At 38.3% G+C, this 115,343-nt stretch carries 84 protein-coding genes (1 of these 84 running past the window's edge); 30 read left to right on the forward strand and 54 right to left on the reverse strand.

The window, feature by feature from the left end:
* Positions 1-2,552, reverse strand: a 2,552-nt coding sequence (locus BM141_RS08960) for a Kelch repeat-containing protein (protein ID WP_177217315.1), incomplete at its 3' end; no start/stop codon positions are given.
* 442 nt (positions 2,553-2,994) lie between these two features.
* Here BM141_RS08960 and BM141_RS08965 point away from each other — a divergent pair.
* The 7 genes from BM141_RS08965 (at position 2,995) to BM141_RS08995 (ending at position 9,976) form a co-directional block, all read left to right on the forward strand.
* Positions 2,995-3,801: an SUMF1/EgtB/PvdO family nonheme iron enzyme gene (locus BM141_RS08965; protein ID WP_091544192.1), complete on the forward strand. Its 807-nt coding sequence runs from the start codon at positions 2,995-2,997 to the stop codon at positions 3,799-3,801.
* A gap of 143 nt (positions 3,802-3,944) precedes the next feature.
* Positions 3,945-4,481, forward strand: coding sequence for a dCTP deaminase (gene dcd, locus BM141_RS08970; protein WP_091544195.1), 537 nt, complete (start codon positions 3,945-3,947; stop codon positions 4,479-4,481).
* A 74-nt stretch (positions 4,482-4,555) separates the two neighbouring features.
* Positions 4,556-5,611 (forward strand): Fe(3+) ABC transporter substrate-binding protein, encoded by a 1,056-nt coding sequence (locus BM141_RS08975; protein ID WP_091544198.1) that lies wholly within the window; start codon positions 4,556-4,558, stop codon positions 5,609-5,611.
* Between the two features lie 129 nt (positions 5,612-5,740).
* Positions 5,741-7,033: a sensor histidine kinase gene (locus tag BM141_RS08980; protein ID WP_143090861.1), complete on the forward strand. Its 1,293-nt coding sequence runs from the start codon at positions 5,741-5,743 to the stop codon at positions 7,031-7,033.
* Complete coding sequence (locus tag BM141_RS08985) at positions 7,030-7,455, forward strand: response regulator (RefSeq protein ID WP_091544204.1); 426 nt, start codon at positions 7,030-7,032, stop codon at positions 7,453-7,455. Before BM141_RS08980 ends, BM141_RS08985 begins: the two co-directional genes overlap by 4 nt.
* Before the next feature lie 49 nt (positions 7,456-7,504).
* Entirely contained in the window at positions 7,505-8,860 is a 1,356-nt protein-coding gene (locus BM141_RS08990; RefSeq protein WP_091544207.1) for a leucine-rich repeat domain-containing protein, read from the forward strand.
* A gap of 30 nt (positions 8,861-8,890) precedes the next feature.
* The gene (locus BM141_RS08995) at positions 8,891-9,976 is read left to right on the forward strand and encodes a phosphotransferase enzyme family protein (protein WP_091544211.1); all 1,086 of its coding nucleotides are present in this window, start codon (positions 8,891-8,893) and stop codon (positions 9,974-9,976) included.
* A gap of 57 nt (positions 9,977-10,033) precedes the next feature.
* Here the strand turns inward: BM141_RS08995 and odhB are convergent, their stop codons facing one another.
* The 16 genes from odhB to BM141_RS09075 form a co-directional block, all read right to left on the reverse strand.
* Positions 10,034-11,596 carry a 2-oxoglutarate dehydrogenase complex dihydrolipoyllysine-residue succinyltransferase gene (gene odhB / locus BM141_RS09000; protein ID WP_091544215.1) on the reverse strand — a complete coding sequence of 521 codons (1,563 nt, stop codon included), beginning with the start codon at positions 11,594-11,596 and terminating at the stop codon, positions 10,034-10,036.
* Positions 11,597-11,802: 206 nt separating this feature from the next.
* Positions 11,803-12,420 (reverse strand): hypothetical protein, encoded by a 618-nt coding sequence (locus BM141_RS09005; protein ID WP_091544218.1) that lies wholly within the window; start codon positions 12,418-12,420, stop codon positions 11,803-11,805.
* A 283-nt stretch (positions 12,421-12,703) separates the two neighbouring features.
* Positions 12,704-12,991: a HepT-like ribonuclease domain-containing protein gene (locus BM141_RS09010; protein WP_091544220.1), complete on the reverse strand. Its 288-nt coding sequence runs from the start codon at positions 12,989-12,991 to the stop codon at positions 12,704-12,706.
* Positions 12,981-13,301 carry a nucleotidyltransferase family protein gene (locus BM141_RS09015; protein ID WP_091544223.1) on the reverse strand — a complete coding sequence of 107 codons (321 nt, stop codon included), beginning with the start codon at positions 13,299-13,301 and terminating at the stop codon, positions 12,981-12,983. Before BM141_RS09015 ends, BM141_RS09010 begins: the two co-directional genes overlap by 11 nt.
* Before the next feature lie 230 nt (positions 13,302-13,531).
* Positions 13,532-14,185 (reverse strand): Uma2 family endonuclease, encoded by a 654-nt coding sequence (locus BM141_RS09020; RefSeq protein ID WP_143090862.1) that lies wholly within the window; start codon positions 14,183-14,185, stop codon positions 13,532-13,534.
* A gap of 27 nt (positions 14,186-14,212) precedes the next feature.
* Positions 14,213-14,578, reverse strand: coding sequence for a hypothetical protein (locus BM141_RS09025; RefSeq protein ID WP_091544229.1), 366 nt, complete (start codon positions 14,576-14,578; stop codon positions 14,213-14,215).
* Positions 14,579-14,657: 79 nt separating this feature from the next.
* Positions 14,658-17,417, reverse strand: coding sequence for a 2-oxoglutarate dehydrogenase E1 component (locus BM141_RS09030; RefSeq protein WP_091544231.1), 2,760 nt, complete (start codon positions 17,415-17,417; stop codon positions 14,658-14,660).
* Positions 17,418-17,870: 453 nt separating this feature from the next.
* Positions 17,871-18,479: a glutathione peroxidase gene (locus tag BM141_RS09035; RefSeq protein ID WP_091544233.1), complete on the reverse strand. Its 609-nt coding sequence runs from the start codon at positions 18,477-18,479 to the stop codon at positions 17,871-17,873.
* 108 nt (positions 18,480-18,587) lie between these two features.
* The gene (locus BM141_RS09040; protein ID WP_091544236.1) at positions 18,588-19,040 is read right to left on the reverse strand and encodes a MarR family winged helix-turn-helix transcriptional regulator; all 453 of its coding nucleotides are present in this window, start codon (positions 19,038-19,040) and stop codon (positions 18,588-18,590) included.
* A gap of 168 nt (positions 19,041-19,208) precedes the next feature.
* Positions 19,209-19,796 carry a YceI family protein gene (locus tag BM141_RS09045; RefSeq protein WP_091544240.1) on the reverse strand — a complete coding sequence of 196 codons (588 nt, stop codon included), beginning with the start codon at positions 19,794-19,796 and terminating at the stop codon, positions 19,209-19,211.
* A gap of 212 nt (positions 19,797-20,008) precedes the next feature.
* Complete coding sequence (locus BM141_RS09050) at positions 20,009-20,527, reverse strand: shikimate kinase (RefSeq protein WP_091544243.1); 519 nt, start codon at positions 20,525-20,527, stop codon at positions 20,009-20,011.
* 14 nt (positions 20,528-20,541) lie between these two features.
* Positions 20,542-21,654, reverse strand: a complete 1,113-nt coding sequence (locus BM141_RS09055; RefSeq protein ID WP_143090863.1) for an SPOR domain-containing protein — start codon at positions 21,652-21,654, stop codon at positions 20,542-20,544.
* 126 nt (positions 21,655-21,780) lie between these two features.
* Entirely contained in the window at positions 21,781-22,455 is a 675-nt protein-coding gene (locus BM141_RS09060; RefSeq protein ID WP_221407655.1) for an FKBP-type peptidyl-prolyl cis-trans isomerase, read from the reverse strand.
* 40 nt (positions 22,456-22,495) lie between these two features.
* The gene (locus BM141_RS09065) at positions 22,496-23,083 is read right to left on the reverse strand and encodes a Uma2 family endonuclease (RefSeq protein ID WP_091544249.1); all 588 of its coding nucleotides are present in this window, start codon (positions 23,081-23,083) and stop codon (positions 22,496-22,498) included.
* 53 nt (positions 23,084-23,136) lie between these two features.
* On the reverse strand, positions 23,137-24,546 hold the full coding sequence (locus BM141_RS09070) for an efflux RND transporter periplasmic adaptor subunit (protein ID WP_245764029.1): 1,410 nt from the start codon (positions 24,544-24,546) through the stop codon (positions 23,137-23,139).
* Positions 24,547-24,628: 82 nt separating this feature from the next.
* On the reverse strand, positions 24,629-26,065 hold the full coding sequence (locus BM141_RS09075; RefSeq protein ID WP_221407656.1) for a TolC family protein: 1,437 nt from the start codon (positions 26,063-26,065) through the stop codon (positions 24,629-24,631).
* Positions 26,066-26,997: 932 nt separating this feature from the next.
* Here BM141_RS09075 and porN point away from each other — a divergent pair.
* Complete coding sequence (porN, locus tag BM141_RS09080) at positions 26,998-27,882, forward strand: type IX secretion system ring subunit PorN/GldN (protein ID WP_091544254.1); 885 nt, start codon at positions 26,998-27,000, stop codon at positions 27,880-27,882.
* 60 nt (positions 27,883-27,942) lie between these two features.
* Here porN and BM141_RS09085 read toward each other — a convergent pair whose 3' ends face one another.
* The 5 genes from BM141_RS09085 to BM141_RS09105 form a co-directional block, all read right to left on the reverse strand.
* Positions 27,943-29,289: an MATE family efflux transporter gene (locus tag BM141_RS09085; RefSeq protein ID WP_091544257.1), complete on the reverse strand. Its 1,347-nt coding sequence runs from the start codon at positions 29,287-29,289 to the stop codon at positions 27,943-27,945.
* A 26-nt stretch (positions 29,290-29,315) separates the two neighbouring features.
* Complete coding sequence (locus tag BM141_RS09090) at positions 29,316-30,644, reverse strand: tetratricopeptide repeat protein (protein WP_143090864.1); 1,329 nt, start codon at positions 30,642-30,644, stop codon at positions 29,316-29,318.
* A 201-nt stretch (positions 30,645-30,845) separates the two neighbouring features.
* Complete coding sequence (gene gap / locus BM141_RS09095) at positions 30,846-31,847, reverse strand: type I glyceraldehyde-3-phosphate dehydrogenase (protein ID WP_091544262.1); 1,002 nt, start codon at positions 31,845-31,847, stop codon at positions 30,846-30,848.
* A gap of 232 nt (positions 31,848-32,079) precedes the next feature.
* Positions 32,080-32,412, reverse strand: a complete 333-nt coding sequence (locus BM141_RS09100; protein WP_091544264.1) for a YtxH domain-containing protein — start codon at positions 32,410-32,412, stop codon at positions 32,080-32,082.
* 102 nt (positions 32,413-32,514) lie between these two features.
* Positions 32,515-34,188, reverse strand: coding sequence for a glycoside hydrolase (locus BM141_RS09105; protein ID WP_091544266.1), 1,674 nt, complete (start codon positions 34,186-34,188; stop codon positions 32,515-32,517).
* Positions 34,189-34,344: 156 nt separating this feature from the next.
* Here BM141_RS09105 and BM141_RS09110 point away from each other — a divergent pair, with 156 nt between their 5' ends.
* Complete coding sequence (locus BM141_RS09110) at positions 34,345-35,298, forward strand: L-threonylcarbamoyladenylate synthase (RefSeq protein ID WP_091544269.1); 954 nt, start codon at positions 34,345-34,347, stop codon at positions 35,296-35,298.
* Between the two features lie 126 nt (positions 35,299-35,424).
* Positions 35,425-35,961 (forward strand): hypothetical protein, encoded by a 537-nt coding sequence (locus BM141_RS09115; protein ID WP_091544270.1) that lies wholly within the window; start codon positions 35,425-35,427, stop codon positions 35,959-35,961.
* A gap of 2 nt (positions 35,962-35,963) precedes the next feature.
* Here the strand turns inward: BM141_RS09115 and BM141_RS09120 are convergent, their stop codons facing one another.
* The 3 genes from BM141_RS09120 to BM141_RS09130 all read right to left on the reverse strand — a co-directional run bounded on the left by BM141_RS09120 (position 35,964) and on the right by BM141_RS09130 (position 40,213).
* The gene (locus tag BM141_RS09120; protein WP_091544273.1) at positions 35,964-37,610 is read right to left on the reverse strand and encodes a M1 family metallopeptidase; all 1,647 of its coding nucleotides are present in this window, start codon (positions 37,608-37,610) and stop codon (positions 35,964-35,966) included.
* Positions 37,611-37,682: 72 nt separating this feature from the next.
* On the reverse strand, positions 37,683-39,059 hold the full coding sequence (locus BM141_RS09125; protein ID WP_245764030.1) for a sulfatase: 1,377 nt from the start codon (positions 39,057-39,059) through the stop codon (positions 37,683-37,685).
* A 23-nt stretch (positions 39,060-39,082) separates the two neighbouring features.
* A complete protein-coding gene (locus BM141_RS09130; RefSeq protein WP_091544280.1) occupies positions 39,083-40,213 on the reverse strand; it encodes an XdhC family protein in 1,131 nt (376 codons plus the stop codon).
* Positions 40,214-40,494: 281 nt separating this feature from the next.
* Here BM141_RS09130 and BM141_RS09135 point away from each other — a divergent pair, with 281 nt between their 5' ends.
* Complete coding sequence (locus tag BM141_RS09135; protein WP_245764031.1) at positions 40,495-41,964, forward strand: alpha-L-fucosidase; 1,470 nt, start codon at positions 40,495-40,497, stop codon at positions 41,962-41,964.
* Positions 41,965-42,044: 80 nt separating this feature from the next.
* Here the strand turns inward: BM141_RS09135 and pckA are convergent, their stop codons facing one another.
* From pckA to cysS, 10 genes are all read right to left on the reverse strand, one after another.
* Entirely contained in the window at positions 42,045-43,661 is a 1,617-nt protein-coding gene (gene pckA / locus BM141_RS09140; RefSeq protein WP_091544287.1) for a phosphoenolpyruvate carboxykinase (ATP), read from the reverse strand.
* A 157-nt stretch (positions 43,662-43,818) separates the two neighbouring features.
* A complete protein-coding gene (locus tag BM141_RS09145; RefSeq protein WP_091544290.1) occupies positions 43,819-45,093 on the reverse strand; it encodes an FGGY-family carbohydrate kinase in 1,275 nt (424 codons plus the stop codon).
* Entirely contained in the window at positions 45,093-45,506 is a 414-nt protein-coding gene (locus BM141_RS09150; protein WP_091544294.1) for an OsmC family protein, read from the reverse strand. The genes BM141_RS09145 and BM141_RS09150 overlap by 1 nt, the downstream gene beginning before the upstream one ends.
* Positions 45,503-45,841, reverse strand: coding sequence for a gliding motility protein GldC (gene gldC, locus BM141_RS09155; RefSeq protein WP_091544298.1), 339 nt, complete (start codon positions 45,839-45,841; stop codon positions 45,503-45,505). Before gldC ends, BM141_RS09150 begins: the two co-directional genes overlap by 4 nt.
* 195 nt (positions 45,842-46,036) lie before the next feature.
* Entirely contained in the window at positions 46,037-47,164 is a 1,128-nt protein-coding gene (locus tag BM141_RS09160) for an MFS transporter (protein WP_091544299.1), read from the reverse strand.
* A gap of 21 nt (positions 47,165-47,185) precedes the next feature.
* Positions 47,186-48,100, reverse strand: a complete 915-nt coding sequence (locus tag BM141_RS09165; RefSeq protein WP_091544302.1) for a dihydrodipicolinate synthase family protein — start codon at positions 48,098-48,100, stop codon at positions 47,186-47,188.
* A gap of 140 nt (positions 48,101-48,240) precedes the next feature.
* On the reverse strand, positions 48,241-49,440 hold the full coding sequence (locus BM141_RS09170) for an aldose epimerase family protein (RefSeq protein ID WP_091544304.1): 1,200 nt from the start codon (positions 49,438-49,440) through the stop codon (positions 48,241-48,243).
* A 66-nt stretch (positions 49,441-49,506) separates the two neighbouring features.
* A complete protein-coding gene (locus BM141_RS09175; protein WP_091544307.1) occupies positions 49,507-50,172 on the reverse strand; it encodes a DUF2461 domain-containing protein in 666 nt (221 codons plus the stop codon).
* 55 nt (positions 50,173-50,227) lie between these two features.
* Complete coding sequence (gene recJ, locus BM141_RS09180) at positions 50,228-51,919, reverse strand: single-stranded-DNA-specific exonuclease RecJ (RefSeq protein ID WP_177217317.1); 1,692 nt, start codon at positions 51,917-51,919, stop codon at positions 50,228-50,230.
* A 112-nt stretch (positions 51,920-52,031) separates the two neighbouring features.
* Positions 52,032-53,525 (reverse strand): cysteine--tRNA ligase, encoded by a 1,494-nt coding sequence (gene cysS / locus BM141_RS09185; RefSeq protein ID WP_091544310.1) that lies wholly within the window; start codon positions 53,523-53,525, stop codon positions 52,032-52,034.
* A gap of 293 nt (positions 53,526-53,818) precedes the next feature.
* Here cysS and BM141_RS09190 point away from each other — a divergent pair, with 293 nt between their 5' ends.
* From BM141_RS09190 to BM141_RS09200, 3 genes are all read left to right on the forward strand, one after another.
* Entirely contained in the window at positions 53,819-54,277 is a 459-nt protein-coding gene (locus BM141_RS09190) for a DUF2141 domain-containing protein (RefSeq protein ID WP_091544313.1), read from the forward strand.
* Between the two features lie 90 nt (positions 54,278-54,367).
* Positions 54,368-55,921, forward strand: a complete 1,554-nt coding sequence (locus BM141_RS09195; RefSeq protein WP_091544316.1) for an ATP-binding protein — start codon at positions 54,368-54,370, stop codon at positions 55,919-55,921.
* A gap of 79 nt (positions 55,922-56,000) precedes the next feature.
* Positions 56,001-58,835, forward strand: a complete 2,835-nt coding sequence (locus BM141_RS09200; protein ID WP_091544319.1) for a CHAT domain-containing protein — start codon at positions 56,001-56,003, stop codon at positions 58,833-58,835.
* Here BM141_RS09200 and BM141_RS22885 read toward each other — a convergent pair.
* The 3 genes from BM141_RS22885 to BM141_RS09210 form a co-directional block, all read right to left on the reverse strand.
* Positions 58,819-58,992 (reverse strand): hypothetical protein, encoded by a 174-nt coding sequence (locus BM141_RS22885; protein WP_177217318.1) that lies wholly within the window; start codon positions 58,990-58,992, stop codon positions 58,819-58,821. The two genes, BM141_RS09200 and BM141_RS22885, sit on opposite strands and share 17 nt — an antisense overlap.
* Positions 58,993-59,150: 158 nt before the next feature.
* Positions 59,151-61,931: an alpha-L-rhamnosidase gene (locus BM141_RS09205; protein WP_245764032.1), complete on the reverse strand. Its 2,781-nt coding sequence runs from the start codon at positions 61,929-61,931 to the stop codon at positions 59,151-59,153.
* A gap of 207 nt (positions 61,932-62,138) precedes the next feature.
* Entirely contained in the window at positions 62,139-65,333 is a 3,195-nt protein-coding gene (locus BM141_RS09210; protein WP_091544321.1) for an Eco57I restriction-modification methylase domain-containing protein, read from the reverse strand.
* 119 nt (positions 65,334-65,452) lie between these two features.
* On the opposite strand from BM141_RS09210, the gene BM141_RS09215 reads away from it, so the two are divergent.
* Complete coding sequence (locus BM141_RS09215; protein WP_091544323.1) at positions 65,453-65,839, forward strand: PDDEXK family nuclease; 387 nt, start codon at positions 65,453-65,455, stop codon at positions 65,837-65,839.
* Entirely contained in the window at positions 65,840-66,100 is a 261-nt protein-coding gene (locus tag BM141_RS09220) for a Uma2 family endonuclease (RefSeq protein WP_091544325.1), read from the forward strand.
* Between the two features lie 41 nt (positions 66,101-66,141).
* On the opposite strand, the gene BM141_RS09225 is transcribed toward BM141_RS09220, so the two are convergent.
* Positions 66,142-67,608 (reverse strand): nicotinate phosphoribosyltransferase, encoded by a 1,467-nt coding sequence (locus BM141_RS09225; protein ID WP_091544328.1) that lies wholly within the window; start codon positions 67,606-67,608, stop codon positions 66,142-66,144.
* A 102-nt stretch (positions 67,609-67,710) separates the two neighbouring features.
* Complete coding sequence (locus BM141_RS09230) at positions 67,711-68,691, reverse strand: 2-hydroxyacid dehydrogenase (RefSeq protein WP_091544331.1); 981 nt, start codon at positions 68,689-68,691, stop codon at positions 67,711-67,713.
* Positions 68,692-69,278: 587 nt separating this feature from the next.
* On the opposite strand from BM141_RS09230, the gene BM141_RS09235 reads away from it, so the two are divergent.
* The 3 genes from BM141_RS09235 to BM141_RS09245 all read left to right on the forward strand — a co-directional run bounded on the left by BM141_RS09235 (position 69,279) and on the right by BM141_RS09245 (position 76,144).
* Positions 69,279-72,098 (forward strand): TonB-dependent receptor, encoded by a 2,820-nt coding sequence (locus BM141_RS09235; RefSeq protein ID WP_091544334.1) that lies wholly within the window; start codon positions 69,279-69,281, stop codon positions 72,096-72,098.
* Between the two features lie 103 nt (positions 72,099-72,201).
* Entirely contained in the window at positions 72,202-73,560 is a 1,359-nt protein-coding gene (locus tag BM141_RS09240) for a hypothetical protein (protein WP_091544337.1), read from the forward strand.
* A gap of 151 nt (positions 73,561-73,711) precedes the next feature.
* On the forward strand, positions 73,712-76,144 hold the full coding sequence (locus tag BM141_RS09245; protein WP_091544340.1) for an alpha-ketoacid dehydrogenase subunit alpha/beta: 2,433 nt from the start codon (positions 73,712-73,714) through the stop codon (positions 76,142-76,144).
* 169 nt (positions 76,145-76,313) lie between these two features.
* Here BM141_RS09245 and BM141_RS09250 read toward each other — a convergent pair whose 3' ends face one another.
* The 4 genes from BM141_RS09250 to BM141_RS09260 form a co-directional block, all read right to left on the reverse strand.
* Positions 76,314-76,727 (reverse strand): hypothetical protein, encoded by a 414-nt coding sequence (locus BM141_RS09250; protein WP_091544343.1) that lies wholly within the window; start codon positions 76,725-76,727, stop codon positions 76,314-76,316.
* A gap of 96 nt (positions 76,728-76,823) precedes the next feature.
* Entirely contained in the window at positions 76,824-78,209 is a 1,386-nt protein-coding gene (locus tag BM141_RS09255; protein ID WP_091544347.1) for a sensor histidine kinase, read from the reverse strand.
* Between the two features lie 14 nt (positions 78,210-78,223).
* On the reverse strand, positions 78,224-78,364 hold the full coding sequence (locus BM141_RS22890; protein WP_177217319.1) for a hypothetical protein: 141 nt from the start codon (positions 78,362-78,364) through the stop codon (positions 78,224-78,226).
* Positions 78,365-78,592: 228 nt separating this feature from the next.
* Positions 78,593-79,648, reverse strand: coding sequence for an agmatine deiminase family protein (locus BM141_RS09260; protein ID WP_091544351.1), 1,056 nt, complete (start codon positions 79,646-79,648; stop codon positions 78,593-78,595).
* A 626-nt stretch (positions 79,649-80,274) separates the two neighbouring features.
* Here BM141_RS09260 and BM141_RS09265 point away from each other — a divergent pair.
* From BM141_RS09265 to pyrF, 6 genes are all read left to right on the forward strand, one after another.
* Positions 80,275-83,247: a SusC/RagA family TonB-linked outer membrane protein gene (locus BM141_RS09265; RefSeq protein WP_091544355.1), complete on the forward strand. Its 2,973-nt coding sequence runs from the start codon at positions 80,275-80,277 to the stop codon at positions 83,245-83,247.
* A 22-nt stretch (positions 83,248-83,269) separates the two neighbouring features.
* A complete protein-coding gene (locus BM141_RS09270) occupies positions 83,270-84,718 on the forward strand; it encodes a RagB/SusD family nutrient uptake outer membrane protein (protein ID WP_091544358.1) in 1,449 nt (482 codons plus the stop codon).
* A 144-nt stretch (positions 84,719-84,862) separates the two neighbouring features.
* The gene (locus tag BM141_RS09275) at positions 84,863-87,919 is read left to right on the forward strand and encodes a SusC/RagA family TonB-linked outer membrane protein (protein ID WP_091544361.1); all 3,057 of its coding nucleotides are present in this window, start codon (positions 84,863-84,865) and stop codon (positions 87,917-87,919) included.
* Positions 87,920-87,962: 43 nt separating this feature from the next.
* Positions 87,963-89,312, forward strand: coding sequence for a RagB/SusD family nutrient uptake outer membrane protein (locus BM141_RS09280; RefSeq protein WP_091544364.1), 1,350 nt, complete (start codon positions 87,963-87,965; stop codon positions 89,310-89,312).
* 113 nt (positions 89,313-89,425) lie between these two features.
* Positions 89,426-89,881, forward strand: a complete 456-nt coding sequence (locus tag BM141_RS09285) for a RidA family protein (protein ID WP_091544368.1) — start codon at positions 89,426-89,428, stop codon at positions 89,879-89,881.
* Positions 89,882-89,930: 49 nt separating this feature from the next.
* On the forward strand, positions 89,931-90,755 hold the full coding sequence (gene pyrF / locus BM141_RS09290; RefSeq protein ID WP_091544371.1) for an orotidine-5'-phosphate decarboxylase: 825 nt from the start codon (positions 89,931-89,933) through the stop codon (positions 90,753-90,755).
* Positions 90,756-90,763: 8 nt separating this feature from the next.
* Here pyrF and BM141_RS09295 read toward each other — a convergent pair whose 3' ends face one another.
* Together BM141_RS09295 and BM141_RS09300 are read right to left on the reverse strand one after the other, a co-directional pair.
* Positions 90,764-92,152, reverse strand: coding sequence for a choice-of-anchor Q domain-containing protein (locus BM141_RS09295; protein WP_091544374.1), 1,389 nt, complete (start codon positions 92,150-92,152; stop codon positions 90,764-90,766).
* Positions 92,153-92,235: 83 nt separating this feature from the next.
* Complete coding sequence (locus tag BM141_RS09300; protein WP_091544379.1) at positions 92,236-101,367, reverse strand: leucine-rich repeat domain-containing protein; 9,132 nt, start codon at positions 101,365-101,367, stop codon at positions 92,236-92,238.
* A gap of 367 nt (positions 101,368-101,734) precedes the next feature.
* On the opposite strand from BM141_RS09300, the gene BM141_RS09305 reads away from it, so the two are divergent.
* Positions 101,735-103,525 carry an ABC transporter ATP-binding protein gene (locus BM141_RS09305; RefSeq protein WP_091544383.1) on the forward strand — a complete coding sequence of 597 codons (1,791 nt, stop codon included), beginning with the start codon at positions 101,735-101,737 and terminating at the stop codon, positions 103,523-103,525.
* Positions 103,526-103,540: 15 nt separating this feature from the next.
* On the opposite strand, the gene BM141_RS09310 is transcribed toward BM141_RS09305, so the two are convergent.
* Together BM141_RS09310 and BM141_RS09315 are read right to left on the reverse strand one after the other, a co-directional pair.
* Positions 103,541-104,071, reverse strand: coding sequence for a 5' nucleotidase, NT5C type (locus BM141_RS09310; RefSeq protein WP_091544387.1), 531 nt, complete (start codon positions 104,069-104,071; stop codon positions 103,541-103,543).
* A 6-nt stretch (positions 104,072-104,077) separates the two neighbouring features.
* Positions 104,078-104,326 (reverse strand): SemiSWEET family sugar transporter, encoded by a 249-nt coding sequence (locus BM141_RS09315; RefSeq protein ID WP_091544390.1) that lies wholly within the window; start codon positions 104,324-104,326, stop codon positions 104,078-104,080.
* A gap of 117 nt (positions 104,327-104,443) precedes the next feature.
* Here BM141_RS09315 and BM141_RS09320 point away from each other — a divergent pair, with 117 nt between their 5' ends.
* Positions 104,444-105,211, forward strand: a complete 768-nt coding sequence (locus tag BM141_RS09320) for a DeoR/GlpR family DNA-binding transcription regulator (RefSeq protein ID WP_091544394.1) — start codon at positions 104,444-104,446, stop codon at positions 105,209-105,211.
* 1 nt (position 105,212) lies between these two features.
* Here BM141_RS09320 and BM141_RS09325 read toward each other — a convergent pair whose 3' ends face one another.
* Positions 105,213-106,205 (reverse strand): GNAT family N-acetyltransferase, encoded by a 993-nt coding sequence (locus BM141_RS09325; RefSeq protein WP_143090866.1) that lies wholly within the window; start codon positions 106,203-106,205, stop codon positions 105,213-105,215.
* Between the two features lie 79 nt (positions 106,206-106,284).
* On the opposite strand from BM141_RS09325, the gene folK reads away from it, so the two are divergent.
* Together folK and BM141_RS09335 are read left to right on the forward strand one after the other, a co-directional pair.
* Complete coding sequence (gene folK / locus BM141_RS09330; protein ID WP_245764033.1) at positions 106,285-106,809, forward strand: 2-amino-4-hydroxy-6-hydroxymethyldihydropteridine diphosphokinase; 525 nt, start codon at positions 106,285-106,287, stop codon at positions 106,807-106,809.
* Between the two features lie 279 nt (positions 106,810-107,088).
* Positions 107,089-107,901, forward strand: coding sequence for a 2,3,4,5-tetrahydropyridine-2,6-dicarboxylate N-succinyltransferase (locus tag BM141_RS09335; RefSeq protein WP_091544400.1), 813 nt, complete (start codon positions 107,089-107,091; stop codon positions 107,899-107,901).
* Positions 107,902-108,455: 554 nt separating this feature from the next.
* On the opposite strand, the gene BM141_RS09340 is transcribed toward BM141_RS09335, so the two are convergent.
* The 5 genes from BM141_RS09340 to BM141_RS09365 all read right to left on the reverse strand — a co-directional run bounded on the left by BM141_RS09340 (position 108,456) and on the right by BM141_RS09365 (position 114,748).
* Positions 108,456-110,084 (reverse strand): amidohydrolase, encoded by a 1,629-nt coding sequence (locus tag BM141_RS09340; RefSeq protein WP_091544404.1) that lies wholly within the window; start codon positions 110,082-110,084, stop codon positions 108,456-108,458.
* Between the two features lie 20 nt (positions 110,085-110,104).
* A complete protein-coding gene (locus tag BM141_RS09345; RefSeq protein ID WP_091544407.1) occupies positions 110,105-111,466 on the reverse strand; it encodes a M24 family metallopeptidase in 1,362 nt (453 codons plus the stop codon).
* A 57-nt stretch (positions 111,467-111,523) separates the two neighbouring features.
* Positions 111,524-112,522, reverse strand: a complete 999-nt coding sequence (locus tag BM141_RS09350; RefSeq protein ID WP_091544411.1) for a PorP/SprF family type IX secretion system membrane protein — start codon at positions 112,520-112,522, stop codon at positions 111,524-111,526.
* A 326-nt stretch (positions 112,523-112,848) separates the two neighbouring features.
* Entirely contained in the window at positions 112,849-113,607 is a 759-nt protein-coding gene (locus BM141_RS09360; protein ID WP_143090867.1) for a hypothetical protein, read from the reverse strand.
* 106 nt (positions 113,608-113,713) lie between these two features.
* Positions 113,714-114,748 (reverse strand): PorP/SprF family type IX secretion system membrane protein, encoded by a 1,035-nt coding sequence (locus BM141_RS09365; protein ID WP_091544422.1) that lies wholly within the window; start codon positions 114,746-114,748, stop codon positions 113,714-113,716.
* Between the two features lie 235 nt (positions 114,749-114,983).
* On the opposite strand from BM141_RS09365, the gene porU2 reads away from it, so the two are divergent.
* Positions 114,984-115,343, forward strand: the start of a protein-coding gene (porU2, locus tag BM141_RS09370; RefSeq protein WP_091544425.1) for a putative type IX secretion system sortase PorU2. 4,776 nt of this gene lie beyond the right edge of the window; 360 of the gene's 5,136 nt are visible here — the first part of the coding sequence; it begins with the start codon at positions 114,984-114,986; its stop codon lies off the right edge, out of view.

Genomic DNA, 115,343 nt, shown 5'->3' on the forward strand with positions numbered 1-115,343 from the left:
AAGATAGCATCAGGAGTTCCGCTGATATTGCTGGTAGTATTTCTATTGAGGAAGTTAGCAAATCCTTGACTTGCAGCCCAAGTTTGCCCAGAGGTGGTAACTTGGTTGCCACCTGCATTGATTCGGACATGGAGATTGTTAGGAGAAGGATTTTGTATGAATACGGCTCTGAGGGTAGTATTGGCATTGAGGGTAAAGGTATAGGGGTTGGTGGTGCTGACGGTTTGTCCACTTCCATTGACCCACTTGTCAAAAGTAAAGCCTTGATTAGGCGTAGCTTGTGCGGTGAGGCTTGAGCCTGCGGGGTAGTTGCCGCCGATGTTATTGACTGTACCTCCTTTTTCTGCACTGATTTGCAGGGTATATTGGATTGGAGGCGGATTCACTACAAACTGCGAGGGCAAATTGGCTACATAAGTAGTTTTTGAGTTATTCCCTCCTGAAACATATATTTTGCCATCAATAACTCCTGCAACGGGGGACATTCTTCCTGCGGGAATATCTGTAAAGCGAATCCAAGTATTAGTAGGTGGGTGATAAGCATACACATCTCTGTAAGTACCCGCATTGTGGTTAATCTGTCCACCCACAGTGAAAATATATTCTCCATAGGTAAATATAGATGCGTGAATATGATTAAAAGCACGTGGCATATCCGTTACATGTGTCCATGTATCAGTCGCTGGGTCGTACATGTGAACATCGTCTTGTGGAACAAGTTTGCCATCGTGTTCTTTTTGCCCGCCAAAGACATAAATTTTTCCATGATAGACTACACTTCCTAAATGATTTCTCGGATTAGGCATCATGGCAAGTTGCGTCCAACTGATTGCATTGGTAGCCAAGTTGAGCATATACAAATTCCCTTGGTCAATGGTTCTTGCGGTATTAGTGCCTCCAAAATAATAGAGTTTGCCGTCTATGTACTCCAATTCTCCTGCGGCTCTATTAGTAGGAAGTTGAGGGAGTTCTTGGTAGGTATTAGTAGCAACTGTGTATTTATATACCCTTGTAGAACCAAATACTTGTCCAGCACCTGAAGCATTTGCCGCATAGCCTGCAGCAATATAAAAATCTGTACCATCGCTGGCAAAGCCCATGTGCGTTGCGCCTCCATGCGTAGTACTTACGCTCAGCGGGGGCATATCGGCAAGTTTTGTCCAAGCATTTGTACTTGGATTATACACATGCACTACTTTTTTAGGTGCAAAAGTAGAGGTAAAACCTCCCAAGACATATAATTTATCGCTTGTTACACCTCCAGTTGCTTCGTTGTGTCCGTCAGGGTGTGCAGCAACGGTAGTCCAAGAAAGTGAATAGTTCTGGGCAATGCTTACACTCATATCCAATACATTGACCGTAACATTGGCTGTAGCTGTCAGCCCATCATTATCTCTCACTCTTACAGTAAGTTGGATAGGACCTAAGACATTGAGCAAATATTTGGGATTATTTACCCTTAACTGTCCGTTAGTAGTGTTAATGGAAAAAACATTCATTGGATTGTACTGAGTATCCGAACTGGAGTTGCTGGCAGGCATAGGAGGGGTGATGAGGAACTGTGCAGCTGTAATTTCATAATTGACAATAGAACCGTCGCTATCTGTAGCCACCACTGTACCCACCAAAGTATTGGTAGGACTTCCTTCCACTATACTGAACGTTTGAGAATTGATAATGGGGGCAGAAGTAGAAAGTACGTTCAAGTCATACTTTGCCTCTGTCATTCCACCTTGGGCATCTATGGCTTTGATATGTAATAAATAATTATCTCCTAATTTGATTTGAGAAGCATCTTTGAGTTTTAGCTTTCCGTCTTTGGTCAATTCAAAAATGGATTGCTCATCTCCAAGTATTTTTTGCTTATTTTTATTTATTTCAATATGGTGGAGCAAGTAGCTGACGGATTCATCATTACTTTGAGCGTCAGGGTCTTCCGCTTCAATCTGGGCGATAAGGCGTTGAGAAGTAAATTTTGGGGTAATATTAAATGTTTGACCTATCAGGATAGGGACTTGATTAGTAGTCGTACTTTTAATCTCTACTTTAATGGTAGCTTTGCCTTGCCACCCCTTCTCGTCAGTCGCTTGAATCAGCAAAGGGTAAGAACCTATCTGAGCATGATGGTCTGCAATGCTCAATGTCCCTGCATTATCTATGGTAAAATACCCATACTCATCACCATCTATGATAGAAAAACTTTTGATTTTTTTACTTTTATCTGCAAGCTCAATACTGCCTATGATAGTATTTTCATCTATTTCTAATACATCTATCTCAAAACTTTTAGGGTTGGATTCATCTAAAATAGTAGTGTGAAAGTCCAACACTGCTCTACTCCTTTTTTTCAGACTCTCGCTTCCCTTAAAGTCTTCTACTGTGCAGTCAAGCCGCTCATTGACAGGGATTGCCTCTTGCTCAAACTTGGCAAAAGAGCGAATTTGGTCATTATCAAACCAAATCAATGCTAAGATAAGCCACTTTAACGCTAAACTTTTAGCTAAAGAAAAAGGCTGTTTCCAATTTTTCGCTTTTAGTTGGGGTACAATCATGGCTACAACAGATTTAAGTGTTTCTTATATTTATTTCAATATGTTTGATGCAAGGCAGTGCTACGCCTATTGGTAATACACTAAAATTAATGAATGAGATTTTCTAAAGAAATAAGTTGTTAGTCAAGAAAGTAAGGAAAAATACTCTATTATTTATATGATAAATTTGACCTACATAAGAATAGAGTAAGGCTATATGCTACATCAATGTGCTAAAAACTTATGTAGGTTTTAAATAAAAAATACCATAATTAGTGCAATTATGATATTTTGCCAAATAAAGTTAAAAATAATTTTCAAATATATTGGCTTTAAAAGCACTTTTTTAAATTCTAAGCATAAAAATCTTACTTCGGTAATATTCATTCTTTGTTTGATACAAAAAATTTACAGATGATTAAAGGAATCTTGCTAATTTTACAAATTAAAATAGACTGTAACGATGACGAAGTATATTTTTATTTTGCTGGTATTCTTTGGCTGGGCTTGTACGCAAAGCAGTCAGCAATCGTATCCTACGCCTCCAAAAGGTATGGTATATGTACCTGCTGGGAACAGTACAAAAGCCTTTTTTATGGATATTTCCCCTGTAACGGTGGCAGAGTTTGACGAGTTTGTCAAACAGACAGGGTATCAAACAGAAGCTCATCGCTTTGGGAACGCAGGAGTTTTTAATATAGAAAAAGGCATTTGGGAGATGGTAGAAGGAGCAAACTACCTGTATCCACTGGGTAAAACCTATCCTAAGGCAGAGCCTAATCATCCCGCTACACAGGTATCTTGGAATGATGCTGTGGCTTATGCTCAATGGGCAAAAAAACGCCTGCCGACTTACCAAGAGTGGAAGTGGGCGGCAATGAATGCCGATGAAAAGTGGAATAAAATTTATGCTTGGGGGGACGAACTGATAGAAAATGGCAAGGTCTATAAAGCTAACGTATGGCAAGGCAATTTTCCGTATTATTCTCAGGCAGAGGACGGTTTCCAATATACTTCTCCCGTAGGATATTACGGCAAAACTCCACTTGGACTGACTGATGTAGGGGGGAATGTTTGGCAGTGGTGTCAAGATTGGGCAAATCCGCAAGACGACACGCTATCACCAGAGGCAGAAAAATTGCAATATGGAGGCTCTTTTTTATGCGATGAAAATGTTTGTCATGGGTATAAAATTGGTAATACTGCACACTCTACCCCAGAAACAAGTCTTTGCCATGTAGGTTTTCGCTGTGTAAAAGACATAGAATAGTATTTTGCATGGTGCTTATGCGAATATTTTTTAGTCTATTGTTTTTTCAAGGCAAAAACTTATAAGTTTGCAACTGTTTTATTGAGCCTTGTAAAATAAATTTTGGCAACATAACATCGATACTATTCAGACCTTCCAACACCATGATTTTAGCAGACACAGAAATTTTAAAAGCTATAAAAGAACAACTAATTGTTATTGAACCATTTAGAGAAGAATGTTTAGGAACAAACTCCTATGATGTCCATTTAGGAAAGTACTTAGCTACTTATAAGAATGAGATTTTAGATGCTCGTCAGCACAATGAAATTCTTACCTTCGAAATCCCAGAAGAAGGTTATGTACTCCAACCGAATACTTTGTATCTTGGTGTTACTCAAGAATATACAGAAACTCATGCCCATGTTCCTTTCTTAGAAGGCAAGTCAAGCGTAGGGAGATTGGGTATTGATATTCATGCTACAGCAGGAAAGGGAGATGTAGGATTCTGTAATCATTGGACTTTGGAAATTTCTGTTTCCCAAAAAGTTAGAGTTTATGCGGGAATGCCTATTGGTCAGTTAATTTTTTTCAAGGTCGAGGGAGAAATCAGAAACTATTACAATAAAAAGAATAACGCCAAGTACGTAGAAAGAAGCGACAAACCTGTAGAATCTATGATGTGGAAAAACAAATTTTAGTAGAAATGATAGTTTTATTTTTACTAAACATTTAACTTTGCGGCTATTTATATTTAATCTAAATAAATTTAGTCATGAAAATAAAACACATTTCTTTCCTTGCCTGCTGGATAACTGCTTTTCTATTCACGGCTTGCGGCAGCCAAACTACTAACGAAAGTCAATCTACAACTACCCTTTCACAAGAGGTAAATGTCTATACGCATAGGCACTATGATTCTGATGTACTGCTATTCGAGGAATTTACTAAGCAGACAGGCATCAAAGTCAATGTAATCAAAGCCAATGCAGACGAACTCATGCAAAGAATGGAAATGGAAGGAGAAAATTCTCCCGCTGATGTACTCCTTACAGTAGATGCAGGCAGACTGTACCGTGCCAAAGAAAAAGGACTTTTGCAACCTATTAGTTCTGAGGTGATTAAACAAAATGTACCTGCTTATTTGATAGACAAAGATGACTACTGGGTAGCTTTGACTCAAAGAGGGCGAGTCATCGTCTATGCTAAAGACAAAGTAAACCCACAAGAACTATCTACTTATCAGGCACTTACAGATAATAAGTGGAAAAAGAAAATCCTTGTACGTTCCTCTGATAATATTTACAATCAGTCTTTACTTGCCTCGATTATTGCTCATGAAGGAGAACAAGCAGCTAAAAAGTGGGCAGAAGGCATAGTAAAAAATATGGCAAGAGACCCCAAAGGTAATGATAATGACCAAGTTACTGCATTAGTAGCAGGGGAGGGAGATTTGGCTATTGTCAATACGTATTATGTGGCTAAAATGCTTGCTGAAGCCCCTAATGCCAAAGAAATAGCTGGAAAAATTGGCGTATTTTTTCCAAATCAAAATACTTATGGAGCGCATTTCAACGTAAGCGGAGGAGGAGTTGCCAAGTACGCTCCTCATAAAGAAAATGCAATCAAATTATTGGAATTTCTGACGAGTGAAAAAGCACAACAAATTTTTGCAGAAGCCAATCAAGAATATCCTATTAAGAGTGGTATCAATATTTCGCCTACACTACAATCTTTTGGCACTTTCAAAGCAGATACAATCGATTTGGATTTATTGGGCAAATACAACAGTACTGCTGTGAAAATCTTTGACCAAGTGGGGTGGAAATAAAATTTTTAAGTATATTTGTGAGGTTTATTTTGTAACTATTCAAAGATTTTTTTGTATTTTTAAGAGGTTTAATTCTTTTAATATACTAAATTTATCACTTTGAAACTTTTGGCTCTAAAAAACCTCCAAATGAATCTTGACTACCCAGCAGTAGATGCACAAACTAAGGCAGAGGAAAGACTGAAAAAGTATGCTAAACAACAAGAAATCTTGTTACAAGTTTCTATTTTGTTTACTTCAGTACAGGACTTTGATAGGCAGATAGCTAAGGCTTTGGCTATTGCAGGGGAATATACAGGAGTAAGTCGAGTATATATTTTCAAAGATGAAGAAGCTACTATGAGTAGTCATCTTATTTTTGAATGGCGTAATGCCCATATCCCTGAAGATATTGACTACCTACAAGCAATTTCTTATTATGCCGTTCCTTCTTGGAAAACAGCCTTAGACCAAAAAGGCTGTTTGATGACAGCAGATATTCATTCTTTGCCTTATGACCTTGCAGAATTACTTTTTGCTCAAAAAATAAAGTCTATTCTCGTAGTTCCTTTATTTTTAAAAGGTAAAATCATTGGCTTCATAGGCTTTGATGATTGTGTGCAGCATAAATCGTGGGAAAGTAATGATTTGGAATTTATTTCTACGATGTCCAACATTATTTCTCATGCTTTTGAAAGGCACTATGCAGAAGAAGAACTGAAAAGCATGCTGGAGCATCAACATAGAATAAACCAAGAATTAGTAAGACAGAATCTTGATTTACAGCAGTTTACTCATATTGTTTCTCATAACTTGCGCGCACCCATAGCCAATCTCTTGGGCTTAGTTTCTTTGTATCGTACTGATGACCCTATGCACGAAGTAAATAAAGTAGCGATAGAGAATCTCAAAATAGTCAGCCAGCAGTTAGATGGAATCGTGAGGGATTTAAACGAAATTGTGGAAATAAAGCAACACCTTATTGCAGAAACCAAAGAGAATGTATCTTTGGAAGAGGAGTTAGCAGAAATAATCAACGGCTTGCAACGACAAATTTATTTAGCACGAGCAGAAATCAATGTAGATTTTTCAAAAGTTTCTCATATTTTTACAATTAGAAAATATTTGAATAGTATTTTGCTACATTTGCTTTCAAATGCACTCAAATATAAGCACCCTGAGCGTTCCCCCTTGATAGAAATTAGTTCAGATATAGTAGATAATTTTATACTTTTGCAAGTCAAAGATAACGGCTTGGGGATAGATTTGAAAAAAAATGGGCGCAAGCTATTTGGGTTTCATAAACGTTTTCATACTCACGTAGAAGGGAAAGGAATTGGATTGTATTTGGTTAAGCAACAAACAGAGGTCGTGGGAGGGAAAGTGGAAGTAGAAAGCCAACCCGAGCAAGGTAGCATTTTTAAAATATATTTGCCAAGATGAAGAAAATTCGTACCGTTTTGGTCATTGATGATGACCCTATTAATAACGTAATCTGTAAAACACTTATTCATACTCTTCATTTTTCTGAGGTAGTACACTCTTTTGTTCGAGCAAAAGAAGCCTTAGAATATCTCAAAGATGCTATTGAAAACCAGCCTGATAAGATACCTCAAGTCATTTTTCTTGATGTCAATATGCCTGAAATGGACGGTTGGGAATTTTTGGAAGAGTATGATAAATTACCTACAGACTTCAAAGAAAGTTGCCAACTTTACATGCTCTCCTCCTCTGTCAATCGCGAAGATATGAGGAAGTCAGAGCATTACAAATACATACGTGATTTTATCCAAAAACCTCTCAGCCCTGTAAGCCTCGAGGACGTTCAGAATTCCTTTAACCTCGAGCAGAAAGCACAAGGCTAACCATGCACTTTGCACCAATATTAAAATAATTTAGCTTGATATTAAGCAAATGAAAACCAAGTATTTATACATTTTTTTTGCTATTATTCCTTTTTTCCTTCTTGCTTGTGAAAATGAAGGCTCACGGACGCTGAGTAAAGAAGATGCACAACTTATTCTGCCTTGGATTGATGACCAAATCAATTATTTGTCTATAGAAGAAAAAAAGAAATTAGCCTCCTCTTTAGCTAATTATTACCAGCAGACAAGGAATCAAGTCAAAGTAATTTTGCTTTCAGATTTCGCTCCTTTACCTACTATGGGACGGTACTTGAGAAAATATGCCCAAGATAATCATTTTTCTTCTGATAGCTCTTTTATGCTTATTGGCTTGGCTATTCATAGAGGTATTCCTGATGTTTTTCCTAATTGGCGAATGAAACAAATCATTTCCCAAAAAGAAATAGATGAAATCATGCAAATCATAGTCAATGCGTGGGCAGACCAAGTACCTTATCAGGGTTTGGAGAAAACAGTTGCTTATTTGCAAGAGCATGGTACAGTATTGGGAGAAACTTTTTTGCAAATGTCTATGCCTGCTTTTTCTCTTGAGCAAGCCTTGCAAAAGCCCGACAGTATTTTTCGCTTAGATTTACGTGAACAAAAATTGACTGCTTTCCCCAAAGAAATCTTACAGCTGAAAAACTTAAATGAGCTTTGGCTGAGCAAAAATCAGATTAAAGAAATTCCTGAGGAAATAGGACAACTTACTCACTTACAAAACTTAGATTTGTCTAATAATCAAATACATAGCCTGCCAGAAAGCCTTAAAAAACTAACTTATTTAAAAAAGCTAAACCTAACCAAAAATCCCTTAGAGAACCCCAATCAAGTATTTACATTGATTACTTCCTTGCCCAAGCTGACTTCTTTGGAAATGAATTTTTGTAATCTTACCCAACTTCCTCCTGAAATCAGTAAGTTAGATAAACTCACAGATTTACAACTTGTAGGCAATCAAATCCAATCCCTTCCTACAGAAGTGGGCTTTCTAAGCAACCTACAAGTTTTATTAATCAATCGCAATGATTTGACTACTTTACCTAATGAAATAGGGAAACTTGCTCGTTTGCAACTACTCTACGCCGATAGCAATCGCATAGAGCAAATACCTTCACAAATAGGAGAACTGCAAAAACTAACTGTGCTGCGATTACAGCATAATCAGCTCAGGTCGCTTCCTCAAGAGTTGGGAAAGCTAACTACCTTAGAAAGACTATATATTGCAGATAATCAAGTAGATTCTATAAGTAATATAATTAAAAACCTTACTCAACTCAAAGAAATCTCTATCGGTAAGAACCCAGTCAGCGAAGAGGAGAAAAAGAAGATAAGCAGACAGTTCCCTCAACTCAAAATATGGTAATAACTCATATAAAGAAAAAATATCTATCTTATGCTGGATAAATTGACGGCAATCGCACAAAATTTTGCCTTACAGGGAAAAATTGTTTCTATATCGCCTTTGGGGGCTGGACACATTAACGATACTTTTTTAGTAAAAACTGACCTGCAAGCGTATGTAATTCAACGTATCAACCACCAAGTTTTTAAGAATCCTGTGAAGGTCATGGAAAATATCCAACTCATTTGCCAGCATCAAATGAATAAACTCAAAAAAGAAAATCAAGCGATTGATAGAAAAGTACTTCAAGTTATTCTAACCAATCAAAGTAAACTTTGCTTGGTAGATATAAACGGTAACTTTTGGCGTACTTATTTATATGTCCCTGATACAGTTACTTTTAATATAGTAGAGAACAAACTCCAAGCCTTTCAAGCAGGAAAAGGATTTGGCAGATTTCAACGTTATTTGTCAGACTTGAACCCTCAGTTGTTACACGAAACTATCCCTCGCTTTCACTCTCTTGCTTGGCGTTACGAACAGTTAGAAGAAGCAATCCACCAAGATACTTGCCAAAGAGTAAGCAAAGTAAGCACAGAGGTAAATTTTGCTTTGTCAAGAAAAAATTTGGCTACCCAGCTCACTACCTATTTAAGTGATGGCACGCTGCCTGTGAGGGTTACGCATAACGATACAAAGATTAACAATATACTTATGGATAGCAAAACTCAAGAAGCTGTTTGTATTGTTGATTTGGATACTGTCATGGCTGGCTCTGTGATTTATGATTTTGGAGATTTGATGCGTACTTCTTTGAGTTTATCTTCTGAAGAAGAGAAAGACCTTAGCAAAGTACAGCTAAGGATTCCTATTTTTAAGGCTTTAGCAGGGGGCTATTTGAGTGAGGCAAAATCTTTTCTTACAGAAAAGGAAAAAGCACTTTTGGTATTTGGCGGAAAGATAATTACGCTTATCATGGGTATTCGCTTTTTGACAGACTATCTTTGTGGGGATATTTATTACAAAACCAAATACGAAGCACATAACTTAGACCGTTGCAGAACTCAATTTCAATTAGTTACACTCATAGAGCATCATCAGAAAGAGTTAGAGGAGATAGTATTAAAAAGTCACTGAATCAATGAATAAAACCTGTCAGGTTTCTAAAACCTGACAGGTTGGGGTTAAGCTATTTTACATTCCCAACAGCATCCTCGCCGGGTCTTCGAGCAGTTGCTTTACTCTTACCAAGAAACTTACTGATTCTCTCCCATCTATGATACGGTGGTCATACGAAAGAGCTACGTACATCATAGGTTTTATCACCACTTGTCCGTTCAAGGCTATTGGTCTTTCCACGATATTGTGCATGCCGAGAATTGCTGACTGAGGGGCATTGATGATAGGGGTGGACATGAGCGAGCCAAATACGCCTCCATTGGTAATAGTGAACGTGCCGCCTGTCATCTCTGGGATACTCAACTTGTTATCTCTTGCCTTGCCTGCCAAACGCAATACTTCTTTTTCAATTTCTGCTAAACTCATAGACTCAGCATTGCGAATCACAGGAACTACCAAACCTTTGGGAGCAGAAACCGCAATAGAAATGTCCACAAAGTCATTGTAAACTATCTCATCGCCTTCTATGCTGGCATTTACCGCAGGAAACTCTTGCAAAGCAATGCACACCGCTTTGGCAAAGAAGGACATAAAGCCCAATCCAACGCCGTGTTTTTCCTTGAAGGCATCTTTGTACTTTGCTCTTAGGTTCATGATTGCTTCCATATTTACCTCATTGAAGGTCGTAAGCATAGCGGTTTCGTTTTTCACTGCAACCAGGCGGCGAGCCACTGTTTTTCGCAAAGGGGTCATTTTTTCCCTTCTCGAGTTTCTGCTTCCTCCAAAAGGTGCAACCGCAGGGATTTCTGTCTTGGCTTCCTCCTTTTTTGCAGGGGGAACAGATTTTTCTGCGTTTATGGCATCTTCTTTGGTAATTCTGCCGTCCTTGCCTGAGCCTTTGATTTCCTGTGGGTTGATTCCTTTTTCTGCCAAAATCTTTGAGGCAGCGGGAGAAGGCGTACCCGTAGCATAGCTTTCCTTGCTTTCCACCGTTTTTACTTCCTCTTTTTTAGGTTCTTCCTTTGCCGGAGGCGTTGTAGTGGTCGTATTGTTGCTTGTGCTTGCACCTACTTCTATTTTGCAAATAGGGCTGTTGATAGCCAAGACATCACCTGCTTTGGCTATATGCCGCAAAATGCCTTCTGCCTTCGCAGGGAGTTCGAAAGTTGCCTTATCTGACTCCAATTCGCACAATACTTCGTCCAACTTGACGAAATCTCCGTCTTTTTTAATCCAATTGGAAAGGGTAACTTCCGTAATGGACTCGCCCACAGGCGGAACGGTCATGGTCATCACTTCATTTGATTTGGTTTCCACTTTGTTTTCTGTTTTTACTTCTGTTTTGCTTTCATTTCTGACCTCTGCGGTGGGCGGAGGCGTAATATTTGTCGTTTTTGTTTGATTTTCTGCACCTTCTATTTTGCAGATAATCGCCCCGATAGGCAAGGTATCTCCCGCTTTGGCGTTGTGGCGCAAAATGCCCGAAGCCTCCGCAGGCAACTCAAAAGTCGCCTTATCAGACTCCAATTCGCAAATAATTTCTTCTGCGTTCACAAATTCGCCGTCTTTCTTGAACCAATTAGCAATGGTTACTTCGGTTACTGACTCGCCTACGGCTGGCACTTTCATTTCTATCATTGTGTTTTATGTGAAATGTTTATGGTTTATTGTTTGATTACTTTAAGCGTAAACCTGTTAGGTTTTCAAAACCTAACAGGTTTTTGGACTTTTATATATCTGTTCTGTTCCGCCCCTAAGGGGGTTTTAGAAATTTTGGTCATGCTGGTTTCTACAAAGCTGTCGTTCATAACAGGACTGCAATACATTTTATTTCACTCTTAAACTTAATAGTGATATAGCCCCAATAAATCTATAAAATAGATTTTTAAATCATCACTGTACTCTTGCCATGTTTTTTGAGATTTGGGTTTTGAATAAAAAAGTTCAAGAAATCTTACTCCTTCATGCGTTCTAATTTCTAAATCAAACTCTTTTTGATATGACTTATACATAACATTTACATCAAGAACAAAATCATATTTGCTCTTTTGAACAGATAATATATCTACATCAAATTTTTTCAATTTTCTTTTAATCGCATTAAAATCAATTTTTAAACTATCAAACTGCCTTTTCCGATTATCTATTAACTTCCCATCTTCGAAATCATCATTATTCCATAAAGTATCAATCTCAATGAACATTCCCTTAGCTTGAATAATTTTTTCATCTCCAAAAAACTGATAGTACATACTTATCCCATCTCCAAAATCTTTTGTAATATTGACATAGCCACACTCTATTATATCTTCTATACAACCTTCTTTTACTAACCTTTCTCTTGAAACATTAAAGACATCATCAAAGGGATTGTAAGTAGGTGCAGGATAGCTAAAAAATAGTTCTCCTATACCTGCAAATAAAAATAAACTTGTAAAAAATATGATGTTTTTTGTTTTCACTATTTTTAATGTTCCGTCGTCCCTCTGGGACTTTTATATTTTGGGTTTTTATTTTTTCCTACAAAGCTGTCGTTCCCACAATGGAATTGCTAACTAAACTTTCCATTTTTCATATGTTATCACGTGAAAAACAACTCCTATTTTACACAAGTGGGGACTAAATAGCAGCTACCCTTTTTTTGTGTTTTCTCTCATTACAAACTACACGAAAGACTGATACCCTAAATTTATAACTTTGCAATAATTGCCAATATTTGTACTTCTAATTCAGGTAAGTTATTTTCTATGATGCCAAAACTACATTTTCATCTACCCCAAAATATTCATGTATTAAAAGATTTCTCAAGCCAATAATTTGTCGCCATGCCACTTCTATATACTCATTTTTTAATTCATCAGAAATCCTACTACTTGCTTCGCCAATTACTTCTAATTGCCTAATGCAAGCATTTTTCATCATAGAATTAGATACAAAATCTTTAGAACTTACTCCTTGTGTGTAGTTCCGAATCTCTATAATTGCGTCTGCAATATGTTGCAACCTTACTTTATCTCCAAGTCTATCGGACATAAATCAACTTTTTTTCGTTATCGACTATGGGCTTTATATATTTGGAAAACCCTTTCTCAGAAACCAAATCAACTTTTTTATGGAGTAAATCTTCCAACTCCAATTTCATTTTTACAAACAATAATCCTATTTTCACTTGATAATCCAACTCCACCAATATATCAATATCGCTATCTTCAAGTGCTTCCCCCCGCACATAAGAGCCAAAGAGGTATGCCTTTTTCACAGGCTTATCTTTAAAATATGCCTTTATAATCTCTACTTCACTTTTAAAATTTTCTGCTATCTCTATGGTTTCTTGGTGTATCATTGATTAATTATGCTCAGTTCCGTCCCTCTGGGACTTTTATATTTGGGGTTTTCATTTTTTCCCTATAAAGCTGTCGTTCCCACAATGGAATTGCTAACGAAACTTTCCATTTTTCATGTGTTATCACGTGAAAAAATTTCCTCACTTCTGCATAGGAAAAACCTCAAAAGTTATCACTACTTCTCTGTTAGAAACGTGGTTCTTGATAGCATCGACTAATCTTTTATCATTTATTTCCCTTGTAAAATAGATTTTTCATAAATATCTGCAAGTAAAATTTTTATATCTCCTATGCTAATTTCCTGGGCAAAGTCCTCAAAATCTGTATTGAGCCACTGCTTGCTATTTTCTATGCGTTCGTACAGCGAAGCCCAAGTGCGACTTTGCGATACAAAAAGTACGTATTTCAAACTCTCCATTTTTTTATAACAAGGCAATTTTTCTAATAAATCGTAGTCTTGGGTAGATTTAGATTGTACTTCTACTATCAAATATGGATTAGTCGTTGCTTGCAACTTTTGGTAAGTATAAAACTCAGGTTGCCCACCTACTACCAATACATCAGGATTAAAACTTGCCTGACAGTCTGCTATATACACCAATCTATTGCTCCCATATACACGATGAGCTGTTTTTAAATAAGCGTTGCCTAATAGTCTAATGATATTAGCAACAATCAATTCATGCGTATCACTTGCAAAACCCATAGAGATAATTTCGTTTTGATAATATTCTACCGTGTATTCACAATCCATCACCAACTCGTAAAACTCCTCCCAAGAAGCAGGAGTTCTTACGATTTCTTCCATTTCCAACCTTTCTTTGAGGGTCAAAGGTAATTTTTCAATGACTTCCATAAGCGATTCATTTGTTTTATTTCTCACACAACCAATCTATGGCTTGCTTTTCTTCTATAAAAAACGTCTTAAAAAGTTTAAATCAGGGATTTCATCTCCCAACTGTTCTATGGACAACTGTGCATAAAAATCCTTTGGGATAATATAAGCTAATCTTCTCAAACCTAACTGAATCATCGAGGCAATGATATTTTTAGCTGTCCATTCTTGCATCTCTGGCGGAATGGTATAAAGCAAATTCTGTACATTGGTAAGTACACGACTTGGCTGGTATTTTCGTGTCATTTCCAAAATCTTCGACTGTGCTTCTTGGAAACTCTCATCACCAATATATTCGGTATCAGAAGATACAATAATCCGCATAAGACTTTTATCGGCGTGATAATGAATTACTTGCAGATTGCTTCTATGTATTTCCATTCTTAAAGTCCGAGTTTCTAACTCGGACGGTTATATTTATGATTATTGTTTTTTGTCCGAGTTGGAAACTCGCACTCCTCTATTCAAAAACCTTATTAATAATTGCCGCTTGCTCTATTGCGTGAACCTTACTGAAGCCTGTGGCTGGTGAAGCACTGACTTTTCTGGAAATCAACTCAAAAGGTACATGACGTACAGTCCTGAGCAAGTAAGCCCAATAGCCCATGTTTTCAGGTTCTTCCTGTACCCAATAGACTTTGGCTTTTTTGTACTTTTCCATTTCTGCATCGAACTGCGTCATTGGGAATGGGTGAATTTGCTCTATACGAACTATGGCTACATCTTTTCGCTTGTCAGCTTGCTGTCTTTCAAGTAGTTCATAGTAGATTTTACCTGTGCAGAAAATCAACTTGCTTACTTTATTAGTAGGTTTAGCATACTCATCAGGTATCAACTCTTTGAAACTCCCTTGAGTAAGGTCAGAGATAGGAGAAACGCATTTTGGGTGTCTGAGCAAAGACTTGGGCGACATCACTACGCAAGGCTTGCGGAAATCCCAAGCTAACTGCCTCCTTAGCAAATGGAAATAATTGGCAGGGGTAGTAATATTAGCAACTATCATATTATACTCAGCACAAAGTTGTAGGAAACGTTCAGGTCTGGCGCTGGAGTGTTCGGGACCTTGTCCTTCGTGTCCATGAGGTAGGAGCATCACCAAGCTATTCATTTTGCCCCACTTCGTTTCGGCAGAGGCGATGAATTGGTCTATCATAATTTGCGCTCCATTGGCAAAATCCCCAAACTGTGCTTCCCAAAGTACCAAAGCATTCGGATTGGAGAAAGCATAGCCGTATTCAAAACCCAACACACCATATTCAGAAAGCAAGGAGTTGTAAATCCAAAACTTTTCTTGTCCTTCCTCTATATGATTGAGTTGGCAGTAATCTTCATTGGTTTCTGCATCTTTCATAATAGCATGGCGATGCGAGAACGTTCCTCTTTCTACGTCCTGCCCTGTTAGGCGTACCATTTTATCCTCTAAGAGCAAAGTACCATAAGCTAATAGTTCTCCACTTGCCCAGTTGATTTCTTTATCTTCGTAAAAAGACTTTTGACGGTCTTTAATGAGCTTATCTATCTGTTTGATAGCTTTAAAACCTTGGGGGAGCGTAACAAGGGCTTTCATTACTTTTTCTAAAGCAGTTACCGAAACGGCAGTAGTAGGCGAATGTTCAAAATCTTCTGGAGTGCTATGTCTTAACTTTGCCCACTGTTCGTCAAATTTTTTATCTATATAAGGAATAGATTGCTGCTTGACCAAGTTCAAGCGGTCTTGCAAGAGCTGTTTGAACTCCTTGTCCATTTCGTCTGCTAAGTTTGCATCTACATCTCCTCTTTCAAGCAGACGTTTGTTATATAAATCTCGTGGATTGGGGTGCTTAGCGATGATATTGTAAAGTAATGGTTGTGTGAACCTTGGTTCGTCAGTTTCGTTATGCCCATGTCTGCGGTAGCAAACCATGTCTATAAAAATATCTTTTTGAAATTTTTGGCGAAACTCTGTAGCTAATTCTACAGCAAAAATTACTGCCTCTGGGTCATCTCCGTTTACGTGCAATACAGGCGAGTCTAATATAGTAGCAATATCCGTACAGTAATTGCTGGAGCGGGCATCCTCAAAGTCAGTGGTAAAACCTACTTGATTGTTGATAACAAAGTGGATAGTCCCCCCAACATTGTAACCTTTCAATTCTGACATCTGAACTACCTCATATACAATCCCTTGTCCTGCTACTGCTGCATCTCCGTGTATCAAGATAGGCACCATTTTCGTATTGTCGCCTTCGTAATATTTATCTATCTGCGCTCTTGTGGCTCCTAAGATAACAGGATTAATTGCTTCTAAGTGCGAAGGGTTCGGCAACAAATGAATATCAATAACTTTACCTACTGTAGTAACATAGTTGTTTGAGTAGCCCATGTGATATTTTACATCTCCCTCGCCTACTGCGTACTCTGCATTTTTTCCTTCAAACTCACTAAACACCTCCTCGTAAGTTTTACCAATAATGTTGGTCAAAACATTTAAGCGACCCCTATGAGCCATGCCTATGATTACTTCTTCTGCTCCTAATTCAGCAGACTTATTGATGATAGCATCAAGGGCAGGAATAGTAGATTCGCCCCCTTCTAAGGAAAATCTTTTTTGCCCTAAAAATTTGGTTTGTAAGAAGTTTTCAAAAACTACGGCTTCATTCAATTTTTTCAGAATACGCTTTTTTTGCTCAGCACTTGGCGAAAAATTTAAGTATTCTTTCTCTATTTTGTTTTTAAGCCAATCGTAGATTTCAGGCTCTCTTATGTATGTAAACTCAAAACCAATACTTCCCAAATAAATTTTCTCCAATGCCGCTACAATATTTCTTAGCTTAGTCGTGCCAAGCCCTAATGCTTTTCCTGCTACAAATTCTTGGTCTAAATCGGCTTCTGAGAGTTTAAAATCTTTCAAGTCGAGCATCGCCTTGCGGTCTTTGCGAGGGCGAATAGGATTAGTTTTGGATTTCAAATGCCCGCGAGAGCGGTAGGCTTGAATCAGGTTGCGTACCCACAATTCTTTTTGGGCAATGGCATAAGCATCTGTTGTAGGTACTGCCGTAGTGCTATGTCCATTTCCATTCGTTTCTTCTTTGCCATAAGTCAGTGAAAAATCAAAGCCTGCAAAAAACTGCTGCCAAGTTTCATCTACCGAAGTAGGCTCATTCTTATATGCCTGATACAACTCATCTACATAAGCTACATCTGCATTGGAGAGGTTAGAAATATATGTAAATTTGTCCATTTTATGATATTTATTATTTTATCGCCTATAGTTTATGGTTTTGTGTTTATAGCTTTTCGCCAGAAATTTATGGCTTTCCTTATTCCACACAGAAAAATATTTGTGTTTCAATAACACAAAAAGAGAAGTGGTTGAGTACAAGGAAAAAAGTTATAAAATGTATATTTGAATGTAAAAATACAAACTTATACAAATATATATAATTTCGTTAATAAAAAAAATTGCATAATCGTTTATGCAAATATTTTGATTATTGACTATTACTTGCGAAACCTTAGTAATCACAAAGTAATACTCATGTAATATTTACTATAAGAAACACTCATTTCTTGCAAATTTTTACTGTTACATAAGTAAATTCATAAAAAAACCAATAGGATAATTACCTCTATTGGTTTTCTTTCTTATTGGGAGTATTTAACTTTCAAAACTATAAAAAATTAGCTCCTTTTACTATTGGATAGCCGCTAAAATCTCATCGCTCATGGGTTTTACTTTAGAAGGATAGAATTTTAATAATTCCCCTTTTTCGCTGATGAGGTATTTGGAAAAATTCCAGCTTGGGGCATCTTCATTCCACCCGTTAAGCTCTTTAGAAGAAAGCCATTTGTATAATGGGTGCTGCCCTTCTCCCTTCTTTACTGAGATTTTTTCAAATAGTTGGAAAGTAACCCCATAATTTAGTTTGCAGAAAGAAGCGATTTCTTCACTTTCGCCTGGTTCCTGACCGCCAAAGTCATTACATGGGAAACCTAAAACCACTACTTTATCTCCATACTGTTCGTGCAGTTTTTGCAGCTCAGCATACTGAGGAGTGTAGCCGCACTTAGAAGCTACATTCACCAAAAGCATCTTTTTCCCTTTGTATTGAGCAAGAGAAATTTCCTTTTTACCATCTAAGGTCTTGATTTTGAAATCATAGATTCCTTGTTTTTCTGTATTTTGCATAGCGTTTTCTACATTTGCTAAAGCTACAGGACGTGATTTAATCTCTCCACCGCCCGTGCAAGCACATACTAAAAAAGTAATTCCAATAAATAGATACGTAACCAGATTTTTCATAGAGTAATGCTAATTAAAAAGTTCAACAATATTTGATTTAAAATAAAACACACATACCAAATTAAATGTTTTGCAGGTTGTCTTTTTTACAAAATTTGCTTAAATTAATTAATGGCTACTTCTCAGTTTATCAAGTAGTTCATTGAACATCGTGATTTCTAAGGGAGAAAATATATCGAAAATGGATTCTAAAGGTTCTATCAAGCTATCTATTTTTTTTAACTCTGCTAATCCTTTTTCTGTAATGGTAATATCCACATTGCGTCTATCATTAGGACATTCCTGTCTGCACAGATAGCCTTTTTCCCTTAACTTCTCCACAATCCGAGAAACATCAGACATTTTGTCCAACATTCTTTCTCTAATATATTTGATAGTTACGGGCTTTGGATAGGCACCTCTCAAAATTCTAAGAATATTAAACTGCTGATGAGTAATTTCCTCAGACTTGAAAATACTATCCAACTTGTCCATATACCAGTTGGCCGTGTAAATCAAATTTACTCCAAGTTTGTGTTTATCATTGCGAAATCTCCCTTGAATCGCCTCTTCTATTTTCATAAAATCGATATTTTAATGAACGATGAGTCTTAGTAATAATACTAATTTTCTTAGCAATATAGTAAATTTTCATTTAAAGTTATAACAATTAATGAAAAAAGAGATTTGCCAAATCTTTTAGATTCAGAAAATCTCTTTTTCTTACTCTCAAGTATGTTGGACGGAGTACTATTTCTTAGCTAATTCAAGTTTTACACTAAGTTCTACTTCATCACTTACCACTGCTCCACCTGCTTCTGTGACGGCGTTCCATTTCAAGCCATAATCCTTGCGATTGATAGTACCTGTGATTTTAAAACCTGCTTTGGTGTTTTTCCATGGGTCGACCACTGTACCGCCATAATTTACATTTAGAGTAACCGTCTTTGTTACATCTCTGATAGTAAGGTCGCCTACAAGTTCGTATTTTTTGTCAGTAATCTTTTTAAAAGATTTTCCTACGAATTTGATTTGAGGAAATTTCTCAGCATTGAAAAAATCATCGCCTTTCAAATGTTTATCTCTGTTCTCATTATCCGTGTCTATGCTATTTACATCAGCTGTAAAAGAAATCTTGGCATCAGTAAAATCAGCTTTGTCCGCTTGGACAGAAACATCAAATTTTTTGAACTTTCCTGTAACCTCAGAGATAACTAAGTGAGTTACAGTAAACTCTACAGAAGAGTGCGAAGCGTCTAAGCTCCAATTGGTAGTCTGTGCCAAAGCACTCCAGTTTAATCCAATTACTACTGCTAAAAATAAAATTGCTTTTTTCATTGTTTTTAATTATTTAAAATTACTTGCATTAAAAGTTTAAACAAAATATGTTATAACAGTTATTTAAGTTTAAATAAAACCTTCGTGAAATATTTTGCTCTCACAAAGGTTCATTTATCTTATACTGTGAATTCAGCTACAAAGGTATGTGAAAACATTTAAAGTTTCAACATTTATCAGAAAAAAAATTTCAAATTTTATTGTCCGCATATTTATATTTTGTCCATGTAAGTAAGCCACTGTAAAATATCCTGAACAGATAGATTGGCACCAGTAATCGTCAGTTCTGCTTGTCTGTAAAATGGAAGGCGATGGTTATATTTTTCTGTAAGTTGGTCTATCACCTCTTTATTCTCTGTATTTAATAGAGGTCTTGTATTGACTTCTTTGCTTACACGTTGGGCGAGGACTTCGAGAGGAACGTCTAAAAATATAGAAAAACCATTATTCTTAATGATTTGCATATTATCAAAAAAGCATGGCGTTCCTCCACCTGTTGCAATAACTATTTTTTGCAAGGTCAAAGAATGAAGCAGTGCCTTTCTCTCTATTTCTCTGAAATACTCTTCCCCTTTGATGGCAAAAATCTCACTAATGGAATTTCTTTCATGTTGAACTATCCATTCGTCTAAGTCAAGAAAATGATAATTAATTTCCTTTGCTAATTGTTTGGAAAGGGTGCTTTTGCCACTTCCGGGCATTCCAAGTAAGTAAATTCGTTCAGGAAACATTACTCTCTGTTGCCTTAGTCAGAGGTTGAATAACGCGCTTTAAAATCTCTAAATGAACTGTTTAAACCTATTTTTTTCAAACGTGTTTGGTCGTTTGTTCCCTCGGCTTTGTCATAGTAGTTACCTACATAGACGTAATAATAAATTCTTTTGTTATATTGGTCGGGCATGAGATATACTTCCTCAAATTTGCGAGAGCGTAATTCTTCGCAAAACTTTAATGCCCCCTCTAAGTCAGCAAATTTGAAAATTTCTAAGCCCCAATTACTTTTATCTACTTTTTCTCCTTTCATGTTATAAAGTACAGACTCTTTTGGGTCAAAAGGGATAATAGGTTCTTTGGATTCTACCTTTTCTACTTCTTCGCCTACTTTATTTTTTAGAGGGATAAGCCAGTCTTGTTGAATGACCTCAAATTCATTGGCTTCTTTGTCGCCTTGGGCAAAAATATAATGTGCTTGTCCTTTTCTATTTTTAAGCTGGACGCAACTACCTAAACCTACTGTGTATGCGGTAACTGTGAAGGTATTTCCCTCGACTTTGACTGCTCCTTTGGTACGATTATCAGGGTCTTGGGGAACAGCCCTAACAAAATCCATGATGCCATCAAAGTTGAAATCGCCGAAGGTATCTACGCCGTTGTGTACACTTGAGAATGCCACTTGCTCGATACGCTTAGGATTACTGATGTCAAAAAGATTGTAACACTTGAAATCGCAACTTTTGTCTATGCAGTCATCTCTCAAACTTACCAAGCATAAGTACTTTCTACCTAAGTAAGAAAACTCGTATATATCGAGAAAGTTACTTGTACTTTGCCTAAAAGCTTTCTCTACATCGCAGTAAAAAGAAAAGCGTTGATTGTTGAGGTAGATTCCCGTAGTGCTGCTTGCATCTTTGCTTTTAGCATTGACAAAAAACAGACGCATAGGTACGCTACCGTTATTATAGTTAGTAAATGTAGTATCTTTGGACTCTTTTACGCCAGCTGCGGTAAGTTGCTTGCTTTTGCTTACTCTCTCTTGAGTAAGTTTGCCAAAAGAATACTTGTTAGGGTCTTTACCAAACTGGGCATGAAGCGCATTGGCAAATATGATAGACAAAAATAGGGTATATAGGATTTTCATACAGCGTATTTTTTTACCTTCCAATAGTGCATACTTTGAAATATACAAATCTAATAAAAATTTTTTAATGCTTACAAAACTTACAAAAATCGGGCAGAAAAATTAAAAATAATAGCTTTTTAAAATTTACTGCACCCCAAGCAGTTCTACTTCAAAATATAAAGTGGCATCAGGAGGTATTAGACCGTTGCCAGCTCCTCTGCTTCCATAGCCCAAAGACGCAGGAATCTTTAATATTGCTTTAGTTCCAATTTTTATTTTGGCTATTCCCTCGTCCCAGCCTTTGATAACCTGTTGCTGTCCAAGCAAGAAGGAGAAGGGCTGTCCTCTATCTACGGAGCTGTCAAACTTTTGCCCATTTTCTAAAAAGCCTGTATAATGTACCAGCACTCTTTTGCCTATCTCGGGTAAGTTGCCTGTGCCTTCTTTTAAAATCTTGATGCCTAAACCTGTTTCTGTAAATGTAAAACCTAATTTACGCTCTGCGTCTGCCCAACCTTTGAGTGCTTCTTGAATAAAAAGTATTTCTACGGCAGTGGGTTTGAGTACTTTGTCTATGGCTAAACTTGCTAAGTACTTTAAATCTTTTTCGCTTGCAAGATTGACTTTTATTGTTTTGCCAGCACGTTGGATGTAAAAAAATGTAGCTTTGTCGATGAACTGGGCGCATTGGTTGGGGAACATAGGGTTAGTGTAGCAGTAATCTATTTTTGCATTGGCTACTTTGGCACAGTTATCACATTGCCCAACTGCGATATAGCTAAGAATCATTCCTAAAAACAAAGTAAAAATATATTTCATAATGTAATTTTTTATAGTTTAAAAATCAGATACTTCTTATTTACTCAAAAATTTCATTTACACGAATACCAAAATCTTCAATGACATTAGGAGCAGTACATAGGTCATCGTCGGTACAAATCTGCACGTTTTTAGGAGAAGTATAGACATAGACTTTTTTCACCTCTGGGGAAATAAACCATACTACCTTGATGCCGCCATGGAAGTATTCTTCTAATTTCCTATCCATTTCCAAAGAGGAATTGCTCTCAGAGAGCAGTTCTATAACAAAAGCAGGTGCTTCACTAAATGCTTTCCTTTCGCGAATTTGTGCCTTTGTAAGGTAAACCGCATCAGGACGGCGATAGGTGCTTACCGAAGCTAATAGAATATCAGCCTCGGGCATGATTCTGTTCCCCTGAGCATAGCTTGAGGTAAGGTTAAACTTAGTCAATATGTTATCTATGATAAATCTTTCTTCTGCTTTCATTTTTTTTCTCTTTTCTATTTTGCCATTATTCCACTCGTACTTAAAGCCATTGGGTTTAAATTCCATTTGAAGGAATTTTTCCAAACTTACTTTTCGTACTTTTTGGATTTTAGGCTGGAAAAAAGCAAACATCTTCGATTTTTCTTGTACTTCTGCCATAGATAAAACTTTGTTTTGCTATGTAAATTTAATAAAAATTTACGAGTTTATCTTTATTTTTTTACCTCTTCGCTCTTTTTATCCTTCATTTTTACCACTTTATCCCCATCTTTGAGCAACTTAGAAATGGCAAGGAAAGGACCCGACACTACCTCATCGCCTTCTTTAAGACCTGATAAAATCTCTATATTATCAAAATCGCTAATGCCTGTTTTTACCTCTACAAGTTTTACTGTGCCGTTATTATGCACAAATACGACTTCTTTGGGCTGCTCTTTAGATTTAGGTTTGTCTGATTCAACATTATTTGTATTTGTAGTTTGGCTTTCATTTTCCGCCTTGCCTAAATCCATGCCTGTGCGTGTAGTAACTGCGGCAAGAGGCACGGTAATAATACCACTTTTGCGTTCTGTAATAATTTCTACGTTAGCAGTCATTCCGGGACGGAAAGGGTATCTTCTTGCAGGCGTAATTAATTCTTTGTAGGACTCGCTAAGCATAAGAATCCTTACTTCAAACTCTGTAATAGCATCAGTCGATGCACCTACTTCTTGCTTAGCACTGTTGCCTATTAGGGTAACGATGCCTTTAAATTTTTTATCAGGGTAAGCATCTACTTCTACAATAGCAGTATCGCCTGTGCTTACTCTCACTATGTCGTTTTCATTGACATCTACTCTTACTTCCATACGGCTAAGGTCGGCAATTCTCATCATTTCTGTTCCTGCCATTTGTGCTGTTCCTACTACTCTTTCGCCTTTTTCTATGTTTAGCTTAGAGATAGTACCTCCCATAGGGGCGTAGATGCTGGTAAAACTTAGATTTTCACTTGCTTCTTTTACAGAGGCTTCTGCACCTTGTACGCCAAAACGTGCCGCTTCTATATTTTTAGTAGCCGCATCTAAGTCTGCTTTTGCGGCGTTCAGGTTGGCAGTGGCTAAGTCCATTTCTGCTTTGGAAATGGCTTTTTGCTCAAAAAGTTTTTCTTGTCGGTCATAGTCTGCTTTGGCTCGCACGTATTGGGCTTTGGACTGCTCAAAGCGTGCTTTTACCTGCTCCAATTGGGCGCGCTGGCTATTGAGGTTGGCACTGCTTCGGTCTAAGGCAGATTTCAAAAAGTCTGGCTTAATTTTAGCCAATAATTCTCCTATTCTTACCGAATCCCCTTCTCCTATCAGAAGTTCTATGACCTCACCTGATACTTGGGGAGAGATTTTTATCTCTGTAACAGGTTGTATTTTTCCAGACGCACTTACTTTTTCTACAATTTCTGCTTTTTGTACCTTGCTCAAAAGTACTTCTGTAGGTTTTTCGCCTCCTACCCAACCTGCCTTTCTTGCAATAACTGCAAAAACAATTAAGGCTAATAATACACCGCCTACGATGTAAAGCGTTTTATTACTTTTCTTTTTTTTCACTATTTTACGAGTTTCTAAACCAATGGTTTGTTGATTCTCAGCCATGATTTTTGGTATTTGGTGTTAAAATGCAAAAGTATAAAACTTCTTGAAAAGTTTTATACTTTTATGTAATTCAATTATTAGGTTAGAATTTTAGTTCTCTGCCTGCATAGAAGTCCAAAATTTTCATTCTAAAAACAAATTCGTACTTAGACCTGATTAAGTCCGACTGAGCAATGTTTAAGTTATTTCTTGCTATGGCAAAGTCAAAAGAGTTTCCTGCCCCTACTAAAAATCTTTGCTCTTGGACTTTGAAAGTTTCTGTTAGTGCATTTACTCTTACTTTATTAGAGGCATAAGTCCTACTTGCCGCTTTGGCATCGTTATAGGCTTGTTCTATGGTTTGACGTACTTGATTTCGGATATTTAAAGCCTGTAACTTATTGCGTTCTAACTGAATTTTGGCGTTGGCAATGCCATTTCTTACTTGCCAACGGTTAAAAATGGGAATATTTAGATTGATACCAATAGTTTGGCGTAAATTTTCATCTACTTGGCTTCCCCAAGGATTGCGCTCTATATTGACAGTCCTATCTTGGACAAAAGTAGAAACCGTTTTTGTAAAGTCATCTGTCAGAAAACCAATGACTTGGGTAGTAGTGCCTCTATCAATAACACTTCTTATCACCCCTTGGCTGGAGTAACCAGAAAGTACTTGGGCGTTGGCAGTAATAGAAGGATAGGCGTTCCCTTTGGCAAGGTCCACCCCGAGTTCAGCAACCTTGATATTTAGGTCTGCACTTTTGATATTGGGCTGACTTGTTTCCGCAACTTCCCAGATGCTTTGTACGGTTTGTACTAATCCTGACTCGTCAGGCTCGGGAATCTCAGGTATGACTACTTCAAAAGGCTGTTCTAAAGGAATTTGGAGTAGTTGCTTTAAGCGCAAATAGGCAAAAGCCAAGTTATTCTCGGCAGTGGTAATTTGCAGTTCGTTATTAGCTCTTTGAGAAAGCAAGTCGTATTTGGCGACTTCTGCGGCTGCGCCTGCTTCTATTTGCTTGAGGGTTCTATCTAACTGTTCTTGTGTGTTTTGTAACTGTAAACGTGCAACTTGGAGTAGTTCCTGATTAAATATAATTTGTATGTACGCATTGACTACATTTAGAAATATATCGTTTCGAGTCTGCTCGTAATCATACCGACTTGCCTCTAAAATAGACCTGTTTTGCTTAATAGCATTCATTTGGCGAAAGCCGTTGAATATAGTAACATTGGTACTCAAAAAGAAGTTGTTAGTACGCACAGGGTCATTGGTAAATAGGTTGGTAAAAGGGTCGATGTTACGACCAAATTGCCAGCCTTGTCCACCACCTAAGTTTAAGTTAGGGAGTAGTTGCATTTGTGATTGGAGCAGATTGGCTTGATTAGCTTCTTGCGGTAATCCTGCTATTTTCAATTGAACGTTATTCCCTGAGGCATAATCCAAGCACTTTTGCAAGTCCCATTTTTGCTGAGCCAATAGTGGAGAAATTCCCCAAATGAAAATAAAAAAAGTGGCAAGAAAAGTAGTTTTTCTCATGCCTAATGTTTTGAAAGACAAATTATTATACATAGTAGATAAAGTTATTCTTTGTTTCTCTATAAAAAAATTTAATTTATACATTTTTAAGTTAAACTGTTGATTTATGACATTTTTGCTGTTCCTGCCAATATAGATGCAATTAAAGACAAAAAGTTGTTTAGAATAGTAAATAAGTTTTGAAAATGCTAAAAACTTAGCTATACAGGCTTTGAATTTTGAAAATAGCCAAAGCTAATCCCCCAATCTGATACCTTACGCATAGCTTTGGCAGAATTATTAAACATTATATATATCTATAATAGCATCAAAAAAAGACCTATAAATTTAAAAAAAATATATATTTGAGGTTTTTAAGTTAAAAAAATAACAAAAAAATTGAAAAATATTTGAATTTTTAAAAATCAAGGTTTAAATTTGTTCTATCATTAGCGAGATACAAAATAGTTATAAATAGTTAAGCTAAATTGATTTGGTTTGCAATAGATGAGTTAAAGCCGCCTGACTTTGCTGGGCGGTTTTCTTTTTCTATCTCTCTACCCTATACAACTTACTTAAATTCTGCCTGTACCTACGTTTTTTATTTATTAACTTATTTTAATGTTTTCAACTTTTATACCATTTGTGTAAGTAATTGTTTGTCAGTATTTTATTTTTTATAGCTAAGATAAGTTGTCCGAAAATGTACACGGATTTATCACTTTCGTACATATAGAAATGATAAGATTTAATCTTAATAAGGGTAAAAATTTGCTTGTACGGTACAGAAATTGCTTTTTATGTTTTAAAAAGTTACTTTTTAAAAATAATTTTTTTAATTTGCATTTACTTTTTAATAAATTAGTTATAAAATCAAAAACATACACTGTTTCAGTAAATTAAAGACCAACAAATTTTGTTTTGTATCAAATAAATTAAAATTATACGCTTCTATGAAAAATATGCAGAAAATATGCTTGCTCTTCGCAGTTTTTTTAGGCTCTCTTGGCTTAGCGGTTGCTCAGGAAAGAGATGAGTTTGGCTACAATATTAATTCCTTACGTCCTATTCACGAGCATGACCAACTCTGGAAAAGAACTGTATGGGTGCGCATGGATTGCAGAGAAAAGCAAAATAAGCCTTTCTTTGCAAGAAATAATGAGATTACTAAAGTAATTATCGAAGCCGTGGATGCTGGTATCCTTAGACCCTTCGAGAACGATTCTTTGATTAATCGTATGAGTTATGAGAACTTTGTAGAGAACTTAACTATTCCCGGATCTGATGAGGGGCTTACCGAAGAAGAAAAAGCTATGGGTTTTGGAGCAGATGATACGGGCTGGGGGGATTCAGGTTGGGGAGATGATACTGGCGGTGCTGAAAGTGAAAGTACTGAATCTACTGTAGCAGCAAGCAATAGATATTTCCCGCATCAACTCAATATTTTAGAAATTAGAATAGATTTGATTTTTGATAAAAAGCGTTCAAGGTGGTACAGAGATATTCAAGCGATTACTTTGATTCTTCCTGCGGAAGCAAATACAGCGAAAGGCATAGACCAATCTATTGCTTCTTTTTCTTATAAAGAATTAGTAGAAAATGTGTTCAAAGACAATGATAGTGCTATTTGGTACAATGACGCTAACAACCCGCGTGAGCATCGTAACTTATCAGAAGCCTTTGATTTGACCTTGTATGCCGCACACATGATTAAGTACTCTAACCCTGATGATGCAATGATTCAAGATATTTATGGAGCGGACAAATCAGCGATTGTGGCTTCTATGCAGTTAGAGCATCAATTAGTAGATTTCGAAACAGAATTTTGGGAATATTAAAATATAATTAAAAGAAAAGACCAAACTCACGAGTTTGGTCTTTTCTTTTGGTAAATGATTTTACGCTACTTGAATTATTCTCTTACTTTTGTCTAAAAACCTGAGAGTTAGTAAAATCGCCGCAACAGTTAGAGCAATAAACAAGCTAATCCAGATACCTACCGCTCCTATATCTAACACAAATCCAAGTACATAACCTAAGGGAATTCCTATACCCCAATAGGCAAAAAGAGTAATAAAAGTAGGAATTTTTACATCTGTAATTCCTCTTAATGCGCCCATACAAGCTACTTGTAAGCCATCAGAAAGTTGGAACAGTGCCGCTACGATTAGCAAAATGCTTGCAATCTTTTGTACTTCTACTTCTTTGACATAGAGCATAGGAATAACGTTGTGAAAAATAGAAATAATAAGTACACAACTCGCCATAAAAACAAGATTGATGAGCATACCTGCTTTGCCCGCCATGCGGAGTTCTCCTACATTTTTTAGTCCTAATTGATTAGCAGTACGCACCGCAGTAGCTGAACTGATGCCCATAGCTACTAAGAAAGTGGTAGAAGCTACGTTAAGAGCAATCTGATGGGCTGCTAATTCATCTGCTCCTATCCAACCCATCATTACATTGGACATAGCAAAGGCACTTGTTTCAAAAAGCATAGAAAGTCCAATAGGTACACCTAACTTAATGAGGTATTTAAAATCTTTGAAAGCAAAAACTTTCCACTCAAAACCTTCTCTGTACTTGGCAAAATGCGAGGAGCTTACAAATAAAATGACTAAGGCAATACAGCCCAGCATACGAGCGAGGATAGTGGCTATACCTGCTCCAAGCAACCCTAAGGCAGGAAAACCAAAATTACCAAAAATAAAAGTGTAGTTCAGCAAAATGTTAAGTCCTGCTTCTCCAAATTCTATGTACATGGGTTCTTTGGTATGAGAGATGCCGTGCATAAATTGTTTGATTGACTGAAAGATAAGCACAAAAAACGCAGAACCTCCCAATATTTGGAGGTAAGGACGCGCCAAAGTAGCTACTTCGAGTTGTTGTCCTAAACTATCTAAGAAAAAGGAAATGGCAACAATGAATAAAAAGATAAAAAAGCCTATGCTACTATACAAAACTATGCCATGTTTAAAATATCGCTGACAAGTCTTGATGTCGCCTGTGGCAGAAGATGCCGCTACAGGCGGAGTAAGCCCTAAGGTAATGCCTATGCCTACAATAAAAATACTCCAGAAAATAGCATTTGCTAAAGCAGATGCTGCCAGAGATTGGCTATCAAAGTTGCCAACCATGGTATTGTCAGCTAAGCTAATCAAAATTTGAGAAAGCTGTCCTGCAATGATAGGAAGTGCTAAATGAATAGTTTGTCTGTAATGCGAAAAATACGCTTGGGTAAACATTTTGAGTAATTAAAGGTGTATAAATACTACGGCTTTGCAAAGGCTTTCGGATATTGGAGTATCAGATAATTCAATGTAGCTTTGATATTGGACCTCAATAGCTCGTTTGCAGGAGTAATCAGTTGGGCATACTGCTCTTGACTCAAGCCGTGATTGCTGTCCTCAAAACTACTCATATTTCCTACTGCATTGAAAATCATTTGATTACTTACTAAATCTACTTTTGCTTCTAAAAAATTAGAAGACGAGGTAGCCCACATGTACCCCTTATTCTGAGCATGAGGAACGATGATAGTGCGTTGTAGGCTGTCCTCCTTGATTTTTACTTCCCCACTCATTACCAAGTTGGATTCGTTATTGACTACAGCAAAAACTTGTAGGCGATATTTTTCACTGTTCTTATAACGCATTGCCTTGTAAAAATAATAGATATTTTTGCGTTGTATGCCGTTAGAAAACCAGTATTTGCTATCACTTGTCAAGTCAAAATAGTACTTTTTGCCCTCTGCCCCTAACCAAGTTTCTGTATCGATGTAGTACTTCATGTTTTCTATCTCTTCGGCAAAAGGGTTTTCTCCAAAGACATCTTGCAAAACTTTTACCCTTAGCAGACCTAAAAGCATATTTTTCTTACCTGCGGCAAAACCTTGTTTGATTCTTAGCGAGTTGTAGTAGGCTTTTCCTTCTTCTATGCTTTTAAATTTGCGTTCTGTGATATTTTTACGCTCTGCAATAGTATTATTGTCGTCGGGAATGTTGCTTGCTGTTGGTTTATCCCCAATACCTGAGGCAGAAAGTCCTGCTACCTGAGCCAATTCCTCTCTCTCTTCCGAAGATGCTTGATTAAAGGCAAGTTTAAACTTACTTGCTAATTCTGCATCTTCGGGCTTGAGCATTTTGGCACGAGCAAAATCTAAGGAAGCCTCGCCGTACTGCTCTAAACTCAAGTAAAGCTCGGCACGTTCTAAAAAGTAGTCTGCTTGCTTGTCGTCTAAGATGATAGCACTACTCAAGTCGCTGATAGCTTGCTCTTTGTTATTCTTTGCTTTGTGGATTAAGGCTCTTTGGTAGTAGAAATCAGCATTTCTTGTCATTATTTTAAGGGCTTCGTCTAAGTCAGCCAAGGCTTCGCTGTGCAGGCTCATAGCAGCGTAAGAAAGGCTGCGATAGTAGCGAGCCATGATGTGAGAAGGATTTTTTGATAGCACTTTACCCATTTGTGTAATGGCTTCTTTGTAGTTTTGGGATAGGTATGCTTTTCTCCCTGCTTCGTATTCTTTGGTTTGGGCTTGTGCAAAAAAAGAAAATAATAACAATGAGAAAAATAGAGCGATGATGTTCTTTGTGAGCTTCATAGAGTTATACTGTTTAGGTTTTCAGGGTAAATAAAATTGGAAAAGAGTAATTCATCTATCAAATTTGATAAAAATAATGCCAATTTCTCTAAAAGAAAAGCCTATAAATTTTTTAAAAATAAAAACTTACGAAAGTTAGCCAAGAATAGCACGCTCTCGTAAGCTATGAAAAATTTATTGATTTATAATACCTAATCAAAACTACATGGCACCTACTTTGGCAATGAGTTCGGCAGTACGAGTAGAATATCCCATTTCATTGTCGTACCAGCCTACTACTTTTGCCATAGTCCCGTTGGCAGTAGTCAATTTAGCGTCAAAAATACAAGAATGTGGATTGCCTACAATGTCGATAGAAACGATTTCATCCTCTGTATATTCCAAAATCCCTTTCAGAGAAGTTTCTGCTGCCTTTTTTACTGCTTCATTAATCTGTGCAGGTGTAGCCTCTGTTTTCAAAATTACAGTCAAGTCGGTCAAAGAACCGTCAGGAATAGGTACGCGCATAGCAGAACCGTCCAATTTACCTTTTAAGTGAGGTAGTACCAAACCTACTGCTTTTGCTGCACCAGTAGAAGTAGGTACGATAGAGTAAGCCGCCGCTCTGGCTCTGCGAAGGTCTTTGTGAGGACCGTCTTGTAGGTTTTGGTCTTGGGTGTAGGCGTGAATAGTTGTAATATATCCTTTTTCTATGCCAAAAGCATCGTCCAAAGCCTTTGCCATAGGAGCAAGGCAGTTGGTAGTACAAGAGGCATTGGAAATAATAGTATCGTTGGCTGTAATGGCATTGTCATTTACACCTAATACTACAGTTTTGATATTGTCGCCTTTGGCAGGAGCGGAGATAATTACTTTTCTTGCCCCAGCAGTCAAGTGCTTTCCTGCTCCCTCGCTATCTACAAATCTACCAGTGGACTCTAATACTACGTCAATCTTATGATCTGCCCAAGGCAATTTGGCGGGGTCTTTTTCTGCTAACACTTTGATTTTTTGACCATTCACTACCAAGTTATCTCCTTCTACGCTTACTGTACCATTAAATTTTTTATGAACAGAATCATACTTCAGTAAGTGTGCCAGAGTAGGAGCATCAGTCAAGTCGTTCACTGCGACTACCTCAATATTAGGATTGTTGATTAATGCTCTGAATGTCAAGCGACCTATGCGACCAAAACCATTAATCGCTACTTTAATTTTTGCCATCTTTTTGAGAGTTATAAGTTATAAGTTCACGAACTATGTATGTAATTAATAACTTTTGAATTAGTAATTAAACAACATTTTTCATTCACAAAATTAAAAATCATAGCTGATTTGCAAAGCAAATGGTGTTTTCTTTTTGCTATTTTTTTGTAATTATCTCCATTCATCAGTTTGTAAGAATAAAAAAAGACTGCCCTAATTTCAGACAGTCTTTTTTCTATGTTACTTTTTCTTATGCCTCCTTAGCTTCTGTATTGGCATTTTTATCTTTCAATTTTTCTTTGATAGGCGCAGTTACTGATTCAGTAAATTTCTGAATTTTACTTTTGCTGAGTTCTATTTGTTCTTCTAAATCCTTTTTCAACTCGGCTTTTAGCTCAGAAGTTCTCTTCGCCAACTCTTTTCTTAGCTCGGCGGATTTCTCCTCAAACTCATGCTTCAAATCTCCTGCTTTTTTACTTATTCTTTCTCTGGTAACTTCTCCTTTGTCTGGGGCAAATAAAATCCCTGCTAAAGCACCGAGAGATAAACCTGCTAATAAAAACAACAATTCTGACCTTTTCATAATAAATATATTTTAAGGGTTAAAAAATTCAACTAACTCTCTGCACAAAGCTAATAAATAATCTTATCTTATGAAAAGATACCCTATAATAATTTAAACTTTTTAACTTCCTGAATACAAAGTGGTAACACTATTAGCAGGCAAGATAAAGGCTTCATTGTTTCTAATTGTGCTTATTTCTTTACAATTATCGCTTTCAGAAGTCCTGAATTGCTTGAACTGAGCAGGTAAATTGTTGCCTTTTATTCTCATCGTTTTGTCGGTAGTTCCTTTATTAACCAAAACAACAGTTGTTACACCATTATTTTCAAAGGCTAAAGGAAGTATATCATTATCAGGGCTTTCTGCTTCTACTCTTACTGCATTAGGTCTAATGTAGCGATAAAAGTTTTTAGAAGCGTAATAGGTTTTGCCCTTTTCTCCACTTGCAGTCATCAGACAATACTCGTCCAGTTTTCCTGAACTTAATGTCCAAAACACCCATGCTTCTATATTGCCAAAGCGAAGTGCAGTGTACATGCCTACAGCCAACTTCATTGCTCCACTTATGTTGGGCTGGAAACCAGAAGTTTCTGTCATCCAAAGAGGGATTTTATAAGGCGCACCCCAGTTATACATTCTTTGCCAAGTTTGGGCATCTAAAGAGGCAGCCGTAATACCGTCAAAAGCATAGCCGTGTACTGCTATTATGTCCACGTATTGGCGTGCTTCTGGGTCGTTGATAATCGGTAGAACCAAACTTTGAATACCATCAAACCAGCCTACATCTTCGGGAACAAATAGCTTGACATCGAGTTTTTCTTCTCTAAAACGCTTCCCTACTACTTTGAGCAAATCGCGAAGTGCCGCTCCATTGTAAACGCAAGAACCATAGAACTGGGAAAAACGAGGTTCATTTTGGATACTGAATGCGTACACATCTAAGTCTGCGTGCATCTTGAGCAATCTAATATAAGCTACACAGGCTTCTGCAAACTCCTCATAGTTTTCTACTTTGAGCTGATTGGTTTGGCTGTTAGGGTTGGTGGTGTAGGGTGGAGCGGAGGTTTGGTCTCTGGTGCCGTTGCCAAAGTGGTTATTCCACTTCATCCATGAAGGAGGTGTCCATACAGAAACTATCAACTTATTGATGCCTGCCGCTTTCATAGCCTTATAATGAGGTAGCCTTTCATTGAAAGTGGCATGACCTTCATTGACTTTTTTGTCTAAATTGAGTTTAGAAAAATCAATGACTTTAGGGTTGTTATTGTCATTTTCTATCTCAATGTCTGGGACGAAATTTTCTCGCAAGATAGTGATACCTAAGTCATTCATAACATCATTTACAAATCGTGGACTTGTATAAGGTCCGCCTGACCAATAGACATCTTGCGCTCCAAAACCTCCAAAACCTTCTATCTTTTGAAATTTTTTAGTGTAGTCAAGGGCTACTTCTCCTATTTTTGTACTGATACCAATACGAGCCTCTACAGGTTGGGCTTTATTATCACTGACGAATACTTTGATTACTAAATCTTGATTATCCGCAAAGGAAAAAACCTCTCTATCATTGCCTTTTCTTTTTGTTCCTTCGCCAAAATCCCACTCGTAAGTCAATACATCTAAGTCCGCATCTAAGGCAGTTACTGAGAACTCATAAGTAAAAGGGTTAATTTTCAGTAATTTAGCTTGTAGCTTTACGCCTTCAGGTGGACGGTTGGGCGTAGTTTTCTTTTGACAAGCCACTAATTGGGCAAGCAAAGCCAACAAAAATAAAATAATGCTGTTTCTTTTCATAAATTTACTACATAGTTTTATATGTCAAGAAAGAGAAAATACCTTTTTTTAATCAAAAATTAACCAAAATTTTCAAAGTACCTTTTCTTAGATACTTAGGAGGCAGTTTTACATTTACAAGATGAAACTGTATTTTTGCATCTTAATTTTTGAAAAATGATAGGCAAGGACATAGATTTGGCTATTAAACTATTGAAAGAGGGGCAGTTAGTAGGTATCCCCACCGAAACTGTATATGGTCTGGCAGGAAATGCGCTTGACGAAAACGCAGTTACTCAAATTTTTAAAGTAAAAAATCGCCCTACTTTTGACCCATTGATTGTACATACCAATACTATTGAGAAAGTACATGATTTTGTGTTGGGCATGCCAGAGAAAGCCCATATTTTGGCAAAACATTTTTGGGCAGGCGCATTGACCTTACTTTTACCCAAAAAAAATATCATTCCCGATTTAGTAACCAGTGGCTCACCTTTGGTAGCTATCCGAATCCCTAACCATGCTTTGACCTTAGAAGTATTAAGTAGGTTAGATTTCCCACTCGCCGCTCCAAGTGCTAATCCCTTTGGATACATCAGCCCAACTACTGCACAGCACGTAGAAGCACAGTTAGGCGGTAAAATTTCCTATATTTTGGACGGAGGTAGCTGTCAGTTAGGGTTAGAATCTACTATCGTAGGCTTTGAGCAGGAGCAGGCAATCGTATATAGAAAAGGAGGCATCAGTATAGAAGCCATAGAGAAAGTCATAGGGAAAGTAGAAGTCAAAGCCCATTCTTCTTCTAATCCGCAAGCACCTGGAATGCTTAAAAGCCACTATGCGCCTCGTATTCCTCTGATTTTGGGAGAAATAGGTAAACTTATTCCAGAGTATGCAGAGGAAAAAATAGGCATTTTATCTTTTAAAAAATATTTTGACGGAATACCTACCAATCAACAGTTTATTCTTTCAGAAAAGGGAGATTTTGGAGAAGCAGCAAAAAATCTATTTGCAGCGATGCGTACCCTTGACCAGATGGACATTGAGGTTATTTTGGCAGACCTGCTACCTGAACAGGACTTGGGCAGAGCCATTAACGACAGGCTCAGGAGAGCGGCGGCTAAAAGTTAGATGAGGCTATGAGGATTATTTAAGAATTGGGAACTACTCATAAAAATTGGGAACTAATTAGGAGATTTATCAGCGTTCTAAATATTTTCATTAATTTTGGGCTTTCATTTTTGAATACATACTAACATGGAAATTCCAGATTTTACTATTCGCACAGGAAAACAGCAAAGTTTTGTCCAAGAATTAGCCCATCTTTGTCAGCAATATGCTTCAGAAGAGGACTTTGATTTTGAGGCTTATACAGACGAGCAGGACGAGGCTTCGCTTGTTATCAGTAATTTTTATATCCATACTGACAGGGAGAGTGCGTTCAACAAAGACTTAAAAAACCTCATCAATCAATTTGCCGTACCCTCTGACCAGCCTGTAGAGTTTGAGGAAATAGAAGCAAAAGACTTTTTTGAAATTTACGAGTTTTACATTCGTACCGATAAACAGCAGGCGTTTATAGAAAAGTTAGAGCAACTTTGTGATAACTTTGCATATGAATATGATTTTGAGGAATATATAGATGAGGAAGACGAGCTAATTTTGTACCTTGAGGATTTCTTCATTGCTACTGAAAAGCCACTTGAATTTGTTAATTCATTAGAAAACTTGTGCAAGGAATTTGCCCTTGACGATGAGTTTGGCTTCGGCTTTGATGCAGAAGAGGAGAAGTAAAACTACGTACTTGTATCCTCTATCAAGAAATAGTACAAATCTTGCTCGAAGTCCACACTTTGATTTTTATTCAACTTTAACTTGATTTTTTGCCAGTCTTTTTGGGGCTTGAGAGAGGGTAGTTTCTCTTTACTATCACTGATTTTTAGTCTAATAGGTAACTCAAAATTAGGCTCTTGGGCTTCTAACTTATAGTGCAGCTCAAGTCTTTTACCCTTTTGCCTTTTGTAAATTTTCAAAATAGGTGGCTTGGCATATTTCAAATATTGGTTGAGAATAGGTCTGTACTGCTTACCTAATTTGGCACAGAAAAAGTCAATTACCTGTTCTGAGTTTACAATAGACAGTTTGAACGTTTGGTGAAAATCGTACAAGGTCTTGAACCAAAGGGCATCATTGGCAAGTAAACTCCTGAGAGTGTGCAACATCCATGCCCCTTTGTAGTACATATCCGAACCTCTCCAATACCTATAATTAACACCTAAAGGAGCAAGTACAGGGTCTAAGTTTTGGATTTTGTCTTTGAATTTTTTTAAGTAGGCTACGTATTGGTCGTAACTTCCTGTCAGGCATTCTACAAAAAGAGCATCGGAGTAGGTGGTAAATCCTTCGTGAATCCACATTTCTGCATGGTCGCCTACGCTGATGCTGTTGCCGAAGTATTCATGTCCACTTTCATGAACTATGATAAAATCAAAGCCTAACTCATTGTTGATGTAGTTGTTGCCATAGGCGATTGCCCCTTGGTGTTCCATGCCCCAAAAAGGAGTTTCTACTAAGGCATAGCCGTCTTTCCAGAAAGGATACTTGCCAAATTTTTCCTCATAGCAAGCCAACATTTTCTTTACCTGCTGAAAATGTGTTTTTGCTTTTTCTAAGTTATATGCCAAAACATAGTAGTCCAAGGCTAATTTTTCTTTGTCTTTGCTTTCGTAAGTATCTTGAAAATGAGCCAATTTGCCTACAACAAAAGTGATATTATAATTGTTGATTGGGTAGCTGACCTTCCACTCGTAGCTATCATAAAGATTATTGACTGCTTTTTGACTGATTAGATTGCCATTAGCTACACACATCAGCCCTTTGGGAACTTCAAAGTAAAGTCTTATGCTATCAGGCTCATCAGAGAGATGGTCTTTGTTAGGAAACCAAACGCTTGCACCTAAACCCTCACAACTCACTGCTATCCAGTCATTTCCTTCTTTGTCTTTTGTCCAAGTAAGTCCACCTTCCCAAGGCGGTCTTCGGGCTATTTGTGGCTTGCCTTGATAGTAAACTTTGATGCTATTAGTAGAGCCTTGCTTTTGTTTTTCAGGAAAATAAACAAAAGTGGCATTTCCTTCTCTTTTGAATTTCAATAGATTAGAGCCTTGTAAGATGCGGTCAATCTGCAAGTTTTCAAACAAGTCTATCTGCAATACTTGAAAGTCTTGTGATGCTTTGTAGTGAATTTCATTATAACCCTTGATAGTTTGACTTTCAGGGTGAATTTTTAGGTTCAAGTCATAAAAAGTTACATCGTAGCAGGCTCTCTCAGGAAATAGCGTACCTCGCAAGGAATCCTGATGAGTAAAGGATAAAGGGTTTTCTTGGGCAAATAAGGATTGACTAAGAAAAGAAAATACTGCAAAAAGTAGATAGTAACGCATGTGTATTGAGATTATTAATCTATAAATGCTAATAGAGAACTCAATTTATTTGATTTGGAAAATAGAGCTACCTCATTTTTTTATAGGCATATTGGCATGGACTTCTTTTCTCCAATTTATCAATATTTGATGTAGCTCTTTGGTTTTCTTTGGATTGTCTAATGACAAATCTCTTGCTTCTTGTATGTCCTCTGCTAAGTTAAAAAGTTCTAAGCGATTATTTTCATAGTTTTCTACCAATTTCCAATCTCCCATACGTACTGCCCCTGCTGGTCTTCCCATTTGATTGCTAAAATGAGGATAATGCCAAAAAATAGCTTCTCTTTGTATGTCTAAGTTAGGATTTTTTAATACAGGCGCAAAACTTTTGGCATCAGGGCTGACTTGGTGTTTTTCTCCTAATAATTCTAAAAAAGTAGGTAGGTAGTCTGTATTGGTAAAATACTGATTACAAATTTGTTGCGGGGCGATTTGTCCTTGCCAAAAAAAGATAGTAGGTACTCTAATCCCTCCTTCGTACAGATGTCCTTTCCATTTCCTAAATGGGTGCGAATCCGTAGGGATAGGCCCCAGTTCAGGAAGTCCTACGCCTCCGTTATCCGAAGTGAAAACGATAAGCGTATTTTCCAAGAGGTTTTGTTTTTTCAGCTGTGCTATTATTTTCCCCACGCCATCGTCCATGCTTTCTATCATAGCGGCATAATTGGGATTGTATTTGCCGCTGTATTTTTCATATTTGAAAAAGTATTTTCTTAGTTTGTCGCCTCTTGGAACGAGCAGTACGTGGGGAGCAGAGTAAGACAAAAACAGGAAAAAAGGCTTATTTTTCTCTTGTTTTTGGATAAAATCTATGCTATAATCAGTGAGTTTATCAGTGAGGTATGTTGAGCCATCGTCTTTAAACTCATTTTTATAGCTATCTTCGTAAATTGAGTAATTGTAATAGTCCAATCCATTTCTGCCTATCATGCGGGTATAGTCAAAACCCTGCCCCCAAGGGGCAAGAGAATCTCCACCGCCCAAATGCCACTTACCTATCATAGCTGTCTGATAGCCTAAGTTTTTCAATCTCTCTGCTAAAGTAATTTCTGAAGAAGGGAGAAACTTTTGCCATTGGGCAGGCAAAATAGGCGAAAGTGAATCGGTACGCTCACCCACCAGAAAGTTGGTGAGTTGCAAGCGAGCAGGGTGCTTGCCTGTGAGGATGGCGGCGCGTGAAGGCGAGCAGACAGGGCTTGAGGCATAGGCTTGCGTAAACCTCATGCCTCCTTTGGCGAGGGAATCAATGTGAGGAGTTTCGTTATAAGGATTGCCGTAACAGCCCAAATCCATGTAGCCCAAATCGTCTGCCATAATGAAAACGATATTGGGTTTGGACTTTTGATTTTGGCTTTGGGCTTGCAAATGAATGGTAAAGCATAGCAGAAGGAAACAGTATAAGTTTTTCATTGCCATAGATTTAGTTATGTCTTTCAGTTTCTTTCATGGATTGTGCCTATTCTTTTTTTCAAAAAGCCTCCCTCGCGCTTAGCAAAATGGGCTTGGATTTCTGCTAAAATTGCTAAGGCTATCTCTTCTGGGGTTTCTGCCCCAATATCCAGACCAATAGGATTGTGAACTTTGCTTATCTGTTCCTCAGTCATGTTCCCTATCTCCGCCAACATTTTGTCAAATCGCTTGCGAGGTCCTAACATTCCGATATAAGATATAGGTTGGTGGATAAGTTGTTTTAAGATAGCTAAGTCAAATTTATAGCTATGAGAAATGAGTATAGCCGCCGTTAATTCTCCAAAACTAAGCTTTTGTCCAACTTCTTCTCTTGGAATCTCAAGCATTTGGTTGGCATTGGGGAAGCGTTCGGGCTGTAAATTGGCAGTTCGGTCATCTACTAAAGTTACGTACCAGCCTACTTCGTGGGCTAATTTGACCAAAGGAATAGAATCGTAACCAGGTCCGAATATTATCAAATGGATAGCAGGTTTTAGTACTTCTAAGAATACTTCCACACTTTTCTTGTCAGAGAGGGAAAAACTCATGCTTTGAGATTTGCCTTCTGACATAACTTGTGGAGCGACTCGCAAAATTTTATCTGCAAGTTCTTTATTGCGAATAAAATTAAGGGTTTGCTTATCTGCTCGTTGGAATAGCCTTTCGCCGATTTCTACCTCAGCAGTTTCCGAAGCATATACGGTAGCGATGAGTTCGGTTTCCTGCTCTGTGCGAGGTTTTCCCAAAAAAGATTTTAAGATATGAATGTGGTGCAAGTTATCTTCTTGATTGACAGGTTCTATAAGTACATCTATGATGCCATTACACCCCAAACCTACCCCTAAACTGGTGGCGGATTGGTCGTCTGTGGTATCATAACGCACCAGCTTGGGTTTTCCCTCAGCAATAATTTTCCTTGCTTGCCTCAGCGCATCGCCTTCTAAGCACCCTCCACTAATTGCCCCTGTCCACTGTCCGTCATCTGTCATTATCATACGCGCTCCTGCTCGCCTATAAGAAGAACCTTGTACACTAACTACTGTTGCTAATGCTGCTTTTCGTTCGCTAAAATTAATTTGGTCGTAAGTTGCTACTATTTTTTCTAACTCTTTCATAAGTAAGGGTTAAGGTATTGTAATGATAAATAATCAGGTGTATAATATAACTTTTCAAATGCAAATGTAGGTAGGTTGCTTAATCCCTAAGTAGATATGCTTGTAGGCAAAAATAGAGAAATTTCATCACATAAACATATTACATCATTTTTAAATTCCAAATTATATGATTAAAAAAAGGAAATTTTTACTTCTTTTAAAGTAAAATTAAGGAGATTTAGAGGAAAAAGAAAGCCAAACAATTATTCATCTTATCTTTAGACAACATTAAATTTATGAAAATGAGAAACTTATTATTAAAAAATTTAACTTTAGCGATTTACGCTATCGTTTTCACAACTTTATTCTCTGCTTGTAGTGGCTCATCTACTCAGCAAGCAGAACAGAAGCAAGATAGCCTAAGTACTACACAAACGAGTATGAAAGATTACATCAAAGAGGAAACTAAGGAGGAGAGAGAAGCCCGCATGCAGTGGTGGAAAGATGCCCGTTTTGGAATGTTTATCCACTGGGGCTTGTATGCCATTCCCGCAGGCGAGCATAAAGGCAAGGTATTAGAAAAAGGGAAAATCGGGGAGTGGATTATGAACTCCTTGCAAATTCCTGTGGCAGAGTACGAAGAATACGCCAAACAGTTTAACCCTACAAAATACGATGCTAAGGAGTGGGTACGCATCGCCAAAGAAGCAGGCATGAAGTACATTGTCATTACTTCTAAGCACCATGACGGATTTTCGCTGTGGGATTCTCAAGTGAGCAATTATGACGTTATGGACGCTTCGCCTTATAAGAAAGATATTTTGCAAGCCTTAGCTGACGAGTGCAAAGCACAAGGAGTTACTCTGTGTTTTTATCACTCTATCATGGACTGGCACCACCCTGACGCACAAGCCCCTCACTATCCAGAGTATAACACAGATAAAAAGCAAAATCCTAATTTTAACAGGTATGTAGAACAGTACATGAAACCTCAGTTGAAAGAGTTAGTAGAAAAATACGACCCCGCAGTGCTTTGGTTTGATGGGGAATGGATACCAGAGTGGACTGAGCCACAAGGCAAGGAGTTATACAATTTTGTAAGGAACTTAAAGCCTACTATCATCATCAACAACAGAGTAGGCAAGGGCAGAAAAGGTATGCAAGGAATGAATGAATACGAAGATGCCGCAGGAGATTTTGGTACTCCTGAGCAGGAAATCCTTTCTGGGAAATCCAATGGATTGCCTTGGGAATCTTGTATGACAATGAACGATACTTGGGGATACAGAAAAGATGATAATAACTGGAAATCTGCTGAGATGTTGGTGCATAACTTGGCTGATATTGCTGCCAAAGGAGGAAATTACTTGCTCAATGTGGGTCCAACAGCAGAAGGAGAGATTCCAAAGCCAAGTGTAGAACGCCTTGCTGAGATGGGTAAGTGGTTGCAAGTCAATGGAGAAGCGATTTATGCTACGAAAAGTTTGAATAATTTTAAAGAAGGAGAAACTATCCGATATACCCAAAGTGCAGACGGGCAGTATGTTTATGCTATTTCTTTGAAATGGGTAGGCAACCAACTCAACCTTAAAAATATCACGCCCAAAGAAGGCTCAGAAATAAAGATGTTAGGAGTGGACACACCTTTGAAATGGACGTATGATGCTACAAAAGGCTTGACCATAGAAATTCCTAAAGATTTGCAAGCCGAAGCCAAAAGACCTTGCAAGTATGCCTATACTTTTAAAATAGAAGGAACTGAAAAGCAGTAGAGCTAACTTGAAAATACTCAGCCTTCATCAAAGTGATAACATGACGAAGGCTGAGTAATAATCAATTAGCACTTGTATTTTTACTCATACCTTTTCAGTTTTTTCTCTTTTCCCTCTCCTACGCCTTCCATGACCATAGGTGCACCACTCATGATTTCCTCATTGGCATACTCTCTAAATTCCTCAAAATTATGCAAGAACAAATCTGCCAAATGATTTGCCTGCTCGTCATACTCGTCTTTGTTTGCCCATGTATCTCTGGGGTTCAAGATTTCGTTGGGAACATGAGGACAGGACTGAGGGACAAGCACGCCAAAGAAAGGATGAGGCTCGTAGGGTACATTTTCCAATTCTCCATTCAAAGCAGCAGTAATCATGGCTCTAGTAAAAGATAACTTCATACGCTTACCTGTACCATACTTTCCGCCAGTCCACCCCGTATTAATGAGCCAAACATTAGTCTGATGCTCTTTTATCTTTTTACCTAACATCTCTGCGTATGTTGTAGGGTGCAAGGGCATAAAGGGGGCACCAAAACACGCAGAAAAAGTAGGTACAGGCTCTTTAATGCCTACTTCCGTGCCTCCTACTTTGGCAGTATAGCCCGAGATAAAATGAAACATCGCTTGCCCTACGGTGAGTTTAGAAATGGGTGGTAAAATCCCAAAGGAGTCGCAAGTCAAAAAGAAAATATTTTTAGGAATCCCCCCTACCGAAGGCTGAGCAATTTTTTGAATATGGTAAAGCGGATATGAAACACGCGTATTGTCTGTTACTGAATTGTCAGCATAATTGACGGTGCGCGTGCCAGCAAAATACCTTGTATTTTCTACGATAGCCCCAAAGCGAATCGCATGATAAATGTCAGGCTCGTTTTCCTTGCTTAGATTGATAGCTTTGGCATAGCAACCTCCTTCAAAGTTGAAAACACTGTGGTCTGTCCAACCATGTTCATCATCACCAATGAGATAGCGATTGGGGTCTGCCGAAAGTGTAGTCTTTCCTGTGCCAGACAAGCCAAAAAACACCGCAGTATCTCCTTTTTCTCCAATATTGGCACTACAGTGCATAGTGAATACGTTGCGTTCTGTCGGCAATAAAAAGTTTAAGATGCTAAAAATACTTTTCTTAGTTTCGCCTGTGTAGCTTGTGCCACCAATGATGACTAATTTTTTAGTAAAATTGATGATGACGAAATTAGGGTTTTTGGTTCCATCTTGTTGAGGATTAGCTTGAAATTCTGGTAAAGAAAAAACTGTGAAATCTATTGACATATTTCCTGTTTCCTCTTTGGTAGGTCTAAGGAACATATTGTAAGCAAAAAGGTTGTGAAAAGCCTGCGTGCCTATTACTCTGATATTCATTCTATAAGCATCATCAGCCCCTACATAAGCCTCTCTAACGTAAAGATTTTTTCCTTGGGCAAAGGCAATCATTTTATCTAATAATCGGTCAAACTTTTCACTGGAGAAAGATTGGTTGATATTTCCCCACCAGACCTTATTTTTGGAGATTTCGTCCTCGACGATGTATCGGTCTTTGGGAGCGCGCCCCGTAAACTTGCCTGTATCACAAGCCAATGCCCCTGTATCTGTCAGCGTACCCTCTCCATTTTTAAGGGCATGCTCAACTAACTCAGCAGGGGACAGGTTGTAAAAGATTTGTCCTGCTTTGATTGAATCAAGAATATTATTCATTTCAGTTGTTATTGGTTAAGGTTAAAAAAGTCAAACATTTGACAATCAAGTGTTTTGGCATCAAACATTTGTGATTTTTTCTAAGTGCAAAATTAGGTAAATTTGAGAAAACAATCTTTATTTTACATTTGATTTAATTTGAGAGCAAAGTTTTGTTCTAATCAAACAAAGCCTGCGCCGCTCCTAAAGATGTGCCTTGTGCAAAAGAAACAGTTTGAATGTTTAATGCCGGGAAAAAATAAGCTAAGAATGTAAGGAAGATAGGATTTTTTGCAAAGCCACCATCTATGAATAGGTTTTTGTATGTTATACTACTATCCATGATTAGTTTGATTTTTTGTACTTGTTTTTGTACTAAGTCGAGCATAAAAGTAGCATAAGCCTGTTCATAATCAGCATAAGCACTTAGGCTATCTTCGTGAAAAATACGAGTTTGCCTTAACTTTTCATCAATATTAAAATTAGGAATGGCAGATATATTTTTGAAATAATCATTGGACTTATGGAAAAACTCAGCTAATTTTTCTGTAACCTGCTCATGTAAATTCCCAATAAAAAGGCGAGAGGCTTTGACGGACTGTCCCTCAAAAGTAAGGTATTTCAGGCAGTCTTGTAAAAGTTCACTTTCTGAAAGCGGCTCAGTAGAAAAAGGATTTAGTGCAATACCCCAGGTCCCTGTAGAAAGCAAAATAAAAGGCTCAGAAGTAAGTTTTTTGTAAGGAATCAATGCGGCAGAGCTATCATGCAGACCTACCCCACAAGGAATTTGGTGTTCACGAAACAAGGTTGTACCATTGACGTAAGAGGTAGCAATTGGGGGGAAAAGTTGGTGTAATTCTTCTTGATAGACCCAAGCATGATAGTCTTTTTTTACAAAATCCCACAACATAGTATGGCAGCCAATAGAAGTAAACTCTGTACTTAGCCTTCCTGAAAACAGATAGGAGCAGTACTGTGGAAAATGCAGAGAAGTACGTACTTGTTTGAATAGGTCAGGTTTATGATATTTTAGCCAGTACAGTTGCAAGCCAGAGTTTAACATTGCCAAAGGAGGCGAAGCAGTTTGTACAGCTAAGGTAATTTTATCTCCATATTTTTGATAAAAGCTGTCAAGCAACTCCTCAGGAAAGGGTTTTAAATAGTTATACAAAGGAGTAAGAGCTTTCCCATTTTTATCTAAGTGGACAAAGCTCGCTCCATAGGTAGTAAAGTTGATTTGTTTAACAAAAAACTGCTTGTCGGCTACGACTTTTGCCCAAGTAGCATATATCCATTGAGTAAGCAAAGATAAGTCATCACAAGGGAAGCCGTCCTCATCTGTCATTTCAGGGATTTTACCCTGCTCCTCTCTTACTATTTGCAAGTTTTCATCATAGAGCAAAAACTTTTTATTGGTTTTCCCTATGTCAAAAATAGCAGTAACCGTTTGCATTATTCTAATGAAAAACTATAAGTGATGTGAGCTGTTTTTTCCAAAGTTTTGGCTACCGAGCAGTATTTTTCCAAAGAAAGTTCTATGGCTTTTTGCACTTTTTCCTTGTCCAAACTTCCTTTTAGGTCAAAATGAATATGAATATCAGTAAAAAGTGAAGGCTCTTTCCCTTTTTCTCTTTCTCCTTCCACTGTCACCCGATAGTCTTTAATTTCCTGTCTTTGTTTTTTTAGAATATTAATAACATCTATACTACTACAGCCCGCCAAGGCCGCCAAAAGCATTTGCATAGGGCGGAAAGCTAAATTACTACCTCCGATTTCTGTAGAACCGTCCATGTAGAGTTTGTTTCCTTGCTCATTAGTAGCTTCTAAGTGGTAGGCATCATTGATGCGACTTACTTCTATTTTCATGCTCCTCCGTGTTGTTTTCTGATGTATAAAAATAGTTTTTCACAAAGTTGGTGAATTTCATTTGCCATGTGCTCGTCGCCCGTGGCGGTATGTATGGTATCAGCCATGCCTGCCATAGTATCCACTACAAAATATTTCATTTCATCAGCCAGCATATCTTTTGCCCAGAGGTCTATGCGCATGGTTTCTCTCTGCTCGCCATCCCAGAGGCTCAGGTTGATGGCTTTTGCCTCTTTGGCTCCACTTGTAGGGGCATCGCTTGCTTCCCAAAATATTTTATCAGGTAGGTTCTCCTCGTCAAGTTCTATGTGCAATCTTATTTGTGCTTGTTTCATGTCTTACAACTCAGTGAGTATCAAAAGGTATTTTTATTTTGCCGCTAAATTAGTGTAAATTAGTTCAAAATAAAAAACTTTGTCAGGGGAATGTATGTATCTTTGGGAGGAAAGTTTTAGGAAAGTATCACAATGTCATGCTATTGAGAGATGTAAGTATAATTTGATTCATCAAGATTTTTTGCAGTCCATCTGCTAAGACCTTGCCCAACCAGCCAAAACTACAATCGTTAGGCTCAGCATAGCTATCAAACCTAAGGCAACTCGCAAGGTGATTAGCTCAGCTAAAAAACCAATGATAGGAGGTCCCACCAAAAAACCTGTCGCTCCTACGGTAGTAACTGCCGCTAAGGCAACTCCCGCAGGCATAGTTTTAGACCTTCCTGCCAGACTATATACCAAAGGAACGCCTGTAGAAAGTCCCAGACCTACCAAAGTAAAACCCACAATAATAAAAAAAGGGTAGGGGAGGAGCAGGGCAATCATCATTCCTACAAAGGCTAAAATACCATTGATTTTCAATAGTTTGATAGTACCAAAGCGAGCTGTGAGCCAATCCCCACCAAATCTTCCTGTCGCCATAGCTAAGGAAAAAGCAGTATAGCCTGCTGTACTTAGCCCAGAGGGATTAGTTAAAAATTCTTTCAAATATACTGCACTCCAATCTGCCATTGCTCCTTCGCCTATCATTACACAAAAAGCTATGATACCCAAACCCAGCAGGGTAGCATCAGGCTTCACAAAAAGCGGATGCCCCTCTTGGGTAGCTATGTCTTTCTTGAGTAAGTTTTTATCAAAATATATTGCTAAGACAGCAAAAAAAACACTCACTCCTGCGAAGTGATGCAGTAAACTTACCTGAAACTGCTCCATGATACCTCCAATACCTGCCCCAAACATTCCTCCTAAGCTAAATAAGGCATGGAAAGAGGACATAATAGGTTTACGATATGCCAACTCCAAAGCAACTGCTTGGGTATTCATGCTGATATTGAGCAAATCAGAAGCAAAACCAAAAAAGAATAAAATTATCCCTAAAATCAAAGGCGTAGGAGCAAGGGGAATAAGGGAGAGAATAAAGCAAAGTAGCAAGACCGAAAAAATCACTAAGAAGCGGCTTTTAAAACGAGTAGTGAGCCAACCTGCTATGGGCAAAGTTACCAAAGAACCCAAAGGAAGAGCCAGTAATACACCACCTAATTCGGCATGGTTAATCTGCAAAGTAGCCTGAATCAAGGGAATACGCGAAGCCCAGCTTGCAAAGATGATTCCATTGATAAAAAACATTGCCGATACAGCAATACGGTTGGCTTGGTAAGTCATGTTTTAGTTTTATGTATTGATTTAGAGGTTTTTATACTCTGGCAATATGGGGCGTTTGCTTACTCCCTCGCGGATAATCTGCAATACTCTTTCTCTCTCTGCTCCCTCTAAGGTCAATCTTGGACTTCTTACGTACTCCGTACCTAAACCTGTAACTGACTCTGCTAACTTGATGTATTGGACTAACTTAGGGTGAATATCCAACTCTAATAGAGGCAAAAACCAACGATAAATGTGCAAAGCTTCTTGGATTCTGCCTGCTTTTGCCAATTTGTAAATTGCTACGGTTTCTTTGGGGAAGGCACACACCAGACCTGCTACCCAGCCGTCAGCTCCCATCAGCAAACTTTCCAATGCCAAAGTATCCACTCCACATAAAATTTGAAAGCGATTTCCAAAGCGATTAATCATGCGTGTAACATTAGAAACATCTCTGGTGGATTCCTTTACTGCTTGGATATTTTGGCAGTCCGCCAACTCCTCAAACATATCTAAGGTTACTTCGATTTTATAATCTACCGGGTTGTTGTAAATCATCATAGGTAAGTCGGTTTGTTGGGCTACTGCCTTAAAGTAAGCGACAGTTTCCCTATGGTCTGATTTGTAACGCATAGGTGGTAAAATCATCAAACCATCTGCACCTAATTTTTGTGCGTTTTGTGCTACCTCGATGGCTACTTTCGTAGAACCCTCAGCAATGTTGAGAATGACAGGGACTCTACCATTAATTTTTTCTATGGCAAACTGTACTAAGGTTTGTTTTTCCTCAGCAGAGAGCGTACTTGCCTCGCCCAAAGTGCCTCCAAGGATAATCCCATCTACACCAGCCTCTAATTGGGCTTGTAGGTTTTTCTCAAAAGCAGGCAAGTCCAACTGCTCGCCTGCGGTAAACTTAGTGGTTAGTGCGGGAAATACCCCTTTCCATTCAAATTTCATATCTTTTTTGGTTTTTGTGGTTTGTTTTTTTATTACGGTTTTTTGTGAGTTAATTCATAGAATACACATTTAATTTGCAAAAAACTTAATCTATAAAATCCATGTTCCAAATTAGCTAAACAGAAATAACTATTATTTTTCTAATTTACAGAAAAGCGATGCAAAGTACTTGTTTGGTACGTTTCATTAGGTTTTAATACTGTACTTGGAAAGTTTTTTTTGTTTGGAGAGTCAGGATAGTGCTGTGTTTCCAAGCAGAACCCATAACGCTGTTTATATACTACTCCTCTTTTTCCTGTGATGCTACCATTCAAAAAATTTCCTGTGTAAAACTGTACAGCAGGTTCGGTAGTAAAAATTTCTAATATTCTCCCCGAATTAGGTTCTACTACTTTCCCTACCAAGTTCAATCCGTCTTTTTCGGTGGGAGGATTGAGTACCCAAGAGTGGTCATACCCTATCCCAAACTTAATCTGCTCGTCTTTAGTATCATTAATTCTTGCCCCTATGGGAGTACTTTGCGTAAAGTCAAAGACTGTTCCTTTGACGGGTCTTATCTCTCCAGTGGGAATCATAGTTTTGTCCACTGGCAGAAAAGCAGAAGCATTAAGCATCAATTCATGTCCTAAAATATCTCCTTCGGTATGCCCAAGAAGATTAAAATAAGTATGATTGGTCAAATTGACAACAGTGGTTTTATCAGTAGTGGCTTGGTAGTCTATCCTCAACGCATTGTCTTTTTGCAAGCGATAGGTTACTTCTACTTGTAAGTTTCCGGGGTAACCCTCTTCGCCGTCTTTGCTCAAGTAAGTAAGTTTGAGCGCAGGCTCCTCGCCATCTATGGGAGTTGCTTCCCAAAGTACTTTATCAAAACCTTGTAGCCCGCCGTGTAAATGATTTTCACCATTATTGACCGCTAAGGTATAGGTCTGCCCTTCTAAGGTAAACTTCCCTTTGGCAATGCGGTTGCCATAACGACCTATGATACAACCAAAATATGGAGAAGCCGTCAAATAACCACTTAGAGAATCATGCCCTAAAACTACGTCCTCATATTTTCCATTTTTGTCAGGAGCAGTCCAGTGAGTAATCGTGCCTCCATAGTTAGTAATTTTTACTTCCATGCCTTCTGCATTGCGAAGGGTGTAAAGCATAGCCATTCTGCCGTCGGGCATTTTGCCGAATTCTTGTTGGGTGATGTTTGTTTGTTCTGTTAGTTTCACTGTATTGTCTGAGTTTTCTGTTTGAGTTTGTTCTTGGTTTTGACATGCGCTTGTTACTGTGCTAAAAATCAAAGCATAACAAGCCAAATTCAAGTACTTTTTGATGAAGTTTGCCATAGGAGTTTAATAAAAATTTTAAAGTTAAGAGAAAAAAATATAGGCGTAAAAATGTTCTTAAAAACTTTACCCTTCCATCGCTTGATTAAGAAAGTCTATCAATGGTTTCATTGCGTTAAACCGCTCTATGACCAACTTACTAAAATTGTCTGACAGTACTTCCTGCTCGGTGAAGGAGCTACTTGCGATAAAGCTTTTCAACTGAATCAAAGAAAGATACGGGTGGTCTTTAGCATATCCTTTAGGAACAGTTTTAAGTCTATCCCCTTCTAACTCACCAAAGTATTTTTTAAAATCTGTATTTTCTATGATATGCAAAAATTCATCTATGTTGTAGTCTATTTCTTGGCGAATTTTCTTCAGCAAATCTCCTTGTGGCATCCACTTTCCCCCACCCACAAAATAGTTTGCATCTGGCTCTATATGAATATAATAGCCAGCTAATTCAGAATTTTTCCCTCCTTTGCAAAAGTAAGCACTCCAATGGGTTTTATAGGGAGATTTGTCTTTGGAAAAGCGAACATCCCTATGAATACGAAACATGGTTTCCTCGGCTCTCATTGTTCCAAACTGTTCCTCCAAAGGAGTAAGCTGTTTCAAAAGTTCATGAACGAAGGATTTAAAGTTGTCTTTAGCATTTTCATACGCTATCTTATGCTCCATGAACCATTCTCGAGAGTTATTTTCTTTGAGATTTTTTAAAAAGTCTAATGTTGAGGAGAGTATTTTCATTAAATCATGGTATTTGATTAGATTCAAGGCAAATTTAGCCCAATTTTTAATTATTTTAGTGAATATCTTTGATAACTAACTGAAAATTTTTTCTTCCTCTGTACTCATTTTCTCCAATAGAATAACATATATCAAAAGTCTTATCGGCAGAGAGGTGTGCTTGGAAGTGAGCCAAGCCAAAACCAATAGCTTCCATAGGGGAAGAGTCATTTTGCTTGATAAAGAATTTGATATGGCTATCTTTCATAATACTGATGCTGCCGTGTAGTTTGACATTTTTAGACACAAAAACAGGTTGCATATTTTGAGGACCGAAGGGCGCCATTTGTTTAAGAACACTGACAAAATTAGCATTAATTTGATTTAGTTCCAATACACAATCTATTTCTTGGCTGGGCGTAAGATGTTCTTCTCCAATACTTTGTGCGACTACATACTCAAATTTTGTTTTAAAAGCAGTAAGATTTTCCAACTCTATAGATAAACCTGCGGCATGAGCATGTCCCCCGTATTGGTAGAGCAGGTCAGCACATTCTTCTAAGGCATGATGTATGTCAAAGCCATTGACAGAACGCGCCGAGCCTGTGGCTTTTCCGTCGGATTCAGTAAGAATAATTGTAGGTCGGTAAAATTTTTCTATACAACGCGCCGCTACTATGCCCACTACTCCTTTGTGCCAGTCAGGTTTGAAAAGTACCGTAGTGCGGCTATTGGGGTTAAATTCTTGCTCAATAAGTTGGATAGCCTCTTGGGTAATAGAAGCGTCGAAGTTTCGTCTTGTTTCATTTGAGCTATTGGCAGTTTGAGCTAATTTTTGTGCTTCCTGTTCGTTATCAGCCAATAAAAGTCGTATGGATTCGCCTGCGTGGGTAATACGTCCTCCTGCGTTCAGGCGAGGGGCAATGCCAAATACAATCGCAGAAACATCTATGGGCTTTCGCAAACCTGCTATGTCTATCAGGGCTTTTAGACCAAAGCGAGGCTGATAGTTAAGCAACTGCAAGCCAAAGTGGGTAAAAATCCTATTTTCATCTATGATAGGAACGATGTCTGCCGCAATGCTTACAGCTAACAAATCTAAAAAAGGATACAGCCTATCAAAAGAGATATTGTTATTCTGACAGAAGGCTTGTAAAAGTTTGAAACCTACTCCGCACCCTGATAATTCTTTGAATGGATAAGCACAATCTGACCTTTTGGGGTCTAATACTGCAAAGGCGGGAGGTAATTGAGGAGCAGGGAGGTGGTGGTCGCATACGATAAAGTCTATCCCTACGCTTTGAGCATACGCAATGGCTTCGTGGGATTTGATTCCGCAGTCCAAAGAGATAACCAAAGAAATCCCCTGTTTTTTTGCCCAGTCCATGCTTTTGATAGAGATGCCGTAGCCTTCGGTATAGCGGTCTGGGGTATAATAAAGCAATTGAGTGTGAAATTGACGCAGAAAACCATAAACTAAGGCTACAGCTGTAGTTCCGTCCACATCATAATCTCCATAAATCAGTATTTTCTCACGATTGCGCATAGCCTCTTCCAATCTCCAAACGGCTTTGTCCATGTCTTGCATGAGAAATGGATAGTGGAGGTCTGCAAGTGAAGGACGGAAAAATTTTTTAGCACTATCAAAGTCATATACTCCTCTCTGTTTGAGTATTATTGCTACAGGGAGGCTTACATTGATTGCGTTTGCTAATTGGTTTATTTGCTCTTGGTCTGGAACTTGCTTATATACCCATTTCTTTGCCATAATGTACAAATCTAATAAATAATTTGTTATTGTATGGCAAAAGTTTGATGAAAGTTGGTAAGTATATTTATTTTGGGCAATAGGTGAAAATAAGTACAAAAGTAGCCATTATTTACTCCTCGTAAGACCAATCCACCTTAGTTTTCATGTCTTTGACCACTACCCCCAAAGATTTAAAATGAGAACGTAGTTTATCTACTTGCTCAAAATTTTTATTGTGCTTTGCTTCTTTATAGATTTCTAAAAAGACATTCATAACATCAGCTAAGTTGGTTTCGTTTTCCTCTCTCAGCCCAAAAATCTCCTCTACAAAGGAAATGTAAGTCTTTCTCATCAAGTCAAAAGTAGCTTGGTCAATGCTTTGTATAGGTGTAACTCCATTATGAATGGCATTAATTTTCTTCAGTAATTTGAGCAAAGCCGCTAAGGATACTGCTGTATTAAAGTCATCGTTCATTCCATCGTACATTTCTTGAACAATTTTTTCTATTTCTTCTTTCTGCTTTGTCTCTTTGGGAATATCTACGTGCTCAGAATAAGTCAATTCTTTGATGGTTCTTAGCCCGTTCATTACCCTTTTGTAGCTTTTCTGTGCGGCTTTCAAAGCATCATTAGAAATATCCATAGTACTCCTGTAATGCGTTTGCAACATAGCAAAACGCAGAGTCATAGGACTATAAGCCTGCTCAAGCAAATCATGCTTGCCTGTAAACAGTTCTTGTGGCAAGATAGAGTTGCCCAAAGATTTACTCATTTTTGTTCCATTCACCGTTAGCATATTAGCGTGTAGCCAATATTTGACAGGCTCTACGCCGTAAGTGCCTTTGGATTGGGCAATCTCACATTCATGGTGAGGGAATTTCAAGTCCATGCCGCCTCCATGAATATCAAACTGTGAGCCTAAATATTTGTTACTCATCACAGAACATTCCAAATGCCAACCGGGAAAACCCTCGCCCCAAGGCGAATCCCAACGCATGATATGCTCTTTGGAGGCTTTTTTCCATAGTGCAAAATCTTCTGGACTGTGTTTTTCCCCTTGTCCGTCCAAATCTCTCGAGCCTGAAATCAATTCTTCTATTACTCTGCCCGAAAGTTTGCCGTACTCAGCCGCATAAGTTTCATTATACTTGCTTACATCAAAATAGATAGACCCTCCTGCCTCATAAGCGAAACCTTTTTCTAACAGTTTCTTTGTCATAGCGATTTGCTCTACGATGTGTCCTGTTGCTGAGGGTTCTATGCTGGGGGGCAGATTATTCATCACTTGCATTACATAGCGAAAGTCGAGCGTATATTTTTGCACTATTTCCATTGGCTCGAGGTTCTCCAACTTTGCTTTTTTGGCTATCTTATCTTCTCCCTCATCGGCATCATTTTCCAAATGTCCCACATCGGTAATATTGCGTACATAGCGAACTTGATAGCCTAAATGCTTCAAATACCTAAAAATAATATCAAAAGAAGTAAAAGTACGGCAATTCCCCAGATGCACATAGTTATAAACTGTAGGTCCGCAGACATACATACCCACATAAGGAGGGTGCAGAGGAGTGAAAATTTCTTTTTGTCGGGATAAAGTGTTAAAGACTTTGAGCTGTTGCATAGTGATTCTATGATTTGGATTTTAAATTTTACTTTTGAAAAACGTTGGACAATGTAAATAGTTTTAAAGATTAGTAACAACAGCAAGTTTTAGCATACTTATTCATGACTAATTTGTTGGGTTAAGGTGAAAAAGAATACAAATATATTAAATTCTTAGAAAGGGAAAGCCCAAACACAATAAAAGGCAAATTTTTTTAAAAATTCAAATACCCTTTTGCACTCTTTGATTTTTTGTTTTAATTTTACTCATCTCGATTCATCTAATATTTTTAACCTAATCAAAACATCGCCATGAGAAACATTATCAGCATTTTATTTATCGCTTTTTGTTTTATGAGCTTTTCTTTTCCAGTAGAACAGGAACTTGCCAAAACTAAGCCTTTAAAACTGGTTTTCAAAAATATACCTAATACCTCAGCAAATATTCGCATAGGGGTATTCCGTCGCCAAGACAACTTCCCTGACATTGGCTCTGTATTTCGCTTTTATGATTTGAACCCTAATGGGCAAAGCGAAGCTACTCTGGAAATCAAAGACTTAGAGTACGGCGAATATGTCTTTGGTTGCTTTTTAGATGTAAACGGGAACGGCACTTTGGACATGAGTCCCGAGGGTTTTCCTTCCGAGCCTGTTACACTTTCCAATAATTTTGTCATTACAAGCTACGCTCCAAGTTTTGAGGATTGCAAAGTAACTTACTCTAAAAAATCCTTAGAGGTAGTTTTTGAGAAATACAGTACAGCAATGTAAAGGTGCGTAAAAAGAAGGTTAGTTTGTAAAACTTTGGGAAAGTTTGTCTTAAAGTTTTGCTAACTTTACCTACTAATCTGTTTTTTTGATATGAAAAAACTACCATTAGGAGTTCAAGATTTTAAAAAAATCATAGAGGGTAATTATTTGTATGTAGATAAGACTGCTTTTATCTACCAATTAATAAACTCAGCCAGCTACCTATTTATGTCGCGTCCTCGTAGATTTGGCAAGTCCTTGCTAATAAGTATTTTGCAAGAGTTATTTAGAGGACATAAGGCTCTGTTTGCTGGTTTGTGGATAGAAGACAAGTTGGCTTGGGAGGCGTATCCTACCATTGTCATTGACTTTAATACGATGAGTTATAAGGAAAAACCTTTGATAGATGAACTTAGTAAACAGCTATTACTGCAAGCCAAAGAATATGAAATAACTTTAAAGGAAGATAATTACAAGCACCAGTTTACTGAACTGATAAGGAGTTTGTCTAAGAAGTATAAGAAAAGAGTAGTGGTTTTAGTAGATGAGTACGACAAAGCCTTAACGGATATGTTGGAACTTCCAGACAGATTAGACGAAAATCGCCGCACTTTGAAAAATTTTTACAGCACCATCAAGTCAGAAGATCCTTATTTGCATTTTGTTTTACTAACAGGAGTTTCTAAGTTTGGAAAAATCTCTATTTTTTCAGATTTGAATAACTTGCTTGATTTGACCTTAGACCAATCTTTGACTTGTTTGTTTGGCTATACTCAGCAAGAATTAGAGCATTACTTCATGCCTCATCTGGAACAGGCAAGCAAAAGATTAGCAACTCCTTTACCTGACCTATTGGAAACCATCAAATACTGGTACAATGGCTACTCTTGGGACGGAAAAAATACGCTTTATAACCCCTTTTCTATCCTGAGTTTTTTTTATCATGCTCGCTTCAGCAACTATTGGTTTGACACAGGAACGCCTACTTTTTTGACCAAATTGTTGAAAGAAAGAAAAACACCCTCTTACCAATTGGACAACCTGTTGAGTGATGAAATGGGGGTGAGTTATGCAGACCCAGAACGCATAGATGCGATTTCTTTGCTCTTTCAAACAGGGTATTTGACTATCAAAGAAGCCGATTGGAGAGCCGCCCCTCCCGCTTTGACCCTTTCCTATCCAAACTTTGAAGTCAAAGAGTCTTTTTTGAAATACTTGTTGGCAGAATACACCAACTTCCGTCCCAATGAAATCAGTACGGATATTTTGGCAAGAATCAAAAAAGCAATTTTAGGGCAAGATTGGGAGGATTTTTTTGATGTTTTGCACGCTGTTTTTGCCTCAGTCCCTTACCAAATTTTCAAAACTGAGGAGGCTTATTTTCACTCTTTGACCCATGTAGTGTTGAAATTGACTGACATGGTGGTTTTTTCAGAAGTGGTTACGAATAGAGGGCGAATGGATATGGTGCTTTCTACCCCTACTCATATCTATATTTTTGAGTTTAAAACCAAAGGGACAGCAGGAGAGGCTTTGGCACAGATAATACAACAAGGGTATGCAGAAAGGTTTGCTACAGAAGGCAAAGAGATTGCTTTGGTAGGAGTGGTATTTGATAGTGAAAATAAGGGAGTGAAGGAGTGGGAGATAAAAATGGGTAAATAAATGTAGTTTTTGCCCAAATCAAAATGAGCATTAGATACGTTTAATGAGAAGTAAGATTTGATTTTAAGAAAATATCAATATGAATCATTATACCCAAACTTATATTAGTTCCTTGCTTGCACTCTTGATTTGTTTTTTCTGTACCCAAAGTGCTTTCTCTCAAGAAGATAGCCGCTTGCTTTCTGCTAAAACTTACTTTCAGCAAGGAAACTATGCCAACTGCCAAAAAGTACTTTTTCCTACTTTTTTAGACTTGCGTAAAACTAAGGGAGAAAATAGCCCGATTTTTCAGGAATCTTTAAGTTTATTGGCAGATTTGATAACTAAAATAGGTTATTACAGCTTGGCAGAACGTATTGCTTTCAAGGATTTATCCCTTTGTATGCGTTTGTATGGGAAAAAAGATGTGCGTACAGCAAAGGCAATCCTACGATTAGGTGATATTTCTCGCTTCAAGACTGATTATGAAAATGCAAAACTGCACTATGATGATGCCAATGAGATTTATGCAGAAATTCCTAATAATGAATTGCTTGTAGCAGAAATTCAAGTCCATGAAGGGCAACTTTTGAGAGAAAAAGGAGAATATACTGCCGCTGAGGCTCTTTTTCGCAAGGCAAATATAAGCTATCAAAAATCGGGACTGCTTCCCTCTGATTTTAGACAAATAGAGTTAAATGAAGGCTATGCCTCTTTGTATGTGGCACTTAGAAACTATGCCAAAGCTGTTCAACTCTTAGAAAGTAATATTTTTTTATTACAAAAATTTTATCACCCTTCCCACCCTAAAATTGTAGAAAGTCATCACCAGTTAGCTGAAATTTACCTGAAAGTAGGCTTAAAAGACAAGGGGCAGCTGCACTTGGACTCGGCTAAAAAACAGGCTTATCTTACCCCTGAACTCTACTTACTTAATCAAAAACAGAAAGCTGACTTGCTTAAACAGCAAAATAATTTTGCCCAAGCCGATACGATTTACCGCCAATTATTAGAAAATACTTCCGAATTGGTAGGTGAACATAGTCGTTTGAAAATGGACTTCATGGTAGAGGAGGCAAAAATGTATTACCAAATGGGAAACTATGAAGAAGCTATTGCCTTATTGGAAAGAATAGAAGACTTGCAAAAAGATTATCTCAACATTGCCCATCCTGACTATTTGCAAACTTTACAAGACCTGAGTTTAGTGCATTGGGCATCAGGGAACGATAAAAAAACTTTGCGTTACTTCTCCGCGAGTGCAGAAAGGCTCTTAGAACAGTTCCGAAAAGCAAGTTCTTTTATGAGCGAGCAGGAGAAAACGCTTTTTTACGAAGAATCAAGGCGTTTTTTTGACAGATTCAATGCTTTTATTGTTGCTAATCATCAAAAGCAGCCCAGCCTGAGCCGAGTCATGTACGACCACCAACTGCAAACTAAAGCCTTACTTTTTTCCTCTGCCTTAATTCTAAGGGACAAGGTAATGACTACCAAAGACTCTACGCTTATCAAATATTACTTCAAATGGCTTGCAGGTAAGGAACAGTTAGCGAAAATATACAAACTTACTGGCGAAGGTTTGGAAGTAACTCCTCATTTATTGGACTCTTTGGAAAATGCCTTGAACGATTGGGAAAAAAATATCCAGCTAAAAGTAGCCTTGAATGAAACCAAGTACGGCAGCTTGAAAGATAAAATCGCTTCAAGCACTTTAAAACAAAAGTTAAGCCCTACGGAGGCTGCGATAGAAATAGTCAGGGTGCAGGGTTTCTTACCTGACAAAGGAGGTAGAGAAACAGATACGGTCTATTATGCCGCATTGATTTTGACTGCCAAAACACCCAATCCCGAATTAGTGCTATTTGCTAATGGCAACCTAATGGAAAATCAATACATGAAGTATTACAAAAATACGCTTATTTTTCGCTTACAAGATACGCTTTCCTACCACCGCTATTGGCAAGCCATTGCAGAAAGCCCTGCTCTCAAAGGTATCAAAAAAATTTATCTTTCTGTAGATGGTGTATATAATAAAGTCAATATCAATACGTTATACAACCCCAAAACGCAAAAATACCTAATTGAAGAAATAGATATTCACTTGCTTACCAGTACGCGCGACCTTTTTTCTGCCAAAAATAATCCCAATAAACAAGAAATCCCTAACCGTGCCTTGCTCGTTGGCTACCCCGACTACCACAATGCCCATGCAAGCGAAAACAACGGCAACACTTCACCAACAAAAACTATCCGTCGTAGCAATATCGAGGAACTTCCCGGTACCAAAAAAGAAATCGAGGGCATTGGCAAAATCTTAGATACGAATGAAAAACAAACTGTTACACTTTTTTCCTCAGAGGCAACCGAGGAGAATCTAAAACAGAGAGCCTCAGCCCATAACCTATTGCACATCGCTACGCATGGATTTTTTTCTGCTGCCAAAGCCAATAAAAGTGAGGCAACTTTAGGTTTGCAAGACGAAAGGCATGAAAATCCCCTTCTACGTTGTGGTATTTTGCTTTCTGGGGCGGCAAATGCTTATTCCAAAGAAATATTACAAAATGAGCTTACTGCCTTGCTTAGCGGGCAAAAAGTAGAGGACGGTATCCTCACCGCCTATGAAACTATGAACTTAGATTTGAGTAAGATAGATTTGGTCGTACTTTCTGCTTGCGAAACAGGCTTAGGCGAGGTAAAAAACGGCGAAGGGGTATATGGCTTCCAACGAGCCTTGCAGACCGCAGGAGCAAAAGCCATCATCATGAGTCTTTGGAAAGTAAGTGATGAAACGACGATTGCTTTGATGGTGAGCTTTTATGAAAATTGGCTAAAATTGGGTAATAAACGTGCCGCTTTCTTAGCCGCCCAGAACCAACTCCGCAAGGATTTTCCTAATCCTTATTTTTGGGGCGCGTTCATTATGATTGGTGAGTAGGTCTTGGAGTCCGATTTTCCAAATCGGTACTCTGTACCCCCGATTTTCCCAAAGCGGGAAGGTAACTGATTTGGAAAATCAGTACTACGGAAATAAAATAAAAAACTCCAACGTTTACACCTGACAGATTTAGCAAACCTGTCAGGTGTAATGACAAAAATTTTCCCCCTCAAACATAGCAAAAAAACGCAAAAATCCTTTATTATGTAGGCTCTATTTTCCCAAATCGGGAAGGTAAGTGATTTGGAGAATCAGTAATACTAAATCTGTCAGGTTTTTCTCAGACCTGACAGATTTTTGGACAGTTTGCTTTTCTCATCTTACCCCCGCTCCCCCCACAAAACTATACTTCCCGCTTCCTACTTCAAAAACTGCTCTTCCATTTTCAAATTTCGCATTTTTAAATTGAGAAACTTTTACATTATTTTCTACTAAGTCATCAAGGGAAGTAGCGGGCAAAGAGATGACTGCGGTAGTGTTTGCAGGAATTTCTATGTTAAAAGTAGTTTTTCCGTTTTCTGTTTTCCATTCGGAAACTATTTTTCCGTAGTAGGTTTGCAGTTCCGATTTGGCGTGAGTGAGTTTAGTGGTCAAGTGCGGTTTGATGGTGATTTTTTTGTAGCCTACTCCGCTTTCTTCAGTGTCTATGCCTGTTACTACTCGGTAAATCCAGTCGCCGATAGCCCCATACGCATAGTGATTAAAAGAGTTCATGCTTGGAGTTTGGAAAGTACCGTCGGGCTTGATGCCGTCCCAGCGTTCCCAAATCGTAGTTGCCCCCATTTTGACAGGGTAGAGCCAAGAGGGATAAGTTTCTTGCAAAAGTAAGTCATAAGCAACATCTAAGTAGCCAAAGCGAGTCAATACATGACAGAGATAAGGCGTTCCTAAAAAACCCGTAGTGAGATGATTTCCATAGCTTTTTACATTCTCAGCCAAGCGTTCCGCTGCTTGTGGTCTGAGGTTTTCTGGCAACATATCGAAGTTCAGTGCCAGCACGTAAGCCGTTTGCGTACTTGACACCAAACGACCCGAAGGAGTCATGTATTCCTTCATAAAGGCATCTTTGATGTTTTTTAGTAGCGTGGCATACTTATTTGCGTCTTCGTTTTTCCCTAAAACTTTGGCAGTTTTGGCAAGTAAGTTAGTAGAGTTAGCAAAAAAGCACTGGGCTATCAGATACTTGTCGGTAACTGCGGCACGCCCATCATTGTCATCGTTAGGGCGATAAAAAAGCCAATCCCCAAAATGAAAGCCCTTGTTCCAGAGGTAGTTTGTGCTATTTTTTTCCATAAAACCTACCCAAGCTTTCATGCTTTCGTATTGGTTTTCCAGAATTTGCTTGTCGCCATACGCCAAATACATATCCCAAGGAATAATCGTAGCCGCATCAGCCCAACCTGCTGAGCCGCTTGCACCTTTTCCCAATACATTTGGCACTACGAAAGGTACTGCCCCGTTTGCCTCTGCTTGGTCTATGGCTACATCTTTGAGCCATTTAGCAAAAAAATTGTGTGATTGTCGGTTAAAAGTAGCGGTACGTGCAAAAGCCTGTGCATCTCCTGTCCAGCCCAAGCGTTCATCTCTTTGAGGGCAGTCAGTAGGCACGTCCAAGAAGTTTCCATTTTGTCCCCATTGGATATTGTGCTGTAACTGATTGATTAGCGGGTGAGAACTTGTAAACTCTCCTGTTTTTTTCATGTCAGAATACAAAGCCACTGCGGTAAACATCTCTGGTTTGATTTCCCCTGAGAAGTTTTCAATCTTGATATAGCGAAATCCTTGAAAAGTAAAATGAGGCTCAAAAAACTCTTCCCCTTCTCCTTTTAAAATATATTCATTTTTTTGCTTGGCGGGACGCAGGTTTTCTGTGTAAAAATTGCCGTCTTTGTCCAAGACCTCAGCATGGTAAAGCGTAATTTTATCTCCTGCTTTCCCACTGATTTTTACCTGCACCCAGCCCACTAAGTTTTGCCCAAAATCAATGACCTGCTCGCCTTTGGGAGTTTTAAAAATTTTGATAGGCTTAAAAGTTTCCTGTTTCTTGATTCCCTCATTATAAGTGGCTAAAAGTTCTCCTTTGTAATCTGCCAAACGCACTCCTGCCCATTGGCTGTCATTAAAATTAGGGGTATCCCAGCCTTTTGCTTCTTTGCGAGCATCTATGGTTTCTCCGTGATAAATCTCTGAGTACAAAATACTTCCTGTACTGGATTTCCAATTTTCATCAGAAATAATCGTTTCTTTGCTCCCATCAGTGTAAGTAATCTCTATTTGCAGAAGCAGTGCCAATTCTTTTCCGTAAAAATTTTTATTGTTTTGAAAACCAATGTAGCCTCTAAACCACCCACTTCCAAGAGCTGCCCCTATGGTATTATCGCCTTGTTGCAAAAGATTGGTAACATCATACACTTGATATTGCAAACGCTTTTGGTAGGCAGTCCAAAAAGGAGTAAGGTAATAATCTCCAATGCGTTTCCCGTTGAGGCGAGCCTCATAAAGTCCTTGCGCAGTAATAAAAGCCGTAGCAGAACGAACTTGTTTTTTCAAGTTAAAATTCCTGCGAAAATAAGGACTTGGACGGTTCAAAGTATCTTCGTCAAACCCTACTTTTATCCATTTTGCTTTCCAATCACTTGGAGTAAAAAAAGCTGTATGCCAAAAGGCAGGTGTACTCCACGCCGAAACATTCCCCAGATTGTCCCAAACTCGCACCTGCCAATAGTATCGCTGATTGGATTCCAAAGGTGTACCCTTGTATTCTACTAAAACGGATTGGTCAGACGCAACCTTTCCCGTAGTCCAAACTGCTGTTTTCATGCTCATATCTTTGCTTGCCCTGATTTCGTAGGCAGTTTGCATCACGTTTCTATTTGGTGAAATCAAAGCCCAAGTAAATCGAGGTGTTTTTACATCTAAACCAATTGGGTTGCTTAGGTTTTCGCAAAGCAAGTTTGTTACCGAAATGCTTTTGCTTTGAGCGTAAGTTTTTGTGGGCGAGAGTACCAACAAAAGTAGAAAAAAAAACAGTAATGTTACCCTCAGCAAGGGCACCAACCAAAGCGAAGGTAAGTAAAGTTGTGGTTTCATTTTCATATTGTTATTGGGTTTAACATAATATTTTTGCTTAAATTACTTTTTACTATCCAAGTAAGTGGAAGTTTTATACTAAAAAAAAAAAAAGTAATTTGCTTATTCACAAAAATAGCTATTATTGTGTTAAGACAGTATTTTGTGAGGATTTAATGGTTATTTTCTCTTAATTAGCGCTGCGCTAATCATCTCCCCAATTCTTTTTTTATCTCACTTTGCATTTTCTACAATAGCGATTTCCTCTGGCGTAAGTTGGTAGAGTTGATAGACTAATTGATTGATTTCGTGGTCTGTATCTTGTATTTGGAAAAATAAAGGCATTATTTTTTCTTTCTCCGCTATGAAAAACTCAGTCCATTCTTTTTGTTTTATAGGGCTAAGTTTAATTTTTAATTTAGACAACTCATTCAAAAAAAACTCAGTATCTAACTCATACCAGTTTGATAGCCTTTGTGTTATCTTTTTTACCTTAAAATTACTTTTTAATACATCAATAAAAACTTTTCTATTTTTTTGTAATTCTTGATGGGTGGAAAGCATGATATTTACTTTGTCTACCAAAATTTGTTGCTTGGAAAGGGGTACATCGGGGATAGGGAACTTCTCTAAATTCTCTAAACTAATTTTTGCAAATACTTTTCCTTTTATGTCATGCAGTAAACGATAAAAAAATGTTGCACAAGAAGAATTAAGAATAGCTAAAAGAAATTTTAAGTCATATTGCTCATTTTTTGCATAAATTCCATGAACTAATGAATCAAAATAGTAATTTTTCTCATCGTAACAAGAAATAAGACTATCTCCTGTTTTTCTTATCATTAGTTTTGTTATCTCAAACATATCTGGGCTTCTTAATGCAAAATCTATTTTTGCTTGCTTTTTCATTCCCTTTTTAGATTTAATGTCTTTGATAGTCAATGAATTTGCAATATTTTCATCATAGTTTACATAATCTCCTGACCATCTGAGATGGTACTTGAAAATGTTTTTTCCCCAGATAATTGGTTTATGAAAAGCAGATTTCCTTTTATCAGAAATAAGAATATGCTTAATATTCCCCGTGTTAAGTCCATTTTTTAAATCAAAAAAGGAATTTAATGTAGGTAATTGTAATAATTTCTTTACAATTTTTCTGTGTTGGTTATCTATGATAGAAATTTCTGCATTAGGATAATTCAAAAACTCGAATTGGGAAATTTTATCATAAATCATTTTCTTTTTTTCTAAATCATTAAATTTATCAACAGCAATAAGTTCTGTCAAATTATCTTCTTGCAAATTTTTTTGAATGGAAAATTTAATGATAAGACTATCACCTACTTCTGCTTCTTCAAATACTTTTTCACCAATGGTAAGTAGGTAATGGATTTTAGCATTTTGGATTAAAAATTTTCTAATATTTTCATAAAAAATATTGAATAACAATGACTTAGGAATAATAAAACTAATAACTCCCCTATCAAAAAGTTGGAACATCCTTTCTAAAAATAAGACATATAGATTGGTTTTATATTGAGCAAGGGAATAGTTGGTTTTAAAATATTTTTCTTGTTTTTTCCTAATAAAAATTCCATACGGCGGATTGCCCACTACCACATCAAAGGCAAAGGGAAACTCTTTTTGCCAGTCAAAGGCATACTCGTCTATGTTGGGGTCGTCTATGAGCGAGTTGCCTTGCTTGATGTTGGGGGAAAGGTCAGCAAGCGTAACTAACTTATTTGCAGTGAGTAACCACATCGCTAACTTGCTAATCGCAATGCTTTCCATGTTCAAATCCACCCCGTAGATATTGTTTTGCACGATTTGCTTTTTCACCTCCCATTCCTGTCTTGCATTTTGGTTCATTCCCTCAAACATTCCCCCCAGCCCGTTCCCGTTTTGGTGCTTGCCCTTAGCTTCTAACTTTGCCCTTTCTGCCAAGACGATTTTCCACTCAGACCACAGATATTCAAAGACTTGGGTAAGGAAAGCCCCGCTTCCGCAAGCAGGGTCAAGTACTTTGATACCGCGCAAGACCTCACTGTACTCCTGCCAATATGCCAAGTTTTCGGTTTTATGTTTTGCCAACAGTGCCTCCTTTTGCTCATCGAGCCATGCCCCTACGCTATGTCGCACAATGTAGCGGGTAATGTAGTCAGGGGTGTAAAAAATGCCTTCCTTCTTTCTCGTACTGATTAAGTACTCCTCATTCCAAATCGGTGAGGTTTGCTGAGTAGCTATCTCGTTCCGCATCTCCTCCAAGTCAGCAATAGACTGCTCAAAAATATGTCCTAAGATATTCACATTCAGCTCACTTTGGAAGTCGTATTTGAGTACAAAAAACAAAAGTGGGCGAATATGGTCGTCTTTGAGCTGTATTTTTTCTTCTAAAAACTCATCTTTTTGAAAAAGCCCTCCATTGAAATTGGGAATTTTGTCAAAAAAACCTCTGTCATAAGAGCGAAAGAGTTTTTTCAAGATATGCCAAAGTTTGTCGTCCTGCTCGTAGGCAAGCAATTCTTCGGCTTTGAGTGCATCACCTATTACGTTGGCAGTAGGGATAGTATCGCGAGCAAACGCCATAAATATCACTCTATCAAGCAGTTTCTGAGTAACACCAAGTAATCGCAAGGGGTCTTCTTGGGGGTTGCTTTTTCTTAGGTGATGGAAAAGTATTTCTCTGATTTCGCTGTATTCGTTGTAAAAATCAAGGGTAATTTTTTCCTCTGCCGCTCTGCGTTCTGCAAACAAGATATCGACGGGACTTTCTTGTTTTTCCAAAAAAAGGCGGTCTTTCTGCAAGAGAAAGAAGAACTTAGCCAAGTTGTTTCCTTCTAAGAGTTGGGTAATTTCAAACACTTCTGACCGATTCATGTCAGAGTGATGATAGAGGCGAATCTCCTTGAAATCCGAGATAATCACCCATTTGCATTGCTTTCCGAATTTGGGAATATAGGAAAATCCCTGCTCCACAGGGCTACCCTTAAAGTGCGATTTTCTCTGCGGCTTGTCCAAGCTCACCAATGCTTGCTTTAACTCTATAACTGCCCTTACGTCAAGTCCTTGAAAATCTTTGAATTGCTCGGTTTGGGCTAAGTAATCGCTGAGATTAGGCAGTTGCTGATGCTCAAAGCGGAAATAACCCAAAATTCCGTCAGGTTTGGTTTGGTCAGTTTCTGTTTTTACTTCCCTACGCAAGTTCCTCTCTTCCAAGTGAATATCATAAGCATAACCTAAGACCTGCCCAAAAATCTTATGCAAGAACTCGGCTTGCAACTCCTGCTCGCTTGCCCTGTCGACCTTTCCCTCTTTGATAGCCTTCTGCCAATTTTTAATGATTTTTACTTTCTGCTCCAAATCAGGCACAGCTTGCATAATAGCCTCTAAGACATTGGGTTTAAAATCTTTGGGAACAAATAGGTTCATCAAGTAAGAGAAAATAATTTTTAAAAGTAATTGATTGACAAAGTTAATAAGTTTATAGGCTCTTTTGCTTTCCTAAAAGAAAAAATGTATATTTGCTTAACACTAATCGGAAAAAAATTATGGTCGGAGTAGAAACTAAAAAGCACACCGTAGAGGATTACTATTTGTTTATGAGCAAATTGGGAGATTTTTTTGAATATGCTGACGGGGAAATTTTCTCTAAGTATGGCGATAAGCCCTTGCCCGCAGACGTGATAGACTATGTACTCAGTGCCGACTTTGATACCAAAGACTTTACCTTCCCTATTCCTATGCCAACAAGAAAACATCAATTAATCGCTTCTAATGCACTTTTTGGGATTAGAACAAATTTGAAAGCCAATGCTAAAAAATTCTTTGTTTATGGAGATGGAACAAAAGTGCTAATCGCAGACAAAGGAACTTACAGAGTCCCAGACTTAGCAGTTACGCAAAAAGACACAGAGGTTTTTGACGAAAAAGACTAATTGGTCAATCCCCTCGTCATAGTCGAGATTTGGTCGCCAAGCACTGATTACAAGGATAGAGGAATAAAAATGCGCGAGTATCAGTCTATCACTTCCTTGCAAGAATATGTGATAATTTCCCAAGACGAAATTCGCGTAGAGCATTTTACCCGCCAAAGCCCTAACGAGTGGCTTTACAGGGCTTACGAGCAAGAAACCGCCCAATTACACCTTAGTACGATTGATGTAAGTATGCTATTGTCAGAGATTTATGCAGAGTAGTGCATAAACACAAGCAATTTGATGTCCTTGCTTGGTTTTCCTTATTCCAAATGTCTTAGTTTCATAATCAAATGAGTTTTCAAGTCATACAATCCTTTTTCCAGACCTACGGGATATTGATGAGGATTGGTAAAACGCAAAATACTACTGTGCAAAGTATTTAGTTCTTTTTGAGCATTTTCTCTAATTTGGTGAATATTGGGTATTTGATAAACTAATTGTCCTTTTTTAAAAATGGGTTGCAAGAGGTCTTTGTGTGCAATGCTCTCATCTATATTTTTTCTTCTCGTACCGTCAAGAGGGTCTATGATTGTGTTGATGCCTTGGGGCGGATTTTCTTCATCAAAAATCATGTCTGCCATGCACAAATTATCAGTATAGAACCTTCTCACTTGAAGGATGCCGGGATTAGAAATTTTGATAGCTTGTTCTGAAAGTTTGACCTTGTAATCCCAATGGTCATTTTCTTTTACCGCTCCTATCTTATATACCCCTCCCAAGGCAGGTTGGTCGTTACCTGTTACTAATTTTGTACCAATCCCCCAGACGGTAATTTGAGCATCTTGTTGTTTCAAACTATTGATAATATGCTCATCAAGGTCATTACTTGCTACGATTGCTGCATCTTGAAACCCAGCTTCATCAAGTAGTTTGCGGGCTTGGATACTTAGGTACGCTAAGTCCCCAGAGTCCAAGCGAATCCCCGCCATTTTAAACCCCTGTTCTCCCAGCCACTTGCCTACTTTGATAGCGTTTTTTACTCCTTCTATGGTGTCGTAGGTATCTACTAAAAAGACGCAGTTGTTAGGCATCGCTTTGGCATAGGCTTTAAAAGCATCTAATTCAGTATCAAAAGACATCACCCAGCTGTGCGCATGAGTCCCTCGCACAGGAATATCAAATAGCTTACCTGCCAATACATTAGATGTAGCTGTACAACCTCCGATGTATGCGGCTCTGCTTGCTGCTAAGCCACCATCTATCCCTTGCGCCCTCCTCAAGCCAAACTCAAGCACAGACTCCCCCTTTGCCGCTATACACATACGCGCTGATTTGGTAGCAATTAGGCTTTGAAAGTTGATAATGTTGAGCAGAGGAGTTTCTATGAGCTGTCCCTGAATGAGAGAACCTTTTACTCTAACCAAAGGCTCTTGCGGGAAAACTACTGTGCCTTCGGGGATAGCCTCTATGTCAAGGTCAAACTTCATTTCTTTTAGATATTCTAAAAATGCTTTTTCAAAAAGAGGCGCACCGTTATTCCCTTTGAGCGTAGCTAAATAATCGATATCATCTTGTGTAAATCTAAAATTGGAAAGAAAATCAATCACATATTCCAAGCCACAGGCGATAGTAAAACCTCCTTGGAAGGGGTTTCTGCGAAAAAATAAATTAAATACTGCTTGTTTCTCTGTCAAACCTGATTTCCAATAGCCATAAGCCATAGTAATTTGGTACAAGTCAGTCAATAAGGCTAAAGAGGTGCCGTAGAGATTTTGTGTTAGTTTCATACGCTCAGAACGCTTTTAATAAATCGGAAAAATATTTTAAGTGTATTTGCTACACTAAGGTATAAGGAAATTTGTGAATTACAAAATGTAAAGTGGATTTTTTTATTTGCTATACACTTGCGGATTGACAAATCCTACCAATTTCTCCTTTTTTAGGCCCTTGATAATGTTCTGAGCAGCAATAAAAGACATATTGGCTCTTGTATCAATAGTTGCAGAGGCTATATGAGGAGTAATAACTACGTTGGGTAAAGAGAGTAGAGGATTGTCTATGCTCATAGGTTCTGGATTGGTTACATCAAGACCTGCGCCCCAAATTAATCCATTAGAAAGAGCTTCTGTTAGGGCTATCTCATCGTGTATCTCCCCTCTTGCCGTATTAATAAAGATAGCATTTTTTTTCATTTTTTGAAATGCCTCTTTATTAAAAATACCTCTTGAACTTTCATTAAGGCTGGTATGTACCGAAATAACATCGCTCTGCTCCAGCAATTCATCAAAACTTACTTTTTTTGCGTGAAGTTTTTTTTCTGTTTCAGGCTTTGCAGTATTAGAAAAATATAAGATTTTCATATCAAAAGCACTCTGGCAAAGGCGTGCCATCTCTTGACCTATTCTTCCCATGCCTACTACTCCCAAAGTACGTTCTCTCAAATCTTGTCCTAAAAAGCCCATAGGCTCCCAGTTTTTCCACTTACCTTCTAAAATACTTTTGTTACTGTCCAATATTTTACGTGCTACTGCAAGCATAAGGGTAAAAGCGTGGTCAGCTGTAGCTTCTGTCAGTACATCTGGCGTGTTCCCCACAGGAATACCTAAATCCGTAGCCGTTTGAATATCTATGTTATTAAAACCTACAGCATAATTGCTAATGACTTTTAAGTGCGTATTTTTTCTCAAAAAATGGCTATCTATTTTATCGCTGAGCATGCAAATAAGTGCATCAGCTTGTGCAGTCTTATCTAAGAGTTCTTCGTAAGTAGGAGGGATAGCACTTCCCCATACTTTAACTTCCAATCCTGCATTTTTGAGGGTTTCTATGCCTTTATTAGGGATACGGCGACTAATGAAAACTTTTTCCATCAGAGGTTTAGTTTTTGATAATAGGTTACTTTTAGAGCGAAAAGCTACAAAATAAAATTCTATTTTACATATCTGTAAATAAAAAAATGTAAAATTGGTACATCGGAAAAGAGTTTCAAATCGGGCAGAATATCTATTTTATTTCTCTTTTTCTCCACATTACATTCAATGAAAAAGCAAATATCAAGCCTCTAACTAATTCATTATTTATTCATGTAAAATTCATATTACACCAATTTTAACATTTTCATTACGACTATTGTGGTGAAATTTTATTTTAAAAATATAGAATAAAAATATTGATTATCAATTTTTTGTATATTTTTTTACTATTTTCCTATTTCTCTTTACACTCGCAATTTTTCTTTTTAATAAAATATTAAAGGTTAATTTTTCTTTAAAAATTCCCTGCCAATATTAAGTTTTTATAAAGCTAATATAACCTTTCCTTAACACCTATGTAAAAGGGCAAACCTACCTTTGCACCGTCAAAATAAATTAGTAGTTTATTTGTATAGGGCAAGCTCTTTTAGAGTATAAACCTTTGCTTAGTTTCCAATAATTGTTAAAACTTATTTGATACATTTATGTATAGTACAAAATTACTTTCATTTTTTGCTGCTTTATGTTTGTCTTTTGTTTTATTTTTTTCTTCTATGCCTATGAATGCACAGGCACAGACAGGAAGTATTAAAGGGGTCATCAAAGATAAAGTAAGTAATGAACCTGTTATAGGGGCAAACGTTGCTATTAAAAATTCATCTCAGGGAGCTTCTACAGATTTAGATGGGGCATTTTTAATTACAAAAGTTACAGAAGGTTCTTACACCCTTGTAATATCAAGCATAGGTTATAAACCTTTGGAAATCACTGATATAAAAGTTGAAGCAGGAAAAATAGCTGTTATTGAAACTTCTATAGAAGAGGACATAAAAGGATTGGAGGCAGTAGTAGTAACTGCACAGAGGGAAACTAATACGGTTGTTTCTTTGATTAAAGACATAAAAATAGCCGAGCAGGTGGTAGTGGGTATTTCAAGTGAGCAAATCTCCAAGACTCAAGACCGAGATGCAGCGCAGGTAGTAAAGCGTGTTCCGGGCGTATCAATTATTGGAGATAGATTCATTATGGTACGTGGCTTAGCGGAGAGATACAATGCTGTGATGTTAAATGATATATTAACACCAAGTTCAGAAGTAGATTCTCGAGCTTTTTCTTTTGATGCCGTTCCAAGTGGGGCTATCAATAGAATCATGATATTCAAATCGCCTGCTGCAGAGCTTCCCGGAGATTTCTCAGGAGGTGTAGTAAAAATCTATACAAAAGAAGCCTCAGCTGACAATTTTACAGAGATAGGCTTCTCTACGGGTATTCGTGGTGCTACTACTTTTACCAACCAAGCACAATATAAGGGTAGTAGTACGGACTTTTTAGGATTCGACAGGAGTACTCGACCTTTGCCTGCATCTTTTCCAAGTTTCCTTTCTGGTGGTTTTGTAGAAAGAGCGCAAGCGGCTAATCAATTACCAAATAATTGGGTAGCAAACTCGAGCAATGTTTCTCCAGATGTAAGGTTATCTTTGAATCTTACGCGTAATTTAGGTAAGTTTAGTAATTTTACTGCGATAAGCTACAGCAATACCAATCAATATGCAAAAGTTGATTTTGACCGTTTTAATGATTTTGATTTATCTACTCAGAAAAGCGACCCTTTCTTTAAATACCAAGATGACCAATTTACCAATAATGTAAGAATAGGTGTCCTGCACAACTGGTCTTGGAAAGTAAATGACCGCACAAGGATAGATTTCCGTAACTTATTTAATCAAATAGGAATGTCTCAAACAGTAGTGCGTGAAGGGACACGTTTTACTGAAGGGGTAGATTCTCGTGCTTATTCTTTTAGGTATGAATCTCGCAGTATTTATTCTGGTCAGTTTACAGGAAGACACAGTTTTGGGGAAGATGATAAAGCAGTATTGACATGGCAGGCAGGCTTCGGCTATACCAACCGTCAAGAACCAGACTGGAGAAGATTCCGTACTCAGCGTGCTCAAAACTCCTCAGAGGCTTATCAAGTAGTTATTCCGCCGGGTCCTACTACTTTTGATGCGGCTCGTTTCTATTCCAATTTGAATGAAACAGTACTTACTGCATCGGCAGGTTATGAGAAAAAGTTTCAATTGGGGAAGAATGATGCCTTAGTGAGCAAATTGCGAGGGGGATTTTATCTGGAAAGGAAAGACAGAGATTTCAGCGCAAGATGGATGTCTTATGTAGGTACGCCTACTTTAGATGGTCGTATTCTTACTTCACCGCTTGACCAAATTTTTAGTAGTGCTAATGTAAATGGTACTACAGGTTTTACGATGAGCGAAGGTACTAAACCTAATGATAGATACGAAGCAAATATGACATTGGCGGCAGCGTACTTAGGAGCTTCTATTCCTCTAAGTAAAGAATTTACAGCGAGTATAGGATTAAGGGGGGAATTTAGCCAACAGGTGATGAATACCCGTAGTTTTGGTGGTGCGCCTCAGAATGCAGATTTATTACTTTTGCAACCACTTCCTTCTGTAAATCTATCTTATAACTTTTCAGAGAAATCTCTAATCCGTGCCTCTTATGGTATGACGTTAAACCGACCTGAATTTAGAGAGCTTTCTCCATTTTTATTTTATGATTTCAACTTTGACGTAAGCTACGTAGGAAATCCAAACTTGAAAAATGCTACAGTGCAAAATATAGACTTACGCTGGGAATTGTATCCGTCAGCAAGCGAAGTCTTTAATATTGGCGTTTTCTATAAAGACTTTACGAATCCTGTAGAAATAAAAAGTATTATTACAGGTTCTGCACGTACTTTTGAGTTTGTCAATGCTCCTAAAGCGAGAAATTTTGGTATAGAAGCAGAAGCTCGTAAGTCTTTGTACTTCTTAGCACCCACAAGTAAATACTTACAAAATATGTTCTTGGTAGCCAATGCTTCTTTGATTCAGAGCCGTGTAGATTTTGGAGCATTAGCTACTGCTCAGGATAGAACCCGACCTATGATGAACCAATCTCCTTATTTGGTTAATGTGGGTTTTTTCTACACCAATGATGATACTAATTTCCAATGGAATATTCTATACAATGTATTCGGACCAAGACTATTTGTGGTAGGGGATATACAAGCACAATCAATCTACGAGATGCCTCGTAATGTCATAGATATTTCTTTCACTAAGGGTATAGGAAAGAAATTTGAAATCAAAGGCGGTATTCAAGACCTGCTTAATGCTAAATACTTCATGGTACAAGATTCTAATTTAGATGGTAAAATCACTGGGGTAGATGAGCAAGTGCTTGGCTTCCGCAGAGGCTCGTATTTTACCATTGGTATTAATTATAAAGTTTCTAAATAATACTTCTGAGCTTAATTCGATGTCCATAAGCCAGCAAAGTATTTGACAAACGGTATTTTATCAACATAAAATCAAATTTTCAAAACTTTAAATTTTATTTATAATGAAACATTTAAGCAAAATTCTTTTGTTGTTAGTTCTTGCAGTAGCAACACTTTCTTGTAAAAAAGAATCAAAAGAAGAACCTTCCGGACCTACTGACGCACAAGGTAGAGTAATTATCTCTGGTAATATCACAGCGAACAGGACTTTATTTGCAAGGGAAAAGTACATTTTACAAGGATTTGTCAATGTAAAAGCAGGTGCAACTTTGACTATAGAACCCGGTACCATAATCTTTGGAGATAAGCAAACTACAGGTACTTTGATAGTAGAACGTGGCGGTAGAATAGAAGCTAACGGCTCAGTGGATAGACCTATTGTATTTACTTCTGCTCAACCCAAAGGACAAAGAAACTATGGTGATTGGGGTGGAATAGTGATTCTTGGAGATGCCCCTACCAATAAACCTACTGATACCCAAGTAGAAGGCGTACCTTTCCCTTATGGAGGCACGAATGCCAATTCTAATTCTGGCACATTAAGATATGTACGTATAGAATTCTCAGGAGTGGCTATTACTCCTAATAATGAGATTAATGGATTGACTTTGGGAGGTGTAGGAGCTGGAACAAAAATTGAATATATCCAAGTTTCTTATTGCGGAGATGATTCTTATGAATGGTTTGGAGGCAATGTAGATGCAAAATATTTGATTGCTTTCAGAGGTTGGGATGATGACTTTGACTGCGATTTTGGTTTCTCCGGGAAAGTGCAATATGGTGTGTCTTTCCGTGACCCTGTAATTAACGACCAATCTGCTTCTAACGGCTTTGAGGTGGACAACGATGCACAAGGTACTACAGCAACCCCTCTTACATCTGCTACCTTCTCAAATATCACTATTGTAGGTCCTTATGGACGTCCAGGCGTTACAGCATTCGGCAATGATGCTCAGTGGGGCAGAGCAATGCATCTTCGCAGAAATTCTGCCATGACAATCGTGAACTCTTTGTTCATGGGCTTCAAAGAAGGTTTGCGTTTAGATGGTACTACTACTTTGGCAAACTATACAGCAAACACAGGTCAATTGAATAATAATATTGTAGCAGGTATGACTGTAGGGGCTGTAACAGGTGCTGGTGGTGTAACTACTCCTCAAGCTACTGAATACTGGAATAGACAAGGTGGAAATAACAGCATCTTAGCCGATTATTCTACTTTAGGATTGAATACTAATATCTTCAATCTTACAGCTCCTAATTTTTTGCCAAGTGCAGGTTCTCCTTTACTAAGTGGTGCAGCTTTCCCCGGTAAAGCTGCTGATGCCTTCTTTGATAAAGTGCAGTTCAGAGGTGCTTTTGGTAGTGCTAATTGGGCACAGGGTTGGACAAACTTTGACCCTCAAAATGCAGATTATTAATATTTGTACTATACATATATAACTTTATTTTTTCAAATAGCCTTATTGATTTTCAGTAAGGTTATTTTTATTTTATTATTTTTGCAAAAGAAAAGCTCATTAGAATTGCATTTTACTTAATTAAACTTTTGAAAATCAGAGTACTACCGAAATGACAGATATACAAGCCTTAACCAATACATACACGACTACTTTTACAAAAGAGGAAATTCTGAACGATTATCGTATTGCTTGGGAAAGCCGATATGCAAGTTTGGCTGGCCGCAAAGAAGTTTTTGCGGGCAAAGCAAAGTTTGGCATTTTTGGGGACGGAAAAGAACTTGCCCAAATTGCGATGGCAAAAGCCTTCAAGAAAGGAGATTGGCGTTCAGGCTATTACCGCGACCAGACATTCATGTTTGCCATTGGCGAGCTTACCATAGAGCAGTATTTTGCCCAACTATATGCCCACCCCGACCTCGAGGCAGACCCCGCTACGGCAGGTAGGTGCATGAATGCCCACTTTGTTACTCGGAGCATTGATGAAAATGGAGAGTGGAATAAACTTAGTCAAATGTATAACTCTGCTGCCGATGTTTCCTGTACCGCAGGGCAAATGCCAAGATTGGTAGGGCTGGCTTGGGCATCTAAACTTTATCGTGAAAATCCTGATTTGCACCCATTTACCAATTTTTCCAATAAAGGTAATGAAGTAGCTTTTGGTACGATTGGTAATGCTTCTACTTCTGAGGGGCATTTTTGGGAAGCCATTAATGCGGCGGGAGTTTTACAAATCCCTATGTTAGTAGCTATTTGGGACGATGGCTATGGTATTTCCGTAGGACAAGAATACCACACCACCAAAGGAGATTTATACAAAGTTTTGCAAGGCTTTCAAAGGACAGACGAAGAGAAGGGTATAGAACTTTTCCAAGTCAAAGGCTGGGACTATGAAGCCCTTTGTAGTACATTCAAGTATGCCGCTGATATTTGCCGCAATGAACATGTCCCTGCTGTTATTCATGTGTGCGAAATGACTCAACCGCAAGGACACTCTACTTCTGGTTCGCATGAGCGGTATAAGTCTAAAGAAAGGTTAAGATGGGAGGAAGAGTTTGATTGCTTGAAAAAGTTTGAGGAATGGATATTGAAAAATGGCATTGCAAAAGCATCAGAACTTCAAGAGATTAACCAAAGTGCCAAACTTAAAGTAAATAATGCCAAACTCAATGCTTGGCGTGCTTTCGTAGATTCTATGAAAGCCGACTACCAAGAGGCTTTAAGGCTGATAGAAGAAGCTATGTTAGCTCTTCCTGCTCAGAAAGTAGCACAAAAAAACCAGCTAACCCAAGTAAGAGAAACACTACAAAAAACCTTGAATCCTTTGTACTCTGACGCTTTCAAAGCAATAAAAAAAGCTTTAAGAATTTTGCGCTTTGAAGAGAAAAATATAAAAATAGGTTTGCAAAATTGGCTTACCAAAGCAAAGCAAGAAAATGAGGAGCGTTTTAATTCGCATCTGTATAGCCAATCGGCTTACTCTGCCTTGAAAGTCAAGGAAGTAAAACCTATTTATGAGGAAGATAGTCGTTTAGCAGACGGGCGAGAGGTTTTGCAAGCTAACTTTGATGCTATTTTTGCCAAAAATCCGCAAGTCATTGCTTTTGGAGAAGACGTAGGCAAGATAGGCGATGTAAACCAAGCATTTGCAGGTTTGCAAGCCAAATACGGAGAAATCAGAATTTCAGATACCAGCATTAGAGAACTGACCATCATAGGGCAGGGCATAGGAACGGCGATGCGTGGGCTGCGTCCTATTGCAGAGATTCAATACTTAGACTATATCTACTACGGCTTACAACCCTTAGCTGATGATGTTTCCTGCCTCCAATATCGTACCAAAGGTGGTCAGAAAGCTCCTATCATTGTTCGCAGTAGAGGACACCGTTTGGAAGGCATTTGGCATTCTGGCTCACCAATTGGTATGCTCTTACATTCTCTAAGAGGTATGCACTTGCTTGTACCAAGGAACATGACTCAAGCAGCAGGGTTTTACAATACACTTTTGCAATCTGATGAGCCTGCTTTGGTAATAGAATGTTTGAACGGATATCGATTAAAAGAAAGAATACCTAAAAATTTAGGAGAGTTTACTGTACCTTTGGGTATTCCTGAGATTATCAAAGAAGGAAAAGATGTTACTATTGTAACTTATGGTTCTATGTGCAGAATCGTTATGGAAGCGGCAGAGCAGTTGAACGAAATAGGGATTTCTTGTGAAGTAATTGATGTGCAGACGCTTTTACCTTTTGACATACATCATGCTATCGTCAAATCGATACAAAAGACTAACAGGGTAATTTTTGCAGATGAAGACGTACCCGGTGGGGCAACGGCTTATATGATGCAGCAAGTACTCCAAGAACAAGATGCCTATAAATATTTGGATTCTAAGCCAATATGCGTAACTGCCAAAGCACACCGCCCTCCTTATGGTAGTGATGGAGATTATTTTTCCAAGCCTAATCCAGAGGACATCGTAGATGCAGTGTATGCACTTATATCAGAAACTAATCCTCAGCAGTATCCTGAGTTGTACGAGTAAGTAAAAGTTTTATCAAAAGTGATACATCGCGCACACTTGACAGGTTTCATAAATCTGTCAAGTGTAAAAGATTGGTAATGATGATTTTTTACTCAAATAAATTCATAAACTAATCTTGTTTGGGTATCATCATTCAATCATTGATAATTTCAAAAAGCAAGCGATTATATCATTTTTTTCTTTCCCAGACGATTTTGACTTTTTTTCCCGCTTTAGTCAAGGCACTACCTACAAGCGTATTATTGTCTTGGAGGGTAAGTTCATAGGCTACCCAGCTATCACCAGCATTGTATTTTAAGTCTTTGATAATCAGTTTTACTTTAAGTATTTTATCGTAAAAGGATATTTTTTCAAAAAAATAATTGTTGCGGGAAGGGCATAGTATCGCCAAGCTACCTTTTTGATTAGTAGAGATAACATACTCATCGGAATAGTTTACATTGGTCTGTTCGCCTGCCCCCCAATTTTCTTTCCAACTCCCTACAATAGAAGATAAATCTGAATTATTTGGTTTGATTTTAACTAAGTTACAGCCAGAAGCAATAAGAATGAGAGCTAATAAAATAGTACTGCTAAATTTCATATTCAATAGATTATTGTTTACAATAGATTCATCTTTTAGCAATATATCAAAGCATTTTTTGCTTTTCCAAGAAGTGTTAATATTTTAACAAATTGCTTAGGCGTACTTTTTAAGGGTAAAATAAAATTTACTGCCTTTGCCTACTTCACTTTCTACCCAAATCTGTCCTTGATTAGTTTCTACCGATTCTTTGACCAACCAAAGTCCCAAACCTACGCCTCGTTCTCCTCCTGTTCCTTTTTGACTGTGAATGATATTTTTTTGAAATAATTGACTTACCTGCTCCTTGCTCATGCCTATACCAGTGTCTTGCACACAAACAATTACTTTTGTTTCTGTTTCTTTGGCGGAGATAGTGATTTCCCCGTAATTAGGTGTAAACTTAATGGCATTGCTAAGCAAGTTTCTCAATACTAATCTAAGATGATTTTTATCTGCATAAATAAGAATGTCCGAATCAATATCGTTTTTAAGTCTTAGTTGTTTTCCTTTTGCCAATTCGCTAAAAAGAGCTATTTTCTCATCTATCAATTCCTTGATATTTAGGTGAATAAAGTTTAGTTCAATACCTTTGATTTGGGCTTGCGACCATTCCAAGAGAGTTTCTAACATTGTGTAAATATTGTCTATATTTTTTTTTAACTCTTCTGAAAAGGCAGTAAACTCTTCCGAAGATAGACTTCCTTCATTAATAAAATCAACAAAGGATTTCAAGCCCCCAATGGGTGTGCGCAAGTCATGTCCGATGATAGAGAATAGTTTATCTTTGGTCTGGTTTAGCCTTATGAGTTCTGATTTCTGCTCCTCAAGCAGTTCGCTTTGGGTGAGCAGTTCATTTTGTTGCTCTTGAAGTACTTGGTTTTTTTGCTCTATCTCTTTTTGATAGGTCAAATGCTCGGTGCGAAATAGATTGAGTACAAAAAATAGAAAAATAAACAAAGTAATAATTCTTATATAAACTCCAGCCTCAATAATGTAGCCGAAGTTCTCCTTGTTTTTTAAGGCTATGTTGATGATGAGAGCAAGAAAGCAGACAAAGGCAAGTAAAAAAATAGGGAAAATGAATTTAGCTTGATTGAATAAAGCAAATATCCCTACAGCAAAGAGTAGAACAAACAACTCTCCCTCATACGGTTTGGCTGATTGAAAACCTACATAGGTATAAAATAAGAGGGCTACTATCAAGCCTAAGGCTCTTGACCAATTGTATAGTCTAAGATGGTTAAGGTAGAGTACGAGCAGAAAGGTAGTAATGAGAATAAAGTTTAGGTAGTAAAAAGGGTCTGTTTCTGTGATTTTTTTCTCAGAAGGGTTTATCAAATACAAGGCTATCATATAGAGAGAAGTACCAAAACCTCCTACCCATGCTAACCCATTAAGCAAGTGAATTTTTTTTCTTTCTGCAAAAGACAGCGAATCTACAATTCCTATATTAATGCCTCTTCCCCAAAAATCCTTAATGTATTTGAAAAACTGAAACATTCAGAATGAAATGGTTAGGTTCTCTGACATTTTCTGTGTAAAACTATGTAAGCGATGGATTTTAGTCTGCCATTGACTAACACCGAAGGTGTGCCATTTTTGTAGAAAATAATAAATATACCCACATAAAACTGCGTAGCGGTGGCATATTTCACGCCTACGGCGTTGCTGTATGTTGAGCTTACTCTTTTCTACAAAGATTATAGCCCTACGGGCTTAAAGTTACATGTAGTATTGTCCGTTTACTAACTCCACAAAAAGTGTTATAGAACCAATAGTTGAATAATAAAAAACATAGCAAATGCTTTCTTTAAAGAAAGAAAGACCTGCTAAGATAAAGAATAAAGCAAATAAAACGATTATTTTCTTAATAAAATAGAGTTTTAGACCGCAGGCTCCTGTTGGCTAAGACAGTGAAAAGTTCCCAAGCCCCACACTACATCTGTGCAATCTAAACCTACTACTTTTCTATCTGGAAAGCATAGTTGTAAAATAGTCAAAGCCTTGTCATCATTGACTTTATCTCTGAAAGTAGGCACGCAAACTACGGCATTGCCTATATAAAAATTGGCATAAGAGGCAGGCAAGCGTTGGTCTTGGTAAATGACGGGCTTAGGCATAGGCAGTTCTATGATACTCAACTGCTTACCATTCAATAGCCGCATAGTTTTCAGTGTTTCTAAGTTTTCTTTTAAAGGTAGATAGTTCTCGTCATTTGGATTACTTTCTACTACGGTAACTACGGTATCCTCACTAACAAAGCGAGTTAAGTCATCTATATGTCCGTCCGTGTCATCACCGACTATGCCATCGCCGAGCCAAAGAATCTGCTCTACGCCATAGTAGTCATATAAATACTGTTCTATTTGCTTTTGGTTCAAATGTGGATTGCGGTTTGGGTTAAGCAAGCAAGCCGTGGTAGTGAGCATCGTGCCTTTGCCATTGAACTCGACAGCTCCACCTTCCATAACAATATTAGGGTAAAAAATAGGCAAGTCCAACTCATGAGCTATCAGAATAGGAATCTGATTGTCAAGGTCATGAGGAGGGTATTTCTCGCCCCATGCATTGTAGTTCCATTTCACTATTGCTTTTTTCTTCTCTTCGTAGTTCACCACAAAAGCGGGACCGTGGTCTCTGCACCAAGCATCATTGGTAGGGTGGATAAATAACTTTACTTTATTTGTATCTATTTCGTATTCAAGTAGTTTTTGGCTTACTTCTTTTTTCATTTTTTCATCAAGCACATTGATACAAACTTTCTCCTCCTCGCTCAGGGCTTTGATGAATTGGTAATAAATAGGAAAAATAGTATGAATTTTCCCGGGCCAAGAAGCTTCCTTATGTGGAAAGCTAAGCCAAGTTGCATCATGCTTTGCCCACTCGGCAGGAAAGTGATAGCCTAACTGCTTAGGAGTTACGGTAATAGATGTTTTCAAAGTAATATAACTTTTAAAAATGAAGAAATAATAGAGCTAAGGATAATTTTGTTGCTTGCAAAATTATATTTTTTCTTTGATTATACCTCTTACTACTATGGTAAAAATTTCCTTAATTTCTCTTGCATACGGGCTTACGCATTAATTTTTTAACCTAATTTATTTCTCAAGACATAAAAATTTAACATATAAACAAAAAATTGGTAATCAATGTTTTATGCTTAAAAATGTTCATTACTTTTTAAATAAAAAGAAACTTAACATTAAGTTATTTTGAATTTTGGGAGAAAAAACTATAATTTGCGATTTAGTTAAAAAAACTTAACTAAATTCATTAACTAAAACTGATAGCTTATGAGATGTAATTTTACTTAATGTAACCTTGTTGTTCTTAATTTCTACATATTGAGTAATAAACCTAAGCCTTTTTAAAATTTGATTCATTAGATAATTTTAAATTTTAGCTTAGATAGCAATTCAAACCAAAATTTTCTGCTTTAAACTATAAACTATTATTCTTAACACATTAATAGATTTTCCAAATCTTAACTGTTACTTGTATCATTTTAGCTTAATATTTTAACTCTTACTTAATTTTATTTTATTAATTTTAATTTATTCTAAAAATGAGGAGACTCTTACTCACGGGAATATTTAGTTTATTCCTTATTCATTGTTTGTTTGCACAAGAGCGAACTGTTTCAGGGACAGTTACTTCTGGTGAGGACAAGTCCCCTTTGGTTGGGGTGAATGTAGTAGTTAAAGGTACAAATACAGGGGTAATTACTGATGTAGAAGGTAAGTACAGGCTAAGCGTGCCTGCTAATGCTACTACTTTGGTATTCTCTTTTGTAGGTTTTGTATCCCAAGAAGTTGCCATTGGTAATAGAACTACCGTCGATATTGCCTTAGAACCAGATACTAAAACCTTGCAAGAGGTGATAGTTACTGGCTATGGACAACAAGAAAAGAAAGCCTTAGCGGGTTCTGCGGCGATTGTAAAAGCAGAGGTAATACGTGCCGTTCCTTTGGGTTCATTTGACCAAATGCTTCAAGGGCAAGCTCCCGGTCTATTGGTGCAAGCCAACTCTGGGCAACCCGGCGCCCCTGCAGCAGTGCGTATTCGCGGTATTGGTTCTATCAATGGTACTAACGAGCCTTTGTATGTAGTAGATGGTGTTCAGATTTCTGCACAAAACTTCGCTACGCTCAACCCCGCAGACTTTGAGTCAGTGAACGTACTCAAAGATGCGGCAGCTACCTCCATTTATGGTTCTCGCGGTTCTAATGGTGTTATTGTTATTACTACACGCAGAGGAAAAGCAGGCAATGCCAAAATAGAGTATAGCGGGCAATACGGTATGTCATTTTTCCCTCCAAACAGATTGGAACTGATGAATACCAATGAGAAAATAGACTATGAATTGCGTCAAGGGGGTACTGAATTAGAGAATTTAAGTCCTGCACAGATTGCTGAACTGCGTACTATTCAAACTGATTGGCAGAAAGAATTATTTGATGTAGGGCGTACTCATCAGCATCAAATCAATGCTTCGGGCGGAAATGAAAAAACAGTATTTTACGTTTCTGCTAACCTATTCCAACAAACAGGTACGGTAAAATTTACAGGCTTAGACCGCTACACAGGGCGTATGAACCTTGAGCATAATTCGAATAATTTGCGTTTTGGATTAAATGCAACAGGCGGTTACTCAAAATATAAAAATACTACCGAAGCTAACGCAGGGATTGCTTCTCCTTTGAATGCCATTCGCTGGGCAAATCCTTATGAAAAACCATTTACCGCTACTGGTGCTTATAGCCAATTCCTTTCTGGACAGCCAAATCCTGTGCAAGAGATGTTAGAAACTTCACGAGGCACAAATGAGTTTAAAGGCGTAGGAAATGTATTTATAGAATATACCTTACCTTTCTTAAAAGAGGTTTCGGTGCGTACTACTTGGGGCGTGGACTATGAGAATCAAGAAAGTACTACTTTTTTTAGCCGTCGTTCTGTGGTAGGTCAATCTGCCGCTAACCGTCGTAACGGCTCTTTGAACCGTAACTTCTTCCGCAATACGCGTTGGACGGGAACGACCTCTGTGAACTATAGCAAAACCTTTGGCGACCATAATTTGAATGTAGGACTATTCCAAGAAGTAGTTCGTAATCGCTTTGCTACCTTTGGTTTTACAGGTTTTGGCTTGACAGGTAATTTAGAAAATGAAGCAGGCATTACCCAAGGTAGCCCTACCAATAACTTTATTCCTGTAGTACGCGGTAATGCTTCTGAAAGTGCTTTGGTTTCTTATTTCTTGTCCGCCAATTATGGTTTTAAAGACCGTTATTTTATCAGTGCTTCCGTTCGCCGTGATGGTTCTTCTCGCTTTGGGGCAGATAAGCGTTGGGGTAACTTCTGGTCTTTGGGTGGTAGCTGGGTTATCTCAGATGAGGCGTTCCTTGCCAATGTAGATAAAAAAACATTATCATTGTTGAAACTAAAAGCAAGCTACGGAACAGTTGGTAGCCAAGCAGGATTTACAAGTGCCTTTGGTTCTTTTGGTATCGGCGATTTTGCTTCGCGTGAGTTGTTCTCTGCGGCAGCAGTTTATGATGGCGTAGCTGGTTTAACCTTAGTACAGTTGGCAAATCCTGATTTGGGCTGGGAGCAGAAAAATATGTTTAATGCGGGGATAGAGTTTGGTTTGTTTAATGACCGCTTGAGTGGTGGTATAGAGTTTTACAACAATGAAACTACCAATATGTTCTTGCCTGTTCAGCTTTCTCGTACTACGGGCTTTACCAACCAAAACAGAAATGCAGGGAAAATGCGTAATAGAGGTATAGAAATTTCTTTGAATACCGTGAATATCAAAGCTGGAGATTTCAAATGGAGTACAAACCTTAACTTTACTCTTAACCGTAATAAAATCACTGATTTAGCAGGTGAACAACAAATTATTAGTGGCACTATCATTAATAAAGTAGGACACCCTGTCAATAGTAACTTCTTAGTAGAATATGTAGGAGTAAATCCTCAAAATGGTAATTCTTTGTATAGCAATATAAATGGAGAAATTACAGAAAACTACAGCCCTAATGATCGCAAAATTTTTGGAGTAAGAGATGCACCTTATTTCGGAGGTATTACTAATACCTTCACTTTCAAAGGTTTTGAATTGAATTTTCTATGGAATTATGTATTGGGCAACAAGGTATATAACAATGACCGTACAAACGTAGAAGACCCTACTTATTTTGCAGACAATATTTCGCGTGCCTTGTTAAGAGAATGGCAAAAACCCGGAGATATTACCGATATTCCCCGCCCTACTCAAGAAATGCAAAGAGGTACTACCCGGTTCTTAGAAAAAGGAGATTTCTGGCGTTTACGTAATATCATACTTGCTTATAATTTCCCTTCTCAGTTATTGAGTAAAGCTAAAATTTCAGGATTACGCCTGTTTGTTCAAGGACAAAATGTGTTTACTATTACAGAATTTCAAGGCTTTGACCCTGAAATCACAGGAGGAGTCTTGACTGGTGCGCAATATCCTGCACTTCGTACTGTAACTTTTGGTGTCAATCTTAGCTTTTAACCCTTTTTAAATTTTGAATACGATGAAACAAATAATAAAATATACTTTGGCACTTTCTTTTGCTTTTACAATTACTTCCTGTGCCAAACTTGTTGATGAAGTCAATCCCACACATATTTTAGATGCTTCTAATGCATTTAAGACCATAGAAAACTATGAAGCAGGACTAAACGGTGCCTATGCTCAGTTGCGTAGTGTAAATACCTATGGAAGAAATCAATCCGTGATTCCAGACATGATGAGCGATAACCTAAGCGAATCGCCAGAAAATCTACCACAAGGCACGCGCGGTATGGTTGACTGGGTATATGCCGCAGACAATGGGGCAGTAGAAGGCGGTTGGTTAGGTTTGTATGCAGTTATTAACGCCACCAACGTAGTTATCAATGGTATAGATGCTTTGACTACTCCTGCTAATCAAAAGACCGCTAATAGAATCAAAGGACAGGCATTGGCTTTGCGTGCTTGGTTGCATTTTGACTTGTTAAAGTGGTTTGCTAACAACTATGAACGCAACTCAAATGAAGCAGGTGTACCTATTATGACTACTGTTTCCAGCCAAAACCCCAACTTACGCCCTTCTCGTGCAACGGTAAAAGAAGTTTATGACCGTATTTTTGCTGATTTGAATGAAGCTCTGCGTCTATTAGGTGATGTGGATAGGGCTATCAATACAGCGGCTCGTAGGGTCAATATAGATGTTACGGCGGTGAATGCTATGCTGGCGCGTATTTCCTTGTATGCTGGTCAAGATGCAGATGCTATTCGTTTTGCTACTAACGTAATCAATGCTTTACCTTTGGCTACGAGAGCGCAATTTCCCGGTATATGGAGAGATGATAATGCGGCAGAAGTAGCGTGGGCAATTCGTTTTAATCCTGGCGAAGGAGGTCCTGCCTTAGAGGTATATTCTCCTGCGGGCAATGACCGTGCTTCCTTTGATGCTTCTCCAGATATGGTAGCTTTGTATGACCAAACTAATGATGTACGTTTTAATTCTTACATGGCTTCTGGATTTAGTACTCGCGCTCCCCGGCCTGCAAACCGCTTTATTCCTATCAAATATTTAGGAAAAGGGAATAATCGCGACGGGGTGGTAGATTTTAAAGTGTTACGTACAGGAGAAATGTTCCTTATTCGTGCAGAGGCTCGTCAGCGTTCTGGCGACCAAACAGGAGCTTTGCAAGATTTGAATACTTTAAGAGCGGCACGTATTGCTAACTTTATGCCTGGTACTGAATCAGGTGCAGCTCTGACACAGGCTATTGCTAATGAACGTCGTCGCGAATTATTTTTGGAAGGACATCGTTGGTTTGATTTGAAACGTACTACGCGTACTATTAATCGTCAAAACTGTCGTCCACCAGCAACTCAATGTAGTTTAGCTTCTAACAGTAATAAGTGGACTTGGCCTATACCGACTCCAGAGTTGAATGCTAATCCTAATATGACGCAAAATGCAGGCTACTAATAAAATGAATTGTCAATGATTTTAGAGTAAAACTATTGCTGTCCACCACCTATCCATATTTTATAATTTTTTATATGGGTGGGGAGTGGATAGCTTATTTCAATTTTTTTATTTAAACATCTAATTTTTAAACTATTTTGAGCAATGAGGAAACTCTTACTATCAGGAATATTTAGTTTATTCCTTATTCATTGTTTGTTTGCACAAGAGCGAACTGTTTCAGGGACAGTGATTTCTGGTGAAGACAAGTCCCCGCTTCCGGGGGTAAACGTAGTTGCCAAAGGCACAAACGTTGGGGTAGTTACTGATGTAGAGGGCAAGTATAGGCTAAGCGTGCCTACTAATGTAACTACTTTGGTATTTTCTTTTGTGGGGTTTGTATCCCAAGAAGTAGAAATTGGGAGTAGAAGCACGATAGACATTTCGCTTGCCCCTGACACAAGACAGTTGAGCGAAGTTATCGTTACAGGTTATGGACAGCAGATAAAGAGAGAAGTAACAGGTAACATCGCCAAAGTAGGCGGTTCAGACATCAAAGATATGCCTTTGCCTACCTTTGACAATGCCCTGCAAGGAAAGGCAGCAGGGGTAGTAGTCAATGCAGGTGGGGGTAAGTTAGGGCAAGGAATACAGATTCGCGTGCGCGGTCAGTCCTCAGTTTCTGCCTCTAACGAGCCTTTGTACGTCATTGATGGGATTCCTGTAACTACTCAAGACTTGGGTTCTTTTGGTGGGGCTACTAACCCTTTGGCAGACATCAACCCTCAAGACATAGAGTCTATAGAAGTACTAAAAGATGCCTCAGCTGCCGCCATTTTCGGTTCTCGTGCCGCTAATGGTGTGGTGTTGGTTACAACCAAAAGAGGAAAAGCAGGAAGGACTAACATCAACTTTGGGGCCCAATACGGTTTTAGTAAACCTACACGCAAAGTTCGTTTCCTAAACGCTGCAGAGTACAAAGATTACTTCTTGAAAGCGGCAGCCAACTCAGACCGCATTGATGGTATCCCTACCAATGACCCAGACTCCTATACTGCTTATATGCAAGACTTTATAGAATTTAATAGTCTTGGGCAAAATACTGATACTGATTGGGGAAATTTGGCTTTCCAAGATGCGCCCTTGAAACAATACGATTTGAACTTTAATGGAGGTAATGAAAGAACCTCTTTTTATGTATCAGGGCAGTATTTAGACCAAGCAGGTATCTTGATTGGCAATAATTTAGAGCGTATTGCTGGACGTATGAATTTAGAGCATAAGGTGTCTGACCGCTTCAAGTTGGGTATGAACATGGGCTTAACACGCACTCTGAACAAGCGTATTTCTGGCGACCGTCAGTTTGACAATCCTATGCAAATGGTAGCCATTCCTTCTATTACGCCAAGTATAGACCCTACAACCAACTTGCCTACGGGAACTCCTCCAGGAGACATTAGCTTGCCAGTATATTATAACCCTCTGATAAATATTGGTAATGCTTATTACAATACGACAGTACACAGAAATATCAGTACGCTTTTTGGTCAGTTAGATATTGTGAAAGGGCTTTCTTTCCGTTCTGAATTTGGTGTAGATATTTTGAACCAACAAGAAGAACTCTATTATAACAGCAAAACTCAACGAAATTTTGGGGCTCCACTTGGTTTAGGACAGAACTTTTTTACAAGAGTAGAGAACTACAATACTAACAACTTTTTTACTTTTGACCAAATCTTTGGAGAGCATGGCTTGAACTTGGTAGGGGGTATGTCTTATCAGCAATCTCAATCTAAGTTTAATTTCATAGAAGGTCGCGATTTCCCTTCAGATGCTTACAGAATGATAGCAAGTTCTGCTCGTAAAACCGATGGAAGTTCCTCAGAAACTAATTTCCGCTTCCTTTCTTACTTTTTGCGTGCAAACTACAAATTTAAAGATAGATACTTAGTTGGGTTGAGCGGTCGTGTAGATGGCTCAAGCCGTTTCGGTAGAGACAGTCAATACGGTTTCTTCCCAGCTGCCTCTATGGGTTGGATTATTACAGAGGAAAGTTTCTTGAAAGACAATAAAGTAGTAAGTTTCTTAAAGCTAAGAGCAAGCTATGGACGCACAGGAAATGCAGAAATTGGCAACTTCCCGCAACTTGGTCTTTTTGCTGGCGCACCTTATGCTGGTAATCCCGGACAAGCACCTACTCAGTTAGGAAATCCAAACTTAAGCTGGGAAACTACTAACCAGTGGGACGTAGGTTTAGATTTTGGTATTTTAGGCGATAGATTGACAGGTGAGATTGACTATTACCAAAAAAATACGACGGGCTTGTTGCTCAATGTGAACGTTCCGGGAACTACAGGTTTCGCTACGCAGGTAAGAAACGTAGGAGCAATGGAAAACAAAGGTTTTGAGTTTGTGCTAAACTCTGATAACTTAGTAGGAGATTTTAAATGGAAAACAAGTTTGAACCTTGCTCGTAACATCAATAAAATTACTAACTTGAATGGACAAATCATCGAGGGCGGTCTGAATAATATGAGCCGCGCTGTAGAAGGGCAGCCTATTGCTACTTTCTTTACGGTGGAGTATGCAGGCGTGAACCCTGAAAACGGAGATGCACTTTGGTATAAAAATACTCCTCTGCCCGATGGCTCTCTTGACCGCACTACTACCAATAGATACAATGAGGCACAACGCGTAGTCATTGGAAGCCCTCTGCCTAAGTGGACTGGTGGTGTTACTAATACTTTTAGCTACAAAGGCATAGAACTGAGCGTATTCTTTAATGCCCAATTAGGTCAGAAAATCAACTTCTATGGGGCAGGTCGCTTCTCTTCAGCCAATGGACGCTTTGAAGATAACCAAACTGCTGACCAGTTGAACTCTTGGACACCTCAAAACCGCAATACTGATATTCCAGAAGCGCGTTTATTCTTTAACAATGGGGCGCAACCTTCCAGCCGCTTCATCTATGACGGTAGCTTTGTGCGTTTGAGAAACGTTACTTTATCGTACAATATTCCAAGAAACATTTTGAGCAAGGTAAAAATGAACTCGGCTCGTGTCTTTGTCATAGGGCAAAACTTATTGACCTTTACTAAGTACAAAGGTTGGGACCCAGAAGTAAATGCTGACGACATAGTAACTAACATCGCTCAGGGCTATGATTTCTACTCTGCCCCTCAGCCTCGTACGATTACTTTTGGCGTAAACATCGGTTTCTAAAATTCAAAGTTTCATTTACGTAATTTTTAAAATGATTAAATCTATGATAAAAAATATAAAAACAAGTATTTTCTTCATTGCAATAGCATTGCTTTCGTTTGCTTGCGGTGAAAGATTGAACGTAGAGCCTACTCAAAGCATCTCTGAAACTACTGCTTTGGACAATGACCAAGCTGTAAAGGTTACATTAACAGGGGCTTATGATGGTCTTTCCAATGGAAACTTATACGCAGGGGCTATTTTATACGCTGGTGATTTCTTAGGTGATGACAGGGAGTTTGTCTTTGGGGGTACTTTTACTAATATGGACGAACTTTATAGAAAAGCACTTACTACTACCAATGTTACCGTAAGTGGAGTGTGGCTCAATGCGTATAGAACTATCAATATAGTTAATAATGTATTGGCATCTTTGGACAAAGTAAATCAGGCAGATAGAAGTAGGGTAGAGGGAGAGGCACTTTTCATTCGTGGTTCTTTGTACTTTGAATTGGTGAAGCTCTATGCTAAAACTTGGGACGACGGCAACAATAGCTCTAATCCCGGCGTGCCTTTGGTGCTTTCTCCTACCAGAGTAATTACAGAAGCCGATTTCAAGTCCAGAAATAGTGTAGCAGAGGTATATACACAAATTATCAATGATTTGACTAAGGCAGAATCATTAATGCCATTGACAAATGGAATTTTTGCCAACAGGTTTGCAGCGGCGGCTATGCTTTCCAGAGTATATTTGATGCAAGGAAGGTACGCAGAGGCTCGCGATGCTGCCAACAGAGTAATTGCTTCGGGAAGATTTGCTATGGCGAGAAATTTTGCCGATGTATTCAATGAAAGCGCAGGCGATTATGCCAGAGAACACATATTCCGTATTGCGATTACTGACCAAGACGGGGTAAACAATATGAATACATTTTATGCCTCCTCTGCCTTCCAAGGACGTGGCGACGTACGTATCCAAGCCAAGCACTTGGCTTTGTACGAGCAGGGAGATATTCGTGCTAATTTCTTCTATCGTACAGGGGTAAACACTTTCACCTCTAAATATAGGGATTTGTATGGTGATGTGTCAGTCTTAAGGGTTACAGAAATGTACCTGACTCGTGCAGAATGCAATTTCCGATTAAATTCTCAGGTAGGAGCTACTCCGCAAGCTGACATCAATTTAGTTAGACAAAGAGCAGGTTTGCCACCATTAAATAACCTTACTTTGGCAGCGATTTTGAGAGAAAGAAAGTTAGAGTTAGCTTTTGAGGGACAGCAAGTGTGGGATTTGAAACGAACCAGAACCGCAGTAAATGCCACTTTCAATTGGAACTCTGAGCGTCTTGTTTTCCCTATTCCTCAAAGAGAAATAGATACTAATAAGAGCCTTGTGCAGAATCCTGGATACTAATTAGGTAAAAGTATAGCAAAAAATAGGGAGTTTCTTGTTTTCAAATAAGAAACTCCCTATTTTTATAGTTATTGACTGCTACTTAACGAAGTCATCATTCAACAACGCATACAATGAACAAATATTTAGTAGTACTATTTTTACTTTGTAGCTTTTCTGCTTTTGCTCAGAAAAAGCAATTTATTAACCCTTCTGGTTTAGTAACTCCCAGAGGTTATACCCATGTAGTAACAGCAGAGGGAGGGAAAACGGTATATATTGCAGGACAGGTGCCTACTAATTCACAGGGAGAAGTTATAGGCAAAGGGGACTTAAAAATGCAGACTCAGCAAGTATATGAAAATATCAAGGTCGCTCTCAAAGCAGTAGGGGCAGACTTTGCAGACGTAGTAAAAATGACTACTTATATTGTTAATTATCAACCTGAAAATCTTACAACACTTAGGGAAGTACGTAGTCAATATCTTTCTCCTACTCAGCCACCTGCTAATACCCTACTTGGTGTTCAGGCACTATACCACCCTGATATTTTGGTAGAGATAGAAGTAATCGCAGTAATAAAAAAATAAGCAGTCTATTTAAACTTTTTAAAAATACCATATTTTGTAATTGTACGTTATGACTAAGGCAGAGCTTTTTCAACAAATCACCCAAAAGCAATCCTACCTTTGCGTGGGTTTAGATACAGATATTCAGAAAATTCCTTCTTATCTGCATAAAGAGCAAGACCCCATTTTTGCCTTCAATCGTCAAATCATCGATGCGACCATAGATTATTGCGTTGCCTACAAGCTCAATACAGCTTTTTACGAAAGTTTAGGAGCGAGAGGTTGGGAGAGCTTAGAAAAAACTTTGGCGTATATTCCTTCCTCTGTCTTTACGATTGCCGATGCCAAACGCGGTGATATTGGCAATACTTCTGCTTTGTATGCAAAGGCTTTTTTTGAGAAGATGAATTTTGATAGCATTACGGTTGCCCCGTACATGGGAGAGGATTCTGTCGCTCCTTTCTTAACTTATCCTAATAAGTGGGTGATTCTCTTAGCATTAACTTCTAACAAAGGGAGTAGTGATTTCCAAATGCTTACACTAAATGGAGGTAAGTATGCTGAGTGTTTATTTGAAAAAGTCTTAGAAACAAGTCAATTATGGGGTAGCGATGAGCAAATGATGTACGTAGTAGGGGCTACTCATCCTCAACTTTTTCAAAAAATTAGGGAGATAGTTCCAAGGCATTTTTTATTGGTGCCAGGATATGGAGCGCAAGGAGGGGATTTGCAAACCATTTCTCGCTTAGGAATGAATAAAGAGTGTGGTTTATTAGTCAATTCTTCAAGAGGGATTATCTATGCTTCTTCCGACAAAGATTTCGCTCAAAAAGCCCAACAAACCGCTCTGGCTATTGCTGAGGAAATGAAAAAATATTTGCAAGAAAAAGTTTAACATCAGTCCTATTTCTTTCGTTCATACGCTCCTAAATCAGGTTTGCTATCTCGGACTATTCCCTCCAAATCCGTTATAATGCCGATAGGAAGACCTTTGTCTATGGCGGGGCTGAGAGAGTCCAACTGGAAATTTGAGCGAAAAGCACTTTTGAAGCGAGGTCGTTGATTGAGAATATTGTTATTGTTATTGAATTGATTGTCAGTAGTTTTGAGTAAGGAGTTCTTGACCAACCACTGAGCTGGCACGTCAGAGGCACTATTTACTTGAAAATCATTGGCTCTATCTCCCCAAACTATGCAGTTTATCATAGTGAGAGAGAGGGGAGATTTTAGTACGCTCTCATCGGGTAATCGATAAAAATTAGCAATGTACACCGCAGGCTCATCGGTAAAAAAGCGGGTTTCAGTGTTGGCAAAGGTACAGTGTAGGAAAGTATAATCTCCGCCTGCTAAACAGGCTACTGTATTCTGCGTGCAATTATTTATCAAGGTATTTGTCATGTAAACATCTGAACTAAAAGAGATTAGCCCACGAAACCTCATGTTTTCTATGATTGTATTTTCTACAACCAGCTCAGGAATAGTATCTTTATCTGGTGGGGCACCTATGCGTAGCCCTACATTGCCGTTACGAATATGCGCGTAGTTAATTTTATTATTTTTACTACCTACATCAAAATAAATAGCGTCCCACTGTCCAGCTATGTTTTCATATCTTCTGTCTAAACGTACTCCCCTAAAATTGACCTTGTCAAGAACTTTGCCATTGATAGTCAGGCTACCTTTGACGAATATTGCGGCATTAATGTCCATGTAAACAGTTACTCCTTGCTCAATAGTCAGATTGACCAAAGAGTCCACTTGCAAGATGCCTGAAATGATATAAGGTTTTTTCCCAGACCAAACAGCATTTTGGCGAATACGCTGATTTCTGAGGTAATGAGCGTCCTGTCCCCAACCTATTATCTTGATTTCTTGCTTATTCCCATTTACATTGAACAAAATGGAATCTCTTACGATGAAAGGCAAATCTTGTTGTTTGGGATTGATGCTGGCATTAAGCAATACGAGCAGACTGTCATTACCCAAAATGCGAATATTCTGAAATGTGGTTTTAGTTTCTCCAAATACCGTAATGGAGTAGGGTGAGTTTTGCCCACCAGCAATGCTCATTTCACTAATATTCAGAGCATTTTTATTTCTATTATACAAAACTAACCGCCTTGTAAAGGTGGGTTGGGCAGTAAAAACTGTATCAAAAAGTACTGTATCACGCGAAAAAGAAAGACGTGAACTGCTTGACATATTTAAGATTTCATTGGCGGGAGTACAGGAGAAAGCATAGAATAAGAGCAAAATACTAAGGGAAGAAAGTATAATTTTTATGAATTGCATAAATTTAGAATATTTGAGTAGATGCTAAAATAAATAAAAACCGACGGCAAAGCATAAGTATTTAATCTTTACCGTCAGTTTTTTTATTCCTTGACTATTTTTCTCCAAACTGAACCTTTTTCTGTTTGGATTTCTGCTAAATACACCCCAACAGGCAAGGCAGACAAATCTAAGCCAAACTTTTGGTTTTGATAGTTTTCTATATGGATTTTTAGGTATTTACCTCCCATTTCATAAAGCTTTATCTCTTTAATTTTTTCTTTGGTGCTTTCTATGGTAACAATGGCACTTGTCGGATTGGGATAGATTTTAAGCGTTTGATTGAGGAGTTCTTCTTCTGTACTCACCAAACGGTGATTGTAAAGTGCAGAAAAACTACGGCAACCGTTATCATCGGTAATCCTAACATAGTAAACCCCTGACTCTGTGGCTATAAACTGCCCACTGGTAGCATTCGGAATCACATTATTGTTGTAAAACCATTCATAATTACGTACATTTTGGGCAGAGGTCTGAGCGGTAAGTACATCTTGATTGGCTACTATACTGACTTGTGGGGCAGTAAAGCGACCAATAGTTACAGGTTTGGAAGTAATGACACAATTCTCTTGGGTAATCAACTGGACTGCATAACTGCCTGTTTCTCTGACAGTAATGCGGTCGTTAATGGCATTGGCAATTGGCACATTATTGAGTAACCAGCGATAACGTTGTACGCCTGTGAAGTCAGGAGCAACTAAAATTGTATTGATAGGCTCATCATTGCAGTAGATAGTCTGCCCTCTTACTTCTATCTCTGGAATAGCACTGACCTGCTCACAATCTGTTCTTATAACAAATTCTCCACTTCGCAAGGTCAAGGCTGGTGCTTTTTTGTTGGTAATTACCAGCACATATACCCCTGCATCTTCCCTAACAGCACGCATTTTGGAGAAAGTAGCTTGGTTAGCTCCAGAGACTGGAGAGCCATTTTTAAACCATTGGTATTGGTTTTCTTTCCCTCCTGTAATGACTTTGAGTTCAAAAGGCGTACCCAAAGCAACATTTAATTCTTGATTTTCCCCTATAGGTGCTTGGGGGGCATAGACAAAATCTAACTTAGGAAGATTTTGTTTGTAAAATTCTACTAAGTCTTCCAAATCACCAAAATCTAATTCATTGAAATCTATGGCAAAAACTTGCAGATTTTCTAAGTCTTTAAGGTCTTCGGGTAGTTCGTCTATATAGTTGGCGTAGGCATAAAATCTTTCTAAGTCTTCTAAGCGACTTATGCCGTCTGGGAGTTTTTCTAAGAAATTATTAGAAATATCTAAGTATTTGAGTTTGATAAAAAAGACGATGCTCTCAGGAAGTTCAAATAAAAGATTATCTCCTAAATTGAGTATTTCTAAGTTCACCAAGTCCTCGATATTTTCTGGAATTTCCTCAAAAAGATTGCTATTTAGGAACAGATTACGAAGTTTATTTAAGTTGCCAATTTCAGGAGGCAGTTTGGTAAAGAAGTTATAAGAAAGCCAAAGCGTTACCAAATCGGGAAAATCTCCTATCCATGCTGGAACTTCTCCCTCGAACTGATTTTGGCTCAAATCTAAATAAGTAAGTTTTTTCAATAACCTCAAAGAAGCAGGAAGTTTTCCAAACAGTTTGTTGTTAGAAAGATTAAGGTAGGTGATGTCCTCAAAAATTTCTGCGCTGAAGATGTCAGGAATTTCACCTTCTAATCCGTTGTTAGGCAGGCTAATTTGTGTAAGATTGCCGTTCTCGAATATCAATCCACACCATTCGCTTACAGGAATGCTTCTGTTCCACTTGCATTTCCATTTGTCCTCTCCGCCTAAAGCATTGTAAAGGGCAAGCAGGGCGGCGATGTCTATTTCTCGGAGTTCAGGAACGATGGAAAGTCTAATATCTGCACGTTTCAAAGTGAGGTCGGGTACAAGGTCGTTTTCTACTAAGCAGTAATATTCTCCCTCATCTGCTATACTCACATTTCTAAGGATTAAAATAGCCTCCTCTGCTCCCTCGATGTTTGTTCCATTTTCTAAGGGAATATCATTTTTATACCACTGATAGCGGTTACGGCTACCTCCTGTAAGCGAGGTAAAGCGTACTGTAGTTCCTTGATTTGCTTTGACATTTTCGGCAGTATAGATTTCATTTTGAGGGGCATAAGTAAAGTTAGGCAATCTGCCTACAAAAGGTTCTAATTTGTCAAAGGTGAGGAAGTTATCACTCAAATTGATACGTCTTAATCTGTTCAGTCTTAGGATACTTGGGGGAATATTACCGAATAGTCCATTGTTTGCCAAGCTCAAACCTACGACCCTATCCCCATTTACCTCTACTCCAAAGTAGTTACAATTTTCGTCTTCTAAATCCCAAGTGATGAACCAGTTTTGTCCATTTAGCCCGCGATAGATGTCCGCCAAGACTACTAAGTCATCGTCTGTAATACACTTGTCATCAACTACTACTGTAGCGCGATTTTCCAAAATAGTAAAACAGCCTGTGGTTTTATTTTTAGCTACGATTTGGTAAGTAATCGTTTCGCTGAGCAGTTCTGTTGGCAGTTCTATGGTTTCACCTGCTTGCCCTTCCACGGGATTGCCTATGAGCAAGTCATTATCCGTTCTTTGCAGTTGGTAAGTAACTCCTCCTTCTACTTCTTCTACAATAATATTAGTTCGCTGCCCGCTTTCAATTCCATCTAATTCGGGATAGACGAGGAGTTCATTGTTGGGTAGAGGCAGTTCAGGATAAATGTATTCAAAATCGAGTGTATTGCTAAAGCAGTTTAATAATGGCTGGGTAACTCTAATACCTGTAATGATAGTACCTCCTGCAATATTTGGAATGGTCAATACATTGTTGCGTGCTTGGACTGCCTCAAAGTCAGGTTGTCCGTCTTCATTTATATCTACAAAATAAAACTGCCCCTCTTGTACGTTTTCCATTTGCAAAACTAATGTACCATCAGGAGGTTCGCAACGTGTAGGGTCGGTAGCAGAAGCAGAAACAATGAAAGGCGGTGCTAAGGGAGAACCTATATAAGGAGTAACGGCAGTAGGAAAGGTATTAGGAATACACCCCCAGAATCTATTGGCGTTAAAATAAGCACCAATGCCTTGAAAATCAAAAGGAGGAGCCATAGGCGGTAGCAAACCCGAGAGTATAATTTTATTGTTTACAGCAATGGCATTGGGTATATCGTTGTAAGCAATATTGCCGAAATCGATGTAATAGCTACCATCAGGAGAGTCAGGAGAAAGGGTGATAGTAATTTTTTGAAAAAAATTGTCGCAAGTGGGGTAGCTCTCATCTATAACAGAAAGAACAGTTGGCTTGTTGAAAATAATGACTGTGTCGGAGAATTGGGAACCGTTACCCAAGGGGTCGTGAGAATGTAAAACAAAAATCCCTCTACCTTTATTGGTGTTATTGAATTGGAAGGTACTAAGGGGTACGATAGCGTTCCAAGTATAAGGAAACATTCCACTGAAAGTTGGGGTAAAAGAACCAACATAGGTTTTACCTTGATTAGAAACGGCACAGTTATCATCAATTCTGTAAATATCAAAACTCTGCCCATCAACAGGAGGAGGATAGTTTCCTGTCAGATTTACTGCATTGAGCGTAGTACAATCGTAACCTGATACGGCGGCGGTAAATGCAAGCGTAGCGATACCATTATTTGCTCCGTTAGTAATTTCTATGCCTCTATCACTGCCTGTTCCATTGCAGAAAATGGAGTTTCTCCTGATTTCGTTATTGTCTGTACCTAATCCATCTATTACTATCCCTTTTTGAGTATTGAAGCCAATAATATTTGCTCTTGCTGCAATAGTTCCATCACCTATTTTGTTATTAGAGGCTGTAGCATCTATTCTAATACCTTCTGTATTGGGTATCCCTGCTGTACCCGCTAAATTAGTTCCTATTTTATTACCAAAAACTCTACGTTCTACAGCAGAGAATCCATTTATATATAAACCGATGCCTGTATTTCCAGAAATGAGATTATTTTCTATCAAACCTCCTGCTCCTGAAAGCACTAAACCATAGTTATTATTGGGCATTGCTGCTGTGCCTGCGGGGTTCGTTCCTATCCTATTATTTCTAATAATGTGATTAATGCCTTGATTAATAACTACACCCCCATTCTCGTTCCTGCTAATCACATTGTTATCGAGTAAGATTTGGTCTGTACCAAAATCTGCATACACACCATTTTGTAAGTTAGGCATACTTACTCCGCTTGCATTTGTACCAATAAAGTTTCCTACGATGTTTACGCCATCACATTCATTAAAAAGGTAAATTCCCGTAGCTTGGTGTCCCCCAATGATGTTGCCCCTCCCCGTTGAACCTATTTGGATACCGCTCCCTACTGTGAGAGCATTGATGCCGTATTGCTGAGTTCCGAAAGTAGCTGTTCCTGCTAAGTTAGTACCTATTCTATTACTTTCTATGATGATGTTGCTTGCACTGCTTAAAACAATGCCATTTTCATTGTTATTGGAAATAGTATTTCCTCTGATAATGCCTCCATTAGTACTTTGCACACTAATTCCAAGAAGGAAATTGCTGTGTATGTAATTCCCTTTTCCTATAGCCCCTATCTCAAAGTTAGTAGCAGTATTTTCAATCAGGATACCTGTACCTCTGAAAGCATCATAATTTTGTATATTTCTGATTTCCAAACCATAGATTTTACTGCCCGCACCTGTAATACGGAAGGCTTGAAAGACATTAAATTCACCTTGCCCATTGATGACTACCAAAGGTACACCTGCGTATCCGGGCTGAGTAGTACCGTCTATGGTAATGTTAGGTTCACTAATATCATGGTAAGGATTATTGCTTGGGATATTGATGACAAGCCCAGTATTAGGTAGATTAAAAGCAATGGTTTTATCTCCTCCATTTTCATTGGCTAACTTGATAGCTTCTCTAAGGGTCAGATTTCCGATGCTATAATTGCCGTCATCTACATCTCCATTGTTATCTACTACGAAGGTATCAAGCAGAGGTGTAATAGTGAGCAGTGTAGTTTCTAAGGTCAAGCCAGGTACGCAATCAGTAGTGGCTTTGAGTACGTACCTGCCTGTGTCTGCTAAGGCAAAAGAAGAAAAAGAAAGCACATAGTCGGTGGCTACGGGGGTAGTCAAGTTAGGAAGTTTGAACCATTGATGGTTTACCGTGCAAGAGGTACGGCTAACATTAAAATTGCGACTGTCATATACCAAACTTTGCCCTACTACCCCAAAAATAGTATTAGGATTGAGTGGAATGGGCTTTTGTGGAGCGTATTGGCTACTATTAGTAAAAAATAAAGTATTTCCTATCTGCTCAACTATACTATTGAATTCTAAGAAGTTATTGCTTACATCAAGCACATTATTTGGAAAACTTCCTTTACTGTTTACTTCCGCATAAGTAGAGGTAATGTCGTTATTGCTCAAGTTAAAACCTCGTCTGTCAGGAAGGTTGATAGGCTCAATTGCAGTAAAAGCTCTAAAATAGTCATAGGCTAAGTCCCCATAGAGTTGATTATGGCTTAAATCTATGCTTTTAAGAGTAGTACTAAAAGTAAGCACATTATTAGATATAAAGAAGCCCACATCATCATTGATTAAGTTGTTGTTCAGGTGCAGTACTTCTAAAGGAGCGGTGCTATAGACTTCCTCAGGAAATAAATCTATACCTGTAATTTGATTATTTCCCAAATCCAACACTTTCAATCCTTCTAAAGGCTTGAGTGTGTTGTCCACATTTCCGACCAAATTGTTATTAGGCAGGCGAATCGCTGTAACTCTGAAGTTTTCTACAGTAATGCCAAACCAAGTACCTACGTGAGCTGGGGTAAGCCAGTTGTTTTTATTTGTCCAATTATCTCCGCCTGTAGCATCATAAAAAGCAACAAGTGCATCATAATCTTGCTCAAATATGCCGTTGACATTAGTGGCCACTTCTACATTTTCACTTTGTAAATCAAGTCCCGGGACATCGCTATTGCTTACCAAGCAGAAATATGTTCCTGCATCAGAAGAAGCATTATAATTAATAATAGTATAAGTAGGTGAGGTCGCTCCAGAAATGGGAGAGTTATTTTTGAACCACTGATAAGTATTGGTAGTTCCTGTGGGTTGCGGTGTACTGATAGAAAAACTTTGTGTAGCCCCACTCACAAGAGCAAAATTTTGAGGAACACCAAAATTAGCTTGAGGAGCGTATCCTCCCGCCGTCATTAAAGTGAACTTGGGTACATTGGGTTTAATGTCATCAAACTCCAATTTATTATTGGAAACGTTAAATAAAGCAGGATTAAAAGATACTTTAGAAGAAAAATCTTCCATGTCAGCAAACAAGTTGTTGTCAAGCCTAAGTTCCGAAAGGTTTAAGTCCCCTAAGCTATTCGGAATAATACCACTTAGGCGATTGAAGGAAAGCCTAAGTAAGGTGAGATTGGGCAAGTTGGTAGCATTAAAAATAGTCGGACTGATACCTCCTATCAGATTATTTCCCTGAATATATATTTCTTGGATACTACTTAGATTGGCAAATGTAGCGGGAATTTCCCCGTCTAATTCCATATCCCCAAAGCCTAAAATTTCTAAATTTGCTAAATTCCCTATGCTTGCAGGAATTTCTCCGCTTATGGGATTATCGTGGAGGCGAATATCTCTTAGGTTTACTAAGTTGCCCACAGTAGTTGGAATTGTACCACTGATAGAATTATTCATTACCCAAAATATATCTATTCCTATCATATTTCCTATCTCTGCGGGGAGCGTTCCTGATAAGTTATTACTTCCTAAGCGTATTTCTTTTACTCGCCTTGTGGGACTTGGGGGAGTGCCATCAGTAGTAACACCGTACCAGTTTTCTACATCGGGGTCTATAAGCCATCCAGACCTGTTGAACCAGTTAGCCCCATTGGTAGCATTATACAAAGCAATGAGTGCATCGAGGTCGTCAGGGTGAATGCCTACACTTGGGAAAACAGTCAGTTCTGCGGAGAACTCAGAAGTATTGCCGTCAGCATCAGTAGCCGTAGCTACAATTTTATCTCCTATACTAAGCGCAGTAGAAGGTGTAAAATTAAAGGTTTTGTCTGTATTAGCTTCTGCAAAAGAATAAACATCAAAGCCTAAATAAGTCCTGCCCTGTCTGCTTCCTGCATCTGCCCTGAAAAACTCTACGAAAAGAGGATAAGCAGAGTGAGCAAGAGAAGATGGCACTTTGTAAGTAATAGTTACCTGCCCGCCAGTAATAGGCACAGCAGAGCCTGTAAATTCGGGGTAGTTTTGAAGTCTATTGGGGCTTACGTCGGGGTCATCAGGGTCGTTGGGAGTAGGAGTAAAAGGACTTAACCGAATCCCATCTCCATTAGCAAAGATAGAGTTTTCAGTAATACGTGTCTTTTCTGTGGAATTAGCTAAGGAAATCCCAAATTTATTACCTGTATCGTGATGAGCAATAGTATTCCGTTGGATGAGCGTACTGATAGCATCGCTGATGTAAATGCCTCCTATTTCATTTTTTAACCCACTTATGCCGTCTGCTTGCGTACCTATGAAGTTTCCTTGTATAGTGCCGTTGTTCGCTGCTGCTCCATCTATCCAAATACCATGTTGTTTATTTCCAGAGATTAAGTTTCCTTGCCCAGCTGAAAGTCCCCCTATGGTATTATTTACGGAGGTTCCTACTACATATATACCATCAAACTCATTTGGTATTGCTGATGTCCCTGTAGCATTTGTACCTATGTAGTTCCCGTAGATAGTATTACCGCCAGAATTAGAAATGAAAATTCCTGCACTTAAGCTTCCTGAAATTAGATTTCTATCTCCTGTTACTGCTCCGCCTATGGTATTTCCGCTCGTATTTCCTAAATATATTCCTGCACTTCCATTAGGTAAAGAAACTGTACCGCTGGCATTAGTTCCTATATAATTGCCTTTTATCTGATTTCCTGAACCTATTTCTATCTGAATACCTCCCACATTATTTCCTGATATGACGTTCCTATCTGCTACCGCTGTTCCTCCTATCAAGTTATTACTACCTTTAACAAGCACACCTACCCCTATATTTGTTTGTGCAGTAGTACCGCTGGCATCTGTACCTATGAAACAGCCACTTATGGTAACATTACTTGCTGCTGAGTTGATAGTAATAGCACCAAAAGCCCCATTGTTGCACCTATTAATTACTAAACCTCTTACAATAGAGCCATTGCTTCCTGCAGCAAATGCCAAGGCATAGTCTGCATTCGTACCGTCAATCTCTATATTGATAATTGCATTATTTCCTATAGACAGCGTATTAGCTGAGGAACCGGGTTGGGTATAACCATCAATGGTAACTTGTTCAGTAATATTGGGTAAAGGAGAGAGTAAGGAGATAGTTTGTACTCCCGCAGCTGGTATAACAAACTCTATCACATCTGCTCCTGCTAGCGCATTGGCATCTAAGATAGCTTGCCTCAGAGAGCCAGCATCTGCATCGTTGGTATTGGTAACAAGTAATTTGCTCTCTATGATTTCTGTTACTATACCGCAGTTATGAAAGCGAGGGGCAGTAATCCAAGCAGCACCTCCATCGGTAATTTGTCCTCCATTATAGACAATCAGTTCTCCTACGATATAGTCAAGCGTGGCATTAGCAGTAATATTATTCCCGTTTCTTATCAATACTTTTTGGTTAGCTACAAGGGCATTTTCGCCGGGATAATCTCCCGAGGCGACCCAACCAAGACCGTTAAACTTTTGCCAATTAGTAGGCACAGTCCAGTTGCCAGAGGCAGCACTTCTGTAAGAGCCTACCGTCAGTTGTGCTATTTTTCCCGTTGTTCCTGAGATAGTTCCTGAATTGGTCAGCGTGCCTGTATAGAGCAAGATTTGACAAGTAGAGAGAGTAAGTGTACCCCCTCCTTCAATGGTAAAATTAATAATATGCTCCGCAGGGCTAACATTAAGTGCAACGTTGTGTGTATTTCTAATGGTTACGACCGTTCCCGGTGCAGCCGCTACCTGCCCAGGATAGTTGGCAACCGTTACCCATGCACTTCCATTCCATTGCTGCCAGATGGTTAAATTTGACCAGTTGCCAGAGGCTATGGTTCTATAATCACCTACAGTTTGGCTATAAGCAATATGATGAATTGAAAATAAAGTTGAAAAAATAGTCAGTAATAATAAATATCGCTTCATAGGTTTAGTTTATTGAAAATCAAGAGTTTTGATTTTATGTATTCAATAGTTTTCAAAGATTGAATCTTTATTCTGTTTAATGAAATCAAAAGAGCAGTAGCATTAATTAAACGCAAAAAGACTATTTCCTATCTAACATCTAAATTACAAAATTTTTTGAAAATAAGAGAAGGTAGCATTGCTTTTTAACAACAAAACAAGCGTACACAATTAGAATTTATTTAGTGAGGTTTTTGGAAAATTTTACGCTAATTTTTCCCTTTGCTTTACTTTAAATTGCGACTTTTGTATTTGTATTACTGTATTGTTATTGACAAGACGGAACAAAAGTTTTACTAAGAAGGTTAAACAAGCTAAAATAGCACTCATGAAAGAACTTAAATACCTTAATAAATACCTTTATCACTATAAATCATACCTAATTTGGGGAACTGTTTTTGTAGTTCTTGCCAATATTTTTGGAATTCTTCCCGCTCAAATTGTTCGTCATTCTTTTGATTTAGTAAGCGATACCATTGGGATATATCCACTTTTTAAAGGAACAGATGCTCAAGATATACTTTACCAGACTTTTACCAGTGTAGTATTGATTTACGGAACGGTAATAGTAATCATGGCATTAGTGCGTGGGGTTTTTCTTTTTCTCATGCGTCAAACGATTATCGTGATGTCGCGCCTGATAGAATATGATTTGAAAAATGAAATCTACTATCACTATCAAACTCTTCCTTTAAGTTTTTACAGGCGAAACAATACAGGCGACCTCATGGCTCGCATTTCCGAAGATGTGGGTCATGTCCGTATGTATCTGGGTCCTGCGATTATGTACGGACTCAATGCGGTAGGTTCTTTTGTCTTGGTACTAATTTATATGCTGATAGTCAATCCTACGCTCACTTTCTATGCTATCCTGCCTTTGCCTATCTTGTCCGTAAGTATTTATTATGTCAATAATCTGATTCATAAGCGTTCTACTGAGATTCAGCAAAAACTTTCGGAAATGTCCACCTTTGTTCAGGAATCTTTTTCAGGCATCAGGGTACTGAAGGCTTTTGTAAGGGAAAATGCTTTTGCCAAAAACTTTGCAGAAACAAGTAATCAATACAAAATCAAGGCATTGCGTCTGGCAATGGTCAATGCACTTTTCTTTCCTTTGGTCTTTGGTTTGATAGCACTAAGTACGGTTTTGACCGTGTATATAGGAGGGCTGGAGGTAATAGACGGCACAGTAACAATTGGGAATATTGCGGAGTTTACTATCTATATTGGAATGTTGGTGTGGCCTGTAACCTCTTTAGGTTGGATTACAAGCATGACGGAGCGCGCCGCTGCTTCGCAAAAACGCATCAATGAATTTTTGTTTACCAAAACAGATATTGTTTCTTCGGAAAATATAGACAGAGAAATTGTAGGGGATATTATTTTTAAAAATGTAAGTTTAGTATATCCTGACACAGGTATCAGGGCATTGAAAAATGTAAGTTTTGAGGTAAGGCACGGTGAAAGTTTAGCCATACTTGGCTCAACAGGTTCAGGAAAAAGTACCATTGCTAACTTGCTCTGTCGCTTGTATGATGCTACCGAAGGAGAAATTTTGATAGATAATATCGACATAAAAAAATACAAGATTTCTACTTTACGCCAGCAGATTGGGTACGTTCCCCAAGACGTGTTTTTATTCTCAGATTCTATCAAAACCAATATTGCCTTTGGTGCGGTAAAAGTAACAGAAGAACAAATCACGCAAGCAGCAAAAGATGCAGATGTATATAGCAATATCGTCGCTTTTCCTAAGGGCTTCGACACAGAATTGGGAGAGCGAGGTATTACCCTCTCTGGCGGTCAGAAGCAAAGAGTTTCTATCGCAAGAGCCATTAGTCGCAATCCAAGCATCATTATTTTGGACGATGCTCTCTCTGCGGTGGATACTAAGACTGAAAATACTATTCTCAACAACTTGCAGAGAATCATGGTCAATCGTACTTCTGTGATTATTTCACACCGCGTTTCCTCTGCCAAGTTAGCAGATAAAATTATTGTTTTAGAAGATGGCGAAGTGGTAGAAGCAGGTTCTCACGAAGAACTCATGCTGATTGGGGGCGTTTACAAAGAAATGTACGAAAAACAAATGCAAGGTGAAGAAGAGGTCTTTAACTAAAATTTGTTTTTGTTCTTATAAAAACATTTTCTCTATTTCTACCCAACTATTTACCCTCGTAAAAGATTCATACTCATCTTTCAAATTGTGCGGAGCGGTAAATACGATAGCTTTCCCATCAAAATTTTTCAAATTTTTAATGCGGTCATCTATCAAATAGTCTGCCTTGATGATGCTTTTGCTTCCACAAAAAACGATATGATGCCAAGAAATAAAAGGAAAATGCTCGCTCATCCATTGGTATTTTTCGCTCAAAGAAAGTGGAAACTCCATAGCAGCAGAAACAATGAAAATCTCATATTTCTTGCTTAACCTAAGCATGACCTCTTGCGCATGAGGAATCACCTTGAGGTCTTGGAAAAAGCCCTTGCGAAAAGGATATTCATACACAAACTTTTGATGTTCTGTTGGTACTACCTCATGAAATTCTTTGCCCAAAAAATCATGCTTGGCGATGCGTATGCCAAATTCTGCTTCGTACATGTCGCAAAATTTTTGTGTAGCATCTGCTATCACATCGTCCATGTCTATGGCTATTCGCTTCATAGTTGCTTATTTGAATTTGAGTTTAAAAAAAAGTAAAACCCCCGCAAAAACCAAAGTGCAAGCATTGGTTACGATAATAGGAGTATCGTTCATTAATAAACCATAAATAAACCAAAGCGTAACCCCCACAAAAAATAAGGAAAATGTACTAAGGGACAGGTCCTTGGCAGAACGCATTTTCCAAGTTTTTACTACCTGTGGCAAGAAAGCAATAGTAGTGAGCAAACCCGCAGTTAAACCTAATATTTGTACCATAGTCGTCTATAATTTGTTAAAATATTTGCAAATTACCGAATAAATACGCAATTTTGCAAATAAAAAAAGATGAATTTTTTGTTAAATACGCATAAATAAGAAAAAAAACGAATAAACATGCTCAGAGAAGAGAGGCTACAATACATACTCCAAAAGTTAGCATTAGAAAAAAGATTAACTTCAGTGGAACTAAGTGTGGAGTTGCAGGTATCAGACGACACTATTCGTAGGGACTTGAACGAATTAGCAGAGCAGGGACTGATAAAAAAAGTACATGGAGGGGCTATGACACTGCCTCCTGCTCCAAAGTCCAATATTCCCCTGCACTACGAAACCCGCAAATTGTACGCCCAAGAAGAGAAAAAAATATTGGCAAAAAAGGTACTTCCTATTCTCGAAAATGGGCAGGTGATTATTTTAGACGGAGGTAGTACGACCAACTTCCAAGTAGCTCAAATGCTTCCCCCTGATTTACAAGCAACTATTTATACCAATAGTCTGCTCATAGCCAATGAATTAATTACTCACGAAGGCATAGAAATCATTATGCTTGGAGGCAAAGTTTTTAAAAATATTTATGCTACCGTAGATTTTAAAGTGATAGAGGCTTTGCAAGAAATCAGGGCAGATATATGCCTAATTGGAATTTGCAGTATCCATAGAGAAATTGGGGTAACGAATCCTTACCGCGATGAGGCTTTGCTCAAAAGGAAAATGGTAGAAAATTCCAAACAAGCCGTCGCCTTAGTAACTTCGGATAAAATAGATACAGCAGAAAACTACTTAGTTTGTAGATATACCGACTTAGATATTTTAGTAACTGATGACAAAGTTCCCCAAGAGGTACTAAGCAAGTACGAAAATAAAGGAGTAAAGATAATATAGCTTATTGGAAATACTTTTTTACCTCCCACAGTGCATTTACCCAAAAGGGTAGATGGTTATAATTTATAAAGGCAGGATAGGGTATCTCCTCCGCACCAAAACTTTTATAAAAATAAGCAATCTGTTCAATTTCAGGGCTTTCAAAGTCAAAAATGTAATCGGAGTTGGCATAGCTTTGTATGATGTAATCTATCAATAAGGTTCTTCCGTTTTCCTTGCGCGTCTCTTGATAGCAGGCATTGAACAAGTAAATGATTTGGTTTTGATAAAAGACGAACAAAGCTCCCGCCCTTATTTCTCCTTTTGTATTTTTGGTGTAAAAAAGTTTGCACCATTTTCTTACTTTCAATGCCTTGAAAATTTTTCTGAATAGTTCATAGGCATTAGGGGCTACTCCTTTTGGCAATTTTTGTGCAATATCTTTTTTAAACATCGCTAACAAAGGCTCAATGTCTTCACTTTCAACAATTTCAAGATTTGCTTTCTCGGCTCTTTTTAAGTTTATTTTTCGGTCTTTTGAATAGTTTTGATAAATCATAGAGTAAGGCCGAGAGAGAGCAAGGTGGTGTGTAGTAAAAAATGTAAAATTTTTATTTCCCAACTGTTGTATAAAAATGCTCTCTAAGTTTTTAAAAATACAGGTATTATGCACATTCCACTGATAGCGCGGGACAAATGAGTAAATCTCCAAGACTATCTGTAAAAACTGTTCTATTTTTTCAATACCAACTTCTTTTTCAGTAGAAAACAACCCTAATTGCTGGCAAAAAATAGGCTGGTGCAAAAAGGTGATTCCATATTTTTTTCTCCAAGTCAAAGGCATGATAGTCAAGTAATTGCCATTTTCTTCCTCTATTATCGCCTCCCAAAAAGGAGAAACAATGTCTAAATAAAAAGCATAGGCATAAATCACCGCTTGGGGCGATTGCTCTATACAAGTATCCCACTTTTCTTTGTCTATTTGATGATGTTGGAAGTATTTGACTGTACTCAATGATTTGATGTTTTTATAGGATTTTATCGTTTTTAAAAATAATTTTGTGAGTATTTCTAAGGACAAATTACATTCAAAAATGATGCAGGGTATTTTTTTACTATTAGGAGGGAACATAGGAGATAGGCTTGCTTATTTGAAAAAAGCTACTGAACTTATAGAGCAAGAGGTAGGAAATATCTTACAGTTTTCCTCTCTGTACGAAACTGCACCTTGGGGCATCAGCAATCAAGCGCACTTTTTGAACCAAGCCATAGAGATACAAACAGATTTAGATGCAGAAAGATTATTAGAAAAACTACTTGCAATAGAACTTGCTTTGGGCAGAGAAAGGCATCACAAATGGTATGCTCGAACCATAGACATAGATATTTTACTCTTTGGAAATGAAGTCATTAGCACTTCCAATTTGCAGATTCCACACCCTCAAATGCAGTTCAGGAGATTTGCCTTGATACCTTTGCAAGAGATTGCTTCTCAGATAGTTCACCCCTTGCATAGAAAAACTATCTCGCAACTTTTAGCAGAATGTGAGGATAGCTTAGAGGTAAGGAAATGGGGAACTTCCCACTTTGGGTATGGTAGTTTATATGATAACACATGAGTTAGTATTTGTGGTGGTGCTTTCAAATGTATGATAATTTTATGTGTTAAAAAAATCCGTTCTCATCGGTACAATCTGTGTCATCAGTGTTCCAAAATAGAACACCGATAATACGGATTGGGCTGATAAACACAGATTTTTATTCAAAAAAATACTTTTCTCATCAAATTGATAACAGTAGATAAAATACCATCATACAATTGGAATCGTCACCATGTTTTTTATATGCTTTTGAAAATCACATAAATAAATAACTAACATAACTAATCAATTAATAGTATGGAATTACAACAAATTGTAGAAATGGCTTGGAATGATAGAAATTTACTCAAAGAAAAAAATACCATAGAGGCTATACATACAGTCATAGAGGAACTTGACAAGGGAAGGCTGCGTGTAGCTACGCCCACAGGAAGCGGTTGGCAGGTAAATGAGTGGGTAAAAAAAGCCGTCATTTTGTATTTTCCTATCAGAGAAATGCAAGTATCAGAAGTAGGCATCTTTGAGTTTCACGACAAGATGAAACTCAAAACAGGTTACAAGGAACTTGGGGTGCGTGTAGTGCCTCCTGCTGTAGCGCGCTATGGAGCGTTTATCAGCAAGGGAGTCATCTTGATGCCCTCTTACGTCAATATTGGGGCGTATGTGGACGGTGGTACGATGGTCGATACTTGGGCTACAGTAGGCAGTTGCGCCCAAATAGGCATAGACGTGCATCTAAGCGGTGGAGTAGGTATAGGCGGGGTATTAGAGCCTGTCCAAGCTGCTCCAGTAATCATAGAAGATGGAGCATTTATAGGCTCTCGTTGTATAGTAGTGGAGGGAGCGAGAATAGGCAAGCAAGCAGTTTTAGGGGCGAATGTGGTCATTACAGGTAGTTCCAAAGTCATAGACGTTACAGGCGACGCACCCGTAGAATACAAGGGTTATGTACCTGAGCGTTCAGTGGTAATTCCAGGGAGCTATACCAAGAAGTTTGGTGCAGGAGAGTATCATGTGAGTTGCGCCCTCATTATTGGCAAGCGAAAAGAAAGCACTGACTTGAAAACTTCTCTGAATGAGGCTCTTAGAGAAAACGAGGTAACAGTTTAACAGCTTTATGGAAACAAAACAAGAATGGTGAATTTTTGCCATTCTTTTACTCATCTCTGACGGGTTTTGCCAACCTGTCAGGGATGAAAGATTGATAATAATACTTTTTTACTTAAATAAAGTTGCAAACTATACTCAAAATAAAATGATTTTTCAATCCCTTTCTCTTGCTGAGAAAGGGACTTTGGTTCTCTGCCACTTTTTCCAATGAACAATACTACATCTAACTTTAAGCCCGTAGGGCTGTTATCTTGATAGAAAAGAGTAAGCCCAAGCCACCTACAGCAAGGCCGTAGGCGTGAAATATGCCACCGCTACGCGGTTTTATTCATTATTTTCTACAAAAATAGTACACCTACGGTGTTAGTCAAGGGCAGATGAAAGTCCAATCCTTACCTAAGTTTTACACAGGAAGTGTCAGAGAACTAAGACTTTGGAGTAAAGAAAATCTCAAGACCACTTTTGATTGAGTATAATTTTGTTTGGGTATAATTTTTAGTTAGTTTCATTCTTCGGAAAAGTTCTTTTGTTTGAATATAAACTCCGGCATTATGCTATTTCTTACTTTCTTCGGATTTGACCGTAGGGTATTTGATGCCTAATTGCTCTAAATAAGTCTTGTACTTGCTTGGGTCATAGTAATATTTTTCTAATTGGGGACGAAAAGTATCCATGATTTTTTTGTTTAGTCCAATGGCAGGTTTGTCTTTGGTGCTAATCAGAGGCGTATATTTTTGCTCTTGGGTCTGCTCCTTATTGTAGTATTCCCAAGCATTTTTGACGAGATTGGGGTCTATAAGCAAATCCAAGAGGGTCATTGCTTCTACCTTTGCTCCTGCGGTACAACCTTTGTGAGCGATAGGGGTAGCCATAGAAACAGCATTTGCCCAGTGGTGTCCGGGGAGTCCAGGGATATTCGCAGGATACCAAAGCACTACGGTAGGCAACGACCATGAAATGTCTGCGATGTCATCTGAGCCACCTCCGCCCATAGTCGGCATGACGGGCAAGCGAATAGAGTCCAATTTAGTAGCTAAACCCTCGTCTTTGGGCGATTCTATTTCTTTTTGTAAAGATTTGGCTAATTTTTGGTCGTCTTCTGACCATTTAGGTAAACCTACAACTTTGATATTTTGGTACATTGCCTCTGCTATGGGCTTATTAAAATGCCCGGGCCATGCACTTCCTAAAATTTCATAAGTGAATTTGGTATCCGTCATCATAGCTGCTCCCTCTGCTATTTTTAAGCCTGCATCAAAAAGTGCTTTGATGCGAGGGTAAGTTCTTTCACGGAAATAATACCAAACAGAGGCTCTCGAGGGAACTACATTGGGCTGGTCGCCCCCATCAGTAATTACATAGTGAGAACGTTGGGTCGTTTGTAAGTGTTCTCTTTTATAGTTCCAGCCTATATTCATGAGTTCGACTGCATCTAAGGCACTTCTGCCTTTCCAAGGATTTCCTGCGGCGTGTGCGGCTTCTCCTTCAAAATTGAACTTAACAGAAATCAAGCCGTTACCTCCATTGTCCCCGTAGCCTACACTCAGATTGTCAGAAACGTGGGTAAAAATACAGGCATCTATGTCTTTGAAATACCCATCTCTGACGTAGTAGGCTTTTGTTCCTACTAACTCCTCCGCTACCCCAGGCCAGAGTACAAGCGTTCCATTAATTTTTTCTCTTTCCATGATTTTTTTAATCACCAAAGAAGCAGTTACGTTTACTGCTTGCCCAGAGTTGTGTCCTTCTCCATGTCCTGGCGCACCCTCTACAATAGGGTCATGGTAGGCTACTCCCGGTTTTTGGGAGGCTTTAGGGATACAGTCCAAATCTGAGCCTATGGCAATGACGGGTTTTCCTGTGCCGTAGCTCCACCGTGCTATCCAAGCTGTAGGGATTCCAGCAATGCCTCTTTCTATGGTAAAACCCTCTTTTTCAAGGATATTGGTCAAGTATTTAGACGTTTCTATTTCTTGGAAACCCAACTCTGCAAAGCTGAAGATTTGGTCGACCATTTGTTGAGTTTGGTCGTAGCGTTTGTCGACCTCACTAATGATTTCCTTTTTCAAAGCCTCTACTTTTGCCTTGGGCAAGAGCAAAGTAGTAGCATTTTCTTTTTTCTGAGCAAAATTTGCCCCTGCGATTAGTAGGCAGAGGCAAAGCAACTGTACTGTTTTTTTCATGAGGTTTAATAGGGTTAGCGTTACTCATTAATTTTTTGTGTATTAGTAGGAGCTACTCTTGGCAGTAGCCAAAGTTTGGTTTGCCTTCCGTCTATGTACCAGAATTTTTCTCCGTCAAAAAAGCCATCTTCCTCCAGCATGATTCTTACCAATTTGTTGTTCCATTCGGGAACTTCTACTGCCGCATTGAGTTCAATAGAATAGGCAGTATTGGGATATAAAGGATAATCTCCTGCGCCTTTGGTATCGCCTTGGTTGTCCCACATGCCTATAGTAGGTCCTGCGGCATGTCCGTGCATACCGATAGGGTGGGTATAAATCGTGCCGTTGATGCCTTCTGCCTTAGATTGGGCAAGGGCATCTCGGAGGATTTCATTGCCTGTTTTCCCTGTTTTAAAATTGTTAGTCAGGTGGTCTTGCAAGCGATTCGCAATTTTTAAGGCATTTTTTAAGCCTTCAGGAGCATCTTTTTCTGTGGGTTTCAGTACGTACAGATGTTGCTGAGTATCTGTGTTTAACCCCAAATAGGTAATGCCAAAGTCCACATGCACCAAATCTCCTGCTAAAATAGTAACCTCATCGGGGCGAGTAGAAAAATTGCTGTCTTTTTGCAAAGCCCCGTCTTGCCGCTGAATAGTAACCGAAGGGTGAAACCAAGTTTCCAACTTCAGCTCTGCAATGCGTTCTCTATACCACCACTCTACCTCTTTGGAAGTCGTAATCCCTATGTGTATGACTTTTTCGGAAAGCCCTTCTTCTATGATTTCGTGAGCGATTCGGCAAATCTGGCGATAAATCATCATTTCCTCTGGAGTACGTGTTTCTAACCAAGCCACAGCTAACCTTTCTGCTGATACGATTTTGTCATGGAATTTAGCAGGTAAAGCATTTTTAAAAAGTTCGTACTCTGTATGCGTAATGCCATCAGCATGACCGTAATTGACCGAGTAGTTCAAGGCTATTTTCTTAGGGTTGCGGTCTATGATTTCCCTTGCCAAGCGTTTAAATTGGTCAGGTTCGCGCTCAGGAATCCACGCTCCCTTGAAAAATCTGCCTACATCGTAGCGGGCAATCGCCACTCTTTCTACTCCCAGTTCTCCACCTTTGTCGTGGAAAACTAAGATAGTGCGGCGGCGGGCAGATAGCCAAGTAGCGGGAAGCATAGTTTTGACTACGGGGTCTTCGTTGTATTCTCTGCAAATCAGTACCCACATATCTATCCCTTCTCTACGCATGATTTCAGGGATAACTCTCTGAAAACGAATATCTAAGAGTTTGTCCTCCACCTCAGCCCTTTGGCGCATAGAGAGAATGGTAGTTTGAGAAAAAGTAGTAAAGGAAAATGAAAGTAAGAAAACCAGTAAGAGTAATTGTTTTTTCATAATACATTGGGTTATGAGTGAATGAGTGTAAAGTAAGTAAATTTTTGATAAATATTATTATCTACTTCTTTTATTACTTACAGGTTTTGCATAAATAGGGCAAACGATTTGGTCTAATTTGCGGGAGCGGGTAGCGTATTCATAGATGATGGTAATTTCGTGTGAGCCACCTGTTAGGGGAGTAAGCCCTGAGATAGTCAAGTCGTAGCTGTATCCAAAAGTCCAGTTTTCGGTTCTCCAGCCCATAGTAAACGCCAAAGCATCGTGATTGATACTCTTGCCTGCATTAGGTAAAATGGGTAAACCCCTGTAAAAAACACCCATTTCCAAAGGCAAATCATCTCGCATGAAACGACAGCCTATATCTAATTGCTTAGTAGAACCTTGTGCTTTAAAAAGCATGGCGGGCATGAGATAAAGAAAGCTATTCATCGCATATACTCTAAAACTCCCTCCGACTTGTACTGAGTATTTAGTAGGCAATATCGAGCCTGTTCCTATCAAAGACTGGTCTGGGCGGTTAAGGTGATGAGCCGCAAAGCCAAACCACATATTTTTATTATAGACAATAGCCCCTGAACTAATATCAAAAAATAAAGTAGAACCTCCTGAGCCACTTTCATCTACATCTGGCTCATCGTCGCGTACTTGGCTCACAAAGACTAAGTTGCCTCTATCTATGCGGCGGGTAGTCAGTCCTCCTTGAAGTCCTAAGCGAATTTGCCAATTTTTGAAAGGCACATAAAAAGAATATAGTCCAGAAAAATTAGTCGCAGAGATTTGGTTGGCGCCTGCATTGTCATAGCTTGCTAAGAAACCGAATCCGCTTCTTAGTCTATTGGCGTTATAATCAAAGCTAAATGTGGTACTTACATAGTTAGAATTCATCAAAATCCATTGATTGCGGTAGTTTGCTGCTCCTCTAAACTGTTCAGTAGAGCCTGTAAGTGCAGGATTGAGTACCAAAGGAGCATTATAGAATTGAGTAAACTGAGGGTCTTGGGAAAAAGCCAACTGAGTAATGCCACATAACAGTAAGAAAGTAATTTTTTTCATGTCTAAATAAGGTCTTTGTAAGAATAAAGCCAAATCAAAACTCGCTATCTCTTAGCACCTTTACAAGAATTTGACCAAATAAATTTTAATGTGTTAAAAAACAATAAAAATATCCTTGCGTTGCAACATTTTATACTTGGATTGGGTCTTAGTAGCAAAACAAACAATTATTATTATGGCAAGCAAGGAAATTATCAAAACCTCATTCAGATTACTATTTTTCAATTTGATAGTATTAGCTTTACTCATGCAATTATTAATATGGTTATCCTAAAATTTAGTCTGATAACCATATTAATTTTTTCTGCTTATTTTTTTTGCTTCTACTAAGGTTTTGCTTCTCTTTTATCTTTCTCTATCATTTTGATTTGCTTGAAACTCCCATCGTCTTGGATTTGATACCAACTCTCTCTGCAATAACGCATGTCCCCCTCCCCAGAAGTTGTGAGCATGAATTGGGTATTAGTATGAGATGGTTTCATTGAGGTAAATGAATTGTCATAGTTTACATCAACAAAATGAAGTTGATTTTTGGTAATAAATCTTACATAACGGTACTCACTTTGGAATAAATGCTCTGTACTTTCTTCCGATTCATAGCTATTGCGATAGGAAAGTAAGATTCCGTCAATAAATTTACCTTCTTGGGTATAGTTAAGCAAGTAATATTCCCACTGATGCGTGGGGTCGCCTTCCGTGTTAGCTGAAATCACCAAAGAATAAAACTTTGGACTAAGCGATAGCGAAAAAGCATAGTGATAAGTAAAATTACGGTTATCGAGCAGGTTTCTGTCCAATTTTATCTTTTGCAAATCTTTGTCGAGGAAAGTATTATTTTGTAAAAACTCTTGGAAATAAGCAGAGTTTATCTCAATACCTCCTTGAAAATCAGCACCATTATCTGCATTTATTCCTTCTATGCCGCTTTGTGGAGGGAAATGCTCCAAAAATTGCTCAAAGGTCATGTTGCTCATATCTTTTTCTGGTTTCTCTACACTCTTAGAGCAAGAGGTAGTCAAAAGGGTAGTCAAAGTGCATACGCAAAGAACCAAAAAGAGGGTAATTTTTCGACAATCTTCTTTCATAATACAGTTTGTTTTGAAGTAATATTAATAACAAGAGTGATGCAACTTATTATTAATGATACTATACGTAAAAGACAGAAAAAGGCTACAAAAATTACATCTTTTTTTACCACATATTAACGGGGCAGTACACGCCAAAACGATTATTTAATCGAATCCCTAAAATGACCTCATGACTACCGATGCTCATTCTGCCTAAGCGGTTGTTGCTCATATCATAGGAATAGCTAAGGTCAAAGGCATTGTTGAGGTGGATACCTGCCATAAAAATAAAATCTTTGTTTTGGCGATAAGAAAACCCCGCCCAAATTCTATCAGCATACAAAATTCGCAGGTTATAGTCCATAGAAAAGGGTAGGGGAGAGGCTATTTTGGCAAGCATAGAAGGAACAAAAGTAAATTTTTCGCCGGCATGAAATTTATAAGCCACAGTGGCAAAATAATGTCTGACAGAAGGATTTTGTTGGATAGTATTTGCTCCAAAATCAAAAGTATTGCCTGCAAGTTGGGTGATGCCTACTCCTGCATAAAATTGGGTAGCATATAGCCACAGTCCTGCACTTACCATAGGCTTGGTTAGCACGATGTCAGCTGCTAAGTTATCATTGGGGTTGGCTAATTTGAGTTCACTTCCACGCATAGCATATTGGGAAATACCTGCGGCTACTCCTCCAGAGAGTTTGACTTCGGGAGTAATTAAGACATGATAGGCATAGGACATGACGGCTTCTGTAGTGCTAAAAATCCCAATTCTGTCGTGCAAAATCATGCCTCCAATGCCGTGATGCGGTTTTACTTTCTTGTAAGCATTGTATCGTTTTCCTTTGGGAGCAAAAGCGTGTAATTTGTCATCTACTTGGCTTGGATTGGCTACATTGATATTATGTCCCAGACGAGTATGGGCTGTGAGGTAATAGGTCGTTGGCGCACCCTCTATACCTGCCCATTGAGTTCGGAAGCTCATTTTCAAATCTAAGTAGTCCTCTATGCCTGTAATAGCTGGGTTGAGCAGATAATTGTTTAGCATGTATTGACTGTATTGAGGGCGTATTTGCGCAAAGAGAGTATTTATACCTGCTCCATTTAGCAGTAGGATAATAAGCCATTTTTTTAGATACCAAGTAGTATTTTTGCAAGCCATAGACAGAAAGAATTAGGGTTCTCTTATGAATCATCGACAAAATAGCTAATTTTTGGCATTTAGTCAAAATTTATAATCAATTTTCAAAATGTTTGTTCATCTCGTATCATTTATCCTGTGGCTTTATTTTTGAATGGGCATAGAATATGATTTGTATTGCATAAATTTTGTGTTAAAAATTGAACCATAGGAAATTAAAAATCGTACTTTCAACAAACAAAAAGCCTGTTTACTTATGAAGTTTTCATCTATCCTATCTTATTGTATTTTCTTGTTTTTAAGCCTTTTTACCTCTCAGTTATTCGCTCAAATATTTGGTAATGAGTGGATTGACTACTCTAAGACTTATTACAAAATTCCAATTAATAGAGAGGGAATCTATCGCATCAGTTTTGCGCAGTTGCAGAGTGCAGGTTTTCCTGTGGCTACTACTGACCCTCGCAAGATTCAAATGTTTTTCAGAGGAAAAGAAATTCCTATCACAGTAGCAGGAGAAGATGATGGCACTTTTAATACGGCAGACTATATAGAATTTTATGCACGCAACAATCGCTTTGATTTGTTTGAGGAGATGTTCGATTCCCCTGCTAACCTG

The organism is Thermoflexibacter ruber, assembly GCF_900113045.1.
Classification (GTDB): domain Bacteria; phylum Bacteroidota; class Bacteroidia; order Cytophagales; family Thermoflexibacteraceae; genus Thermoflexibacter; species Thermoflexibacter ruber.

Excerpts from the sequence above, each read along its gene's own strand:
- BM141_RS09170 (WP_091544304.1), bottom strand. The coding sequence starts at position 49,440 with ATGGCAAACTTCATCAAAAAGTACTTGAATTTGGCTTGTTATGCTTTG.
- BM141_RS09125 (WP_245764030.1), bottom strand. The coding sequence starts at position 39,059 with ATGAAAAACTTATACTGTTTCCTTCTGCTATGCTTTACCATTCATTTG.
- BM141_RS09045 (WP_091544240.1), bottom strand. The coding sequence starts at position 19,796 with ATGAAAAAAGCAATTTTATTTTTAGCAGTAGTAATTGGATTAAACTGG.
- BM141_RS08990 (WP_091544207.1), top strand. The coding sequence starts at position 7,505 with ATGAAAACCAAGTATTTATACATTTTTTTTGCTATTATTCCTTTTTTC.
- BM141_RS09060 (WP_221407655.1), bottom strand. The coding sequence starts at position 22,455 with ATGAAATATATTTTTACTTTGTTTTTAGGAATGATTCTTAGCTATATC.
- BM141_RS09145 (WP_091544290.1), bottom strand. The coding sequence starts at position 45,093 with ATGCAAACGGTTACTGCTATTTTTGACATAGGGAAAACCAATAAAAAG.
- BM141_RS09085 (WP_091544257.1), bottom strand. The coding sequence starts at position 29,289 with ATGTTTACCCAAGCGTATTTTTCGCATTACAGACAAACTATTCATTTA.
- BM141_RS08980 (WP_143090861.1), top strand. The coding sequence starts at position 5,741 with ATGAATCTTGACTACCCAGCAGTAGATGCACAAACTAAGGCAGAGGAA.
- BM141_RS09270 (WP_091544358.1), top strand. The coding sequence starts at position 83,270 with ATGAAACAAATAATAAAATATACTTTGGCACTTTCTTTTGCTTTTACA.
- BM141_RS09190 (WP_091544313.1), top strand. The coding sequence starts at position 53,819 with ATGAGAAACATTATCAGCATTTTATTTATCGCTTTTTGTTTTATGAGC.
- BM141_RS09030 (WP_091544231.1), bottom strand. The coding sequence starts at position 17,417 with ATGGACAAATTTACATATATTTCTAACCTCTCCAATGCAGATGTAGCT.
- BM141_RS09010 (WP_091544220.1), bottom strand. The coding sequence starts at position 12,991 with ATGTCCGATAGACTTGGAGATAAAGTAAGGTTGCAACATATTGCAGAC.
- BM141_RS09040 (WP_091544236.1), bottom strand. The coding sequence starts at position 19,040 with ATGAAAATAGAAGAGGCGATTCAAGGGAGATTTCGCAATGATAAACAC.
- BM141_RS09065 (WP_091544249.1), bottom strand. The coding sequence starts at position 23,083 with ATGGCAGAAGTACAAGAAAAATCGAAGATGTTTGCTTTTTTCCAGCCT.
- pyrF (WP_091544371.1), top strand. The coding sequence starts at position 89,931 with ATGACTAAGGCAGAGCTTTTTCAACAAATCACCCAAAAGCAATCCTAC.
- BM141_RS09050 (WP_091544243.1), bottom strand. The coding sequence starts at position 20,527 with ATGTTTCCTGAACGAATTTACTTACTTGGAATGCCCGGAAGTGGCAAA.
- dcd (WP_091544195.1), top strand. The coding sequence starts at position 3,945 with ATGATTTTAGCAGACACAGAAATTTTAAAAGCTATAAAAGAACAACTA.
- BM141_RS09250 (WP_091544343.1), bottom strand. The coding sequence starts at position 76,727 with ATGAAATTTAGCAGTACTATTTTATTAGCTCTCATTCTTATTGCTTCT.
- BM141_RS09245 (WP_091544340.1), top strand. The coding sequence starts at position 73,712 with ATGACAGATATACAAGCCTTAACCAATACATACACGACTACTTTTACA.
- BM141_RS09300 (WP_091544379.1), bottom strand. The coding sequence starts at position 101,367 with ATGAAGCGATATTTATTATTACTGACTATTTTTTCAACTTTATTTTCA.
- BM141_RS09360 (WP_143090867.1), bottom strand. The coding sequence starts at position 113,607 with ATGAAAGAAGATTGTCGAAAAATTACCCTCTTTTTGGTTCTTTGCGTA.
- BM141_RS09305 (WP_091544383.1), top strand. The coding sequence starts at position 101,735 with ATGAAAGAACTTAAATACCTTAATAAATACCTTTATCACTATAAATCA.
- BM141_RS09235 (WP_091544334.1), top strand. The coding sequence starts at position 69,279 with ATGTATAGTACAAAATTACTTTCATTTTTTGCTGCTTTATGTTTGTCT.
- BM141_RS09035 (WP_091544233.1), bottom strand. The coding sequence starts at position 18,479 with ATGAAAAATCTGGTTACGTATCTATTTATTGGAATTACTTTTTTAGTA.
- BM141_RS09055 (WP_143090863.1), bottom strand. The coding sequence starts at position 21,654 with ATGAAAATCCTATATACCCTATTTTTGTCTATCATATTTGCCAATGCG.
- BM141_RS09150 (WP_091544294.1), bottom strand. The coding sequence starts at position 45,506 with ATGAAAATAGAAGTAAGTCGCATCAATGATGCCTACCACTTAGAAGCT.
- BM141_RS09310 (WP_091544387.1), bottom strand. The coding sequence starts at position 104,071 with ATGAAGCGAATAGCCATAGACATGGACGATGTGATAGCAGATGCTACA.
- gldC (WP_091544298.1), bottom strand. The coding sequence starts at position 45,841 with ATGAAACAAGCACAAATAAGATTGCACATAGAACTTGACGAGGAGAAC.
- BM141_RS08975 (WP_091544198.1), top strand. The coding sequence starts at position 4,556 with ATGAAAATAAAACACATTTCTTTCCTTGCCTGCTGGATAACTGCTTTT.
- BM141_RS09240 (WP_091544337.1), top strand. The coding sequence starts at position 72,202 with ATGAAACATTTAAGCAAAATTCTTTTGTTGTTAGTTCTTGCAGTAGCA.
- folK (WP_245764033.1), top strand. The coding sequence starts at position 106,285 with ATGATGCAGGGTATTTTTTTACTATTAGGAGGGAACATAGGAGATAGG.
- BM141_RS09130 (WP_091544280.1), bottom strand. The coding sequence starts at position 40,213 with ATGAAAGAGTTAGAAAAAATAGTAGCAACTTACGACCAAATTAATTTT.
- porN (WP_091544254.1), top strand. The coding sequence starts at position 26,998 with ATGAAAAATATGCAGAAAATATGCTTGCTCTTCGCAGTTTTTTTAGGC.
- BM141_RS09225 (WP_091544328.1), bottom strand. The coding sequence starts at position 67,608 with ATGAAACTAACACAAAATCTCTACGGCACCTCTTTAGCCTTATTGACT.
- BM141_RS09105 (WP_091544266.1), bottom strand. The coding sequence starts at position 34,188 with ATGAAAAGAAACAGCATTATTTTATTTTTGTTGGCTTTGCTTGCCCAA.
- BM141_RS09295 (WP_091544374.1), bottom strand. The coding sequence starts at position 92,152 with ATGCAATTCATAAAAATTATACTTTCTTCCCTTAGTATTTTGCTCTTA.
- pckA (WP_091544287.1), bottom strand. The coding sequence starts at position 43,661 with ATGAATAATATTCTTGATTCAATCAAAGCAGGACAAATCTTTTACAAC.
- BM141_RS09200 (WP_091544319.1), top strand. The coding sequence starts at position 56,001 with ATGAATCATTATACCCAAACTTATATTAGTTCCTTGCTTGCACTCTTG.
- BM141_RS09205 (WP_245764032.1), bottom strand. The coding sequence starts at position 61,931 with ATGAAAATGAAACCACAACTTTACTTACCTTCGCTTTGGTTGGTGCCC.
- BM141_RS09255 (WP_091544347.1), bottom strand. The coding sequence starts at position 78,209 with ATGTTTCAGTTTTTCAAATACATTAAGGATTTTTGGGGAAGAGGCATT.
- BM141_RS09365 (WP_091544422.1), bottom strand. The coding sequence starts at position 114,748 with ATGGCTTGCAAAAATACTACTTGGTATCTAAAAAAATGGCTTATTATC.
- BM141_RS09265 (WP_091544355.1), top strand. The coding sequence starts at position 80,275 with ATGAGGAGACTCTTACTCACGGGAATATTTAGTTTATTCCTTATTCAT.
- BM141_RS09015 (WP_091544223.1), bottom strand. The coding sequence starts at position 13,301 with ATGATACACCAAGAAACCATAGAGATAGCAGAAAATTTTAAAAGTGAA.
- BM141_RS09215 (WP_091544323.1), top strand. The coding sequence starts at position 65,453 with ATGGTCGGAGTAGAAACTAAAAAGCACACCGTAGAGGATTACTATTTG.
- BM141_RS09025 (WP_091544229.1), bottom strand. The coding sequence starts at position 14,578 with ATGGAAATACATAGAAGCAATCTGCAAGTAATTCATTATCACGCCGAT.
- BM141_RS08965 (WP_091544192.1), top strand. The coding sequence starts at position 2,995 with ATGACGAAGTATATTTTTATTTTGCTGGTATTCTTTGGCTGGGCTTGT.
- BM141_RS09160 (WP_091544299.1), bottom strand. The coding sequence starts at position 47,164 with ATGACTTACCAAGCCAACCGTATTGCTGTATCGGCAATGTTTTTTATC.
- recJ (WP_177217317.1), bottom strand. The coding sequence starts at position 51,919 with ATGGCAAAGAAATGGGTATATAAGCAAGTTCCAGACCAAGAGCAAATA.
- BM141_RS09210 (WP_091544321.1), bottom strand. The coding sequence starts at position 65,333 with ATGAACCTATTTGTTCCCAAAGATTTTAAACCCAATGTCTTAGAGGCT.
- BM141_RS09335 (WP_091544400.1), top strand. The coding sequence starts at position 107,089 with ATGGAATTACAACAAATTGTAGAAATGGCTTGGAATGATAGAAATTTA.
- BM141_RS09195 (WP_091544316.1), top strand. The coding sequence starts at position 54,368 with ATGAAAAAACTACCATTAGGAGTTCAAGATTTTAAAAAAATCATAGAG.
- odhB (WP_091544215.1), bottom strand. The coding sequence starts at position 11,596 with ATGATAGAAATGAAAGTGCCAGCCGTAGGCGAGTCAGTAACCGAAGTA.
- gap (WP_091544262.1), bottom strand. The coding sequence starts at position 31,847 with ATGGCAAAAATTAAAGTAGCGATTAATGGTTTTGGTCGCATAGGTCGC.
- BM141_RS09275 (WP_091544361.1), top strand. The coding sequence starts at position 84,863 with ATGAGGAAACTCTTACTATCAGGAATATTTAGTTTATTCCTTATTCAT.
- BM141_RS09165 (WP_091544302.1), bottom strand. The coding sequence starts at position 48,100 with ATGAAATTTGAATGGAAAGGGGTATTTCCCGCACTAACCACTAAGTTT.
- BM141_RS09320 (WP_091544394.1), top strand. The coding sequence starts at position 104,444 with ATGCTCAGAGAAGAGAGGCTACAATACATACTCCAAAAGTTAGCATTA.
- BM141_RS09315 (WP_091544390.1), bottom strand. The coding sequence starts at position 104,326 with ATGGTACAAATATTAGGTTTAACTGCGGGTTTGCTCACTACTATTGCT.
- BM141_RS09345 (WP_091544407.1), bottom strand. The coding sequence starts at position 111,466 with ATGAAAAAACAATTACTCTTACTGGTTTTCTTACTTTCATTTTCCTTT.
- BM141_RS09230 (WP_091544331.1), bottom strand. The coding sequence starts at position 68,691 with ATGGAAAAAGTTTTCATTAGTCGCCGTATCCCTAATAAAGGCATAGAA.
- BM141_RS09285 (WP_091544368.1), top strand. The coding sequence starts at position 89,426 with ATGAACAAATATTTAGTAGTACTATTTTTACTTTGTAGCTTTTCTGCT.
- BM141_RS09120 (WP_091544273.1), bottom strand. The coding sequence starts at position 37,610 with ATGCGTTACTATCTACTTTTTGCAGTATTTTCTTTTCTTAGTCAATCC.
- BM141_RS09075 (WP_221407656.1), bottom strand. The coding sequence starts at position 26,065 with ATGAGAAAAACTACTTTTCTTGCCACTTTTTTTATTTTCATTTGGGGA.
- BM141_RS09115 (WP_091544270.1), top strand. The coding sequence starts at position 35,425 with ATGGAAATTCCAGATTTTACTATTCGCACAGGAAAACAGCAAAGTTTT.
- cysS (WP_091544310.1), bottom strand. The coding sequence starts at position 53,525 with ATGCAACAGCTCAAAGTCTTTAACACTTTATCCCGACAAAAAGAAATT.
- BM141_RS09350 (WP_091544411.1), bottom strand. The coding sequence starts at position 112,522 with ATGAAAAAAATTACTTTCTTACTGTTATGTGGCATTACTCAGTTGGCT.
- BM141_RS09175 (WP_091544307.1), bottom strand. The coding sequence starts at position 50,172 with ATGAAAATACTCTCCTCAACATTAGACTTTTTAAAAAATCTCAAAGAA.
- BM141_RS09090 (WP_143090864.1), bottom strand. The coding sequence starts at position 30,644 with ATGAAGCTCACAAAGAACATCATCGCTCTATTTTTCTCATTGTTATTA.
- BM141_RS08995 (WP_091544211.1), top strand. The coding sequence starts at position 8,891 with ATGCTGGATAAATTGACGGCAATCGCACAAAATTTTGCCTTACAGGGA.
- BM141_RS09100 (WP_091544264.1), bottom strand. The coding sequence starts at position 32,412 with ATGAAAAGGTCAGAATTGTTGTTTTTATTAGCAGGTTTATCTCTCGGT.
- BM141_RS09340 (WP_091544404.1), bottom strand. The coding sequence starts at position 110,084 with ATGAAAAAAACAGTACAGTTGCTTTGCCTCTGCCTACTAATCGCAGGG.
- BM141_RS08985 (WP_091544204.1), top strand. The coding sequence starts at position 7,030 with ATGAAGAAAATTCGTACCGTTTTGGTCATTGATGATGACCCTATTAAT.
- BM141_RS09070 (WP_245764029.1), bottom strand. The coding sequence starts at position 24,546 with ATGGCTGAGAATCAACAAACCATTGGTTTAGAAACTCGTAAAATAGTG.
- BM141_RS09110 (WP_091544269.1), top strand. The coding sequence starts at position 34,345 with ATGATAGGCAAGGACATAGATTTGGCTATTAAACTATTGAAAGAGGGG.
- BM141_RS09135 (WP_245764031.1), top strand. The coding sequence starts at position 40,495 with ATGAGAAACTTATTATTAAAAAATTTAACTTTAGCGATTTACGCTATC.
- BM141_RS09280 (WP_091544364.1), top strand. The coding sequence starts at position 87,963 with ATGATAAAAAATATAAAAACAAGTATTTTCTTCATTGCAATAGCATTG.